The sequence below is a fragment of the Mariprofundus erugo genome (genome assembly GCF_005818865.1).
Taxonomy (GTDB): domain Bacteria; phylum Pseudomonadota; class Zetaproteobacteria; order Mariprofundales; family Mariprofundaceae; genus Mariprofundus; species Mariprofundus erugo.
In genome coordinates, this window is the sequence record NZ_VBRY01000003.1 from 1 (window position 1) to 115,343 (window position 115,343).

Here is a 115,343-nt window from a genome sequence, read left to right on the forward strand (position 1 = left end):
GGGCAACGGTTCAGGTTGGCATAAGTGCAGAAACGGTGCATATCATGCTGACAACATATGGAGAGGTACTCGAAGCGGTCACAACGGCACCGACTCGAAATCGGTTGGGGGCGAAAGTCCCACGCGGGTTCGACAAATGTGCAGGAGCAACATTTGAACGCCGGAAGTATGACGGCGGCCCCGTAAGGGGTGAGGGGCAGGAGCCCCGAATCATCCCGCCCGCAGGGCAACGGTTCAGGTTGGCATAAGTGCAGAAACGGTGCATATCATGCTGACAACATATGGAGAGGTACTCGAAGCGGTCACAACGGCACCGACTCGAAATCGGTTGGGGGCGAAAGTCCCACGCGGGTTCGAATCCCGCCCTCTCCGCCACATATAAAAAGAAGGGGCTCCATTGCGGGGGCCCTTCTTTTTTAACCTGTGCAGGCCCCTGATCGGGCCATTGCCGGGGTTACATGAGTCGGGTCTTCGGTGGGGTCGCGCTTATCGCCGTTGAAAGCGTTGCTTCATTTTCGCGTCCCATGAGCCATCGCGCTCCTTGTACAGGATAAACTCCTGTTGAACCGAACGGGCATCCGGAGCTGCTGTTCCATGAACACGGACGACCCCTGAAAACTCGGCATACATGAGGTAGTGCCAGGCTCGTCTGTGGCGATCAAACTCCATTCGTTGAATGACCCTGACAACCCCCAGCTTCCAGCTGACCAAATCTTCTGATTCGATATGTGGACCAAACCAGTATGGAGGAATTCCATGCTCGTTCACTTCCTTACTTACAAGGCGTATGACCTCGTAATTTTCCGGCGGAATAACATCCTCTGCCCATATCGCCTGATTGAGCGCATCCCTGAAGCCAGGTACCAACTGGTTTGCTGCTCGAAATTCCTGCGCAGCGGTTTGGAAATCTGTCTGGTCGAGAAGGTTAACACCGCGCTGGTAGTGCTCTGCTGCCTCAACCTCATTCGCCAGTCGGGTATAGTGGTCTCGTAACTGGGCTGCATCCCGGAAGCCAAAAACAAACTGCTCGCTTTTGCCAAATGCGCCTGCAGCTTCCCTGTAGTTCTGCGCGTTCGCCAAACGCAAGCCTTGCTCGTAATAGCGTCTGGCATCCTCTTCATCGGCCAGTTTTCTGTAGCGCTCAGCCTGAGCCCGGGCATCGCGAAAATCAGGGACATATCGAACGGCCTCGGCAAACTCCTCAAACGCATGCCGATATTCGCTGTTCTGAGCCGCCGTTTCAGCCCGCCCATAGTGGTATGTTGCATCGGCCTTATCTGCGAGCTGCTTATATCGATAGGCCAGTGCACTTGCATCCCTGAATCCGGGAACATAATGATCTGTTTTTTCAAAGTGTTGCGAGGCAGAGCGAAAGTCCTGGTTGTCGGCCCGCATTCGGCCCTGGTCATAGTGAAAAGAAGCCGCCTGTTTTCGAGCGTTTTCGAGCGCGTTGTGGATATCGGGCGGGGCAATATCAAATATGGCGCGAGCCGGGGCATCAAGACGATCGGGTACTGATTTCTGGCTGGTAAGATAAGCCCTTAACCGGGTTTTGATTTGCAATATCTGCTGCTGCATGTTTTCAATGAGCTGATAGTTCTCTACCGACTGATCCCATTGCTCCGCATGGGCCTGCAATTCCGCCTGTGATTGAGCCGCATTAAAAGCCAGTGTCGAGACCTGAGGAAACAGCATCAGTGTTTTGGTGTTGCTGATGTCATGGGTCAGTGATGCAACAGCATGGTCATATGCGGCTTGCACATCACCATGCTTCAGGCTCTGCTCAAGGAGTTGAAATTGCTTGTCCGATGCCGAGCTGCATGAGGTAAGTGCCATGGTCAGCATGATCAGGACAGCGCCTATAGCGCGAAGATGTTTGTTGAACATGTCTCCTCCATTTTCAAAGGCTTAAAATCGCTGTGGCCCGGAGCAGGCAGCGTTCGCCCGGGCACCGAATCCGTTTCTCATGACGCCTGACTCAAAGGTTCCTGGTCAATGCAGCCAGCCGGAGAATATGGCTTTCCTGCCTGCCTGTGGCCCTTTAAGCGATAGATGCATCAGCATAGTAGATGCAGCATGGTTTCGCAGTAGACGTATCGGGCATTACGCCGTCAAGCGCCCGTCGGCTGCGCAATCTGCGCTTTTGTTTTGAACGATAAAAAGTAGTCGTTTAAGGAGATGCTGATTTATTGCCCTCCTGGCAAAAATCAGTTCGCAAAGACAAAAGCGTGGTTTTGTCTTTGCTTACAAATCAGACACTTACGTGTCTGATTTGATTCGCTGCATCCTGCAGCTCACCCGGCGGCGGCAAAGCCGTCCAATCCGGCTATCCTGCCGGATTGTGGCGTCCATCCATGGCTCGCTCGGAAGCGCCTAATTAATCAGCGCTTCCTTAAGGAAACGCTGAATAAATCAGTATCTCCCTGATGATGTGCGCTGATGGTACATGGTTGTAGATGATTCTCCTCTCTTGACCGGCCATAGCCGTACTGCTGTCATGGAGCAATGACGTTGCAAACTGAAATTTCACGTGTGCTGGTGATCGGCAGTCTATGGCCGGAGCCGGCCTCATCCGGTGCGGGGCTGCGTATGCTGGAGTTGTCACAACTCTTTGTTCGGCAGGGGTGGCAGGTGACGTATGCCTCAACGGCAGCCGTCAACGAGCACTCGGTGGATCTGAGTCTCCTGGGTATTAGCTGTGTGACGATTGCGGTAAATGACAGTGGATTTGACCACTTTGTGGCCGGGCTGCAGCCGGATGTGGTGCTGTTCGACCGCTTTAGCATGGAAGAGCAGTTCGGCTGGCGCGTGGAAAAAGCGTGCCCGGATGCGATGCGCATCATTGAAACGATTGATCTGCACCTGTTGCGTGAGGCGAGGCAGCAGCTGGCGAAGGGCAATCGCTCGGTGATCAGGCAGCCATCAAAGGCGGCGCTGTTCAATGATATTGCGCTGCGCGAAATTGCGGCGCTGCTCCGCTCTGACTTGTCTATTCTGGTTTCCGATTTCGAGATGCAACTGTTGCAGGAGCAGTTTTTACTTGCGCCCGCGCTGCTGCACTACTGTCCGTTTATGTTTGAGCCGGCTGATTTGCACAGGGCTTCACCCGCATTTGAGGCGCGTCGTCATTTCATCACGATTGGTAATTTTCGTCATCCGCCGAACTGGGATGCAGTGCTGTGGCTGAAAGAGGCGATCTGGCCTTTGATCCGGCGCGAGCTGCCGGATGCGGAGCTGCATGTCTATGGTGCCTATGCTCCGCCCAGGGCAACGGCACTGGATGATCTGAAGAGCGGCTTTCGGGTTCCGGGGCGGGCGGCGGATGTACATACCGTGATGCAATCGGCCCGTGTTTGTCTGGCACCGTTGCGCTTTGGTGCCGGCATCAAGACCAAGCTTGCCGATGCGATGATCCATGGCACGCCCAATGTCACGACCTCGATCGGGGCAGAGGGCATGCACGGTGGTCTGCCGTGGGGCGGTGCTCTGGCCGATGATGCGGTGGCTTTTGCCGCAGCCGCAGTGGCGCTATACCGGGATGAGCGTGCATGGCAGCACGCACAGGCGGATGGTCAGGCGATTGTGCAGGCGCTCTTTGATGGTGAGCGCAACGGACGGGCGCTGATTGCCCGCATCCGGGAGATCAGGGCACGTCTGCCTGAGCATCGGCTGGATAATTTTGTCGGAGCCATGTTGCGCCATCACCATCAGCGCAGTACCGAATTTATGTCGCGCTGGATCGAGGCGAAAAACCGCACCTGATCCTGCGGTGGGGGCTGTTTTCAGCTGATATCCTGATTGCTGATGTCATGGCTGCTGTCGATGATGGTTTCAAGACGCGTCAGAGCAAGCAGCAGACGCATGCGGCGTGACTCAGGCGATATCTTCGGCAGCTCCAGCTGTTGCTGGCGGAATGCCTCGATCGCCGGCCAGTAGGGGTGTTGATACCAGAGCAGGCTGGCGGTCTCTTCAAATGGCTGGCCGGGCTTGGCCAGCAGGCTGCGGATGGCACGATTTTGCAGGCGGGTCAGCCGGTGCAGCCACTCACGCCGCAGGTTATGGGCATCGTCTTCTGCCCACTCCGGCGAACGCAGCGGGCGCTCCATCTCGTCAATCGGGAGTAGCGCCAGGCAGGCGCGGCTGGCACTCAGGCAGCGCCCGAGCCCGAGGCCCATGGCGGAGGCCAGATGTACGGCGCTGGCGGCATGTGCCAGCTGTGGCAGTACGGCCAGCTGGTGCATTTCGGTCTCGGCCAGGCCGGATGCGCTGATTTCTGCATTGACGGCAACTTCTGTCTCCTGCTGCTGGCGGAAGCTGCGCAGCCCGTGCAGCTGGCTGTTGATCCAGGGCAGATCCAGCTGCTGAACGGAGGTCAGGCGCAGCAGCTGTTCGGCAAACAGCATCAGCGACTCCTGAATGGTATGTTGCAGGCGTACGGCCAGCGTCATGTCGCTCACGTCACGCCAGATGGCTTCGCGAAGCGGTGCGGCATCAAGCAGTTCCTCGGCAATCAGCAGTGCTTCCACAATGTGGCCGGTTGAGGCATCCACCAGCGTTTCCAGATGATGAACGCTGCACAGACCCAGATGGTTGACGACATGGTTGGTGACTTGCGTATTAATCAGTTCGCTGGCCAGAGGGTGGCGGAGATAGGCGCTGCCATATGTGTGTAGCAAGGCTTCCGGGAAATATTGCTGTAGTTCACGCAGGCGGAAGACGCTGACCTGATCAAAGCCGGTTGCGGAGAGACGGGCATGAATACGATTTTTCTCCTGTCCAAGCAGGATGGAGAGCTGTGGCCGCAGATGCAGCAGGCCATTGTCATCGATGCCGGGGGCAATCGCTTCATTCAGCCAGCCCTGATTGGTGAGGCCGTCGCGAAGTCGTTGCAGGCGGGGCGGATATCGCCCGGCATCGAATTCAGCCATGGTCAGGGCACGCGATTGCCACAGGTTGTCGGCCAGACACTGGGCGGTAACGGCATCGGTGAGCCTGGCAAGTATGCGATTCCGTTTTTTCACGCGCATTCGGATTTCCGGCACATTGAAGAGAATCTTCAGGTTGACCTCATGGTCGGACATGTCGACACCGGCCGAGTTATCCATGGCATCGGTGTTGATCATGCCGCCCATACCGGCATACTGGATGCGGGCCCGCTGGGTCAGCCCCAGATTGCCCCCCTCACAGATAATCTTGCAGCGCAATGCGCCGGCATTGATACGAACGGCATTGTTGGCCGGATCGCGTACATCGGCATGGCTTTCACTATCAGCCTTGATATAGGTGCCGATGCCGCCGTTATAGAGCAGGTCGACAGGGGCTGCGAGGATGGCGCGGATCAGCTCCTCACCGGCCATGGTGCCGGCGCTGATACCAAGCGCTTTTTGCACGCTTTCTGACAGCTCAATCTGTTTGCTGCTGCGCTCAAATACGCCGCCACCGGCACTGATCGTTGACGTACGATAGCTGTCCCAGCCGAGGGCTGCGGCAAACAGGCGCTGACGCTCGGCAAAGGCGCTGGCGCTATCCGGTTCCGGATCGAGAAAAATATGGCGATGGTTGAATGCGGCAATCAGGCGCAGTGACGGGTTCAACAGCATGCCATTACCGAAGACATCGCCGCCCATATCGCCGATACCGACACAGCTGATCGGGTCACGACAGGCATCAACCCCCAGTTTGGCAAAGTGATGGGTGGCGCAGACCCAGGCTCCACGGGCAGTGATGCCTACGACCTTATGGTCATAGCCATGGCGTCCGCCACTGGCAAAGGCATCATCCAGCCAGAAGCCTGCGGCCTGCGATTCATCATTGGCATCATTGGAGAATTGGGCTGTGCCCTTGTCTGCAGCCACGACCAGATAGGGGTCATTGGCATCGTTGTCGGGGATTTGAATACCGGCCGGTGGCTGCACGGCGCCTTCAACCAGGTTGTCGGTCAGGGCCAGCAGCGTTCTGATAAATGCATGATACTGTTGCAGTACAAACGGTGTGCCGCTGCCACCGCGAATGACAAATCCCCCCTTGGATCCGGTGGGAACAATCTGGCCGTTCTTGATGGTCTGGGTACTCATCAGCTCCAGCACTTCCGTACGGAAATCAGCCGGCCGATCCGAGTAACGGATGCCGCCACGGGCAATGGGGCCGGCACGAAGGTGGACACCTTCAACACAGACGCCGTGGACGAAAATTTCACGCCATGGTTTGGGGCGGGCGGCAAAGCTCAGGCGCCCCGTATCAATCTTGATACCGACCGGGGCGCCACGCGGACGAATAAAGGCATTGGTACGCAGTCCGGCTTCCGTCAGCTCGGCCAGTGCCCGGAACCAGCGGTCATCCGCCAGGCTTGCGACATGCTGCATCGCCTGTTGAAAGGCAGCGCGGCTTTCATCGAGGAAGCTTGCCGGCATATCGGTGAGATGGCGGGCGGCAAAGAGCTGTTGCAGGCAGGCACTGACCTGCGAGTGCCGCAGCATCATATCGGTCAGCGGCAGGATGGCCGCATCGGGCAGCAGCTGGACCAGATGGTTGCGCAGGGTGATCAGTATGGCGATCTGATCAATATCCAGTGCTGCGGCAATCATCAGGCCGTTGATGGCATCATGGTCGGCCTCACCGTTAAGAACGAGGGTCAGCCCGCGTTGCAGTCGCTGATGATCTTCCCGCTCAAGGTGGCGGGGGCTGCGGCAACTTAACGAGGAGATATAGATACAGGCGGAGGCTGCCGAACAGCTTTGTGCGTTGCCGAACGGAACCAGTGACTCCTGAATCGGATCCAGACCGAACAGGCGAATCATATCGACCAGCTGGCCCAGTGATGGCTGCTCCAGTGAATAGATATGCAGCTCGACAATATTGTCGTTGCGCAGTTTCTGGGTGATATGAACACAGGTGCGACCATGCTCCAGCAGTCGCTGTCGCATTTTTATATCCCGGGCAAACTGGGCCGGGGGAAACAGATCCTGATAGAGCGAGGGGACTGATTCGAGCTCCCGTAACGCATCCGGTATATTGAATTCGACGGCATGACGAAGGATCTCGGCCTTGGCCAGGTCTTTCCAGAAGACGATGCACTGGCGAATCAGCCCATTGAGCTTCGCACTGTCGATATCGGCGTGCTGGCGGGCGATGCCGATCAGAATCATGCGGTAGGGGCCGAGGCCGAATGATTCATAGCCATGGGTGGGGATGCCGGCCTCTGCCAGCGTATCGATGATGCGTTGCATGACCAGCGGGCCGAAACGTTTGGCCGCAATGGTGACCAGCAGGGTATCCAGATTGCCGCGACGGGATGGCAGGATGCAGGAGACCAGCTGTAACGGGTCGGCCAGATCGATCACCGCTTTCAGTGGCGCGAGCCAGTCGGGCGCCCTGGTCGCCAGCAGGATGCGCTTGGGCATGCGGTCGAACAGGGTGCGTATCTCACGGCGATAAAATGCCGAATGCTGCAGCAGCGGGTCTCCGGCCAGCGGGTGCCAGCGAGCGGCCAGCACCGGCAGATAACTGGCATTGGCAAAACGGGCGCTGCGAGAGAAATGACCGATCAGCAGCGCATGGTCGAGCTGGCCGCCGGGACCGGTCCAGCAGATGCGGACGACCTCAACACTGGCGGCGCTATAGAGGTAGTGCTGGGCGGCGGCAAGGTTGATCCACTCGACTCCCGGCTTGCCGGGGCCGGGGCAGGCCTGAATCTCTTCGAGCAAGCCATGTGCAACCCGTCCAAGTACCTTTTTATTGCGCAACAGGCCGAGTCGTCTTTCTGCATGGCTGACGCCGAAAAACAGATAGTGATCCTCGTTCATCCACTCCAGCAGCGCCGCCGCATCCGGTTTTTCGGCGACCAGACGCGAAATAAACTGGGCGACATCCTTACGCATCTCCATGAAATCCTGCACTGAAAGGTCGACGGCCATCAGAATGGCCTGCATGTCGAGTCTCAGTGGTTCCGCATTCGGGGTCAGGGTGGCAGAGATATGGATGGCGATGAACATGAAATTGTCTTCGTCATGAATATCCGGGTTGCGCAACTCCAGGTCACAGCCATCTGCGCCGCAGGGCATGCGGGCCACCATGGTTTGCTGACCGATCGGCTGGATGCCCTGTCGCAACAGATAGCCCTTGATGGCGTCGAGATAAAAGGCCTGGTCGGGGCAGCGGATCGTGAAAATATGGCGGTGCAGGTCACCGTGACTGAGGGTGCGGGTATGCATCTCCACCCGTTTGCTTTTACCCATCGGCAGCAGCGTGTAAAAGTCATGGACCAGCGCCGCCATAAGGCGGGGCTGAACCGGCGCCATGCGGTGCTGCATGCGTGCCTGATCAAGCAGGTCGATGAGTTGTCGACGAAGATGACGCATTGCTGGAGTGTAGCTGCACAGGTTGCGTGCTGTCGAATGATTATTTGTGTTCCGCCTGTTTGACGGAGCCGATTTTTTGGGCTTTGATCAGGCCATGGACGAGAGTATCAGAGGCCATCGCCACCGTTTGCGTCAGCGTTTCCTCACCCACGGTTTCGAGGGCTTTCACGACTACGAGGTGCTTGAGCTGTTGCTGACCTACGCCATGGCGCGTATTGATGTCAAACCGCTGGCCAAGCGCCTGCTCGCCCGCTTCGGGACGCTGGCGGGGGTGTTCGATGCATCACTGGTTGAGTTGCAGCAGGTGCAGGGGATCGGAGCGGGAGGCGCGCTGTTTTTATCGTTGATTCGGCAGGTGGAGGTGCGCTATCTGGCCTCCGATCTGCCCGGCAGAAACGTATTTGATCGACCTGAGCGGGTCATGGCGTATCTGCGCCTGCTGGTACAGGGGCGCAGCATGGAGTGTTTCGGTGCGATCTTTACCGATCAGCAGCATCGCTTGATTTCCGCCCGGATCCTTTTTGAAGGCACCGTCGATCGTACGGCGGTATATCCGCGTAACCTGTTGAAGCAGGCTCTGGAGCTGGATGCCCGCGGGCTGATTCTGTTTCATAATCATCCGGGAGGTACTGCGTGTGCCAGTGCCGAGGATATGGCTCTTACGCGTCGGCTGGCGGATGCATGCGTGCCGCTGGATATGACCGTCCTTGATCATTTTCTGATTGCCGACAATGAGGTGCTTTCCTTTCGCGAGCATGGCTGGTTTTAGGCTGCCTGCCGTCCTGTGATGCCGGTGCGGGCGCTCTGTCAGGCGTCGCTGCAGTCTGAACGGACCATTTGTAGCCGGCATCGATCATCCTGCAACAGGGGGGACAGGCAGTCGTTCAGTATGGATACAAGCGGCGGTGCCAGTGGTCCGCATGTGCGATAATACATCCACTTGCCATCACGACGGGTCGCTACAAGACCGGCATGGCGAAGCACGCCAAGCTGACGTGATACGGTGCTTTGCGGCAGTGCGAGGGCGTGAGTCAGATGGCATACACAGAGCTCATCATGGGCTGCGATCAGGGCGAACAGCCTCAGCCGTATCGGCTCACCCAGCGCCTTGAATGCTGCGGAGATACGATCGCTCTCATCCATTTGATGCCCTCCCGCAGACAACAGTCTTGATGTTGACGAACTCCATCATGCCGAAGGCACCAAGCTCGCGCCCGTAACCGCTCTCCTTGATGCCGCCGAAGGGGAGGCGGGGGTCGGAGCTGACGCTGTCGTTGATCGCGATGTTTCCAGCCTCAAGGCGGGCTGCGATGGTCATGGCCCGATTGCGATCTGCGCTGAATATGGCGGCACCGAGGCCAAGTGATGAGTGGTTGGCCAGCCGGATCGCCGCGACCTCATCAGCGGCACGGATCAGGCTGGCCACCGGACCGAAGAGTTCATCATCAAAGGCGGGCATGCCGGGCTCTACCCCCTCCAGCAGGGTGGGGGGATAATAGAATCCATCGCCCGGCGGGATGATGCCTCCGAGTATGCGGCTGGCCCCGGCGGTGATGCTCTGTCGTACCTGGCGATGCAACCGTTCTCTCAGATCGGCACGTGCAATCGGGCCGATGGCGGTTTCATCCTGGGCCGGATTACCGCTGACCAGAGCTTTGATCAGGGTGATGACCCGCTGCCTGAACTCATCATAGACGGCATCCACGACAATCCAGCGTTTGGCGGCAATGCAGGTTTGCCCGCTGTTGTTGAAACGGCTGGCAACGCATTTTTCGGCGGCCAGTGTCAGGTCGGCATCGGCCAGTACCAGGTAGGGGTCGCAGCCGCCAAGCTCGAGTACGCATTTCTTCAGATGACGGCCGGCCTGAGCCGCCACACTCCGGCCCGCCTCACGGCTGCCGGTCAGCGAGATGCCGGTGATACGTTTGTCGGCCATGATCTCTGCCGTCTGCGGCTCATCGGTGAAGAGGCAGTCGCAGGCGGTGATGCCGGTCTGATGCATCAGCTGCAGCAGTGCAATGGCGCAACCGCAGGTGCTGGTCGCCGGCTTAATGGCTACGGCATTGCCGCTGAGCAGAACCGGGATGGCAAAACGGATCACCTGCCAGAAGGGGAAGTTCCACGGCATGATGGCCAGGATCACCCCCTGGGGATCGAAGCGAATCAAGGCTTTGCGTCCATCCAGATCGACAGTCTGCGGTTGTAGCGATGTCACTCCGTGCATGGCGGTATGGCGACAAAGTAGCGCACATTTTTCGATTTCGGCACGGGCCTGTCGAATCGGTTTGCCCATTTCAGCGGTCATCAGCTGTGCCAGTGCTTCGCAGTCTCTCTCCAGTGCATCGGCCAGTTGCTGTATGCAGGCGGCCCGCTCATGGACGGTTTTTCCTGCCCACTCTGTCCATGAGGAGCTGAGGCGGACCAGTTTTGCGGCGATGGTGTCGCTGTCATCTTGCCGGTAATCGGCGATCCGTAACCCTGTCGCCGGGTTGATTGAGGTAAATGCGGGCTCGTGCATAGAAGTTTCTCCCTGGCTCATGGATGATGGTTTTCGCTCAGGCCATGGAGGCCCGCCAAAACCATGCACTGTAAGTGTTTGGTTGCTTCAGAAAAGGAAAAATGACTCAGGCACTTGCCTTTGCAGGCTGATATTTGCCCGAATGGCAATAAATCAGCAGCTCCTTAACTGGTTTGTGCGGCTAGCAGGGAGGCGACGGCAGCAGCATCCGGCAACGCGGTGCGGGCCCCCAGTCGTGTGCAGGTCAGGGCGCCGGCTGCAGAGGCGTAGCGCAGCAGTTCAGGCCATGGCATCTCCCGGGCAACGCCTAAGGCAAAGGCGCCATGAAAAGCATCTCCTGCACCGGTGGAGTCGATAGCGGTGATGTTGAACGCCGGCAGTGACCCGAATACGCCATCCCGCGACCATATCAGCCCCTCTTCACCAAGGGTGATGATCGCCGTGTTGCCTGTTCCGGCAAGGCAGTTCAGTGCCTGCATCATATCATCGGTCCGGGCATACTGGCTGGCGAATCTGGCCGATGCGACCAGATAGTCGACGCGGGGGGCAAGCAGTTGGGTGCCGCGATGCAGGGAGCCCGCATCGAGTACTGTTTTGCACTGTTGCAGGCGAGCCTGCTCGCACAGTTGCAAGGACAGATCCGGCTCATGGCCATCGAACAACAGCACTGCCGGCGACCGGTCAGGAACTGCGGTGTCGACCGCCAGTGTCGGCGTATCCCCCTTGAAATTCACCACCGAGCGCAACCCGTCCTGTTTGGCCAGTATTTGTGAGACAGGGGTCGGATGATCGCCACGGACAACGGCCGTTGTATCAACGCCTGCCTGCTGCAGCTCCTGCAGGTGTGCCTGGCCAAACAGGTCGTGGCCGAGATAGCCACAGAATGCGGCGTGCCCGCCCAGCCGGGCAATGCATACGGCAGCATTGGCGGCCGGTCCCCCACCGGAGAGTTGCATGGCATGGGCGGTGATTTTTTCATCGCTGGCCGGGTGATGCGTCACCGCCATGCTGATATCCCATGAGGCATGGCCGGTGCAAAGCACATCATTGATCATGAAGGGGACTCCCGCTAATGATGTCCGGCCTCTCTGTGGCGCCTCTGTTGTGGGCGAGCTGGCGAAAGAGCTCATCAAGCAGCTTGTGCGCCTGTCGGTAGACGGGGCATGCTTTTCTTTCACGCGGGCCGGCAATATTCAGTACATGTATCTTTTCTCTGTGGTACCAGTGCAACAGGTCGGGGTCGAGAGGCGTATGGCCTTCCTGCAGTGAGGTGACGAAGAACGGTTTGTTCAGCAGCTGGCAATAGCGGATGGTTAATGCGGTGCCGCCCGTCGGTTCACCGGCACAGATAATCAGGGTGGCATCGCTGTCGCGCACATTCCAGCGGGTTCGCGTCTGATAGCCATGGCCGCGTGTCTCTGTAAGCGGGTAGTGCGCCGGAATCGGGCCATCGAGCGCTCTGCGTCCGCGCGGGCGCCAGCCTCCAATGGCGATGCCATGCTCCATAGCCGCATCAAGTGCGGCACGATCGACGCCGGTCTGACCGCCGCTGACTATCTTGCGGATCATCCCCGCTGCCGTTCTGTCATCTGTGCAAGCCTGTTTATTCTACGTGCAGATTGCACATGGCAAGGGCACCGGTGTGCGTCGGGGGCAGGCCGAGCCAGGTGGCAATATGCCGCAGGCTGGCAGGTGTGATCGCGGTGGCTGGCAGACTCTCTGCTGTGATGAGGCTGGCCAGTGCCCGCATGCTTCCCGGCAGCAGTGCATCTGCTTCGCCGAGTATACCGGCAAGAATCATGTCGGCGATGCCCTGTTCAGGCTTGAGCCAGGTGCGGCCATAGTCATCGCCGATTGCAGCCAGATTAGCGGCAGCAGCAATGGCATCATCAAAACTGCCCAGATGATCCACCAGACCGATCTGTTTGGCATCGCGGCCGCTCCATACCCGTCCCTCGGCGATCGACTCAACCCGGTTTTCATCCAGCTTTCTGCTCGCCGCGACAATGCGGACAAAGCGCTGGTAGACATCCGAGATAGAGAGTTGCATGACGCTGGCCATCTCTGCCGGCATGGCGCGGTCGGCGCGTATACCACCGGCAATGGCGGTGGTGCCGAAGCCGTCATTGTGGATACCGAGTGATTCCAGCCCCTGCTGCATGTTCAGCATGACGCCGAAGGCGCCGATCGAGCCGGTGATGGTGGTTGGGGCAGCCCATATTTCATCGGCGGCCGTGGCGATCCAGTAGCCCCCGGAGGCAGCAGCACCGCCCATGGAGACGACGATCGGTTTGCCTGCTTTTTGCAGGCGAATCATTTCACTGCGGATCATTTCAGAGGCCTGAGCGCTGCCACCGGGGCTGTCGATGCGCAGTACCACAGCCTTGATGGCCGGATCTCTTGCTGCGCGCCGGAGCATGCTGGTCATCGAATCGCTGCCGATGCTTCCGGCCGGCTGGATGCCATCAAGGATCATGCCGCTGGCGGTAATAATGCCAATGCGGTTTTTGTGCTCTGATTTGTCATTGTCGACAGCTGCACGCAGGTAGTCACGGAAGGCGATAGTCGGATAGTTTCCTGCAACGATATCAAGAGCGCCGGCGATATAATCTTCGATGGCTCCTGCATCAGCCAGTTCGTCGACCAGCCCTTCTGCTTTGGCAAGCTCTGCCAGACTGCCGTGATGTGCCTCGAGGTACGAGGCAGGGGCATCAAGTACCGCCTGCAGTCGCTCCGGATGCAGTTTGCGCATAGCGGCGATATCCTGAAGGTAGCTGCTCCACAGTGTATCCAGCAGTGCCTTGTTGGCCTCCCGGTCATCCGCTGACATATCATTCCTCAGCAGGGGCTCAATGGCTGATTTATATTTGCCGGCCCGGAATACCTCGGCCTGAATATGTAATCGGTCGAGTGCATCGCGAATGTAGTTGCGATAGACGCTGAAGCCTTCGATGCCGACATAGCCCATCGGGTGCAGGAAGATCGTGTCAGCGGCTGCTGCCAGATAATATTGTGACTGGCTGTAGTTCGGGCCGGTGGCAATGACCATCTTGCCTGCCGCCCTGAATGCAGCGATGGCCTGCTGTACCTCCCGCAGAACGGGCAGTGAGCTGTGCTCCATATCGTCGAGCTTGAGGATCATGATGCGGATGCGGGAGTCGCTGGTGGCGCGTTTGATTGCAGCGGTCAGGTCGTGCAGTCGCGTCTGGCTGGTAGCCAATCCACCGGTCAGAGGCAGGCTGGCCGGGGTGGGGAGCTCCAGCTCCTCGACAATCGGGCCATGCGGATCGATGATCAATGCCGCCTGATTGGGGACCTTGGGTTGCAGGGTCAGCATGATGGCGACATAGGCCAGGATGATCAGCAGGAACAGCCCGTTGACCAGAATGCGGCGCAGTCCGTCGAGTCCGCGCAGCAGACTGCTGAAAAATTGTCTCATGATCCATTCACCTCAATATATGACCCGCATCTGCGGCGGTTTGCCGGCAGGGATGTCCCGATCCTTGATAGCGGCAGCGTAGCAGTGTCGTTTCGAAAAAACATCACGTAGGGTATCGGCCCGGCTGTCGAACGGTAGCCCTGGCGTTGCCGGATTGCTGTTTGAAACAGGCAAAAATGCTGATTGTGTGTGCGAGGAACCGTTGATGGATATCTTACAGGCGATGATTCTTGGCCTTATCGAGGGGGCTACAGAGTTTTTGCCGATCTCTTCCACCGGCCACATGATCGTTGCAAGCGACTGGCTTGGTCTGTCGCAAAGTGAGGATAACAAGGCCTTTGAGGTGATTATCCAGCTGGCAGCCATCCTTGCCGTGGTGGCCAACTACGGAGAGAAATTCTCGCTGCGTTATCTGGAGTTGTGGAAAAAGGTGGTGCTGGCTTTTATTCCGATTGGTGCCGTCGGCTTTCTGTTGCACAAACAGATCAAGGCCTTGTTCACGGTCGAAACGGTTGCTGTAATGTTTATCGTTGGCGGTATTGTATTCCTGGTTGTCGAGTATCTGCAGCGTGGTCGCGAGTATGCAGTGAAAAAGGTGGAGGATGTCAGTTACAGGCAGGCGCTCTGGATCGGACTGGCACAAATTTTTGCCCTGATTCCCGGTACCAGCCGGGCCGGCGCCTCAATTATCGGGGCTCTGCTGGTGGGGCTGGATCGCAAGTCCAGTGCCGAGTTCTCCTTCCTGCTGGCGCTGCCGGTGATGCTGGCTGCCAGCGGCTTTGATCTGTTGAAGCATTATCATGATTTTGCCGGTGCCCAGATGGCGCCGCTGCTGGCCGGTTTTGTTGTCGCTTTTGTTTCGGCCTGGCTGGTGATGCGCCTGTTTATCCATTTTCTTGAGCGCTTTACCTTTGTTGCTTTCGGTATCTACCGGATTCTTTTCGGCACGCTGTTGCTCTGGATGGTGCTCTGATGATGTGGCCGCAGATCGATCCGGTGGCGCTGCAGCTTGGGCCGCTGGCGATTCACTGGTACGGGCTGATGTATATCGCCGGATTTTCGGCGACCTGGTACCTGGTTCGGTTGCAGTTGCAGCAGGCAGGCCTTTGGCAGACAGCGGTTTCCAGTGAGGCTTATGAAGGGCTTTTTACCGCCCTGATTCTGGGCGTCGTGCTGGGCGGTCGCATCGGTTATGTGCTGTTTTATAACTTCGGCTACTATGTGCATCATCCGCTTGAAATCCTTTATGTCTGGCAGGGCGGGATGTCATTTCATGGTGGTCTGGTTGGCCCTGTGATTGCCGGCTGGTGGTATTGCCGGCGTCATGGATTGCCATTTTTTCAACTGGCCGATCGCTTTTTTACCGTGGCTCCACTGGGCTTGATGTTTGGCCGTATCGGCAACTTTATCAACGGCGAGCTGTGGGGACGGGTAACGGATGTGCCATGGGGCATGATCTTTCCCGGAGCCGGGCCTGAGCCCCGCCATCCCAGTCAGTTGTATGAGATGACGCTGGAAGGTGTGCTGCTGTTTGTGCTGCTCTGGAGTGTGCGTAAACGCGACTGGCCGGCCGGTGCACGCGTCGGCCTGTTTCTGGTCGGCTATGCTGCTGCCCGTATTTTCTGCGAACAGTTTCGGCAGCCGGATGCGCAGCTGGGATTTCTGTTCGGGCCGGTCACGATGGGGATGTTGCTCTCTTCGGTGATGCTCGCGGCCGGCCTGGTCTGGTTGTTTGTGTTGTTTCGTAGTCGGGAAAAAGTGATATAATTATCCGGCATTTGCGGGTGCTGATTGACCGTGCCTGCAGGTCTCCTAGAGTCAGCTACCCTTTTTAGGGACGTGGCCGGGGGATTGCTCGCGGTGATGTTCCGTACAAAGCGGTGAAGCAAGGGCGTTACCCCGTGCTCACAGAATCAGTGGCTGATGCCATCGGTTCAGTCGGGCTGCCCTCGGCCCGTATGGAAGTGCCGAATGAATCTGCTCTTCCCCAAATGTGATGAACGAAGGAGAACCGGTGATGAGCGGTGGTAAAAATGTCAGGGAGCTTAGCTTTGAGCAGGCATTGGCTGAGTTGACTTCACTGGTGGAGAGGCTTGAGTCGGGAGAGTTGTCTCTGGAGGAGAGTGTGGGGGCATTCGAGCAGGGGGTGAAGCTTTCCCGTCGCTGTGAGTCGCTGCTGGATGAGGCTGAGCAGCGACTGCAGGTATTGAATGCCGGAGAGGAGGAGGCCTGATGCAGGCGCCTGAATTTTTAGCCGCCCACGCCGCTGAAGCCGAGCGTGCGATCGCTCAAGTGCTTGATGATCGTGCCAGTGTGGTGCCCGAGCGTCTGCTTGAGGCGATGCGTTACAGCCTGATGGCAGGTGGCAAGCGGGTGCGCCCGGCTCTGGTGCGGGAGTGTTACCGCGCCTGTGGTGGTGTGGATGATGCACGCGTGTTGCCTGCGATGATGGCGATTGAGGCGATTCATACCTATTCGCTGATTCATGATGATCTTCCCTGTATGGATGATGATGATGTCCGGCGCGGCAGCCCGACCTGCCATCGTCGTTTTGATGAGGCGACGGCTGTACTGGCTGCTGATGCACTGCAGGCGCTCGCCTTTGAGTTGCTGGCGAGCGCCGATATCGAGGCGGAGTTGCGTTGCGAACTGATTCGCAGGCTGGCTCTGGCGGCCGGTTGCCAGGGCATGGTTGGCGGCCAGATGATGGATATGCAGGCTGAAGATGGCAGCGGTATCGATCTGATGCAGGTTGAGCGTATTCATCTGCATAAAACCGGTGCCCTGCTTTGCTGGTGTTGCGAGGCCGGGGCACTATTGGCCGGAGCCGGTAGCGATCAGCTTGATGCCTGCTCCCGCTATGGCAAGGCAGTGGGGCTGTTATTTCAGATCGCTGACGATATTCTGGATGCGACTGCAAGCAGCGAGACCCTTGGCAAGAGTGCGGGTAAGGATGCTGCTCAACATAAGGCGACCTATGTTTCTGTGCTGGGGCTGGTGCCGGCCCGGGAGTTGGCGGCTGAAATGCTGGAGCTGGCCATTGCCGCCGGCAGTACGCTTGGCGAAGGCGGTCAGCCGTTGAATACACTGGCGCAATACATCATGGGGCGTGACCGATGAGTTATGAGTTGCTGAAGTCTCTGTGCGGGCCGGATGATCTCAAACAGCTTGCGCCGGAGCGGCTGCCGGAGCTGGCTATGCAGATGCGCCAGTATCTGATCGAAACACTGGCTCCGATTGGTGGTCACCTCGGGGCAGGCCTTGGGGTGGTGGAGCTGTCCATTGCGCTGCACTATCTGCTGGATTCACCACGCGATAAAATTGTCTGGGATGTTGGCCATCAGGCCTATCCGCACAAAATACTGACCGGTCGTCTGTCCGCAATGCCGACGATCCGCCAGTATGGCGGGCTTTCCGGCTTCACCAATCGCAGTGAGTCCGAGCATGATCCGTTCGGTGCCGGTCATGCATCGACGTCGATTTCGGCCGCCTACGGTATGGCTGTGGGACGTGATCTCAATCATCAGGAACACCAGGTTGTGGCGGTGATCGGTGACGGTGCCCTGACCGGTGGTATGGCTTTTGAAGCCCTCAATCATGCCGGTGCCCGCAACAACAAAATGCTGGTCATTCTCAACGACAACGAGATGTCGATTGCCCCCAATGTGGGGGCGATGTCCTCTTACCTGGCCCGTATTATCTCCGGACGATCCTATACGCAGGCGAAGGATACGGCGCGCCGCATTCTGGAAAAATTGCCCGGAGCCCTCGATGCCGCCAAGCGGGTGGAAGAGCATGTGAAAGGCATGATTACGCCCGGTACCCTCTTTGAAGAGATGGGCTTCCGTTATATCGGACCGGTGGATGGTCATGATTTCGGTCACCTGCTGCCAACACTGCAGAATTGTATGCGTCTGAACGGTCCGACACTGTTGCATGTGATTACGCGCAAGGGGCTCGGTTTTTCTCCTGCCGAGGAGGATCCGGAAACATGGCATGGTCTGGGCCCCTACGACGTCAAGAGCGGTGCGCCGTTCAAAAGCAGTGGTAAGGCACCGGCCTATACCCGCGTGTTTGCCGATATGCTGGCTGATCTGGCCGATCAGGATGTGCGCGTCGTAGCCATCACAGCGGCCATGCCGGGAGGAACCGGCTTGTCCCGTTTTGCGGTCAGGCACCCGGAGCGCTGTTTTGATGTGGGTATTGCCGAGCAGCATGCCGCCACCTTTGCCGGTGGCCTTGCGGCGGCGGGAAAACGCCCGTTTGTCGCTATTTACTCAACCTTTATGCAGCGCGCCTATGACCAGATTATTCATGATATATGCATTCAGAACCTGCCGGTGACCTTCTGCATGGATCGCGCCGGCATTGTCGGTGCCGATGGAGCGACGCATACGGGCATGTTTGATATCGCCTTCATGCGCAATCTGCCGAATATGACGGTGATGGCTCCGAAAGATGAGGCTGAGTTGCGGCGCATGCTGGTGACCAGTCTGACGATCGATGGGCCGGTGGCGATCCGCTACCCGCGTGGCAATGGCTACGGTGTCGATACCACCGATGTTTCTCCGCTTGTTGTCGGTGAGGCCGAGCTGCTGGAAGGCGGTGATGATGGTCTCGTGATTGCGGTGGGGACGCGTGTGCGCGATGCCCTGCAAGCAGTTGAGACGCTGCGTCGTGATGATGGGGTGGCGATGACGCTGCTGAATCTGCGTTTTATCAAGCCGCTGGATGAGGCGGCCATTCGGGCGCACCTGAAGCCGGGTAAGCCACTGGTGGTGGTTGAAGAAGGGGTTGCTGCCGGCGGTGTCGGGCAGGAGATAGCCGTGCTGGCTCTGCAGGCGGGGTGGCACGGTCCGTTTGCGCATGTCGCCATGCCCGATGCATTTCCGGTTCATGGGACACAGGCAGAGTTGCTGCGTGATCTGGAGCTTGATGCGCAAGGGATACTCGGTCGTATCAGGCAGCTGGTAGCCTGATTGCCGCCTGTGGCCAAAGTAAAAAAAATCCGGCTGGATGAGCTGCTGTTTGAGCGCGGGCTGTGTGATGATATCGACAGCGCCCGTCGCCTTATTATGGCCGGACTTGTTTACGTGGATGGACAAAAGGCCGATAAGGCCGGGGTCTCATGGCGAGAGGATGTACGCATTGATGTGCGGGAAGTGCTGCGTTATGTGTCACGCGGCGGTCTGAAGCTGGAGAAGGGACTGGCGGTATTTCCGTTTTCCGCTGAGGGCATTGTGGGGCTGGATGTTGGTGCTTCCACCGGTGGCTTTACCGATGTATTGCTACAGAACGGTGCAAAGAAAGTGTATGCGGTGGATGTCGGTCACAGCCAGCTGCACTACCGCCTGCAGCATGATGAGCGGGTTATTAACCTTGAAAAGACCCATGTTCGCAAGCTCGAGGAGTCACCGCTTCCCGAGCCGGTGGATGCGATAGTCATCGATACGTCATTTATTTCACTGACTAAAGTGCTGCCACATGCCTGGCCATTCCTGAAGGCGGGCGGGTGGTGTGTGGCCCTGATCAAGCCTCAGTTCGAGGTGGAACCGCAGTATCTCGACAAGGGGGTCGTTCGTGATGAGGCCATGCGTCAGTGGGCGGTCGAAAAGGTCACAGATTTTGTGACGTCGGAGCTTGCCGGCGCCGAAGTCGTCGGCCTTGATGAGTCCCCGATCAAAGGGCCGAAAGGTAATGTAGAGTTTCTGCTTGGAATCATTCGACGCTGATTAAACGGCCAAAAATATAAGTGGCTGAGCGACGGAGCCGTCATGTTGACGCCCGGCTGCTCAGTGCCGGTGGTTGGACTCGATAAAGTCGAGGATTTTTTCGGCATTGGCAATCAGCATCTGGTAGGCATCTTCAAAGCCATCCGGGCCACCGTAGTAGGGATCGGGCACATCGAGGATCTGTGCCGTGTGTTCAAACTGGCGCATCAGCAGCAGACGATTGGCATCGACCCCCATATTAAGCAAATCACGATAATTGGCCCGGTCCATGGCAATGAACCAGTGCCATCCCTCTACCTTGCTTGCGGTAATTTGCTGGGCGCGATGCCGGCTCAGGTCGAGGCCGTACTCTTTGGCCTTGGCGGCCGAGCGGGGATCCGCCGAGCCTCCGATGTGCCAGTCGCCGGTGCCTGCTGATTCAATATGGTAATGGTGCAGGTTGCGTTTTTCGGCAACGCTTTTGACGACCACCTCCGCCAGTGGCGAGCGACAGATATTGCCAAGGCAGACAAAAAGAATTCGAACCGGTTCAGCGGGCATGAGCACTCCTTTCCGCCTGAGATAGCTGCAGGTAGGCGGGGGACGGGTAGATGGGCAGGTGCCGGTGATCACTGACGGATCGGCTGGCATGTAAAAGTTCGTCGGCCAGGGCTTCTGCCCTGCTGCGGGCGACCGGTTGATAGTGCCAGTCGTTGAGTGGCAATGGTGGTGTGGCCAGCGAGGTAAATGTGGCCGGAGCAAGCTGCTCAACGATATCCTGCCAGCACATGCAGCAATCAGCGGATACTGCTTCCCCGTGGTCGTAACAGCCAACAAAGGCCTCGCCGGCACGGGCATCCTCAAGAATCCATATCGGCCCCTGTGAGTCAGTCTGGCGGGCGGTGATGGCCAGTGATGACATGTGCAGTACCGGCAGTTTCAGCTCTGCATTCAGGCCTGCCAGTGTGGCTGCGGCAATGCGCAGGCCGGTAAATGAGCCCGGCCCCTGGCTGAAGGCCAGTATATCCAGATTCTGCCAGTCGAGCCCGGCCTGTTGTAACAGCTCTGCCAGCATCGGCATGATACCGGTTGAGCGGATGCGCTGATCAGCACCAAGGCTGGCCATATATGTCCGGCTGCCGCTTAGCAGGCAGCCGCATGTCTCGGCGGTGGCTGTATCGAGCGCCAGAATATTCAGTGGACGGGTTTTCACGTGATTCACAGGTAGTCGAGCAGGGCCTGACGAAAGGCGGCGCCATATTCCTTGTGTTGAAGGCCAAGGATGGCATTGGCTTTCAGGAACCCCTCCGGTGTGCCGGCATCAAAGCGTTGCCCGTTGAGCAGTACGCCGTACACAGGCTCCTGTCTGGATAGTGCTGCGATGGCATCGGTCAGCTGGATTTCGCCGCCACTGCCGGGTTGTACATGTTGCAGCAGGTTCATCAGTGCCGGTGTGAAGATATAGCGGCCGACAATAGCGAGTCGTGAGGGGGCGGCTTCAGCGGCAGGCTTCTCGACCATGTCGGTCAGCCTGAGGAGTCCCCCTTCCTCCTGCACATAGTCGACGATGCCGTAGCGGGATACCTGTTCGGCCGGGACCTCAATCAGCCCCAGCACCGAACATCCGGTCTGCTCATGGACCGCGCGCAGCTGTTGCATGGCAGGGATATCGTGCACAATCAGTTCATCGGCCAGTGAGACGCCAAAGGGCTCATCACCAACCCAGTGGCTGGCACAGAGTACGGCATGGCCCAGGCCGAGCGCCTGTTTCTGGCGCACGTAGGCGACCTCCGCCATGCGGGAGACGCGTGATACCTCTTTATAGAGCTTGCTCTTGCCTGCGCTTTTAAGGTTGGCCTCAAGCTCGGCCGAGATGTCGAAGTGGTCCTCGATCGCCCGCTTGCCGCGACCGGTGACGATAATGATTTGATCCATCCCCGCTGCCAGTGCCTCCTCAACGCCATACTGAATCAGCGGTTTATCGACAATGGTCAGCATCTCTTTCGGGCTGGCCTTGGTGGCCGGCAGAAAGCGCGTGCCCATACCGGCAGCGGGGAAGATGATCTTGTTAAGCGGGCGCATACATTTTACTCCGTGGACAGAAAAATGGACGCGCCCATTGTAGCAGAAATATTCGGTTTAGCTCAGCTGGCCGTATGAGTGCAGGCCGGAGAGGTACATGTTCACACCGAGGAAGCAGAATACGGTTACCAGGAAGCCGGCCACAGCCCACCAGGCGAGCGCCTTGCCATGCCAGCCATGAGATACACGTGCATGCAGATAGGCACCGTAAATCAGCCATACAATCAGTGCCCAGGTCTCTTTCGGATCCCATGACCAGTAGCCGCCCCATGCCTCTGCCGCCCAGGCTGCACCGAGGATGGTTGCCAGGGTAAAGGCCGGGAAGCCGATAGCGACTGCTTTATAGGCAAGCTGGTCGAGTTGATCCAGTGACGGGAAGATCGCCAGCATTTTGGATTTTCCGCCATTGGCCTCAAGGCGATAGCGAACCAGATAGGCCATGCCGGCACCGCATGCGACGGCGAATGAGCCGTAACCGACAAAGTTCATCGGTACATGGATTTTCATCCAGTATGACTGCAGGGCCGGAACCAGCGGTTTGATGTCCGCCTGACCCACTGAATCAAGCCAGATGCCGAAAAATACGCCGGCAGCAACCAGCGTCATGACAAAGGCACCCATGGCCTTGGCCTGATAGCGCTTCTCAAGGGCCAGATAGACGGCTGCAGTGATGCAGAACAGCAGGATAAACACCTCGTAAAGGTTGGATACCGGTGCATGGCCGATCTCCATATTAAAGAGGTAGGACTCGTGCCAGCGCAGCAGCAGTGCTGATCCGCCCAGATAGACACCGGTATATGCCGACCATGTTGCTACGCGACCGATAAAGGACTCCGGGGCGAAGAGATAGGCGATATAGGAGACGGCCGAGAAGATGAAAATCACATTCATGGCCATGATAATGCGGCCGGCAAACAGATTGGACTGATTATCATAAGAGATCTGATCTTTGGCCGGCTCAAAGAGCGCCCAGACAGCCGCGAGTATGACCATCAATACAAAGCCATCCAGCCACGGCGTGATGTTGCGGGCTGATTTTGCATTCAGCAGTTCGGGTTTCATCGTCGCGGCAACAACGGCAAGCCCTGCCGCAGCAAGAGCGCCACTTCCCCCCCAGACAAGTCCTTTCAGACTCAGAATCTGATAGAGAAATGCGTCCTCTTCATAGGCGGTTACGCCAAACATGGCCAGTGCGGCAATGCCGGCCATGGCTCCCAGATAAGCGGCAAAGCGCAGATAGGAGATGCGGCCCTGGTTCAGCATGGCCGGGAAGCCGGATTCAGCTGTGATTGCAGTCATTAGTTATAACCTCCGTGTCAGATCAGGATGAAAACGAGGCGAAATCATTATCCATCTTTGTGAACAGATCATGAAAATCCTTATTGAAAACAAGGTGATTGCGGTTTGCCATGCCTGCCAGACTGACCTGTATACCGGCATCATTCGGCTTGATAATCAGCCAGAGTTTCCGGTGCGGCATGTAGAACATGATGCACAGGCCGATGACCAGCAGGGCACTGCCGATCCACACGACATTCATGCCGGGGTCCTGGGCCAGCTGCAAGCCGGTATAGTAGTGCTGATTGAAGTCATCCAGCATAGGGAGAATCGGCCATGGCAGCTGTGGCAGCATGTTGACGGCCTGCAGGGTGCGCATGGCCATTTGCTGGAATCCTTTCGGACGATTGTCGCCAAATACCTCGGTCATAGCCGCTTTAAAGGCTTCAAGATTGGCTTCCTTTGTCTGTTTGCCGTTCTCTGTCAACGCAGCGAGGTGACGTAAAAAGGCATGGAACAGCTTCCATTCATCCTTGTTGGTCAGATCGAGGCCGAGGGCGACCGGTTTATAGTCAGCCTTGTCGCCACTGAGTGAGATCATCAGGAATGAGCCCTGATTGTTGCCATCCGCATCAATGAACGGGTTCATGAATGCCTTGATCTTGACGGCCTTCAGGCCCGGGCCGCGCATTTCGTACTCAACAGCAGGGCCGAGATCCTGGAACTTTTTCGGTTCTCCCGGGTTGGCCATGTTTTCAACATTGTATGGCTTGAAGTCGGTGATTTTCAGAGAGATGCCGGTATCGGTATCAATCCATGATTTGTATACCTGTGTTTTGGCTGTGGTGATTGCCTCGGATCCGTCCATGTGAAAGAGCTTGAATGTGATATCCGAGCCGCCGTCGCCGAAGCTTGCCTGATAAATACGTACGCCTTTGTAATAAAGGGGTTCGTTGACGATGATGTCGGAGGTCAGTACCTCCTTGCCACCGTCGATAATGGTCAGATTACTGCGGAACTCCTTGGGCGCTCCGGTGGGAAAGAAGTCGATCGAGAAGCTGTTGCAGCGAACCTCAAATGGCATGGTGAGGTGGCCGGTTTCTGTGCCCTGAAGAAAAGAGATCTCCTTTTCCGATTTGCCTTCGGGTACAGCCATGTTGCCACGGAATCCATATTGAGCGCCCATCCAGCCGCCAACAAGAATGACGAGGATGGCAGAGTGGACAAGGATATAGCCCCACTTGTTCCAGCGCCCCTTGTCGGCACGCAGATATTGTGTGTCGCCCTCCTCAACCAGGCGGAATTCCCAGCCTTGCAAACGCTGGCGCAGAGACTCCTGCAGGGCGTTGGTGTCGGTCTCCGATGAAAGCTGCCACTGCTTCAGGTAGTTAAAGCGTTTGAGCGCCTTGGCGCTGACGGTGGCCTTGCGAGAGCGCATTTCCTTCAACATTTTCGGTACGTTGCGCCACAGGCATGAGGTCAGTGAGAGCATCAGGAAGCCGAGAATGGTGAGGAACCACCAGGTGTGGTACATGTCGAAAAGGCCAAGTGAACGGAAGACCCAGTACCATAACGGACCGAATTGTTGCAGGTAATCGGTTTGATCCTGATTTTGCAGCAGTACGGTACCGATTACCGAGGCAACGGAGAGCACCACCAGCAGAATAATGGCCAGTGACATTGAGCCAAGGCGCTGCCACAGGTATTTGATGAATTCGGGAAATGATTGCATGGGCGGCATGTTAGCCATTCATGCCGCGTGCGTCATCGGCGAATAAAGGAGGGATTATTGCGCCGTATGCGGATGATCGTTGAACCGCGTCCTGCAGCAGTGTGTCCGCATACGCGGCCATGAATGTAGCGGTGTAGTCGCATCTGGTATTGGCGGCCGGGCTGCTGATGGGCGCCTCCACGGCGATTGAGGCTGCTGGAGGCCAGCAGAGAACCGCTTGCTGCGGCCAGTTGCCGGGTTTGCCTGGATGCATCGACGCGCACGGCCACGAAGCCATGCTGATAACAGCAGGCGGGCAGGCCGGGGCGTCCGGCAAACACCAGTGTGACCGGGCCGGGCCATGAGTTGCGCATGCGACGGCGCAATTCGGGTGAAAAATAGCGGGCAAGGCCGGCCGCTGTCCTGATGCTGTCAGCCAGCAGCAGGAAGGGGCCGGGCCGCTGTTTGAAGCGGATCAGTTGCCGGACAGCTTTGGGCTGATGCACGCAGGCGGCAATGCCGGGCAGCGTTGCGGTATGGTGAGCAATCAGTGCGCCCTGGCGCAACAGGCCGGCGCCACGCAGTGCCGCCAGCTTCATGCGGATTGCGGTGACGGCAGGATTACTCAGCGAGAATCGCCTCAGCCTGTGCCTTGCGGTCTGCCAGCAGCTTTTCTGTCAGTGTGTCATCATGCTGGGCCAGCATCTGTACGGCCAGAAGGCCGGCATTCTTGGCGCCGTTAATACCTACGGTTGCGACCGGCAGGCCGGGAGGCATCATGACGGTGGAAAGCAGGGCATCTTCGCCGTTCAGCGGGCCGGATGCGATGGGAACACCGATGACAGGGCGAACGGTTTTGGAGCAAACCACACCGGCCAGATGGGCAGCCATGCCTGCAGCACAGATGAATACCTGGCAACCGGCAGCTTCCGCGTCCCTGACCGCCTGTACCGTCGCTTCAGGTGTGCGGTGGGCAGAGCGTACCAGCGTCTTGTAAGCCACGCCGAACTCCTCGAGCACCGCCTCGGCCTTGGCCATGACCGGTTTGTCGGAGGCGCTACCCATCAATATCAGTACCTTGATTGCATCCATGTCTGTTAAACCTCTTTCTGTTTAAAAGGGGGAATGCGCGACGGCGCTGCTCCTTTCCCTTTGCCATGCTGTTGTTTATGTGCCGCAGGTGGCACGACGATGACCCGGGTCACCGCTTGGTTGCCGGAGGCGAGGGCATTTCAGCCGTCGCCTCCGGTTGTGCTCACTCTTCGCGGGCGACGGCGCGGTAGCCGATATCGCGACGATAAAAAGAGCCCGGCCACTCCAGTTTTTCAAGCGCGGCATAGACCTTCTGCTGTGCCTCCCTGACCGTTGGTGCGACCGTGGTAATGCCGAGTGCTCTGCCGCCACTGTTGACGATATGGCCATCTTTTTCTGCCGTGCCGGCGTGGAAGACGGTGGTGCCGGCAGCCTCTACGGCATCCAGTCCGCCGATGATCTGTCCCTTGTCAAAGCTTCCGGGATACCCTTCTGAAGCCACGACGACACAAAGTGCCGCCCCCTCCTGCCATTCAAGGGTGATCTGATCGAGCCGTTTTTCAGCCGCAGCCAGCAGAACTTCGCCGAGGTCCGATTTCAGTCGGCTCATCAGCGGCTGGCACTCCGGATCGCCGAAGCGAACGTTGAACTCGAGGGTTTTCGGCCCATCTTCAGTTAACATGACGCCGGCATAGAGGATGCCGATAAATTCAGCACCTTTCTTTTTGAGCGCGGCAACAATGGGGCGGGCAATCGTTTCCAGTACCTCATCGGCAACTGCCGGCGTGACGCACGGTGCCGGGGAGTAGGCTCCCATACCGCCAGTATTCGGACCAAGGTCGCCATCCAGCAGTGCCTTGTGATCCTGGGACGAAGCAAGCGGCAGAATGGTATCGCCGGAGACAAGAAACAGGCACGAGGCCTCTTCGCCGATCAGGCACTCTTCAATAATCACCTGTGAGCCGGCTTCGCCGAAGGCGTTGCCTGAGAGCATGTCACGCATCGCATCAATTGCTTCTTTTTCCGTTTGTGCCACGACCACGCCCTTGCCGGCGGCAAGGCCGGATGCCTTGATGACGATCGGAGCGCCCCAGCTGCGGATGGTTTCAAGTGCTTCGTCGGGATTGACATGGACCTCGAAGCGGGCCGTTGGAACGCCTGCCTCATGCATCAGCCGCTTGGAGAATGATTTGCTGCCTTCAAGTCTGGCCGCTGCCTTGCCCGGACCGAATACGGCGATGTTTTCGGCGCGCAGTTTGTCGGCAAGACCTGCAACCAGCGGAACTTCAGGGCCGATGACGACCAGGTCCACACTTTCATTGATGGCCAGTTTTACCAGCGCATCAATATCTTCTACTGCAATTGCAATACAACGTGCTTCGCGGGCGATACCGGGATTTCCGGGGGCACAAATCACCTCACCCACTGAAGGCGAGCGCTTCAGTTTCCAGCATAATGCATGTTCCCGGCCGCCACCGCCAACTACCAGAACTTTCATTTACACCTCATTTGCCTGCCCTGTAGCAATCACGGGCAGGTGGTTATTACTGAATCCTGTTCAGTGATTTAGCCGCAAAACCGATGCTCATGGAGACCATCAAGGCATCATGAAGATTCAGCGGGAAGGGGCAGGCTAGGAGTTTGGGCGACTTAGGCAAGCCGGGATGCGCCCGGGGTGTGTAATATCAGGCTGCGCGGCGGGCAATGACCTGCAGTATGCCGCGGATGATATCGGCCGGTTCAGGCGGACAACCGCGGATGCTGGCATGGACCGGAATGATGTCGTTCACGGCCCCGGCAATGGCGTAGTGATCAGGCTCAAATACACCGCAACCGCTGGCACAGTCTCCGACTGCGACAACAAATGCCGGCTGTGGCATGGCTGCAAAGGTCATCTTTACGGCCGTTGCCATATTGCGGGTGACAGGCCCTGTGACCAGCAGCATATCGGCATGCCTGGGGCTGGCGACAAAGTGGCAGCCAAAGCGTTCCAGGTCGTAATAACAGTTGCCGGTTGCGTGTATCTCGAGTTCGCAGCCGTTGCATGAGCCGGCATCGACTGCCCTGATGGCCAGTGAGCCGGCGAAGTGTTTGCGGATATGCGCGTGCAGCTGCTCACCGAGCAGCTCAATGGCATCACTGTCGGGCAGCGGTTCGCTTTTATCCCCGGTCATGATGATCTGTTTGAGTAGTTTCAGCATGGTCGTCTCACAGGTCGTTACCCGAATAGGAGCAGTTAAATGATTTGTTGTTCAGTGGAAAATCAGGCACAGGGACATCCCGAACCGCCAGCTCCAGTCCCAGCCAGTTGATCACAGAGGGATCACGTACAAAGAAACGATCAATCAGGCCATGATCGCCGAAGCGCAGCCAGCAGGCGATTTCACCACGCCATGACTCAACGGCCGAGAAGCCGGAGGTGCCTGCCTCGGGCGCCTGCCAGGCATTGCTGACAGCCCCTTCCGGCAATTGCTCCAGCAGCCGGATGATCATACGGGCCGAATCTGCAATCTCCTCGAATCGTGCCCATACCCGGGTGGCGACATCACCATGCCTGCCCTGCGGCACATGGACCTCGAGCTCGTTGTAGGGGGGGTATGCCTCCTCAATGCGCTCGTCGGCATAGTTGCCGGAGGCGCGACCGACGTAGCCGAGCAGGCCGATGTCACGGGCTTCGTTGACGCTGACGATACCCGAGCCGATAACGCGCTGTTGAATCGACGGATGATCGGCATAAATGGTCCGCAAATGTTCAACCTCGGCAGCCAGCATACGCGTTTGTTCCGACAGTAACCGGCAGCCGCGCTGGTCCAGGTCGATGCTGACACCGCCGGGAATCAGCGTGTCCATCAACAGGCGGTGACCAAACAGCTGTTTGTGCATGCGTGCCATATCTTCGCGCAGCCGCTGCATCTGGGCATGCATGAAGCTGAATGCGGCATCGTTGCAGATGGCACCGATATCGCCGATATGATTGGCCATGCGTTCGCGCTCACACAGGATGCCGCGCAGGTAGCTTGCCCGTCGGGGGGGCCGGATGCCGGCTGCATACTCACAGGCGTGGGCAAAGGCCCAGCTGTGGCCGACGCTGGCATCGCCGGAAATACGCGCGGCCAGACGGATTCCTGCTGCAGCAGTTTTGCCGCACATGGCTTTTTCGATGCCCTTGTGCACATAGCCGAGTCGCTCTTCCATATTCAGAATCATTTCGCCGACAGTGAGAAAGCGGAAATGGCCCGGCTCGATGATGCCGGCATGCACAGGCCCTACCGCGATCTGACAGACGGCTTCGCTGTTACTGCTGACATACGGGTAACTGCCCTCTGCCTGCGCCATACGGGTGGTGGCTGCGAATTCGCTGCGCAGCGGCAATGCGTCTTCCGGCCAGTGCTCATGCTTGATCCAGCGCCTGCCATCGGGGATATCGCTGACAGTGATGCCCAGCATATCCTGCATGTGCCGCTCCATCCTGCATGCGGCAATATAGTGGCGACTGATCGATGCGATTTCCCGCCGTTCCCTGCCGAGCTGGGTGCGGAGCAGTACATGGCGGTGTTCGGGGTGGGCAAGTCCCATGTAGGCGAACATGCTGTCAGGCTGGTCGTGGCAACCACCTTCGGTTGCCCATACCGCAACCAGCCGCATCTCCAGTCGCAGGGCGATCTCTGCGGCCTGTTGCCAGTCGAGCAGGCGGATCTCCAGACATGGCATATGGGCCGGGTGATGGTCCTCCATGTACTGGGTATAGATGCCATGATCACCGAGTTTTTCGGCGAACCATGTATTGGTCGGTCGCATCATCCGCCACCTCCGCCGGCTATGGCTGACATCGTGATCAGTGTGGCCGCCTGCTGATACCAGTCGGCCAGAAATAGCGGTATCGCGATGCCCGGCAGCAGTGCCAGCCCGAAGTGAATATAAACAGGAACCATATTGACGTGCACGCTGGTTGCCGTGGCAGGTGGTTCCCCATAGACCATCGGTTGTACGAAACGGAAGAGGCCTGCCATGGCGATCAGCAGGCCGAGCAATAAAGGCAGCGTGGTCCATGCACAGGATTCCAGTGCGGCGGTGAAGAGCAGGAACTCGCTGGTAAAAATGCCGAATGGGGGAAAGCCGGCAATGGCGGCAACGCCGATCAACAGGCCCCAGCCGATACCGGGCTGATGCTGGATGAGGCCGCGAATTTCGGCCATTTTCTGTGTGCCCATGGCCTGTGCCGCATGGCCTGCGGTAAAAAATATGCCCGATTTGACCAGTGAGTGCACCGTCATATGCAGCAGTGCGGCAAAGGTGGATAGCTGGGTGCCAATGCCGAAGGCGAAGGTCATCAGTCCCATGTGCTCGATCGATGAGAAGGAGAACATGCGCTTGATGTCCCGCTGGCGATGCAGGCTTAATGCGGCCACGAACAGCGATAGCAGACCGAAGCCCATCATGATGGCTCCGGCCATGTCTGTGCCGGTGGAGCCATCGACCAGCATCTTGCAGCGCACCAGTGCGTACAGGGCGAGGTTCAGCAATAGCCCTGAAAGGACGGCGGATACGGGGGTCGGCCCTTCGCCATGCGCATCGGGCAGCCATGCATGCATCGGCGCAAGCCCTACCTTGGTACCGTAACCGACCATCAGAAAGCAGAAGGCGATGCTCATCACGGCCGGGTCAAGTTCGCTGGCATGGGCATAGAGAGCGGTCCAGCTCAGTGCGATATTGCCATGGCCGAGGATGGCGGAGGAGGTGAAGAAAACGAGTACGGTACCGAACAGTGCCAGTGCAATGCCCATGCCGCAGAGAATAAAATATTTCCATGCGGCTGCTATGGAGGCCGGTGTGCGGTAGAGCGAGACCAGCAATACGGTCGCCAGAGTGGCAAGCTCCAGCGATACCCACAGCACGCCGATATTATTGGTGGTGAAGCCCAGCAGCATGCCGAACTGAAACAGCTGGAACATGCTGTGGTAAAGGCGCAGGCGGGGAAGATCCACGCGGCCGGTTTCCAGCTCATGACGCATATAGGGCATGGAAAAGATGGATGTGGTCATGCTGACGAAGGTGGTCAGCACGACAAGGAAGACATTATAGGCATCGAGGTGGAACCAGCCATTCATGGCATCGACGGCCCGGGTATCCAGCACTTCCAGCGCCAGCAGCAGGCTGACGGCGAATGTGACTATACCGGTGGCGATATTGAATACGGCGGCCCGTTGCGGGTCTTTGATGACAGCAAGCAAGACGCCGCCCAGCAGTGGTGCCAGCAGGGTCGCAACAAAGAGATTCATTCGTCATCATCCTTGTGGATCAGGTGGGCATTCATGGCCTCCACTTCCAGTGAGTCAAAGGTGGTTCTGATCTGGAAGAAGAACAGGCCGAAGATCAGGGCCGCAATCAGCACGTCGAATGCGATGCCGATTTCGACCACCAGCGGCATGCCGTTGGTGGAGCCGATGGCGGCAAAAAACAGTGAATTTTCAACAGCAAGAAAGCCGATCACCTGGGTAATGGCCTTGCGACGGGTGATCATCATCAGCATGCCAAGCAACACACAGGCGGTGGCAATGGCCATTGAATCACGGGTGATCAGCTGTGAAATTTTCTCGATGGGTTGAATCATGTGAAAGGAAAACAGGGTGACCCCGAGGGCGATGAGCATGGTCAGGCTGCTGTTCAGCAGTGGCTCCACTTCACGGTGGACCTGCAGTTGCCGGATCACCCGCCATAACAGCCATGGCAGCAGCAGCCCCTTCAGCAGCAGCGTCATGATGGCGGAGATATAGAGCTCGTCGCTGCCGGTGCCATAGGCAACGATGGCGGCGGTCACTGCCAGTAGCAGTCCCTGGCCGGCAAACCAGTGCAGCACAGAAATCATGCGATGCTGGGCCAGCAGGGCAAAGGAGGTCAGGAGCATCAGCGCAGCCAGGCCGTCAACCAGTTGCTGGACAAGGGTGCCATTCATACGCCGGCCTCCAGCATGTAGTAGGAGAGCAGCCCGAGAAAGGCGATGATAAAAGCACCGCTGAGATATTCCGGCACTTCAAACAGACGCAGTTTGGCCAGTGCGGTTTCCGCCAGTGCCAGTGCCAGCAGCAAGCCGGCCAGCTTAAGCAGCCACAGTCCGAGCGCGATGGCGAGGGCGGCCGGTGTGGCCTGCATGGCCATCCCCCACGGCATAAACAGGTCGATGATCAGTGTGGCGAACAACATCAGTTTGATCATGGATGCCCACTCCATCAGTGCCAGGTGGCGGCCGGAGTATTCAAGAATCATGGCCTCATGAATCATCGTCAGCTCCAGATGGGTGGTCGGGTTATCGACCGGGATCCGGCCGTTTTCAGCGACGGCCACCATCAGCATGGCCACCATGGCGAAGGCGAGCGATGGGTGCAGGGCAAATGAGGTGTGGATGGTATGGGTGATCATGGTGGTCAGGTTGGTGCTGTGAGCCGACAGCGACAGAACGAAAATACTCATCAGCATGGCCGGTTCAGCCAGGGCGGCAAAGGTCATCTCCCGGCTGGCTCCCATGCCGCCGAAAGCGGTGCCGATATCCATGCCGGCCAGTGCCAGGAAAAAACGGGCCAGTGCCAACAGGGCCACCAGCGCAATGACATCGGCGGTCAGCGACAGCGGGGTGTCGACCAGCATGGCGGGTACCACGCTTGCCGCGATAGCGGTCGCGGTGAATACCACATAGGGGGCGGTGCGAAACAGCCATGAGGCGTGGCTGGCAATCACGACCTCTTTGACAAAGAGCTTGCGCAGGTTGCGCCATGGCTGCAGCAGGCCGGCTCCGCGCCGGTTTTGCAGCCGTGCCTTGCAGGTGGAAACAAAGCCGGTGGCCAGTGGCGCCAGTAGTAGCAGCAGCAGTGCCTGAATGATCTGGATCAGGATGGAGCTCATCGCCTGACCTCCGTTCCCGTCTGGCCGGATGTCAGACCGGGCAGTGTGGCTGGGGGCTGGCTTTGTGATGTGGCAGCCGGTTGATTGCGCTGCTCCATGGCGGATTGCTGTACTGATAGCAGCGCCAGCAGAAACAGAATGGTGTAAAAGGTGTAGGCCAGATAGGAGCGGATATCCTGTTGATGGCGGCGGTCCAGTCGTTTTGCCTGCAGCAGCACGTAATTGGCAATCGGCTGGTAGAGTTTGTCTACAGCCAGATCATGTACGTGTACGAGATAGCTGACTCTTGTGGTCAACAGGGGGTGGGCTCGCCGTTCTGTATGGAGTTGCTCTTCCGGTTGGTAGATGGCCGAAAAGATGCGTCGCATCGGTTGCGAGAAGCTGCTGGCACTGTACTGCATGCGGTTATTTGTCTCCGGCGTGCCGCAGCTCCATGCTGTGCTGCGACGTACGGCATGCCCTTTGGGGTGAAGAAACAGAAATGCGGCACCGCCGATGATGAGCATGCCGGTCAGTGCAACCGGTGCGGAGTACGAGGCCTGGCTGGCATGTACAGGTGTCAGCCAGAGCCAGCCGTGTGTCTGGACCGATTCTGTCAGGGAAACATGCAGCAGCAGCTGTGGTATCCCGTCCAGTAGCTCGATGATCGAGACTGGCAGCAGCCCGAGCAACAGGCAGAGCAGTGCCGGGATGATCATGCCAGCCTTCATCCAGTGGTCGATTTCATGCGCATGGATAGCCATGTCACTGCGCGGAAGTCCGAGGAAAACCACACCGAATGCCTTGACGAAACAGGCGGCTGCCAGTGCTCCCGCCAGTGCCAGCATGGCGGCGGAAAACGGCACCATGGCGGTGAGCATGGCGCTGCCCAGTTGCGGGGCCAGCAGTGCGGTCTGGAAGGTCAGCCATTCGGAGACAAAGCCGTTAAAGGGGGGCAGGGCGGAGATAGAGACGCATGCCACCAGAAACAGGGCGGCCGTCCACGGCATGCGATGGATGAGTCCGCCCATCGCTTCCATATTGCGCGTGCCGGTGCTGTGCACAACGGCTCCTGCGCCCATAAACAGCAACCCCTTGAACAGGGTATGGTTGATGGTGTGGTAAAGGGCGGCGACAAGGCCGAGGGCTGCCATGGCGGGCTGGTCGTAACGGGCCAGTAACATTGCCAGCCCAAGTCCGATCAGAATGATGCCGATATTCTCGATCGATGAGTAGGCGAGCAGTCGCTTCAGGTCACTCTGCTGCAGGGCAAGCAGCACGCCGGTGATCGCTGACGATGAGCCTGCGGCCAGAATCAGCACGCCCCACCACCATTGAAAATCACCTGCGCCGATCAGGTCCCAGATGATGCGAATAAAGCCGAAAATTGCGATTTTGAGCATGATACCGCTCATCAGTGCCGAGATATTGCCCGGTGCAACCGGATGCGCATCGGGCAGCCAGCCGTGCAATGGTACGACGCCGGCTTTGGTGCCGAAACCGAATGCTGCCAGTAAAAATGCGCCGGTGGCCCAGACGGGGGAAAGCGGGGCATCGCGCATCGCCTGAAACTCAAGTGAGCCGCTTGCCGCATACAACACGGCAAAGCTGCCCAGAATCAATAGTCCGGCCAGATGGGCCATGAGCAGATAGATAAAGCCAGCCTTGCGATTTTCAGCCTGGTGGTGATCGAACGTCACCAGAAAATAGGAAGCAAGACTCATGACCTCCCAGAACAGCATAAAGGTATAGGCATCATCCGAGATGACAACGCCGATCATGCCGAGCACAAACAGTGGTAAAAAAACAACCATCGGGATCAGTTGTTTCACATGACGCAGATACCCCTGTGAATAGATGGCAGCCGGCAACAGCAGGGCGCCGATCAGTAGCAGGAAAAAGGCGGCGAGTGCATCGATGCGGACATGCATCGGCATCCATGGCAGTCCCAGCGGCAGGGTGGTCTGGCCATGGCTGCCAAGCAGGCCGCTGATGCCGGCTGCAACAGCGAGAGCGGCAGTGATAGCCAGGAGCAGGCACATGATGGCACGCAGGTGTTGCTGCCGGCGAACCACCAGTGGGCTGCATGTGGCCAGAATCGCGGTGACAGAGGCTGCCAGGGCGATGTCGATCGCCCCGATGTTGTTCATCGTGAGCGCACCATCAACAGCTCGCAGCTTTCATTAAACGGGTTGAACCAGTTGTGCGGTTTGCGTGCGTCGTAGTAGACCGACTGGGTTTCATGCACTTCGTACTCGCGACCATCATGTTCAAGTATGGCGCGTCCGCGTCTGGCCCAGACAAAAACCTGGGCGCTGCGAATGCCATAGAGTGCCTCATCGAGTTTTCCGGCCGGCTCAAGGTGCACCAGCATTGGTTCAAAACCGGCCGGTCGGTGCTGTGCAGTCAGTGGCACGAAGCGACTGCCCCCCTTCAGCGGTACCGCGATGCGCTCATCCAGTGAAAAAATTTCGACATCGGTGTCATCGACCCGGTCCAGAAAGAAGGCTGCAACCGTTTTGCCAAGACCGTCCGCCAGCTTTTCCAGCGTTGCGACCGACGGCGAGTTCTGCCCTGATTCCAGCTGTGAAAGGGCGGCCGCACTGATACCGGCTGCTTCTGCCAGTGCCCGTTGCGATAACCCCTGTTCTTCACGTAGCAGGCGTATTTTTGCGGCGATGCGATGGTTCATGTGCGCATGCTGATCGCAATAGTGAATGAGTGTAAAGTATTCTGTTTGCTATTGTGCGCCGGTGCGACAGTTATGGTCGTCAAATGCAACAGGGGCGCCGGCTGATGCCGACGCCCCTGAGGTCAGTCCATCTAACGACGGCAGCTGCCGTGATTAATGGCGGAAGTGACGGATGCCGGTGAAGATCATGGCGATATTCTGCTCATCAGCGGCTGCGATCACTTCATCATCACGGATAGAGCCACCCGGCTGAATCACGGCTGTGGCACCGGCCTGGGCCAGCGCGTCGACGCCATCGCGGAACGGGAAGAATGCGTCGGAAGCAACGGCTGATCCCTTGATGGCTTCGCCACCATGGAGAGCGGCGATGCGGGTGGAGTTAACCCGGTTCATCTGGCCTGCGCCGACACCGAGGGTGGTGCCGTTTTTGGCAAAGACGATGGCGTTGGATTTCACATGCTTGGCAACAGACCAGGCAAAGAGCATGTCGTTCCACTCGGCTTCGGTCGGGGCCCGTTTGGTGACGACGGTGCAGGCGTTGCGATCAAGGATATGGGCATCACGCTGTTGTACCAGCAGGCCGCCATTGACGCGTTTGAACTCAAAGCCGCCGGTGACAGGGGCTGCCGACGGGGCAATCATCAGACGCAGGTTTTTGCGCTCGGCAAGTACGGCACGGGCGGCATCGGTGAAGCCGGGTGCAATGATGACTTCCATAAAGGTTTCAGCGATCAGTCTGGCGGTGGCCTCTTCCAGCGGGCGGTTGAATGCAGCAATGCCACCGAAGGCGGAGACGGCATCAGCGGCACGTGCACGCTCATAAATTTCGGCCTGTGTGCCAGCACCCATGGCTACGCCGCATGGATTGGCATGCTTGACGATGACCACGGCTTCATCGGCCAGGTCGCGGACCAGTGCGAAGGCCGCATCGGCATCGGCGATGTTATTGTAGGAGATGGCTTTGCCCTGCAGGACCGGGCAGTCGGCCATGGAGACACCATCATCCTCCGGATCAGCATAGAAGGCACCGGCCTGATGCGGGTTTTCGCCGTAGCGCAGTTCATCCGCTGTTTTAATAAACTGGCGGGTGAAAATATCCGGAAAAGCACGCTTGCTGCCATCGGCATTGAGCGCGGAGAAGTGGTTGGCGATGGCACCATCGTAGGCTGCGGTGTGGGCGAATGCCTTGACGGCCAGGGCGCGACGGCGGGATTCATCAAGGGTATTGGCATCGATAGCGGCGAGGACATCATTGTAGTCGGTCGGATCGACGACGATGGTGACAAACTTATGGTTTTTGGCTGATGCACGCACCATGCACGGGCCACCGATGTCGATGTTTTCAATCGCATCGTCAATCGTGCAGCACTCTTTGGCGACGGCCTGACGGAACGGGTAGAGGTTCACGCAGACCAGATCAATCTGCTCAATGCCGTGCTCTGCCATGGAGGCGAGGTCACCGGCGTTATCGCGACGGGCAAGGATGCCGCCGTGTACTTTCGGGTTCAGGGTTTTCACCCGACCATCCATCATTTCAGGAAAACCGGTGTAGTCGGACACATCACGACATGCAATGCCTGCATCGCGCAACAGTTTTGCCGTACCGCCGGTGGAGAGTATGTCGATACCGCGCTCGACGAGGGCGCGGGCGAACGCCTCAACACCTGTTTTATCGGATACACTGATGAGTGCGCGTTTGATGGAAGACATGATGGATGCTCCGGATATGGTATTTTGGAAGGGCAGGGAGGCTACGCATTGGCAGGCCTGGCGCAACAGCGATGCCGAGATACCCCTGATTTACGCAGGAGATGCTTTTCTTTACCGATGATTTATCCTGCCGGCTATGAACAAGCCCCTGACCAGTCATGATTTTGCCGCATGGTTTGCCCGTGGTTGCAAACCGCGTGAGCAGTGGCGTATCGGTACCGAGCATGAGAAAATCGGTTTCTGTATGGATACGCTCCGTCCCATTCCCTATGAGGGTGAGCGAGGCATCCATGCCGTGTTGCAGCGACTGGCCGGCGGGGAGTGGCAGCCGGTTTGTGAAAACGGGCAGCCGATTGCGCTGCAAAACCGGATGGCGTCGGTGACGCTGGAGCCGGGCGGGCAGCTGGAACTCTCCGGGGCTCCGCTTGATTCGATTCACGCGACCTGTATGGAGACAACCGGCCACCTGAATGCTCTGCAGGAGATTTCGCGCGAACTGCGTATCGGGTTTCTCGGCATGGGCTTTCAGCCCAGGTGGCAGCAGCAGGAAATACCATGGATGCCGAAGGAGCGCTATGCGGTGATGCGCCGCTATATGCCGCGTGTTGGCAATGGCGGGCTGGATATGATGCTGCGTACGGCAACCGTTCAGGCCAATCTGGATTTTGCCAGTGAAGCGGATATGGCCAGAAAGATGCGAATTTCGATGTGTCTCCAGCCACTGGTGACGGCACTGTTTGCCGCCAGTCCGTTTGAAGATGGTCGTCCGTCGGGCTACCTGTCCAGACGTGCAGCCTGCTGGCTGGATACGGATGCCGCCCGTACCGGGATTCCGGCCTGTGTATTTGAGGATGATTTCGGTTTTCATGCCTATACAGAGTGGGCGCTGGATGCGCCGATGTATTTTGTCATTCGCGATGGCCACTATGTTGACTGTGCGGGCAGCAGTTTCCGTGATTTTATGCATGGTGCACTGCCGCAGCTCCCGGGTGAATACCCGACGATGGATGACTGGGAGCTGCATGTTTCCACCTTGTTCCCGGATGTCAGGTTGAAGCAGTACCTGGAGATGCGCGGCGCGGATGCCGGGCCATGGCCATGGATATGTGCGCTGCCGGCCTTGTGGAAGGGATTGCTTTATGAGCCGGTGGCCGAGCAGGCGGCCTGGGAGATGATTGCGGACTGGACGCATGCAGAGGTGACGGCGTTGCGCCAGGCGGTGCCTCGTACCGCCATGCATACCCCGTTCCGTGACGGGACGCTGCAGCAGCAGTGTGCCCGGATGGTTGAAATTGCCGGTGAGGGGCTTGCGCGGCTCGATATTCGTAATCAGGCCGGCGAGAGCGAGGCCCGTTTTCTCGCACCGCTGCGCCATGCCGTGGAATCAGGAGAAACACAGGCAGAGCGCTGGCTTGCCGCCTGGCGGGATGAGTGGCATGAGGATATTTCGCGGTTGTTCGTCGAGGCGATGCACCTTTGATGTGCAGCCTGCGGCTGTGTTGAGTCGTGGCTGTCTATAGTAACCCCTTGTGGCGGTAGCGGGCCAGCATGGTTTCATTACCGATCAGGCCGCCACTGTGCACATAAAGTACCGGGCCTGAGATCTGCTCCATCTGCAGCAGCAGGGTATGCCACATCGGTGCGCCATAGATCAGATCAAACTCGATACCGGCGGAGATCAGTTCATGGTACATCTCCAGCAGGGCGCTATACGGTTGGGCAAAATGATATTTTCGTTCGTGTGACAATATCCGCAGGTTTTCCGGAATGCTCCCCAGCATCTGCATCTGGGCGCGCAGGTAGGTCTCGCTTCCGGCCATCGCTGCGGTGATCACGGTCGCTTCGGGAAGGGCGGTGGCCAGATAGTATGCCGTCGTACCGGTTCCGGAGGGGGTGACGACATTGACTGATTCGAGTTTGTTCTGCTGCAGCCATGCCCTGATTTCGCCGGCCAGCAGGGTGATGCCGCTCCGGGCCAGTGGGTCGGCCCCGCCCTGGGGCAGGAACAGGGTGTCCGGCTCGGTTACGCCGGCCAGCTGGCGAATGGCGTCGTCATACTGCGCATGGGCGACCTCGTGCAGGCGCATGCCGAATGAGAGGGCCATGTGAAGATTTCCATCGGGGGCTGATTTGAGGGTTGCCGGTAATGGCTTCGATGTATAATCAAATACCCAGCCTTTCCGGTGACATAGCGCGGCAATCGAGAGCATGGCGTTGGATTGGCTGCCACCATGAGAGACGATGCGCCGGTAGTGCCCGGCCGGCATCGTGATCAGGCTGTAAAGTTTGCGATATTTGTTGCCGGAGAGCAGCGGATCGATGCGGTCATCCCGTTTGATGTAAAAAACATGGCCACGGAGTTTGATCTGTTCCGTGGGGGATGCGGTGATGGTTTCGGCAGGCATCGGGCTACTGTAATCCGCTTGTCGGCGACAGACGAGTGTTCAGCGTGTGAGCGGTGGTTTGCCGGCGGCTCTTGCAGCCTGAGCAGGGGCTGCCATACTGCCTCAATGCGTTACCTGATGATGTTCCTGATGTTTTTTGTCGCTGCTGTGGCAGCGCAGGCGGAGGAGGCTCAGCCTGCCGGTGCAAGGATGACGCTGTCGGCGACGGCTACAGCTGAATATCCGAATGATGAAGTGGTGGTCTCGTTCCGGGTTGAAAAAGATGGGCGCGATGCCGGACGGGTTCTGGCGGATGTGAACCGCATCAGTGCAGCGATCGAGCAGCGCCTGCGGCATCAGTCGGGACTCAAATACCGCACGACCGGCCGCAATATGCAGCCACTGTGGCAGTACCCCAAGGATGGCAAGCGTATTCGCAGTGGCTGGCAGGTGAGTCAGGGTGGTCAGATTGTGTCGACCCGTCTTGAGGCGGTATCCTCCTGGCTGGAGGCCATTGAGTCTGAAGGTGCGATGCTTTCATCTTTGCAGTTTGATATCAGTGCAGATGCGTCGAAGCATATCCAGCAACAGTTACAGCTTGATGCCATCGCTTCGTTTCGTGCACAGGCGGCAGGGATGGCCCGGGGGATGGGCGCTAAAAGTTTTCGTGTGATTCGTATTAACAGCAGCAGCCAGATGCCGCCGATGCCGGCGCCACGGTCTGCAATGGTATTGATGAGCCGGGCTGCAGCCGATATGGCACCGCCATCACTGAGTGCAGGCGAGAGCAGGGTCACTGTTGCTGTCGAAGGCGAGATAGAGATCCCCTTTCATGAGTTTCCGGTGAATTAATCGCGAGGTTTGGGGGAGGGGTGTCCGTGAATCTCTGACAGCAGTTGCCGGGTGTGCTATGCTGATATCAACCTTGCAGGGGGAGGCTGCCGTGACGCGATCAAAAATCCTTATTGTGGAAGATCAGCAATCGATACGTGAGACGTATGCCGAGTTGCTGGAGCAGGAGGGGTTTGTCGTTTGTCAGGCCGAAGGCTATGACGATGCAGTGCTGCAGGTGGATGGCAGCATTGATCTGGCCCTGCTTGATATTCAGCTGGTTGGTCGTTCCGGCCTTGAGATTCTGGTCTATATTCGCGAGCGATATCCGGATTGCCCGGTGATTATGATGTCCGGTTATGCCGACAAGGAGAATACCCTCAAGGCTTTGCGGCAGGGGGCAGTCGAATACCTTGAAAAGCCGGTCGATCCCGATGAGCTGGTTTACAGTGTGGGTCACTGGCTCGACTTCCGTGCCATGAAGCAGGAGAACCTGCGTCTGCAGGACTTTCAGGCGATTCATCAGCGCCTGCAGGAAAATGAGGCGCAAATTCGTCAGGCCAATGAGCGGCTGAACTTTTTACTGACCTCAACGGCTGCCGTCATTTATGCAGCGACGGTTGATGATGATTATGGTACCACATTTATCAGTGAAAATATCCGGCGTATGTGCGGCTATGAGGCCGACCGCTTTATGGCGGATCCCGGTTTCCGTATGGCGTGTGTGCATCCCGACGATGTTGCGCGGGTGCGGGAGGCCTGCAAAAGGGCACTGGTCCGTAGTGGCGGGCGTTTCGAATATCGCTTCAGGCACCGTGATGGCCATTATCTCTGGGTGGGGGATGAGGTGCGTGTCGAGGCGGATATTCACGGCCAGCCCGAGTTGATGGGTTTCATGGTCGACATTAGCGAGCGCAAGCAGGGTGAGGAAAAGATCAGGCAGATGGCCTATACCGACCTGTTGACCGGCCTGCCCAATCGCAGTCTCTATTATGATCGTCTGCAGCAGGCGATTGCCCAGTGCCGGCGCAGCCGGACCATGATGGCCGTACTGTTCATGGATCTCGATTATTTTAAGCCGGTCAATGATGAGCTGGGCCATGAGTGGGGGGATGAGGCGCTGATTGAGGTCGGGCGTCGCCTGCAGCACTGCATCCGCGAAACGGATACGGTGGCCCGAATCGGTGGCGATGAGTTCAGTATTATCCTTGGCGAGATCGGCAGTGAGCAGGCGGCAGCGCACGTGGCAGACAAGATTATTGCCGCCATTCAGGAGCCGATGATCCTTAAGGAGAGTCGCTATGTGCTGGGAATCAGTATCGGCATATGTATCCAGCAGGGCGATTATAGTGATGTCGAATCCTTTATGCGGCTGGCGGATGATGCGATGTATCGTGCCAAGGAGGGCGGGCGTAATCGCTATTGCATCTGCCATTACCCTGATGCGGTGCAAGCCACTCTGTTGCATGAAGATATTACGCTGGAAAAGGCACTGCGGCAGGCATTGCTGAATGATCAGTTGTTGCTCTACTACCAGCCCAAGGTGGACCTGAAAAGCGGGGTCATGATCGGGACGCATGCCTTGTTGCGCTGGGACAGAGGCGATGGTGAGCTGCTGTTGCCGGCACAGTTCCTGCCGCAGGCAGGTAAGGCCGGTTTGATTGTGCCGATTGGCCAGTGGGTATTGCGTACGGCCTGTCGCCAGAGCCGGGCCTGGCAACAGGCCGGTCTGCCGATTGTGCCTGTTTCGGTCAATGTGACTGCCGAACAGCTCCGGCAGGCCGATTTTTATGCGCAGGTGAAAGCTGTGCTGGCAGAGAGCGGGTTGTCTGCCGATATGCTGGAGCTGGAGATCAGTGAAAAGGATCTGATGCAGCAGGAGGCCGGTGGCTTGCACGCGTTGCAGGAGTTAAGTGTTCTCGGTGTGAAGATTACCATGGATCATTTCGGTTCGGGGCTGTTCTCGCTGCAGTCTCTGAAGGCGTTGCCTCTGCATGAGTTGAAGATCGACCGGCAGCTGGTCAGTCAGATTGGTGAAGGCGGAGAGCAGATTGCCCGCGCCATTATCGCGATGGGCCATATTCTCAATCATCAGGTGGTTGCCGAAGGGGTGGAAACGGATGATCAGCTCTGTTTTTTACGGGACCATGATTCGGACGGTATGCTTGGCTATCTGTCCAGTCCGCCATTGCCCGGGGAAGCGATCGCAGAATATTTGCAGCACAATATGCCGATGCTAAATGCCGGCAAAGAGGGGTGAAGCAGCCAGCGGCTGGCCGCTGGCTGCTTTTTGCCCGGATGGCAGTAAATCAGAATCTTTTTAAGAGCGGCTGGTGACTTCGAGCAGGTGATAGCCGAACTGGGTCTTGACCGGCCCCTGAACCGTGCCTACTTCGGCAGAAAATACGACCTTGTCGAATTCAGGTACCATCATGCCTGGGCCGAACTCGCCCAGATCGCCGCCATTGCGGCCGGACGGGCAGCTTGAATTCTTGCGGGCGATGTCGGCAAAATCTTCACCGGCTTCGATGGCCGCCTTCAGCTCAAGGCATTTCTCCTCACTGTTTACCAGAATGTGGCGGGCTGTTGCGATAGTCATATGGACACCTCATGAATATGAATGATTCGCCCACGCTAGCAGCTCAAAAGCCGCGTTCAAACCGCAGCAGCTTTTTTTTCCACTCCAGGTCTGAGGAGAAGCCGCCAAGGCCATCGGCTGCAATGATGCGGTGGCAGGGAACCAGCAGCGGCAGAGGGTTGGCGCCGAGGGCCTGTCCTATGGCGCGGGGGGAGGTCTGCAGCGTGCGGGCAATCTCCCCGTAGGTGCGCACCTCACCGGCGGGAATCATCCATAACCCATCCCGCATTATTTGCTGGAACGGGGTGGCCGCCTCGGCCAGGGGTGGGAGTATGGCGGGGCTGCGGTTGAAGTAGCTGGCAAGCCAGCGGGAGATCGGGTCATCATGGGTTTCGCTGGCTGTGTCCTGAGCGTGCAGCCATAGTCCCTGGCAGATGACATCATTCCAGTCGTATGAAACGGTGCCCAGAGGGGACTCATAGAGATAGATCATGGCGCGCATTATAGCTGTGATTTTTACGAATTTCCTGCGCCGGACATCATGGCTATTGGCGCAGTGTCGGTGATGAAGTTTGGCCATGGTGAAGGGCGTGCGAAGCTGGGGCTGCAGCCGGTCATGCGTGGCGTATTGTTCGGCACCAATAAACGTGAGGCCGGTATCGTCGACATTTGAGTGATGAACCTCTGATTCATTCCGTGCCATTCGTGCAGGCCATGGATGGCAATAAACCAGCATCGTTCTAGTCTGCGCGAAATGGATTGGGCACTGTTTTTTTCGGCACTGATTTCCTCGACGTTGCTTCCCGGCGGTTCCGAGGCGCTGTTGCTGTATCGGCTGAATGAGGGCGGTGATGCGGTGGCGCTGGTTCTGGTGGCTACGGCCGGTAATGTGGCAGGCAGCCTGATGACCTACGGCATGGGGCGCCTTGGTAATGAGGCGCTGCACAAAAAGTGGCTGCGTATGTCCGGGGAGCAGGTGGCGTGGGCAGAACGCTGGTTTGCCTTATACGGAAAGCCGGCGCTGCTTTTTGCCTGGCTGCCGATTGTCGGTGACCCGCTATGTCTGGTGGCAGGGCTGTTGCGCTGCGCTGTGCCGATCTTTTTGCTGCTGGTAACCATTGGCAAGTTTGCCCGTTACGCATTGCTGGCGCTGCCATTTATTTAGCCAAGCTACAGCAGGCTATGATTTCGCTCTTTGAGTTGTGGTATGACTTAGTAACGCTTGTAACTTCGGACGGGTATAAGCACTATACCATTTCCAATGGGTGGGAGTATTTGTGTTAAATGGTGATATAGGCATCTCTCAGCTTGAGTCACATCTCTGGCAGGCTGCGAATATTCTGCGAGGCCCGGTCGATGCGTCAGACTTCAAGAGCTACATCTTTCCATTGCTGTTCTTCAAACGCATTTCAGATGTGTATGACGAAGAGTATGCCGTAGCACTGGATGAATCCGATGGCGACATCGAATACGCACAGTTCCCTGAGAATCATCGTTTCCAGATTCCGGATGAGTCTCACTGGAACGATGTTCGTGCCCTCAGCAGCAATATCGGCTTCGCCTTGCAGAAGGCCATGCGGAGTATCGAGCAGGCCAACCCGGACACGCTTCACGGCATTTTCGGTGATGCGCAGTGGACGAATAAAGAGCGTCTTTCGGACAGCCTTCTCAAGGATCTGATCGAACACTTTTCCAAACTGAGTTTGGGTAATGCGCAATGCAAAGCCGATATCCTGGGCCAGTCTTACGAATACCTGATCAAGAAGTTCGCCGACCTGACCAACAAAAAGGCCGGCGAGTTCTATACCCCACGCTCTGTGGTATCCTTGTTGGTGCGGATTCTTGCCCCTCAGGCCGGCGAGAGCATTTACGATCCGGCATGCGGCACCGGCGGCATGCTCCTCGAAGCCCTGCACCATGTGAAAGAGCACGGCGGCGACGAGAACCTGATGCTCGGCAAAGTTTACGGTCAGGAGAAGAACCTCACGACCTCATCCATTGCCCGCATGAACCTCTTCCTGCATGGAGCCGAAGATTTCCACATTGAACGTGGCGACACCCTGCGTCAGCCGGCCTTCTACTCGGGCGATAGTCTGGCGACATTCGACTGTGTGATTGCCAATCCTCCATTCTCCCTCGAAAAGTGGGGAGAGGATGTCTGGATCAATGATCCTTACGGACGAAACTTTGCCGGCCTCCCGCCAGGCAAGTCGGGCGACTTCGCCTGGGTACAGCACATGCTGAAATCGATGGCGATAAAATCGGGGCGGATGGGTGTTGTACTGCCTCATGGTGTGCTGTTCCGCATGTCCAAAGAGGGTGAGATTCGCCGCAAACTCCTTGAGATGGATGTGCTTGAAGCGGTTATCGGCCTTGGCCCCAACCTTTTCTACGGCACAGGCCTGGCAGCATGTGTTCTGGTATTCAGAGAGTCAAAGCCACGAGAGCATCGCCACAAGGTGCTCTTCATCGATGCGTCGAAAGAGTTCAAAACCGGTCGCGCCCAGAATGAACTGCTGCCTGAGCATGTGGAGAATATTCATCGTTGGTATGCCGAGTATCAGGATGTCGAAGGCATCTGCCGTGTTGTCACGATCGATGAGATTCGGGAGAACGATTTTAACCTGAATATTCCACGCTATGTGGAGCCGGTCATCGAGGAAGAGAGTCTTTCTGTTGAAGAGGCGGTTGCGAATCTCAAGCAATCCCTCGAAGCAGCTTATGAGGCAGAAGATCGCTTGAAGGCCTTGCTGGAAAGGGAGGGATTGCTCTCTTGAGGATTCGTGTCTTTATCAGCTCGGTTCAGAAAGAACTCACCGATGAGCGGATGTCGTTGCAGATTCTGCTATCAACCGATCCATTTCTTTCCGAACATTGTGTGCCGGTCCTGTTTGAGGAGCAGCCTGCAGGCCTGCAGCCGGACAATCGTGCCTACCTTGAGCTGCTTAGAACATGTCAGGTCTATTTGGGCATCATCTGGAAGGAGTACGGTCATCAAGTCGATGGCTTGTCGGCCACTCATCACGAATATCGCCTGGCCAAAGAGCTAGCTCTGCCAACGTTGGTGACCATCAAAGGGAACAACGATTTAGCGCGCGCCGATGAAACCGAGTCGTTCATTCAGGAGATCAAGGATGATGGTCACACCTATGATCGCTTTAATGACACCGAAGCCTTGCAGGAAAAGGTGCGTGCCCGCCTGATCAGGCATATCAAGGATACCTACGATCTTGAGCCGACCTCCGATCAGGAGCAGTCCGCCCATCAAACCATTCAGGTGGCATCATCGTTTGAGCGGCAGCGCCTTGAGTTCGTTCCATGGGATGAACTCGATATGACTATCGCCAACAGGATCGTTGCCAAGTCTGAAGAGCAATCGGTCGATACTCTTTCTCCCGAATCAGTACGACGGGCACTTTGGCAGCGTGGCTACCTGTGGCGAAACGATGCCGACCAATATTTTGCGACGGCTGCTGGTATCTTGCTCATGTCGCACGATCCATCCGTCTGCTTTGCTCATTGTCGTATTCAGATTGCTGCGCATGCCGGCATTGCGCGCAGCGCTAGCCCGCTGGACCATGCCACTATCAGAAAGCCTTTGCCGGATGCTATTGATGCTGCGGTAACGTTTATCCGAAAGAACACCCGACACCCGCTACGCGTGGTCGGCTTGCAACGCGTTGAGGTCGATGAATATCCCGAGTCCGCGCTGCGCGAGGCTCTGGTGAATGCGCTGGCGCACAGGGATTACGAAGACTCCGGACGCAAGGTGACCGTGGACGTGTTCCAGGATCGCGTTGAAATCGTCAGTCCGGGTGGGCTGGCCGGTAATTTGACGCTGGCCAAGCTGCGCGCCGGTACTGCGCGCTCACGATCGCGCAATCCGAATACAGCGCAAGGTCTGGTGTTTCTCGATCGCATGGAGGAACGAGGTACAGGCATTCAGCGTATGCGTGATGCCATGCTCGACCATGGTCTGGAGAGACCGGTGATTACCATCGTGGATGATGAGGTCGTCGTTATGCTGCCCGGCCCCGGAGATGATCTGGATCGCATTCGTGTCACTGCTCAGGCGACATCCGGCTTGAAACCATCGATTGAGGCGAAGTTGAATGATCGCCAGAAATCCATTCTGGAAGAGATCGTTGCAAATGGCTCTGTCTCGACCGGCTGGTGCAAGAAGCAGTTTGGTGTGGTTCAGGATACTGCAGTGCGGGACCTCAAAGAACTCGTTGAGCTTGAGCTGATCGAACCGCGCGGAGCAGGTCGAGGAAGGCATTATGTGCTCAAGGCCTAATTGTCCGATAATCGTCCGATCTTCAGGCCGGAATCGTCCGATTTGCGTAATGACACATGGACTGGAATCGTCCGGTAATCGTCCGATATTTTTTCCGGAATCGTCAGATGTTCTATCGCATCAATATGGATGGAGAGTAGTCAAACAGTCATGAGTAAAAGAATCTCCCAATCCGCACTCGAATCCTACCTCTGGGGTGCTGCTACTCTGCTGCGCGGCTATATCGATGCCGGCGACTATAAGCAGTTCATCTTCCCGCTGCTGTTCTTCAAGCGCTTGTGTGACGTCTACGATGAAGAGCTGGCCGAGGCACTGGAAGAGTCCGGTGGCGATCAGGAATACGCGGCCATGCCCGAGCAGCATCGCTTCCAGATTCCGGCCAACGCCCATTGGAAAGTCATTCGGACTGAGGTGCAGAATGTCGGCAAGGCGATCCAGGATGCGCTGCGGGAGATCGAGAAGGCTAATCCGGATACGTTATTTGCTGTGTTCGGCGATGCACAGTGGACGAACAAGGATCGTTTGCCTGATCGCATGCTGCGTGAGCTGATTGAACACTTCAGTTCGCAAACACTCTCCATTACCAACTGCCCGGAAGATGAGCTTGGCGTCGGCTATGAGTTCCTGATTAAGAAATTTGCAGACGATTCAGGTCATACTGCAGCCGAGTTCTATACCAACCGCACGGTTGTGCACCTGATGACCGAGATGTTAGAGCCTCAGCCCGGCGAATCGATCTACGATCCAACCTGCGGTTCGGCCGGCATGCTGCTTTCTGCGGTCACTCACCTGAAACGTCAGGGAAAGGAGTGGCGCAACGTTCGCCTGTACGGTCAGGAAAGGAACCTGCTCACCTCAGCTATCGGCAAGATGAACATCTTCCTGCATGGCATTGAGGATTTCAAAATTGTTCGTGGTGATACACTGGCCAATCCAGTGTTTGTCGAAGGTGACAAGTTGAAGCAGTTCGATGTGGTCCTGGCCAATCCACCTTATTCGATCAAACAGTGGGATCGAGATGCCTGGTCCGCTGACCCTTGGGGCCGGAATATCTACGGCACACCGCCACAGGGGCGCGCCGATTACGCCTTCTGGCAGCACATCATCAAGAGCATGAAGCCGGGCTCCGGCCGTTGCGCGATTCTTTTTCCGCATGGGGTTCTCTTCCGCAATGAAGAACAGGCGATGCGTGAAAAGCTCGTCGCTCACGATGTGGTTGAGTGCGTGCTCGGCCTTGGGCCGAATCTCTTCTACAACTCGCCTATGGAAGCATGCGTTATTATCTGTCGGATGAATAAGCCGAAGGAGCGCCGAAACAAGGTGTTGTTCATCAATGCGGTAAACGAAGTGACCCGCGAGCGAGCGCAGAGCTTTCTCACCGACGACCATATCCAGCGCATAGTTGCTGCCTATGAGAGTTACGGTGATGAGGATGGCTTTACCCGAGTTGTCAGCAATGACGAAATTCGGGAGAAAAACAGCAACCTCAGCATTCCCCTCTATGTCCGAGCGAACAACGGGAACAGCAATGGCAACGGAGAGGCCGATGCGATTGATCTCCAGCAGGCCATTGCGAACTGGCAGGATAGTTCGATTGCTTTGCGGGAATCTATGGCTGACCTTTTCGAGAGACTGCAAGAATGTTGAGCTTCACAAGCTACTCAGCTTTTCCTGACGGGGCTTTTTGGGCAACCAACGTGAAGAGAGCAGGTAATTAGTATGATAAGTCTACCGAAATCTCCCGATGGTGAGCAGTACGAGGATGCTGTCGCATCATTTATTAGAGCATTTGGTTATTTTGTTGAATCGCGTTTAATTCTTCATCATGAAGGCAGAGAGATATTAGAGTTGGATGTCGTTAGTACTCCGGCTTCAGAAGATTTTACGGCTAAAACCTTAGTGGATGCAAAATCCGGTGGAACGGGGTTCGCAGACCTTTTTAAAATTTTTGGTTGGAGAACGTTCCTCGATATTCCTAAAGGAGCAATAATCAGACACCAAGAGACTCCTGAGAGGGATCGGACTGCATTTGTCCGCTATGAGCCGGATACACAGGTGTCCGTGTTGCAGTTCTCTTTGACTGATTCGGATAATGTTGAGGCCTATTTTCCACCTCCTTTTGGTGTCAATGACAATTTACGTAAACAACTTTTTATTTCGGGATGGTACGCAGCGACGGCTGAACGTATTTGCAGCAAGGAGTATTCGAAGTTCAAAAGAGACAACCCTGAATCCGAACTTCCAATGAAGATTAGAAAGTATGACCGTGCATGTCGCGTTACATTTTTTGAGAAAGACCCCTTGATTCGGGTGCAGAAACTGTATGCCGCATTTCAGAAATACCCCGGATTGTCAGGGGAATGTATTCATTGGATTGCGGAGAAAGAGGGGATTTCGTACAAAGATGCTCAAAGTAAGCTCTTCGATACCGAGGGATACCCTTGGGCACAGCAAGTTATGCTTACTGAGCATAGGGCAAGGATATTAATCATCAAAAATGCCGTTGAATCATTAGATCGATACGAAACGTCAGATATAATGGATCGATTAAGATTATTGGTAACACCAACAAACTTCCAGCGATCTTTTGAAAAGATAAAGAAAAACCATCACCGGTATAAGATTCCGTATTTGTTACATTTAATGATTGAGGTGTTTGGCGGTTATTATATTGATCATGATGGATTTTCTGCTGATCTGGAGATGATTAGTGAAGCCTCAGGAATTCCAATGGAAGACGTAATAGATTGTCTTTCTGTGCTGGATGACTTCTTCCCTACTCAAAATGGATGGGTTGTTTCTATCAAAGGCGAATTGAACAACATTAAATTTCTACCTGCCGTATGGAGGGGAATAGGCTGTTTTACCAGGCAAGGATATTTGTTCGAGGATAAATATGAGGAAATTGCTCCGTCCATGAGTTGGTTGCTATCTAAATATCACAATGTCGCGTACAAACTGCTCAAGCCATCTTTGGGGGTAGTTGAATGACCAGCTTTTCAAAACATAGATGGAAGATGGTGAAGTTCGGTGATGTGGTAAAAAACGCCAACCTTGTGGAGCGAGATCCCGTTGCTAGCGGCATTGAACGAGTCGTTGGGTTGGAGCACATCGACCCCGAGAATCTGCATATTCAGCGATGGAATTCAGCGGAGGAAAGCACATCTTTCACCCGTAAGTTTGTTCCTGGCCAGACGCTTTTCGGTAAGCGCCGAGCCTATCAACGCAAAGTTGCCTATGCTGAGTTTGAAGGGATCTGCTCAGGAGATATTCTGACGTTTGAACCGAAAGACAAGATGATTCTGTTACCCGAACTCCTGCCCTTCATATGCCAGAGCGATGCTTTTTTCGATCATGCGCTTGGCACCTCGGCTGGGTCTCTGTCGCCGAGAACCAGTTGGACTGCATTGAAGGACTTTGAATTTCCGCTGCCATCGATTGATGAACAGAAACGTATTGCCGAAATTCTGTGGACGGCGGATGAATCAGTTCAAAATCAATGTAAAACACTGGTTGAAGCTCAAAAGGCTGAGCTATCACTTGCACACAACTTAATACCAGTCTCCCAACTGAATATATTTACTGGAAAACTCAAGCAACCTCTACCGCCGGATTTTAAGGTGGTCCAGGGCAACCACTTATTTACTGCACAAAGTGGAAATGGTGAGCCAACGTCAGCGAAAGACTCTCTTGGCGATACTCTCTTCTTTAAAGTTGCAGATTTTAATAGGAACAATGAGGAGACATCACTTTCAGACGCCGAAGTCACCTTTTTTGAGGATGAAAATCATAGCATTCGAATCTTTCCTCCCGGGACAGTCATATTTCCTAAAAGAGGAGCAACTATTTTCCTCAATAAGGTTGGTCAACTGAGAAAGTCAGCGGCTCTTGATCCTAATTTGATGGCATTAGTACCAAAGGAAAGCACGTGCCTTTCTGGTTATCTTTACTGGGTCATCAAATTAATCCGACTTCACCGAGTCTCGGAAACAACAAGTCTGCCACAACTTAACCACAAACATTTAATGCCACTTTGGCTTCCTTCTCCTTCGCTTGAGAAGCAGAGGCGAATTGTAGGTTTGCTTGATGCCATCAGAGAGCAAAGAAACAATGTGCAGGAGCATATGGTGAAGTGCACCGAGGTAAAGAAGCAGCTCATTGAGAAGTACATTGGGGACTTTCATGTATAAAGAATGCCCCGTTGAACAGAAGGTTCGACTGGCTTAACTGTGAATGTCCTGATCGATACCAACATCCTTATCCCTTTGGAGGATACAGCCAGAACGCTCGATCCTTCATTGGCTGAGATGAGGCGGATGTCGGAGCAGAATGGTCATATCTTGTATGTTCATCCAAGTCAGGCGGAGGACATTCGAAGGGATAAGGACGAGCAAAGGCGAGACATCGTTTTATCTCGCCTTCGGCAATATCAAACCATCCCTTCACCACCCGAATTATCAAGCGAGAAACTGCTGGAATATGGGTGGCGGCAAAACAGTGATAATGATCGAATAGATAATCTTCTGCTTCACGCATTGTGTCGTGGTTCTGTTCACTTTTTGGTCACCAACGACAAGGACCTGCATAAAAAAGCCCGCCAGGCGAATGTTCAGGAACACGTCCATCGACTCGACCAGTTTCTTGCGTTCCTCAAATCACAAACTGATGAAGAGCAGCCTCCACCATACGGGATTCAAGAAAAGCTGCTCCACGAATTTGACGTTAACCAACCTTTCTTCGACTCGTTGAGGGATGGATATCCTGGATTCAATAAATGGTATTTGGATAAGGCTGCTGAGCACCGAACTGCATGGTGTGTACATAACAAGGGAGAAGTTCATGCCATCTGCATATACAAGCAAGAGGAATACCCGACTATTGTTGACGGCGGCTCTCCTCTGAATGGGATTGCTCTTAAGCTCTGCACGTTCAAGGTCGGCGAAAGTGTGCGCGGCCGTAAGCTTGGTGAACGGCTGCTGTTTTCTGCCTTCAAGTATGCCGTCGAACACGATATCCCTTACGTCTACCTGCACACCTACGGCAAGGAGCATGAACTGCTGGTTTCTTTGTGTCAGGACTATGGCTTCGAATTCGCTGGAAAGTATCAAGACAGGGATGATGTCTATATCAAAACGATGTTAGCACCGCATACGGTGCCACCTGATATGGAGCCGCTGACGTATGCGATGCAGTTCTACCCTCACTACTTGGATGCAGATGATGTAGGCAAGTTCATCATTCCTATCAGGCCTGAATATCACAATGACCTTTTCGCTGATACAAGCGATACCGCGAGAGGTTTATTCGCGAATGATCCAAGCCAGTATAGTCCGCAAGCGAATACGATTAAGAAAGCCTATATCTGCCATGCAAACACAACGCAGATTCAGCCTGGAGATCTACTGTTGTTTTACCGAACTCATGACCGGATGAGCGTCGAATGCATTGGCGTTGTCGAGCAAGCCTATCGTGGCCGTGAGATTGGCACAGTGCTTCCCATGGTATCCAAGCGCACTGTCTATTCGAGAGCCGAGATTGAAAGATGGTTGCAACGACAGACACTGGTCATCCTCTTTCGCTTCATTCGGAACTTCCCACCGATTAGCCAAGCAGAACTCTCACAAGCTGGTATACGGGGACCTATTCAAAGCATTAGGAAAATAACACATGATCAATATCTACAGTGCTTCGGCAGGGGACTGAATTAATGAGCCGATACGCATTGATTTCCATTCATCCGGAGCATGTATCCAACATACTTGCCGGTAATAAGGTGTTCGAATTTCGCAAGGTGATTCCGAGCAAGGATGTCTCTCACTTGGTTCTGTATTGCACCGCGCCGGTGAAAAAGATCGTTGCCGTTGCAGAAGTCGTCGATTGCTTGGTCGGCGCACCGTCACGCATCTGGACTCAGACTTCTTACGGGTCAGGAATTTCGCGCCAATTCTTTCGTGACTATTTTTCAGGTCAGCGCAGCGCCAGTGCATTTGTACTTGGTAATGTCTATGAGATGACCACTCCGATGGAGCTAAGTGAGTTGACTGGCCAAAAAGTGCCGCCACAGTCATTTTATTATCTGGATGATGCCGATATGGAATTGATCTCTAAGAGACAATCACCGATTCCTGCAGTCTCTTCATCGATGCTCTTTGTTGGAGGCATTCACGGCGTTGGGAAAAGCACCATATGCCAGAAGGCATTTGGCCCCCTTGGCTATCAATGCGAAACTGCAAGCTCCTTGATCGCAGCCCATGGACGGAGAATTGAAAAAGAGAAACGTGTGAATGATGTCTCCGATAATCAAACGGTATTGCTCCAACAACTGCAATCCGCCAAGGAACAGTATTGTCGATTGCTTCTTGATGGCCACTTCACTTTGATCAATAGCCAAGGCCAAATTGAGCCAATCGAAACGGCAGTGTTTGAGGCCATGAACCCTGGCCGACTGATTCTTATCAAAGGCGACACGGAAGAGATATCCAGACGCTTAGCTGCCAGAGACAATAAAAAGTGGGATGCCTCCTTCCTGACAAAGTTCCAAAATGCAGAGGAAGGGCATGCACGATATGTGGCCGAGAAGATTCAAGTGCCTCTGCTGATTTTTGAAAACACCATTGGTTGTGCAAGACTCGCTAGGAAGGTTCATGGGAGACGAGGCTGATGGCTTATTTCAACGAGGAAAAAACTATTGAGAAGATGGTGCTCGATATGCTTGGCGAAAGCTCTTTGGCACCGCTGTGGAAGAGTGATATAAACCCTAAGCTGGAGCTGCAAAGGGCTGGAGGTTTGGATGGGTTCGCCTGACAACTTGGATACAATATTGGAAGCACCGTTTCATGAGGCGCTCGAAGCCTTAGATGCGTTAATGGCACAGAATGGAAAAGTATTCTTACTCGGAGCTGGTTGCAGTAAATGTGCAGGACTTCCATTGATGGAGGAGCTTACAGCTAAGGTATTGGGGCGTGATGGCCTCGATGTTGATACTTCGGATATCCTCAAGGGAATTCAGAAAAGTTTCGCTGGTGCAAGCGGGCCCAATATAGAGGACTACCTGAGTGAAATCGTCGACTTGCTGGCTATTGCAGAAAGAAGAGCCGAACGAGGCGCGACGGATAAGCAAGTTTCCATCAACGGCAAGAAGTATTCGGGACAGCAATTAAGAGAGTCTGCTGAAAAAATCAAGCGCACTATTTCTGATATCATCGAGTGCGACGGCGATAAGATTGATGTGGCTGTTCATCGGGAATTTGTAAAAGCCGTTCATCGCCCAATGCGTCCAGGTAAATTAGACGCCCTTGCTTGCGTGGATTACCTTAGCCTCAACTACGACACGCTTCTTGAAGATGCACTTGCATTGGAAAGGGTTTCATTCTCAGATGGTCTAGAAGGAGGAGTCACTGGATGGTGGAACCCAGTGGTTTTTGATCGTGATGGGCTCTCATCACGGGTTTTTAAATTGCACGGCTCTATAAACTGGTGCGAGTTCAAAAACGACCCGCTTCCTCGCCGAGTCGCCGGCAATGTCAACGTACTAGATGAGGGCGACAAGAGAATTCTCATTTGGCCTGCGTCAACCAAGTACCGCGAAACACAGAGGGATCCCTACGCTCAATTGGCTGAATATGGGAGAAAAGCATTACGAGCTGTTCCGGGTTCACAGAAAATTCTCATTACGTGTGGATATCGCTTTGGCGATTCTCACATCAACCTTGAGATTGATCGTGCCTTACGTGAATCGGCTGGCCGCCTGACCGTTGTGGCGTTTACCTCTGATAATGATCCACAGGGCCAACTGAAAAAATGGCATGGCGACCCCTCTATTACCGAACAGGTACTTATTTTCGCAAATCGCGGGTTCTTTCACGGAAGCAATAAAACGTTATCCAATGACGATCTACTTTGGTGGAAATTTGAAAATCTTACTCGCCTGCTGGGGGGTGAAAGATGAGCATGTCGACTCGCAATCCCAATGAGCCAATTGAGAACCTAGCAATAGGTCGGATAATCGAGGTTGATGGCTCTCGCCTTGTCGCCGAGCTGAATCCAACCCTTTCTGAACTTTCTCGGGTGTATGCAGGAGAGACCTATCCCATCGGGCAATTTGGCTCCATTATAAGAATTCACTTCGGACGACGACTTGTCTACGCATTGGTTGGCCGACTTAGGATGAAGTCCGAATTTCAGGCAGAACGGGGATTGATACCAGCGTCATCCTCTGATGAAAGAATTGTCGAAGCTGACCTATTCGGCGAAGGCGAATGGGTTCATGGGGCATCCGGCGAATGGGAACTTCGCTTTGAACGCGGGGTTTCAACTTATCCACTTCCGCAGCAAACCGTTTACCTGACCCCGAAAGCTGAGTTGCGGTTTATTTATGGCAAAGCAAAAGGTGCCGTCGTTCAGCTTGGGCAGCATGTCGGCTCCGGAGGGACGCCCTGCCTTGCGGATTTGAATGAACTGCTCGGTAAACACACAGCCGTTCTTGGCTCAACAGGTGCAGGTAAGTCGGGTACGGTTGCCGCCATCATCCACAGTATCCTTGAGAGAGGCGACAAAAACTCATACGAGAAATGGAAACCTAGAATAATAATTCTCGATCCTCATGGCGAATACGGAACTGCTTTTGCGGATCACACAAAACTTTCCTCTGATGACGGAACATTAACCCTTCCATATTGGCTCTTGAACTTTCAAGAGACGGTTGCCTTGTTGATTGGAAAGACTGAATTTGTTGCTACCTCTCAAGCCAATATCGTCAAGAGCGCCCTTATGGCTGCCCGTGAAGAGGGAGCGCAACAACTTGGTCTCGATGCCAATAGCATTACTGTTGACTCGCCTGTTCCATATAAACTGTCGACACTCAAAGCAAAAATCGACGCGGACAAACCCCCACAGGCCAGCAAGCAGGACTCTCATAACTCGATTCTTCAAAAGCTCGAAGTTTTGATGACCGATGCCAGACTCCGATTCATGATGGCGGAATGGAATGATGGCGGTAACGATCCATTCCCTGAAGTCATCAAGCAACTCACGGGGGACGGTCCTCAGCCACGCATTGTAGATCTGTCTGGCGTCCCCAACGAAGTCGCAGGTGTATCGAGTGCGGTTATTGCTCGCACCCTGTTCAATTTAAAGATATGGCAGACCCAGTTAGAGAGAGAATCTGATCCGATCCTTTTGGTTTGCGAGGAAGCTCATCGCTACGTTCCGAATCGGGGCGAAGCGCAGTATGAGGCCGCTCAAGAAGCAATTAGGCGCATCGCTAAGGAAGGACGAAAATATGGCGTGGGACTCTTGTTGGTATCGCAGCGCCCGAGCGAAGTTGAGGCAACTGTTCTTTCGCAATGTAATAGCTGGATTGTTCTGAGAATTACCAATGACGCTGACAGGGAGCATGTGCGATCCATACTGCCAGATTCGATGTCCGGTCTGACGAAGATGCTATCTGGCCTACGTAGGCAGGAGGCGATCTTTGTTGGACAAGCGGCAATGCTTCCTTCGCGCATTCTCATCAGGGATTTGAAACCTGAACAGCTACCGAAATCAAATGACATCGATTTCGACAAGGGCTGGCAAAACGATGCAAGTCCCGACACTCAGACCCAAGATGTGGTTAATCGCTGGAGGTATCAGCGTCGCGGTCCGGTTGAATAACTATGTTTAACGAGGAAAACACAGTTGAACAGATGGTTCTCGATACGCTGGGTGGAAGGATGTTCGGCAGCACGGTGGCCGAAGGGTATAAGCCTTATGCCGATGAGACCAAGGGCTGGCGCTTTGTGCCGGCAGAAGAGCTTCCTCGCCAGCATTCCGATGTGCTCGTTGAAACCCAGGTGCGCGATGCCCTGATTCGGTTGAACCCTGAAATACAGGCCCAGCCTGATCGGGCGGATGAAGTGCTGTACCGCCTTCGTACCATTCCTTTGGCCGTGCAGAGCGAAGGCCTGGTGCGTGCCAATGAGTTGTTTGCGGAATGGATGCGTGGCGAGAAGTCCATGCCATTTGGTGAGAATGGCGAGCATACCCAGGTCCGGCTGATCGATTTCGACGATCTCAACAACAACGATTATGTCGTTACCAATCAGTGGGTCTATCCGGTCAAGGAAGGTGGCCGCCGTTTCGATATCGTGTTGCTTGTGAACGGTATTCCGGTGGTAATCGGTGAGGCCAAGACTCCTGTACGGCCGGCGGTCACCTGGGTTGATGGGGCCAGCGACATCCACAATGGCTATGAGCAGAGCGTGCCGCAGATGTTTGTGCCGAATGTCTTCTCATTCGCGACCGAAGGGAAATGTTATCGCTACGGCTCTATTCGTATGCCTATCGATATCTGGGGCCCATGGCATGAGCGGGATAATAAGTCCGAAGGCACGATGCTCGATGTGAAGCGCTCTGTGCAGAGTATGCTCAAGCCCGAGGTGATTCTCGATATCCTGCAGAACTTCACCCTGTTCGCGACGGACAAAAAGCATCGCCGCATTAAGATCATTTGCCGCTATCAGCAGTATGAGGCAGCGAACCTGATGATTGAGCGCGTCCTGCTTGGCCGCACCAAGAAGGGCCTGATTTGGCATTTCCAGGGCTCTGGTAAGTCGCTGTTGATGGTGTTCGCTTCGCAGAAGCTGCGCATGCATCCAAAGCTCAAAAACCCGACTGTGATGATTGTGGTGGATCGTATCGACCTGGATACCCAGGTCACCGCGACCTTCAATGCTGCCGATGTGCCGAACATGATCGGCATCAATAACCGGCAGGAGCTGCAGGGCATGCTCGCGGCCGATTCCCGCAAGATCATCATTACCACCATCCATAAGTTTGCCGAGGCGGATAGCTGCCTGAATGAGCGATCCAATATCATTGTGATGGTGGATGAAGCGCATCGTACTCAGGAAGGCGATCTTGGCCGCAAGATGCGTGAAGCGCTGCCAAATGCGTTTCTGTTTGGTCTGACCGGTACGCCGATCAACAAGCGCGACCGCAATACCTTCTGGGCCTTCGGTGCCGAGGAAGATGAACAGGGCTATATGAGCCGCTACTCCTTCCAGGACTCGATTCGGGACAAGGCAACACTGCCTCTCCATTTTGAGGCGGTGGATGTGAAGCTGCATCTCAACAAGGATGCAATCGATGAGGCCTATGCCCAGATCACCGATCAGCTCAATGAAGAGGATCAGGATGAACTGGCCAAGCGTGCGGCCAAGATGGCGGTGCTGATCAAGGCTCCGGCCAGAGTCGACGCAATATGCCGGCATATTGCTGATCACTATGACCAGAAGGTCGCACCAAACGGATTCAAGGCCCAGATCGTTACCTTCGATCGCCAGTGCTGCGTGCTCTACAAACGTGCTCTTGATGAGATTGTAGGCCCAGAGGCCAGTGCCATCGTCATGCACACTTCTGGTGGCAAAGGCGACGAGTTCGCCGAGTGGAAAATCTCCAAAGAGGATGAAGAGAAGCTGCTGGATCGATTCCGGGCCCCCAACGATCCGCTGAAGTTCATCATCGTGACATCCAAACTGCTCACCGGATTTGATGCGCCGATTCTGCAGGCCATGTATCTCGATAAGCCGATGCGCGACCATAACCTGTTGCAGGCGATCACGAGAACGAACCGAGTCTATCCGGGTAAAACACACGGCTTGATTGTCGATTACCTGGGCATCTTCGATGATGTGGCCAATGCACTCGACTTCGATGAGAAGGCAGTGCAACAGGTCATCACCAACTTGGATGACCTCAAAAAAGAGCTGCCGGTACTGATGACCAAGTGCCTGGCCTTCTTCCCAAATGTGGACCGCACCGTCGGCGGCTATGAAGGATTGATTGCGGCACAGGACTGTCTGCCGGACAACGATACCCGAGATCGTCTGGCAGCAGAGTTCTCAGCCCTTACAAGGCTCTGGGAAGCTCTGTCGCCTGATCCGTGTCTGAAGTCCTACGAAAAGGACTATCGCTGGCTGTCGCAGGTTTATGAATCGGTGAAACCGCCGAGTGGCAACGGCAAGCTCCTGTGGCATGCACTTGGTGCCAAGACCATTGAGCTGGTGCATGAGAATGTGCATGTAGAGCCAGTGAGGGATGATCTGGAAACCCTGGTGCTGGATGCCGAGATTCTGGAAGAGCTGCTGCAATCCAACCCTGACAAGAAATCCAAAGAGGTTGAGATCAAGATCATTGCCCGTTTGCGCAAACATCAGGGCAATCCTCAGTTCGTTGCACTTGGCGAGCGTCTGGAGAAGCTCAAAGAGCGTCATGAGCAAGGGTTGCTGCATAGTATCGATTTTCTCAAAGAGCTTCTGACTTTGGCTAAAGAGGTGGTGGAGGCAGAGCAGCAGACCGATCCTGTCGATGAGCAGGCGAATGCCAAGGCTGCGTTGACCGAACTATTCAGCGAGGTCAAAGGCAAGGAGACACCGGTTGTTGTCGAACGGATCGTCAATGACATTGATGAGATCGTTCGCCTGGTCCGCTTCCCCGGCTGGCAAAGTACCAAGGCCGGCGAGCGCGAAGTGCAGAAGGCTTTGCGCAAGGTCATCTACGTGAAGTACCAGATCAAAGACCAGGACCTCTTTGACCGGGCATACAACTACATCAAGCAGTATTACTAGTCCGCATGACTCATGGGCGCATGAGTCGGAGTTCTGAGTGCGTCAGGCGCTATTGGCATTTTGCGAGTATGTGCATAGCCATTGCCCCGAGCCAGGAGCGTCAGGTGTCTCAATGAGATCAGGAAATCAGTTGCAGCCAGAGTGGCAGCGTGACCAGGGAGAGCAGCGTGGTCAATGTGACGGCTTCTGCATAGAGGGCGACATCGAGCTTGAAGCGGTCGCAGATGACGAGGCCAAGGACCATGGTTGGCATGGCCGCCTCAATAACGACCGGGGCCATGAATTTTTCCGGCATACCGACACCGATGGCGCTGCTCCATGCAATCAGCGGCATGATCAGCAACTGGATGATGACCACGGGCAGCAGGACGGGAATGCGCGGTAGCCAGCCGGATTGCCAGCGCAGTGCCATGCCAACGGATAGCAGCATCAGCGGAACGACGGCGGCCCCCAGTGTGGTCAGTGCTTTATCCAGCCATGCAGGCATGGGGATGGAAAATGCGCTTAGCAGCAGGCCTGCTATAGCGGCCCAGATCGCCGGTACCTGAAACAGACTGAGCAGCGGATGCATACCCTCGCCCTGCTTGCCGTAGTGGCGAGCCAGTACAATACCGACAGTGAACAGAATCGGGGTGCTGGCGAGCAGATCGAAGTGGATGGCAACCACCTGGGCCCATGTGCCGAAGGTCTGGCTCAGTACAGGCAATCCCAGATATGAAAAGTTGCCGAATGCACATGCCAGCAACAGTGCCCCGATGGCTTTCTGTTCATTGCCCGGCATAAAGGTGCGTATCAGCTTGCCGTTGCCATAGAGAAGAAATGCCACCAGCAGGGACAGCAGCACCGAGAGGGCCGCGACAACCGGTGTGCGCAGCGTGTTCAGGTCGATGGGGAACTGCCACAGCACATGGATGACCAGTGCAGGCAGGAATACATGGTAGACGCCCTGGGCCAGCTGTGAGCGCATGACGTCTGCAGACTTCATGCCGAGCGTCAGACGCCAGACGATGCCGGCGAGGATAATGGCGGCCATGCCGAGGAGTACGTTCAACATTGCGGCCATGCTACAGCGGCAGGATCGTCATCTCTATGGTGTGCGACCCTTGCAAAATCAGGGGTGATAGCAGCTTTTAGGAGCGAACCCGATAGTTGCGCTGCAGCTCGCGTTTGACATCGCGTTCTTTGGTGGCAGCACGTTTATCGTGCATCTTCTTACCGCGGGCAAGGCCGATTTCCAGCTTGGCATAGCCGCGCGCATTGAAGTAGAGCTTCAGTGGTACAAGGGTGAGCCCCTTCTCCTTGAGTTTGCCGACAAGGCGTGCAGCCTCTTTTTTGTTAAGCAGCAGCTCTCTTGTGCGGGTCGGATCCGGATTATTCATGCTGGCCGGCTTGTAAGGGCTGACATGGCAGCCAAGCAGAAGAATCCGGTCGTTGCGGATGATGCAGTGGGCTTCTGCAAGGTTGGCCTGACCCAGACGAATCGATTTCACCTCCGGGCCGCACAGGATCATGCCTGCCTCAAGGGTTTCGAGAATATGATATTCGTACCGTGCCCGGCGATTCACAATAGCCATGCGGCGGATGATAGTCCGAATTGGACGCCTGACCAGCGAATTTGATGATCAGGCGCTGTTTGCTGTCAGTAGCCGCCCCACTGTTTGCGGCGTACTCTCATGCGGGGGAGAATCAGGCCGAGTATGATGCCGAGCAGGATGGCTCCGCCGCCGAGCAGGAACCAGCGCTGCTGGGCGCCGTTGCGGATATCCCGGGTTTGCTGCTGCAGGGTTTCCAGCTCCTGTCGGGTTGATTCGGCACTGCTTTTAAGGGCTCTGTTCTCCTCGGCCATCTGTACGGCATTGGCTGCCGTGCTGCGGATATGTTCCAGCTCCTTTTCCAGCTTGCTATTGGTTGCCTTGAGCTCTTCCAGCTCGCTTTCAACCGATTTTTTCTGTGCCTTGAGTTCATTGAGTTTGGCCAGCTCAAGCTCGGCATGAATCAAGCGGTCGCGAGCGGCCGGTGTTTTCATCAGATAGCGGCTGAGCATCCACCCCTCTTTGCCCGATTGGGTACGCACCAGCGTGTAGCCGGTATCGGATTGCTCAAGCGCTTCTACTGCCATGCCGCTAGGCAGCATGGCGATGATTTTGTGTGATGTGCTTTGGCCTGCGCGCATGGGCAGGGTGGCCTGGTCGACCACATAGCGGGTCTCTGCCTGGGCATACGGGATGCAGGCAAGCAGGGTGATGATGGCAAGTATAAATCTCATGATGATCTCCAGGTCCGTCGATGGCCGCTTGGGCGGCGGGCTCGGCTTTGTACGGCAGTGCTGCCGGCAGGTGTGTATTGCCAGGGCAGTACAACATATGACGCGGATGCAATATATTGACGGCGCGCAAGTATTCAGGCAGAGCTGCCATATGGCAAAGCATATTCACCGCGATATGGTCGCCGGATGCTGTGACATTTGTCATAATACTCAGGAAAAACAATGGTTAAGTTTAAAGAAATCGCTTGCTGAACCATCTGTGCTTATCTAAAATTCAGCAATCGGGGAACCTCAGGGAGTTTTTATTCATGTTCAGATTGAGATTTGTGCTGCTGGCAACACTGCTGACGCTGTCATCCTGCAGCACCATAGACGCTATTTTTGGACCGCCTCAGCCAGAGGCTCCTGTGGTTTCTGCCGCTGACTCCCAGCTGGCAAGTGAGAATCAGCAGTTGCAGTCGGAGGTCGCTACATTGCGCGACTCCCTGCAGCAGATGAAGCAGGAGATTGAGGACAAGAAGGCGGAGCAGCTGGCCAGTCAGGCTGCTGCCGAGCAGGCCGCAGCAGCGGAAGCTGTTGTGCCTGAGGATCGTCTTTGGGTGACCGTTTCATTCCGCTCCGGTCATATGGAGTTGACCCCGCAGTCGCGCAAGGCTCTGAAGGAGCTGGCCGGAAAGTTTCTGGCCAAGCCGAGAGCGCAGACTATTGCCGTACGCGGTTATACTGATGATGAGCCGATTGGCGGTTACCCGGGCCATCGGCATAAATCCCGTCACCCTTACAAGACCAATGAAGCTCTGAGTCAGGCCAGGGCGGAGAATGTCGCCAGGGCGCTGGTGGATGCCGGTATTCCGGCTGAGTCGGTGCATGCCGAGGGGCTGGGGGCAACCAACTTTGTTGCCGATAACACGACGGATGAGGGGCGGCAGAAAAATCGCCGGGCCGAGATTCATCTGGTGAAAGGCTGAAATAAAAACTGTTCGAGAATAGCCCGGTTATGCCGGGCTATTTTTTTATGACGCGCAGATTTTGAGGAGATGTTGATGTCAGAAGGAAAGTTTGCCGGATCATCACAGCTGGTTGCCATGGTGCTTGCATCCGCGGCGCTGGTGATTTCCGTTGCTTCCGCGGTGGTGAATTACAGGCAAAATCACCTGGCCAATCTGGAGAGCAGCTTGCGTGATACCAAGGATCAGCTTCAGCTTGCTCATAATGAGATGAGTGATATGAAGCTGAAAACGATTCAGCAACTGGTGGATGCCCAGGTGGCGATCTCCGGGCGGGACAAGCTCACGGAAGAAAACAGCCAGTTAAAGGAAGAGCTGGACAGTGCACATGCGCGCATTGAGATGCTTGAGGCTCAGGTCAGATCACTGGATGACCGGTTGAGTCGTAGTGGCGCGGCTGCCGCGAATAAGCTGCCGGTAGTGGGCAAGAAGGAGGCTGCGCTACCAGCTGCTGCGCCTGCTGTCGACAAGCCTGCGGCTGTTGCCGGTCGTGCAGTCGACATTGATATCTACACCTCCAGGGTTTCATCCGCTGTGCAGAAGAAGGTGGCTGACGGGCTGAAGGCGAAAGGGTATGCGAGCAAGTTCCCGGCGCTGCCAGCCGGCATGGGGCTTACCAGTGCCACCACGGTCTTTTATTATGACCAGGGCTATAAGGATGAAGCCGAGTCGCTGGTTGCCGTGCTGGGGGATATCGTCGGCGGGCGGGTGATTTTAAGAAAAGGAACGAGCTCGTACCCTAAAAACAAGCTCATTGTTCACCTGATCGGAGGGTGAGCGAAGGTGTCGGGGCGATAAAAGTATTGGCGGTCGATAATAAATATTTGCATGTCGACTCCTCTGTCGCTATCGTTCGCCGCCCTATAAACAGGAAAGTGAAATAAGAGGAAGAACGTTCATGTCTTTGGCGCTGGAAGAGAAAAACACAATCATTGAAAAATTTCGCCGCAGTGAGGGCGACACCGGTTCTCCGGAGGTTCAGGTGGCCCTGTTGACTGAGCGTATCAATCAGCTTGGCGAGCACTTCAAGGGTCATCATAAAGACCATCATTCACGTCGCGGTCTGCTGAAGATGGTTGGCCAGCGTCGTAACCTGCTTAAGTATTTGAAGAACAAAGATTTTAATCGTTACCGTACGCTGATCGAAAGTCTGGGACTGCGTCGCTAAACAGTTTTCGGCGGCCCTGAAAAGGGCCGCCTTTTTTCTTTTTTGTCGCTTTGCAACCACGCCAGGGACATGTGCGAAAAAAGGAATCTATTATGTTTGAGATTAAAAAGACGCAGGCTGAAGTTAGCGGCCGTACCATTTCATTTGAAACGGGTCGGGTAGCACGTCAGGCCGGCGGTTCTGTGATGGCCCAGTTTGGCGATGTTGTGGTCCATGTTGCAGCAACGGCTGCAAAGCAGCCACTTCAGGGTGTGGATTTCATGCCGCTGACCGTTCATTATCAGGAAAAAACCTATGCGGCTGGCCGTTTTCTCGGCGGCTTTTTCAAGCGTGAAGGTCGCCCTTCAGAGAAGGAGACACTGACCTCCCGTCTGATCGATCGTCCGATTCGCCCGCTTTTCCCGAAAGGCTATTTCAACGAGACGCAGATTATCGCGACCGTGATCTCGGCTGATGAAGATAACAACCCCGATATCGTTGCCATTAATGGCGTTTCTGCCGCGCTGGCCATTTCCGATGTACCTTTTGCCGAGCCGATTGCGGCATCGCGCGTTGGTTTGATCAATGGCGAATTCGTGCTGAACCCGACCTATGCGCAGATGGAAGCGTCCGAGCTGGATCTGGTGGTTGCCGGTACCCGTGATGCAGTCCTGATGATTGAATCCGAAGCCAAAGAGCTCTCTGAAGAGCAGATGATTGATGCCATTATCTTCGGTCAGGAAGGCTATCAGCCGGTTCTTGATGCAATCGAAGAGCTGGCGAAGATTGCCGGCAAAGAGAAACTTGTGGTTGAGCTGGCCGGTAACGGCGATGATGTGAAGAGTGCGGTGAAGGCCGCGTTCGAAGCAGAGGTTCGTGAAGCCTATGCGATTGTCGACAAGTCTGCCCGTGCAGCAAAAATCGAGGCATTCCGTGCAGCGGCACAGGTTCAGTTTGCCGGTACTGCTGATGCACCGGGTCAGTTCTCTTCCAACGATGTTTCATCGGCACTGAAGAGTCTTGAGAAGAGTGTCGTTCGCCGTTCAATCATTGCCGGTAACCCGCGTATTGACGGACGCAGCACCAGCCAGGTGCGTGCGATTGACTGCCAGGTGGGTGTGTTGCCACGTACCCATGGTTCCGCTCTGTTTACCCGTGGTGAGACCCAGGCTCTGGTGACCATTACGCTCGGTACCGAATCTGACATGCAGATGACCGAGTCACTGGAAGGCGTTGCCAAGCAGCGCTTTATGCTTCACTACAACTTCCCGCCGTACTCAGTAGGTGAGGCGCGTCGTTATGGCCCTCCGGGCCGTCGTGAAATCGGTCACGGTCGTCTTGCCCGTCGTGGTGTGGAGCCGGTGCTGCCGACCATGGATGCGTTCGGTTATGCCATTCGTTCCGTTTCCGAAATCACCGAGTCCAATGGTTCTTCATCCATGGCCTCTGTGTGTGGTACCTCTCTGGCGCTGATGGATGCCGGTGTGCCGGTGAAGTCGGCTGTGGCCGGTGTGGCCATGGGCCTGATTCTGGAATCAGACGGTTATGCTGTGCTGACCGACATTCTGGGTGATGAAGATCATCTGGGCGATATGGACTTCAAGGTGGCTGGTACCCGTGAGGGCGTCACCACGCTGCAGCTTGATATCAAGATCGGTGGCCTGACCCGTGAAATCATGAAGGAAGCACTGGCGCAGGCTCATGCCGGCCGTATGCATATTCTTGATGAAATGGCCAAGTGCATTGACACGGCTCGTCCTGCCATTGCCGATCATGCACCTCGTATGATCACCATGAAGATCAAGACCGACAAGATCCGTGAAGTGATCGGTTCCGGTGGTAAGGTGATTCGTGGTATTGTGGAGGAGACCGGTGCCAAGGTTGATATCGAGGATGACGGTACGATCAAGATCTTCGCAGTGACCGGTGAAGCCGGTGAGGCAGCGAAGAAGATGATCGAAGATATCGTGGCCGAGGTTGAGGTTGGTGCGATCTACACCGGTAAAGTGGTCAAGCTGATGGACTTCGGTGCCTTTGTTCGCATCGTTGGTGGTACCGACGGGCTTGTGCATATCTCCCAGATTGCCAGCCACAGGGTTGAGAAAGTCTCTGATGAGCTGAAAGAAGGGCAGGATGTACGCGTTAAGGTGCTGGAAGTGGATCGCAACGGAAAAATCCGTCTCTCCATGAAGGACCTTGAAGAGGCAAAGAGCTGATCAGTCACCATGACTGAGTTGAGAGAGGCGGGCATTTGCCCGCCTCTTTTGCATTGTGGCGGGTGGCAATCGCAATGATGGTGATCTTTCAGGTTGATGGTGAGCCGGGTTTTATGGCTTATGGCGGGTGCGGGGGAATAGGCCGCAAAGCGGAATTGTTTTTTCTCTGCCTGACTCGGTGTACGCTGCGGTAAATGATGCAAGTTTATGATGAAGATGAAAAAAATGGTGGTTAATCGACATGCCGATGTCTAATGCATTTTATCAGGAAACCCGTTTGCCGGGCGGGCCGCTTGTGCTCAGTCACAGTATGCCTGAGGCACAGAGTGTGGCCCTTGGTATCTTTGTCGATATCGGCAGCCGGGATGAGGTGGAAGGGCAGGCCGGGATGACGCATGCACTTGAGCATATGCTGTTCAAGGGGACGCAGTGCATGGATGTGGATCAGCTGGCAGAAAAGCTGGATGAGCTGGGGGGCAACGCCAACGCATTCACCTCGCGTGAGCGGACCTGCTTTCACCTGCATGTGTTACATGAGCACTGGCAGGAAGCGCTGGCGGTGTTGACCGATATGGTGCGCATCCCGGCATTGCCTGAGGATGAGTGGGAGCGCGAGCGCGAAGTGATCTATGCTGAAATGGCAATGGTCGATGATACCCCGGAAGAGTGGATTATGGATCAGCATGTGGAGGCGCTGTTTCCTGAGCATGCGCTGGGGCGCCCTGTGCTTGGCACGCATGAGTCGCTGGCCGGTATTACGGCGGCCTCACTGCGGGATTATCTGAAAAAGCACTATAGTGACGGTAATCTTCTTATTGCTGCAGCAGGTCGTATTCGTCACGATGAACTGGTGGCGGCGCTTGCCGACTACTCCTGGCCAGTGACGGGCGGGGCAAAAGAGAGATCACAGCCCGGTGCGCCGGTGCAAGGGTTGCAGGCTCTGGAGCGGGATGGTGAGCAGGCACAGATGGTGCTCTCGTTTCCGGGGATTACGGTGACATCGGATGAGCGGCCGCTGGCCTGGCTGGCCAATCAGGTGCTGGGTGGCGGCATGAGTTCCCGTCTGTTTCGTGAGGTGCGGGAAAAGCGGGGGCTGGCATACGGTGTCGGCTCTCATCTGAGTATGCTGACCGATACCGGTGTATGGAGCGTGACATGCGGTTCGGAGCCCGAGCGGGCGGCCGAATGCGCCGTTGTGTTGCAACAGGTGCTGGATGATTTTGCTGACACCCTGAAAGAGGATGAGGTGGAGCGGGCCAAGCGGCAGCTTGAGGTGCAGTTCCGTATGGGGCTGGACTCTGTCGAGGGGCAGATGCTTTATCTGGGCGGGCGACTGGATGAGGAGAGCCTGTATTCACCGCAGCAGTGGCTGGAGCAGATACGTGCGGTGGATGTGGAAATGGTTCGACAGTGGGCCCGTGCACGTCTGGCAGAAGGCGCTCTGTGGAGTATTGCGGCACCCAAAGAGGTGCTGGCATCGGTGTGTGAAAAGATTGGAGGTAACAGGCATTAGTCATGTGGGATGCAATCAGGGAAGATATACGAACAGCTTTTGATCGGGATCCGGCAGCTCGCTCCAACTGGGAGGTATTGACCTGCTATCCGGGCTTGCATGCGATCTGGATGTACCGGGTGGCTCATGTGTGCTGGAAGCGCCAGTGGCTATGGGTGGGGCGCTTTATTTCGCATCTGGCGCGCTGGCTGACCGGTATTGAAATCCATCCCGGTGCGACCATCGGTCGCCGTTTTTTTATTGATCACGGTATGGGGATTGTGATCGGTGAAACGACCGAGATCGGTGATGATGTCACCCTCTACCATGGTGTCACGCTGGGTGGTACGACGTGGGAAAAGGTCAAACGTCATCCGACGCTCGAGAATGGCGTGATTGTCGGTGCAGGAGCCAAGGTGCTCGGTGCGATTACCATTGGTGAACAGTCGCGCATCGGGGCGAACTCGGTCGTGTTTCGTGAGGTGCCTCCGCACTCGACGGTGGTTGGTATTCCGGGGACGGTGGTTGGTTCCACCGAGTCGTTGATTCAGGATGGTAAAATCAACCTTGATCACCATCTGCTTGCCAACCCGGTGGCAGAAGCGCTGGGGCATGTGTTGAAGATGATCGATGATGTCAATGCTCGGGTTGATACCTTTCATCCGCGACCAACCGGTGAAAAGGCAAAAGAGGTCAGGTTGCTTGATGATGATCTGCAGTGTGAGCAGGAGAAGCTTGAGCGCTTCCTGGGTGGCGGCATTTAAGGCTGCGGCGGAGGCATGCGTGTCTGGAGCGGGCATGAACGGTCAGTCTGGCCGATGAACTGTTTCCTTCATGGTTACGGTGAACAGGTGGTAGTCGCGACTCAGGTCTGAATCCCATGCTGATATTTTATACTTGACTGAAACGGTCGGGATTATAATATCCGACCCTCATATGGGGTTATTGTCCCCCGTGGAGGTTTTTCATGCGACTGACAAGCAAAGGCCGTTATGCCGTTTCGGCCATGGTTGATCTGAATAAACAGCAGACCAGTGGGCCGGTGACGCTGGCCGCAATTTCCGAACGGCAGTTTATCTCCCTTTCATATCTGGAACAGCTGTTCCGTCGCTTGCGCGAGAACGGGCTGGTGCGTTCTGTTCGCGGGCCGGGTGGTGGCTATCTGCTGGGTAAGGATGCAGTTGATATTTCGATTGCTGATATTATCCGGGCCGTGAATGAGCCGGTGCGTACCACCATGTGCGAGAATGGTGTGCGCGGCTGCCATCGTGGTAATCGCTGTGATACCCATCAGCTGTGGGAGTCACTGGGGCAGCATATCTATCGCTTCCTCGATGCCGTGAGTCTGGCCCAGGTGTGCAACAAGGATGTGTTCCTGGATCGTATAGACCTTGGTGCCGTGGATGCCTATATGCCGGCAAAAATGCCGGAGTCGGCGATTAAAATTGAAACGATATCTTGATCATAATGCCACCTGTCCGCCGGTTCGGGCTGCTGTAGAGGCGATGGTGCGGGCCTCGGCCGAGGCCTATGGTAATCCGTCCAGCCTGCACTGGGCCGGCCGTGCGGCCCGTCGCGTGGTGGATGATGCCCGTGATGCGCTGGCGCGATATGTGGATTGTGAGTCAGGCAGTGTGGTGTTTACCTCCGGTGGTACCGAAAGTAACAATATTGCCATCCATAGCGTGCTTGCGGCCTGTCGACCGGGACGCATTGTCACCACGGCGATTGAGCATCCGGCTATTTTAAAGCCGCTGCAGCAGTTTGTGGATGCAGCCGGTTCCGGCTGGGAGCTGATTGTCGTGCGGCCGCAGGCCAATGGCAGGGTTTCTGATGCGGCTTTGCTGCAGGTAATGACCGAAGATACCCGTCTGGTATGTATGATGATGGCCAACAATGAGACAGGTGCTGTTCAGCCTGTGGCGACAGTGGCTGCACATTGTCGTCGTATCGGGGTGCCGGTGCTGGTGGACGCTGTGCAGGCACTTGGTAAACAGTCGATCAGTTTTCGTCAGCTTGATGTCGATTTTATGAGTCTGTCCGGCCATAAAATCGGAGGCCCGAAAGGGGTTGGTGCATTGATTGTGCGACGGGGTGTTCGGGTTTCCGAATTGTCGCCTGGTGGCGGACAGGAGCGGGCCCGGCGCTCAGGTACCGAAAATGTTCCCGGTATTGCCGGTTTCGCGGCGGCTCTCGGCGTGGTGGACTTTGCCGCCATTGCCCAGGTTCGTGATGATTTTGAGGCCTATTTGCGTAGTCGTATTGCCGATGCTGAAGTGATCTCTGCAGATGTCGAGCGGACTCCGAACACCAGTCTGGTCATTCTGCCCGGTATGGATGGCGAAACCATGCTGATGCAGCTGGATCTGGCCGGTTTTGCCGTCGCTTCCGGTTCGGCCTGCTCTTCAGGCAAGCGCGAACCATCGCATGTGTTGCTGGCGATGGGCGTTGCCGAGACGAGGGCGCGCAGTTCCATCAGGGTCAGCTTCGGCCCGGCCAATACGGCCGAAGATGGACGTGCGCTGGTGGAAGCGCTGGTCGTGGCGCGTAACAGATTGAAAGGGATGGCCGGTCTGGCTGTCTGATGGAGGAGCATATGGATATCGAGTTAACGGAAGCGGCCCGGAAACGGGTCGGTGAGCTGGTGGCACAGGCTGGCCATAGCGCGCTGCGTCTTGCTGTGCGAACAGCCGGTTGTTCGGGGCTTGAGTATGTGATGGACCTGGTGAATAGCGCTGAAGAGGGTGATCTTGTCCGCCACTATGATGGATTTGATCTGTACGTCGATGCCGATTCCTATGCCAGGGCGCTGACCGGATTGCGTCTCGATTTTCAACAGGACCTGCTGAGCTCGGGGTTTGTTTACAGCAACCCGAATCAGAAGGGGGCCTGTGGCTGCGGCCAGTCTTTTTCAGTCTGAACTGCGCGAGCAGAGGCAAGCGACGCGCTGAGTGCTCAGCGCGTCGCTTTTTTTATGGTTGATTGAAACAGCGCTTTTCTACCATGAAATAACCATGTGTGGATGGCGTCTCCTGATAGGACATGCTGATGCTGTCCGTGGCGCTGAATGACTGGCTGGTGCCGAAGACGGCCGGCTCCTGATGCGTCAGCTCGGCATCGGCCGGGTACTCAACGATGATCTGTTGCTCCGAATTCCAGTGAATGATGGCATCATAGCCGTGCCGGAAGGCAAAGCTGACCATGTCCGTGTCCAGCTCACTGCCTGCTTTGCGGATGTTGACCCGCATCTCCTGATCGCCGGGGGCATCACCGCTGGTGATCCGGTATAGCGTGGCGATTTTAGCCCCGGACGGGGACGGGCACTCAAACATGATATCGGTTTTGCTGCTGCCGCAGCCGGCAAGAAGCAGTACAAGCAGGGGAATTGCGGCTCTTCTCATCGCGTTTGCAACCGGATGAATTCGCTTTCTACCCGCTCCAGGCAGTCTTCAATGGCTACACCGGCAAAGTAGTTGCCGACCAGCGCCAGCGGCTCCGGTGCCAGCATTTCATCAAGGTGAGCAATCAGCTGGTGATGGCCTCTGTCAGGTGCCGGCAGCCGGTTGGTTTTGTGGAAAATGTAGAGCAGTGAAGAGGGCTGAATGTTGAGCAGCGAGCAGATACGCGCAGTTTTCTCTTCATCGTTAAGCAGGCCCGGTTTGAAATGGAAGGTCAGACCGCGCAAGCGGGGGTGATCCACAATATCGCGTGCCACAGCCGAGTAGAAATCACCATCGGCGGCAATGATGCCGGCCAGTGGTTCGCAGGAAAGAAGGCCCTTCTCAATGACTACGGCAACACTTTCAACCTCTACTTCAGCTACCCAGTTCAGTTGTTCGGCAATGGCGGGAGCCGTGTTCTTCAGCAGTCTGGCGGCGGCAAGAACCGGTGTGGCGCAGACAAGCTGCGTGGTGTTCAGCGAAGCTTCTTCCGTATCGATGAGAAAGCCGGAATCAGTGCGCTCAATCGATTGAATCTGCTGCCCTTTTTTTATCGACAGAGACTCTTCGAGGGCGGTAATGATGGCGCCAAGTCCCTGTGGGAAGGTGTAGCTTCGCATGACCGATTTGTTGCGCGGCCGCTTGCGGAACAGCATATCGGCCGGGACATCATCCGCCTGCTGACAGATGACGGCGTTAAAGGCATGGCGGAATGTTTCGCGATAATTTTTCGGGCCGGTGATGGCACCATAATACTCAGCCACAGACTTTCCCTGTTTGTCGATGGAAAACAGGCGCCATGCATGACTGATTAGCTCGAATAGATGCAGGCGGGATGGAATGGTGACCAGATGGTTGCCGTCCAGCATGCGATAGGGAAGTTTGGTGCGGGCAACCAGTTGCTCCATCATTCCCAGTTTATTCAGCAGTTCAATGAGGCGTCCATACGAGTTGAAGCAGGTGTGTGTGCCCATTTCCAGCCAGAATGGCTGTGTGTCAGCAGGTACAACCTCGGTGTGGAAGCAGCCACCGGCTCGCCCCTCTTTTTCCAGGACCAGCACACGCATGCCGGCTTCTTGCGCTTTATATGCCATCGCCAGACCGGAGATGCCGGCCCCGATGACAATCATGTCATATTGATCATTCATGCGGACATACTATGCCAACCAGTGGTCTGAGGACAAACGGTCGCGGTTGCATTATGTTGTCGCAATGAGAGTGATCGATCGTATTGAGCCATTTCGTGTGATGCAGCTGCTGGAGCGCGCCAAAGAACTTGAGGCGCAGGGCAGGCGTATCATTCATATGGAAATCGGTGAGCCCGATTTTTCCACGCCGCCCGCAGTCATTGCTGCCGCCAGGCGCGCTCTGGATAGTGGTGATAACTTTTATACTGCCTCGACAGGTAACCCTGAGCTGCAGCAGGCCTTGAGCCGCTGGTATATGGATGAGTACGGGGTGGCTGTAGCTCCGGAGCGGATTCTGATCACCCCCGGTACATCCGGTGCTTTCAGTCTGATTTACGCGGCCCTGGTCGAGGCGGGCGAGTCGGTGCTGCTGTCCGATCCGGGTTATCCATGTCAGCGTAATTTTATCCGGCTGGCGGGTGGTGAGCCGATCAGTGTGCCGGTCGGGCCGGAGAGTCGCTATCATCTCTCGGCAGCACTGGTTGAGAAGTTCTGGCAAGCGGGGACGCGAGCGGCGGTGGTCATTAATCCCTCCAACCCGACGGGCACGCTGATCGGGGATGATGCGTTGCAACAGGTGGCGCAGACCTGCAGGCGCCTGGGGGGCTACCTGATTTCAGACGAGATTTATCACGGGTTGAGTTATGGCGTCAGGGCTCGGACGGCACTTGAGTTTGATGATGATGCGATTGTTGTGAATGGCTTTTCCAAGCGCTGGGCCATGACCGGCTGGCGAATCGGCTGGGTGGTCGTGCCTGAGCGGCTGATTGACCCTTGCCGGCGGGTGATGCAGAACATTTTTATTGCGGCCCCGACGCTGTCCCAATATGCCGCGATTGCGGCACTGGCGAGTGCGGATGACTGGGAACGCATGCGTCTGGCGTACGATGAGCGCCGCCGTTATCTGCTCGGTGAGTTGCCCGGTCTTGGCTTTGATATTGTGGTGGAGCCGCAGGGGGCATTTTATATTTATGCCAACGTGGCGCGAATCACCGATGATGCCAAAGCCTTCTGCTGGCAAATGCTTGAGCAGGCCGGCGTGGCCATGACACCGGGAGAGGATTTCGGCAGTTACAAGGCGGCACAGCATGTGCGCTTTTCCTATGCAACGGGGCTTGATGATCTTCGCGAAGGGGTGGCGAGGTTGAGGCGGGCCCTGGCCTGACTGGTTGCGGGCGATTCTGTGGCAAAATTTGCAACGCTTTTGCTGTCGTGTCACTTGAGTTTTTCAGGGGGTAGGCGCTGAATTGGCGAATATGGCCATCAGTGGCCGGATCTATAGTCGGGGGACAAATGATGAAGCATCAACTGACAGATATTCCAGGGATTGGCGAGAGTACCGCTGCAATACTTGCCGGACACGGTATCGACTCGGTCAAGGCACTGAGCAAGGCTGGTGTAAGTGGTCTGATGCAGGTTCCCGGATTCGGTGGCAAGCGGGCTGAGACTGTCATGAATGCGCTTGCCGCATTGCAGGGCGAGGATGTCGCCACCCGGATTGCTGCACAGGGGGCTGATGTGACCGAACAGGGCTCTGGCAAGTTGGCGGGCAAGGCTGATAAAGAGCAGAAGAAGGCAGCCAAAGCGGCTGAGAAAGCTGCGCTCAAGGCCGACAAAGAGCAGAAGAAAGCGGTCAGGGCCGCTGAAAAGGCTGCGCAGAAGGCCGATAAGGCTGAGAAGAAGGCGGCCAAAGCAGCTGAAAAAGAGGCGAAAAAGGCTGAAAAGCAGCAGGCAAAAGCAGATAAGGCGGCCGGCAAGGCCGCCCGTAAGGCATTGAAAGAGAAGAAAAAAGAAGCAAAAGAAGCTGAAAAGGCGGCCCGGGTCGCGGCAAAGATGGCCGCTAAGGGGCTGAAAAAGAACGTGCGGGCGGACCTCGCCTGACAACCGCTTGTCAGGGAAAAGCGAGGCTTCCCTTTATTGGCCAAATGCCTGCATGCTCGATTGGGCGGCCATCCCCGGCCGCATGAAGCAGTGAATCAATCAGCGTTTCCATGGCTGCCCTGTTGTTGCAGCGGTAGCGGAAAATAGGAGGGCGGTGTCGAAACAACCTGTTTTGATCCGCTCTCCGGGTGCTTATAAACGTCTTTTTATCGGCTTGGTCGCGGTAGCAGTGCATGCTAGTCTCCCCGGCCTTACTTAGAGGCGGTCCTGTCTGCAATGTTGACGGCAGACAAAACTCACGCGGGAGTACACAGATCATGTTGAAAGTCCTGACCAGGTTATTCGGTAGTCGCAATGAGCGGCTGCTCAAACAGTATTGGCCTATCGTCAAGCAGGTCAATGCGTTTGAGTCTGACATGAAGGCGCTCAGCGATGAGGCACTGGCTGGAAAAACAGCCGAGTTCCGTCAGCGCATTGCCGATGGCGCCACGCTCGATGATCTGTTGCCTGAAGCCTTTGCCGTGGTTCGTGAGGCTTCGGATCGCGTGCTCGGAATGCGTCATTTCGATGTGCAGATGATCGGTGCGGTGATTTTGCATCAGGGCAAGATTGCTGAAATGAAAACCGGTGAAGGCAAAACCCTGACCGCAACACTGGCTGTCTATCTCAATGCGCTGTCCGGCAAAGGTGTCCACGTTGTAACGGTGAATGATTATCTGGCTCGTCGCGACGCGGCACTGATGGGCCGCCTGTACGGCTTTTTGGGGCTGTCCACCGGTGTGATCGTGAACGGCATCAGCCGGGAAGAGCGCCGCGCCGCCTATGCTGCGGATATCTCCTATGGCACCAACAATGAGTTCGGCTTTGACTATCTGCGTGATAATATGGCATTTTCACGGGAAGAGGTTTCCCAGCGCGGCCATAACTTCGCCATCGTCGATGAGGTGGATTCGATCCTGATCGATGAGGCGCGCACACCTCTGATCATCTCGGGTCCTGCTGAACAGGCGACCCAGCTGTACACGCAGGTGGATGCACTGATCAAGCAGCTTGATCCGGCAGATTATGAAAAGGATGAAAAAGACAAGGCTGTCTCTCTGACCGAAGAGGGCATGGAGCATATCGAGGAGCTGCTTCGTCAGGCTGGCCTGATGGAACATGGCAACCTCTATGATCCGGAGAATGTCAATCAGATGCATGCGGTGACCCAGTGTCTGCGTGCCAATACCCTGTTTACCCGTGAAGTGGATTACATCGTACGCAATGATGAGGTCATCATCATTGACGAGTTTACCGGTCGTATGATGCCCGGTCGCCGTTATTCGGATGGCCAGCATCAGGCGCTTGAGGCCAAGGAAGCGGTCACCGTGCAGCCTGAGAATCAGACCCTTGCCTCTGTCACCTTCCAGAATTACTTCCGTATGTATGACAAGCTCGCGGGTATGACGGGTACGGCGGATACAGAAGCCGAAGAGTTCCACAAGATCTACAAGCTGGAAGTGGTGATTGTACCGACCAACCGCGACATGGTGCGTAAGGATCTCTCCGATGTGATTTTCCGCGACACCGAGGATAAATACGCATCCATCATTGATGATATTGCTGTGACGCACAAGAGCGGCGCACCGATTCTCGTCGGTACCACATCGATCGAGAAATCGGAACATTTGTCGATGCTGCTGAAGAAGCGGGGCATCAGTCATGAGGTGCTCAATGCCAAGCATCATGAGCGTGAGGCGGAGATTGTTGCCCAGGCCGGCCGCAAGGGAGCGGTGACGATCGCAACCAATATGGCAGGTCGTGGTACCGATATTATGCTCGGTGGTAATCCGGATATGCTGATTGCCGCACTGCCGGCCAAACTCGGTGCGGAAGAGCGTGAGCGCAAGGCCGAAGAGATTCGCAGCGCATGCAAGGCCGAGCATATCGAGGTGGTGCAGGCCGGCGGTCTGCACATTGTCGGTACCGAGCGTCATGAGTCCCGCCGTATCGACAATCAGCTGCGTGGACGTGCCGGTCGTCAGGGCGATCCGGGTGTGACCCGTTTTTACCTCTCGCTTGAAGATGATCTGATGCGCATCTTCGGTGGCGAAAAGATGCAGGCGATGCTGACCCGTATGGGCTTTGAGAAGGGCGAGGCCATTGAACATCCTTGGGTGACCAAGGCGATTGAGAACTCGCAGAAGAAGGTGGAAGGACGCAACTTCGATATCCGCAAACAGCTGCTCGAATATGACGATGTGATGAATCAGCAGCGTGATGTCATTTATTCACAGCGTCGCGAGCTGCTGCAGGCGGATGATGTCCATGATGTGATTATCGATATGCAGGTGGACTATGCCGGCCGTATCGGTGCTCGTTATCTGGTTGGTCATCCGGAAGAGTGGCAGCTCGATGAGCTTGCGGCTGAGCTGCAGGAGAAGCTGACGCTTGCCATCGACTTCCACAGCCTGCGCGACAGCGATGATGTCGAGACTGCCGATGATATGATCGACAAGCTGGCGGAGCTGATGCAGGCGCACATGGCCTCCAAGGAAGTGCTGACCGGTCAGGAGCAGATGCATGCTTTTGAGAAATATCTGGTGCTGCATGTGCTTGATCACCACTGGAAGGAGCACCTGCTGGCGATGGATCACCTGCGTCAGAGTGTCGGCTTGCGTGGCTATGCCCAGAAGCAGCCGATTCAGGAGTATAAGCGTGAGTCTTTTGAGCTGTTTGAAAGCATGCTGGATCGGGTGCGTGAGGCAACCATGCTGGCTCTGCACCGTGTGCAGGTTGAGCAACCACCGGTGATTGAGGAAGCACCGGCTGTTGATGGTCCGTCTGTGACCTATAGTCACCAGGACCATGCCGCGGATGCGGATGATCAGCCCAAGGTTGGCCGCAATGATCCGTGCCCGTGTGGTTCCGGTAAAAAGTACAAACAGTGTCACGGCCGGCGCTGAATACGCTGATTCACTGACATTTTCTGTTCATTCAAGCCGGGGTATGATGCCCCGGCTTTTTTGACTCTTGCGGACCATCCGGGTCAGCAGCAGTCTTGAACCGTATCCATTACCTCAATGACAAGGATCTCCCATATGGCTATCAATCCTCCTGTTTTGAATGCACCGCTTGCCGTGCCCGGCTTCAGGGTGGGCACCGCTTCATGCGGTGTGAAATCACCGGCTCTGAAAGGAAAACGCCAGGACCTGGCTCTGATCGTCGGCGATGTGCCGTGTCATGCTGCCGGCGTATTTACCAAAAACAGATTCCGTGCCGCCTGTGTGCGTCACGGTGAAGCAACCCTGTCGACACAGGCCGAGAATGTACGTGCCATTGTTGCCAACAGTGGCAATGCCAATGCCGGACTGGGTGAGATGGAGACGGTGTGGGCGCGTAACCTGATCGAGGCCGGTGCTGAAGCGGCAGGGGTTGCGGCTGATCAGGTCCTGTCTGCCTCAACCGGTGTGATTGGCACCCCGTTTCCAATCGACCGTATCCGTGCCTCCGTGCATGAGGCGACCGATTCGCTGTCGGCTGATCACTGGGAACAGGCCGCGCACGCCATCCGTACAACCGATACCTTTGCCAAATGGTCATCGGCAGTGGTTTCTATCGACGGGCAGAGCTATACCCTGACCGGCATTGCCAAAGGCAGTGGCATGATTCATCCCAATATGGCGACGATGCTGGCGTTTGTGGCGACCGATGCACCGATTTCGGCCGATGTACTGGCTCCGATGCTTCGGCGAGTTGCCGACCGCTCGTTTAACTGTATCAGCGTGGATGGTGATACTTCGACCAATGATACGATGTATCTTCTCTCCTCCGGCATTGGGTTGGGCCATGCGCCGCTTTCCGAAACGGCTGTGTTTGAACAGGCGCTGACCGAACTGTGCATTGAGCTGGCGCAGTTGATTGTGCGCGATGGCGAGGGTGTGACCAAGTTTGTGACGATCGAGGTAAGCGGTGCGGCAACGGAGGCCGAAGCGCGTACGGTCGGGCGTGCCGTGGCTGTGTCGCCACTGGTCAAAACGGCGTTTGCCGGCAGTGATGCCAACTGGGGTCGTATTCTTTCGGCCGTGGGTAATTCGGGCGTAGCCATCGATACCAACCGTATCACATTGCGGGCTGATGATGTGCTGATGTTTGAAAACGGCAATATTCATCCTGAATACAGCGATGAGCAGGGCATGGCGGTGTTCCGTCAGCCGGAGTTCTCGATTTCACTGGACCTGGGCATGGGTAGTGAGTCGGCTGTGGTCTGGACCGGTGATCTGACCCACGATTACATCACGATCAACGCCGAGTATCGTACCTGAAACAGCAGTCGATCGCCCTGGTCGCGGCATTCAACGGTTGCGGTCAATTGCTGCTGTTGAAGCGCGATCAGGGCCGGCATTGCGGTGGCCTGTGGTCTTTTCCCGGGGGGAAAATCGAGGCGGGGGAGAGTGCCGGGGCTGCTGCTGTGCGTGAGTTGTATGAAGAGACGGCGCTTGTGGCAACTGACTGGCGCCTGCTCGGCTCCCATACCTTCACCTATCCGGATCGTCATCTTGTGTTTACGCTGTTCAGCTGCCGGTGCACTGATCCGGATGCGGCCATCTGTGAGTCGGAGCATCGCTGGGTAGAGTCTGCGGCGCTCGCTGATTTTCCGATGCCTGAAGCAAACAGCGTGCTGGTAGCGATGCTTGCGGTCGCCGGGTGATAGTCGCGAAGTAGATGCTTACATCAGCACCGAGATAAAATCATTGTGATCAATGGTGCCATCGGCAGCCAGTTGCAGGGCATACTCCGACTTTGGCCGCATGCCTGCAGCAACGGCGATCTTCTTTAACTGGTGGCTTCCTTTGCCGTCGTGGATGGCATGGCGCATCGCATCATTGACGACAAGAAATTCGTAAAGCATGACACGGCCGATAAAGCCGGTCTGGCTGCAGTGTTCACAGCCAATGGCCTTATAGAGCATATTCGGGCGGGGCAACCCCTGATCCTGAATGATGGCGAATACCTCATCATCATCCGGTACCGGTTGGCGGCATTGCGGGCAGAGCGTTTTCAGCAGGTTCTGACTGATGACGCCGCGCAGAGCAGGGGCGATCAGGTAATTGGGTATGCCGAGGTCGTTGAGTCGGATAATGGCATCGACTGCAGAGTTTGTATGTAGTGTCGAGTAGATCAGGTGACCGGTCAGTGCGGCCTCGATACCGATCTTGGCGGTTTCCTCATCGCGCATTTCGCCGATCATGATGATATCCGGATCATGACGCAGGGCATTGCGCAGAATGCGGGAGAAGCTCATGCCGATTTTATGATTCACCTGGATCTGGTTGGCTCCGGCAATTTCGGATTCGATCGGATCTTCAATGGTCAGAATATGAGCCGGCAGGTGGGAGATCGATTTGAGAATGGAAAAAAGTGTGGTGGATTTGCCGGAGCCGGTCGGGCCGGTGACCAGAATCAGCCCGAAGAGCTTGTGGGCCATGGCGGTCAGGTGATGCAGGTCATCCTCCCGCAACCCGAGCGATTCAAGATTGACCGCCACCTCTTTGTTGAGCACCCGCAATACAATGGATTCACCAAAGGCATTCGGAATCGATGAGACGCGGAACTCATAGGTGTGATTCTCCTCGCGTAACATCATGCGGCCATCCTGAGGCAGGCGTTGCTCGGCAATATCCATGCCGCTGAGTATTTTGATGCGTGCCGTGACCTGTTTGTGAATGCCCTTTTCCAGTGCGACCTGGCTGAGTAACTGGCCGTTAAGCCGGTAGGAGACGCTGACTTTTTTGGCCAGAGGAAGGATGTGAATGTCTGATGCATGCCGTTTCAGGCCATTGCGTATCAGTCTGCTGACCAGTCGGACAACCGGTGTATTTTCAACCGAGAGCATATTTTCAATCTTTGTGACCGGCTCCTCATCTGTCAGTTCCCGGTGGACAAAGTCATAAGCGACCGCTTCCGAGGCTTCACAATCACTGAGAAACATCTCGATATGGGTTAATAGCTGGGAGTCCTTGACCAATATTTCACGGACCTTTTTGCCGGTTCTGAAACAGATGGCATTGTATTCATCCAGTCCGAGAGGGCTGGAGATGGCAAGTTTGAGCGTGTTGCGGTCGATCTCAATCGGCAGCACCTTGTGCTGTTGTATATATTCGCGTCCGAGCAACATGCAGGCCTCATGGCTGGTGTCGCAATGATCGAGGTCGATCTGTGGCAGGCGGAATTTTTTTGCCAGTATCGATAGCAACTCATCCTCGGTAATGATCTCTTCATCCAGCAGTATCTCGCCGAGCCGCCGGGCTCTCCGTTTCTGTTCATCCAGCGCGTGGTGCAGCTCCTCTGCAGTAATTAGCCCTGCTTCAATCAGGGCATGGCCCAGTGGCAGGTCTCGCGAGCGAGGTGGCAGATCCACAGATGTCCCTTTGTAGATGCTGGATGATTGGATGCTTTCCTGGTCAAGCAGCAGTTCGCCCATACTCGGGTGATGAGTGGCCATGATGGTGGACAGCTCTTCATCGGTCAGGGCCCCCTGTTCGAGCAGCAGTTCTGCCAACGCCGGAATGCTGGCTGTTTGAACCGCCAGTGCCCGGCTAAGATCCTCACTCTCCAGCATCTCCTGATCGAGCAGCAACTCACCCAGACGTTGCGGTTTCTCCTGCAGGCGGATGCCGTGATGGTAGAAGAAAATCCGTTCGTAAGGATGCTCGTCGCTTTTCAGGTAGCAGTAGAAGCCGGGGGTGTTGGACATGGTCGGGGCGGCATAGACCTCGAAGAGTTCAATGTTGACGGTCACAATATTCAGCTCATCCATCTCTTCGGTTTTGACTGTGCGGCAGCGCCGGTTCTCTTCCGTCCGGTGGAGGGCAATGTAGGCAATCTCGAGTGTATCAAGCTTGTGTGACAGATCGATACAGCTGTCGTCAATAAAGTGCAGTGTACGCATGATCGGAGAGAAGCCCAGCAGAGTGCCCTCGAGCATCTCCCCATCGATCATATTAATAGTGGCTTTCTGGTAGCGGTGGTTAAAATGATCCGTTGAGTGCATATGAATATCCCTCCTTCCGGCACCATTACTGATATCTGAGTGCGTCGATCGGTTTCAGTCGGGCCGCTTTTCTGGCCGGATAAAAGCCGAAAAAAATGCCGACGGCCGAGGCCACCATAAATGCCATGATGACCGAGCTGCCGGTGATGACGACGGCGGTATCGGCCATCTGATTGATGATGATGGCGCCGGCGATACCGAGTACGACGCCGACCGTACAGCCGGCAATCGAGATGATGATCGCCTCAAGCAGAAATTGCAGCAGGATATCCTTCTGGCGGGCACCAATGGCGATGCGGATGCCGATTTCGCGTGTTCGCTCGGTGACCGACACCAGCATAATATTCATGATGCCGATACCGCCGACGAGCAGTGAAATCGAGGCGATGGCACCCAGCATGGCCGACATGGCGCGGGTGGCATCGGCAGCCGTGTTGGCCAGTGCGGTCAGGTTGCGGATGCTGAAATCATCATCGCCTCCCGGCGGTATATGATGGCGCTGACGCAGTAGCTCATTCATGGAGCGTTCAGCAGCATCCATGACATCGGCTGATCGGGCCTGTGCCATGATAAAGCGTACGGCTCCCTGAAACTGATTGCCGAACAGTTTGCGTTGAGCCGTGGTGATCGGCACCAGAATGGTGTCATCCTGATCCCGTCCATCCAGGCTTTGTCCTTTGGCTGCCAGTACGCCGACGACAAGATAGGGACTCTGTTTGATACGAATGGTTTTATTGACCGGGTTTTCATCGCCGAAAAGGTTGTCGACGACGGTCTGTCCGAGCAGGGCGACGCGGGTGGCAGCACGGACATCCGAGTCGGTGAATGGCGTGCCGGCAGAGAGGTGCCAGTCGCGTACTTCAAGGTAGGCGGAGGTGGTGCCGTAGATGCGTGTGCTCCAGTTGCTGGCGCCATATACAACCTGGGCACTATCTGGGGAGGCGGGAGCCACCGCAGCGATATCGGGGAGCTCGGCAAGTGCATCGGCATCAGCCACGGTAAGAGAGGGCGAGGCACCGGAGCCCATGCGCATGCCGCCGCTGGTGGTCGAGCCCGAGAGAATAATGAACAGATTGCTGCCCATGGAAGCGATCGATTGATCCACTACATACTGGGCGCCCTGGCCGATGGCCAGCATCAATACGACGGCTCCGACGCCGATCATCATGCCGAGCATGGTCAGGAAGGTGCGCAGTTTGTTGGCGCCCATTGCCAGCCAGGCTTCCACCAGCATCTGGATATTCATGTGTGTGCAGCCATGACGGCGCCGTCATAGGTGATCAGTCCATCGACAAACTTCACCAGCCGGTGGGCATAGAGGGCAATATCCGGCTCATGGGTGACGAGAACAATGGTGATCCCGTCCTCCTGGTTCAGCTGTTTGAACAGCGACATGATCTCGTCGCCTGTTTTTGTATCCAGATTGCCGGTTGGTTCATCAGCCAGAATCAGTTTCGGATGATTGATCAGGGCGCGGGCAATGGCGACCCGTTGCTGCTGGCCGCCGGATATCTCATTCGGGTGGGCGCTGGCGTGCTGCCCCAGCCCGACCCGGTCGAGCATGGCATGGGCCCGCATCAGTCGGGCATGTTTTTTCTCGTTGCAGTAGAGCAGTGGCAGGGCGACGTTGCTGGCAAGGTCGGCTCGCGGCAAAAGATTGAAGCCCTGAAAGACAAAGCCGATGACCTGATTGCGCAGCCGGGCCAGTGCATCACCATTCAGGCTGCGGACATCACTGCCATTGAGCAGGTAGCGGCCAGTTGTCGGCTCATCAAGACAGCCGAGTATATTCATAAAGGTCGATTTGCCCGAGCCGGACGGGCCCATGATGGCAACAAACTCACCGGCATTGATACTCAGGTCGATCCCTTTGAGTACCGGTACACTGCCGGCGGCGGTTTCATAGTTTTTATGCAGTCGCTCGATATGGATGACAGGGGCGGTCACAGCATTCTCATTCTGAATGTGCCGGCGGATGAGTTGCCTCCCCGGTCTGACTTCTCTCCGGTCACGACCTCGTCACCGGCTTTCAGATCCCCCTCCAGCAGTTCGGTAAACTTGTTGTCGGTAATGCCTGTTTTAACTGCAATAGCTGTCAGCTGGTGGTGGCGGATCAGGTAGACTTCACTTGCTGCAGCCCTGTGGCTGCCACCTTTACGCTCTTCTGTCTGATGCGGCTTAAAGCGCAGGGCGGCATTGGGAAGCAGCAGCACGCCTTTGCGCTCACGGGTGATCACATTGACGTAGGCGGTCATGCCAGGTTTGAGCAGCTGGCTACTGTTGTCGACTGCCACGACGACATCATAAGTGACTACATTTTGCAGCGTGGTGGCGTTTAAGCGGAGCTGTTTCACCGTGCCGACAAATTGCATGTCAGGGAATGCATCGACCGAGAAGTGCACTGCCTGCCCGACTTTGATGGCGCCAATATCGGCCTCGGCAAAGCTTGAGTTGATCTGCATGCGGCTCAAATCTTCGGCTATCTTGAATAGCGTCGGGGTCTGAAAGCTGGCCGCCACGGTTTGCCCGACATCGACCTGCCGGTCGACCACCACGCCGGATACCGGTGAGCGGATGACCGAATAGCTCAGGTTGACCAGGTCCTTGTCGAGCTGGGCCTGAGCCAGATCCACCTGCGCCCGGGCCGATTTTTTTGCCTGAATGGTCAGGTCCAGATCCTGGCGGGCGATGAAGTGTTGTTGAAACAGCTGGCGCGAGCGTCTCTCATTGGCTGTGGCCAGCTCAAGTGATGCCATGGCGTTGGCGAGTGTGGCCCTGCTTTGTCGGACCTGGGCCTGAAACAAGGGGGGATCAAGTTCGGCAAGAATCTGCCCGGCTTTTACATGGTCGTTGTAATCGACGTAGAGTTTTTTCACCGTGCCGGAAACCTGGGTGCCGACACTGACCAGTACGACCGGATTCAGGGTGCCATTGGCCGATACGATCTGGGTGAGGTCACCGGTTTCAATCTTTTGGGTTCGATAGGCCGCTTCAGGGGCTGTGACCTGATTGTTTTGCCACAGAAAATAGCCGCCGACAGCGAGGGAGGCGAGCAGGGTCAGGATCAGGAGGATGCGGGTCATAGCGGCGGCCTTATGGTTTTTTCCGGATGATTTCCGGCTGCTGGCCGATCGCCTGAGCCAGTGTGGCGCGGGCGATCTGCCAGTTGTAGAGAGCCTGCACCCGTTGCTGGCGGGCGGAGGCCAGCGCCGACTGGGCGGTAAGCAGGTCGACCATGTTACCGACACCGGCTTTGTAGCGGCCATTGGCGAGCCGCTCCGATTCCTCGGCGCTGGCCAGCAGTTCAGCGCTGGCGCGTACGGTGGCGGTATTGGTCTTCAGGTTTTGGCAGGCGCGCCATACATCCAGTGAAATCTGCCGGTGAATACGATCCCGCTGTGCTGTGCGCGCTTCCAGCTGTGCTTCTGCAGCCAGGATGCGGTAGGTGGTGTTGTAGCCGGTAAACAGCGGCAGCGAGACAGAGAGGCCGACAGCACCACTGTGATAGGGGTTGGTATTGCTGGTACGACTGATGTTCTGATTGGCAAACAGCGAAATGGTGGGCATGTCGGCAGCTTCGCTGCCATGCAGGGAGGCCCGGGCCGCCTTGAGCTGGGACTCTGCCGCGATCAGGTCGGGTCTCTGTTTGCGGGCAATATCGATTAATTTGTCGATATCGGCTTCAAAGTGTTCGTCCGGTGTACTGACCGGGGCCGAGATGTGGAGTGGCTGATTGGCCTCCAGTCCCATGGCATTGGCCAGTACGCCACGGGCGATTTGTTCATTGCCTTCAGCGGTAAGCAGGTTCAGCGCTGCCTGCGCAAAGGCGGTTTGTGCCTGCAGTTTGTCTGCGGAGGTCGCCGCACCGATTCGGTAGCGGGTGGTCGCGGCATTCAGGCTCTCCTGGCTCGATGTACGGGCTTTATCTGCAGCCTCTGTTGCCGCCCGGGCGGCAAACAGCTGATAGTAGGCTTGCAATGCGGCCAGAAAAACGCTCTGCAGGGTCGCATTTTGCGTCGCATTCAGCGCCTTCAGGGTCTCCTCGGCGCTTTCCAGTGCGGCATCTCTGCTGCCGAAATCGTAAAGCAGGTAATTCAGGGTGACTCCGGCACTGCTTTGGCTGTTGATGGTTTGCTGACCTGCACTGGCTGCGCGGTTACGGCTGGCAGAGGCGCTGCCGCTCAGTGTTGGCAGATACGCACTTTCGGCGATGCCGATCTGGGCCGCCTGAGCTTTCGCATTGGCCCACGTTTCGCGGGTTTGCGGATTGTTGCAGAGGGCGTATTCAACGACCTCGGTGAGGGTGAGGGCATGATCGCTGATGTCGCTCTGATTGCATGGAGAGATGTCGCCGGCCCGGCTCCCCGAGACCTTTTGTTCAGTGGCGAAGGGGTCGCCTGTGGCTGTCAGGGGAGAGGCGAAGGCGAGCAGGCCGCAGATGGCCATGCTGATGCCCGGCCGGAAGACCGCAGGGGTCGGTCGAGATCTGCTCATGCGCCTCATCCTCCTTGATCAAGTGGTTTCGGGTGAAACCTGCAGGATGTGTGTTGCATATGTGATGGTGCGACAAGCGTGACGGGAAATCAACCGTAATTGCAGGGGGCGTCGCGATTGATATGGGAGCCTCTTGCGAGGCATGGCGGGCCGTCACCATCAGCAGGATGGTGACGGCTCAGGTTCAGGCCATCAGGAATTCCAGCAATCCTTTTTGGGCATGCAGGCGGTTTTCTGCCTCAACCCAGACCACTGACTGGGGGCCATCGATGACATCGGCGGTAACCTCTTCGCCACGATGGGCCGGCAGACAGTGCATGAACAGTGCATCCGGATGGGCATAGGACATGATTCTGGCATCGACGCGGTAATCGGCGAATGCCCTGGCGCGTTCCGCCTGCTCATGTTCCTGGCCCATGGAGGCCCATACATCGGTGGTGACCAGGTCGGCGCCGGCAACGGCCTCCAGCGGGTCGTGGGTCAGGCTGACATCGGCACCGAGTGCACGGGCTGCTGCAACCGCTTTTTCATCCGGTGCGTAACCGGCAGGGCAGGCGATGCGGAGCCGGTAGCCGAAGGTGACGGCGCCGTTGATCCAGGAGTGAGCCATATTGTTACCATCGCCGATCCAGACCACGGTTCTTCCCTTGATGCAGCCTCGCTGCTCCTCATAGGTGAAGACATCGGTCAATACCTGGCAGGGGTGGGTCAGGTCGGTCAGGGCATTGATAACCGGAACGGTCGAGTATTCGGCAAAGCGCTGCACGGTTTCATGGGCATAGGTGCGGATGATGACGCCATCGACCATGCCGGAGAGAACGCGGGCAGAATCCTCAATCGGTTCACCACGGCCAAGCTGGGTGGTGCCTGAATGCAAAAAGAGCGCATGGCCACCAAGCTGGTACATGCCAACCTCAAACGAGACACGGGTGCGGGTGCTCGCTTTATCAAAAATCATGCCCAGCGTCTTGCCTTCCAGCGGGCGGGTTGGTTTGCCCTCTTTCAGCTTGCGCTTTATTTTTTCTGCCCGTTGCAGGATATGCCGGGCTTCATCCGGGGAGATGTCGAGCAGGGTCAGGAAATGTCTCATGCCAGCGACTCCATGGCCGAGGCCAGCAGGGCGAGTGCCTCATTGACCTCATCCTCGCGAATATTCAGCGGTGGCAGAAAACGGAGAACATTGGGGCCGGCGAGAAGAATCATCAGTCCCTCATTGCGGGCGGCTGCCACATAGGGGGCTGCCTCGGTGGCGAGTTCCATGCCGACGAGCAGTCCCTGGCCGCGAACGGCGCGAATGACCGGGAAACGCCGCCGCAATTCATTGAGTCCCTGTTGCAGCTGTGCACCACGGGCATTGACGTTCTCGAGCAGTGACTCGCTCTCGATGGTGGCCAGCACGGTCAGTGCCGCAGTACAGGAGAGCGGGTTGCCGCCGAATGTCGAGCCATGACTGCCCGGGCCGAATGATGCCGCGACCTTTTCGCCGGCCAGCAGAGCGCCAATCGGCACGCCGCCTCCGAGCCCTTTGGCCAGCGTGAGAATATCCGGCGTAATACCTGCCTGTTCAAATGCGAACATGGTGCCGCAGCGACCGATACCGGTCTGGACCTCATCCAGCATCAGCAGAATGCCATGCTCATCGCAAAGCCGGCGAACAGCCTGCAGGTAGGCTGCTTCGGCAATGTTGACGCCGCCTTCGCCCTGTAACGGCTCGAGCAGGACCGCTGCGGTATGATCGGTGATGGCCGCTTTCAGTGCCTCAATATCATTGAGCGGCACATGGATGAAGCCCGGTGGCAGCGGGTCAAAGCCGATCTTTACCTTATCCTGGCCAGTGGCGGTCAGGGTTGAAAGCAGGCGGCCATGAAATGACTGGGTTGCCGAGATCACCGTGCGCCGTGATGAGCCCTGATCATGAAAATACTTGCGGGCCAGCTTGATCGCCCCTTCATTGGCTTCCGCGCCTGAGTTGCAGAAAAACGCGGCAGCAAGCCCGGAAAGGCGGACCAGCGCTTCAGCAAGCTGCTGCTGTTTGGGAATATGGAACAGGTTCGAGCAGTGCAGCATGGTGCCGGCCTGTTCGGCAATGGCGGCGGTCATCGCCGGATGGGCATGCCCAAGCGTGTTTACGGCAATGCCGGAAATAAAATCGAGATAGGAGTTGCCGGCATCATCCCAGACAATGGCCCCCTGACCTTTTGTCAGGGTGATCGGGAAGCGGGCATAGGTATTCATAAGTGCGTGCATGAGGGCATACTAGGAATTTGTAACGGTTAGGCAAATCCGTACTCTGCCGGCGTTTGTCATCATCCCCGCAGCCTTCTAGTGTAGCGGAATGGGCGTACATCAATCAGCTTGCCGAACCCGTATCAAGATATGCGGAATTACCCGTTTGAACGATGCTCTGGATGCAGTGCGGCTGGGCGCCGATGCCCTCGGCTTTGTCTTTTACAAACGCTCTCCGCGTTATATCGATCCGCTTGCGGCAGCTGCCATCATCAGGCAGTTGCCTCCGTTTGTTGCCACCGTCGGGCTGTTTGTGAATGCATCGCAGCAGGAGATTGAGTCGGTGCTTGGCTGTTGTCCGCTCAGCGATATTCAGCTGCATGGCGATGAGTCGCCTGAATTTTGTGCGGCATTTCCACGTCGGGTCATGAAGGCCGTTGCCATTGCCTCCCCTGAGGATCTTGCCCGTGTTGCCACCTACCCCTGCCCGGTATTGCTCGATGCCAGGGCGCCGGCCGGTGTGTATGGCGGTACCGGCAAGCGTTTTGACTGGTCGCTGCTCGATGGGTTCAGCCATGATTATCCGCTCGTTCTGGCCGGGGGGCTGAGTGTTGAAAATGTTCGCGATGCAATGGCTGTTCGCCAATGGTTTGCGCTGGATGTATCCTCCGGCGTTGAAGTTTCGCCCGGCATCAAGGATTTTGACAGGATGCGCAGATTTATCGCAGCCGTGAACGGCTGCCAGGTCGGCCAGTCAGTGGCTGATCATCATTCCATAGGCAAGGAGCCGTTGTGAGTCGTTTACCGCAGGCCAGTCCGGACCACCCTGTTTACAGCTTTGATATTACGCATGCACCGGATGCCGGTGGTCACTTCGGTCGCTTCGGCGGGCGTTTTGCCGCCGAGACGCTGATGCAGCCATTGAAAGAGATCGAGCAGGCATTTTACGCCGCCTGGGCCGATCCCGAATTTCATCGCGAGCGCCTGGACCTGCTGAAAAATTACGTCGGCCGTGCAACACCGTTGTATCATGCCGAGCGCCTGACCAGACTGGTCGGGGGGGCGCAGATCTATCTTAAGCGGGAAGATCTGAATCATACCGGTGCGCATAAAATCAATAATACGATCGGTCAGGGGCTGCTGGCCCGGCGTATGGGCAAGAAGCGGGTGATTGCCGAGACCGGTGCCGGCCAGCACGGTGTGGCGACGGCGACGGTTGCGGCGCTGTTTGGCATGCAGTGCGATATCTATATGGGGCGTGAGGATATGGCGCGCCAGATGCCGAACGTGTTGCGTATGCGTCTGCTGGGTGCGAATGTGATCCCTGTCGATTCAGGTACGGCAACGCTGAAGGATGCGGTCAATGAGGCACTGCGCAACTGGGTGGCTACCTGTGAGGATACCTTCTATATCTTCGGTACCGCCGCCGGTCCGCATCCATATCCGCTGATCGTTCGCCAGTTTCATACAGTGATCGGCCAGGAGGCGCGAGCACAGATTCTGGAGCAGGCAGGACGCTTGCCTGATGTGGCCGTTGCCTGTGTCGGCGGTGGTTCCAATGCGATGGGTTTGTTGCATCCGTTTCGCGGTGATGCGGATGTGCGGCTGGTGGCTGTCGAAGCGGCCGGTTACGGCCTGCAGAGCGGTAAACACGCGGCATCCCTGGCTGCAGGCAAGGCGGGTATTCTGCATGGCAACCTGACCTATCTGCTTGAGGATGATGAGGGGCAGGTGCAGGGCACGCACAGTATCTCTGCCGGTCTGGATTACCCCGGAGTGGGACCTGAACTGGCCCTGATGCTGGAAGAGGGACGCTTGCAGCTGGACTCGGCTACCGATGATGAGGCGCTGCTGGCGCTGCAGCAGCTGACCCGTTGTGAAGGTATTATTCCGGCGCTGGAGTCGAGCCATGCGCTCTCTGCCGGCTGTCGTATTGCCGCTGGTATGCGTCCGGATCAGTTGGTGATCATTAATCTGTCGGGGCGTGGTGACAAGGATATGAATAATGTGTTCCGGCATCTGGGCTGGCTGGAGGGTGAACAATGAGCGCGCGTCTCGGAGAGGTATTTGAGCGCTGTCGGGCTGAAGGCAGGGCGGCACTGGTCGGCTATCTGACTGCCGGTGACCCGAATCCGGAGCAGAGTCGTGCCCTGCTGCTGGCGCTGGCATCCCGTTGCGATGTTCTTGAGATCGGTATGCCTTTTTCTGATCCGATGGCGGATGGTCCGGTCATTGAGGCTGCCAGCGTACGTGCTCTTGCTGCCGGCACCCATATCGCGGATGTATTCGAACACTGCCGTGCCGTGCGTCAGGCCAATCCCGATCTCGGTATCGTGTTGATGGGCTATGCCAACATCCCCTATGCCATGGGCTTTGATCTGTTCGCCAGCCGTGCTGCCGAAGCCGGAGTGGATGGCGTGCTGATCGTGGATATTCCGCCGGAAGAGGGGGGGATTTGTGATGCCTCGTTCAGGCAGCATGGTCTGGACCGTATTCTGCTGTTGTCGCCGACATCGACGGATGAGCGCATTCGTCTGGCCTGCGATGCCGGCAGCGGTTTTATCTACTATGTCTCCCTGACCGGTATTACCGGTGCCGACATGGGCGATATCACCGGCATTCGCAACAAGGTGGCTCATATTCAGTCGATGGCTGGCGGTATGCCTGTTTGCGTCGGTTTCGGCATCAAGACGCCGGAGCAGGCTTCTCAGGTGGCCTCCTTTGCCGACGGTGTGGTTGTGGGAAGCCATTTTGTCAGTCAGGTGGCAGCCAACAGTGATGCCGCAGCAGCACTGGCCGCGCTGTCAGCCTCGGCCGATGCCATGCGGGCTGCGACGGCCCGGGAGACCGCCGTTTGAAAGTTCGCGTGCTCGGCTGTTATGGCGGGCAGCTGCTGGGCTTCCGCCTGAGCTCGTTTCTGGTCAATGATACGATTTTGCTGGATGCCGGCTCCCCGACGGAGGCACTCTCGCTTGAAGAGCAGCATGGTATTCGTCATATCTGTTTGTCGCATACCCACCTTGACCATATCAAGGACATTGCCTTTCTGGCCGACAATCGCTCGATCAAGCGGATGGGCGGAGTCGTCGAGAATCGCACGATTCAGATTCACTCGCTGCCGGAAAACAACCGTGTGCTGAAACAATACTTTTTCAATGAGCGCATCTGGCCTGATTTCACCCAGATTCCGACAACAGAGGATCCGATTCTGACGTTGATGGATATTCAGGCGGAGCAGCCGTTTGTCGTTGATGGTGTGACGGTCACGGCGATCATGGTGAATCACCCGGTTCCCTGTACGGCATTTCTGCTCGATGACGGCGACAGCCAGGTGATTTATTCGGCGGATACCGGCAATACCGACCGGCTCTGGCAGATTGCCAGTGCCCAGCCGAACCTGAAGGGCGTGATTCTGGATTGCTCATTTCCCAACAGTTATCAGCGTCTGGCCGATATCAGCGGCCACCTGACCCCGCAGGGGATGATGCGGGACCTGCAAAAATTTACGCAACTTGGTAGTGTGCCGATCTATCTCTACCATATGAAGCCTGAAACATTGAAGATCATGACTGCCGAGATTGAGGCGCTGGAAGTCCCCTTGCTGCGCATGTTGACGCAAGTCGATGAACTGTTGTTGTAATAAATCGCCGGAGGCCCTGCCATGAGCTGGTTTACGCGCCTGATTGAAGCGCCGAAAAATATATTGAAGCCAAGTGATTCCGGTTCGCCGGAAGGGCTGTGGGTGAAGTGCCCCAGCTGTTCCGAGGCGCTGTATAACAAAGAGCTGACCCGTAACAGCATGGTATGCAGCAAGTGTGATTATCACCTGCGCATGAGTGCCACCCAGCGTGCGGCGCTGCTGTTTGATGAGGAGAGCTTTGAGGAGCAGGACCGTGCCCTGCGCTCCGAGGATCCGCTCTCCTTCAAGGATAAGAAGCGCTACAAGGATCGTACCCGTGATGCTGCCAAAAAGTCCGGCCCTGAAGATGCGGTTCGTAATTACATCGGCGACATCAAAGGCCGTACGATCTCTGCCTCGATCTTCGAGTTCTCCTATATGGGCGGCAGTATGGGATCGGTGGCCGGCGAGAAGATTGTGCGCGGTATGGAGCATGCGCTCGAGCGCAATTGCCCGTATCTGCTGGTGACTGCTTCCGGTGGCGCGCGTATGCAGGAGGGGGTGCTATCGCTGATGCAGATGGCCAAGACCTCTTCGACTGTGAACCGGCTCAACGCGGCCAAGCTGCCGTTTGCCTGCCTGCTGACCGACCCGACGATGGGTGGCGTATCGGCGTCCGTTGCCTGGCTGGGTGATGTGATTATTGCCGAGCCGGATGCACTGATCGGTTTTGCCGGTCCGCGAGTGATTCAGGAAACCGTAGGGCAGAAGTTGCCTGAGGGATTCCAGCGTTCCGAGTTTCTGCTCAAACATGGTCTGATTGATGATGTGGTGGATCGACGTGAGCTGCGTGACTATCTGTCCACGCTGTTTGTTCACCTGAGTGACAGACCGTATCGTCAGCCACAGGGCTGATTGCTGCCATAGCCAAGCCGCTGGACATTGATGCGTGGCTGAATCAGCTGGGGCAACCCTCGGCTGACCGTGACTATTTGCCCGGCCATGAACGCATGCATGCCCTGTTGGCTGCTACCAGCCGGCATCGCCCGCGTCTGCGCATACGGGTAGCCGGTACCAATGGCAAAGGCTCCACCTCAAATATGCTGGCCGCTGCACTGCAGGCGGCCGGCCTTACGGTTGGCTTGTATACCTCACCGCATCTGCTTCGCTTTAATGAACGCATTCGCATCAATGGTGTGCCGCTGACCGATGCGGCACTGCTTGGCGGGCTTGAGCGGATCATGCCGGTGGCCCTTGCGGCCGGCGGCTCCTATTTTGAAGTTGCAACGGCGCTGGCGCTGGATGCCTTTGCCCGTGCCGCTGTCGATGTGGAGATTCTTGAGGCCGGTGTCGGGGCAAGGCTTGATGCCACCACTGCAGTGCCGGCGGATATGGCGTTGCTGACGCCGATCGGCCTCGATCATCAGGCCTGGCTTGGTGATACCCTGCGTGCGATTGCCAGTGAAAAAGCGTATGCAATGGATGGCTGCCGCTGGAGTATCTCGGCGCCGCAGGCCGATGCGGTTGCAGCTGTTTTTCAGGCCTTTCATCCGTCATTTCAGTCATGTGATGTGCTCCACTGGCCCGAGCTGGCCATGTCCGGGGCTCATCAGCAGGTCAATGCATCGCTGGCCTATGCTGCAGTGCAGCAGCTGCAGCCTCTCTTTCCTGAGCTCGATCTGGCGTGTGCCCGCCAGTCGATAGCCGGTTGTCGGGTCGCAGGGCGCTTGCAGTCGTTGCAGGTCGGTGCCGCTCAGGTCTGGCTGGATGCGGCGCACAATCGTCATGCCATCGAGGCGCTGTTGCCATCACTGCCGGCACTGGCAGATCCATTCGATGCGATTCTTGTCTTTACGCGCGAAGATCGCTCGCTTGAGGATGAACTCGCTTTGCTTTCACCGCTGGCCAAAAAGGTTGTCTACCGCCGTGGTGATGCCGGTGGCGATACGCATGCGGCGGTGACGGCACTGCAACAGGAGCTGGCCGCGCATCCGGGCGGTTCATTTCTGGTGCTCGGTTCATTCATTACCGTGGCCGCCGTGCTCAGGGCTTATGCCGTGCAGGTATTTGCGCTAGGGGGGGCACGTGAAGAGAGTTACTTATGAATCGCGCCTGCGAAATAGGCGTATAGTAGCTAAACGTGCTCGCAAAAAAGCCAAAGTAAATCACCGTAGTGGTTATGTTGCACGCGTAAAAAGGTATATTCTTGAAGCTCCAAAAATATTTTGTGCCTATAATGATAAGGCTCGATGTGAGTTGCTGGATTTTCTTGCTAAGCTTAGAAATCAAGTGAGGGCTGGTGGTAGAACACTAATTGACTTTAGTAACACAACCAAAATGAATGCAGGTGGAGTAATTCTTTTTAAAGCTGAAGTAGATAGGCTTATTCGGCACTTTGGCATCAAATCATCGATTCGATGCAAAGCTCCAAAGTCTGCTAAGGTGAAGCAGGTCCTGCAGAAAGTTGGCGTTTTTGATGCGCTTAAATTTCCATCCAATATTGTTCCTAAGCATAGTGATGTTGTGCATTGGAACTGTGCACATGGAACTATGGCAGATGGTGAAAAGTATGAGGATGTTTTGGGTGGCTATGATGGTACGATTGCCCAAGCGGTGCATAGTGAGCTATACAAGGGTATTACCGAGGCGATGGCTAATAGTGTTCATCATGCATATATAGGCATGCGAAAAGACGGGTTGCAGCTAAAGGAAGAGGCTAACGATTGGTGGATGTTTTCCCAAGAGCGGGAAGGAAAATTGAATGTGGTGTTTTATGATGTTGGTATTGGCATCCCTGAAAGTCTTCCGCGTACAAGGCCTAGTCTGTGGGAGGTGATGCAACGCTTTCGATTTACTAAGAAGGACAGTGAAATAATTAAATTTGCAGCTGGCGCTGGCAAGTCTAGAACTGAAAAAAAATATCGTGGTAAAGGGCTTCCTCAGATTGTGTCAACGATTCATAAAATCAAAGGAAGCAACCTTATCGTAATGAGTAACCGTGGTGCATTGGTGCTCAATAATGGAGAGAAAAAAAGTATCGACTATAAGAAGTCAATTTACGGAACTTTGATTATGTGGGAGGTTCCATTAAGTCCCAATGAGGTTAAATAGCATGACGGTTAAGATAAGTATCGCTAGCGATTTCTCTCGGCATCCTGCAGGGCGTGTAATTGCAGATGGGCCATTTAGCGGTGAATCATTTCGCAAAAAGTTTTTAGAGCCACCCATTAAGAATGATAAGCATATTACAATCGATTTGGATGGAACGCGTGGGTATGGCTCATCATTTCTGGAGGAGGCCTTTGGGGGGTTGATTCGAGAGGGTTTTTTACCCGAAAGGGTAAAAGAGTTGATTACTTTTAAGGCTAGTGATCAAAGTTTAATACAAGAAATATTGGAATATATAGACGATGCCGGAAAGTAATTGCACCTCGTTGAATTGGGGGCAAATAGTAACTTGGGTGCTGGTTATTATTGGATGGGGGATTATCAATCGTCAGCATAATATCCGCGAGGATAGGAAGGAAACACGAGCATCTATTGATAGAGTTAAGAGTTATAGCTATGAATTAGAGACAGCATCGATAAAAGCTCATATGTCCAATGAGATTACTTCAGATGATGCAACTTGTATCAATTGGAAGATAAAAAAACTTATAGATGAAATAGAATATGCGGCTCTTCTTTCAAATGAAGAGCGAAATGCCCATGCTAAAATGCTACGTAGATCGATTACCTTAAGCAATCTTGATCCATCAAGTCACTGTGCAGTTTCAGAGCAGGATAAAATTATACGTGATACGCGAACAGCAATAGATGATCTTGTATCAGCGATAGAAAAGACTTTTAGAGGGCGATACCCTTTGGCTAAATAGAATCAAGTTCCCTTAATAAGGGTGTGGCGATATCTAGCTACATCTGGCAGTGAGCGCGAGGTAAGAACAAGTGGATTCATGTCCCTGGCGTTCGTCGAACGATGTGAAGGTAGATGATGGTGCTTAAAATGGCGGCGAAAAAGCACCAGACAGAAATATAGGCTGCCGTATAAAACAGGTAGGCGATGGCGAACAGAAGCAGCGCCATGGCTCCGAACAGGCGGATCAGTGGCTGGCTCGACAGCAGCGGGGCCAGGCAGGTGGCGGCCATATAAAGGATCATCATCGGCCAGGCGTAACTGTGGCCGGATACATAAACGACATGCGCCTCTGCCTCAGCGGTTAATGGTTGCGTGGTGATCTGGATCAGCAGGTGAATGCCGACCGACAGGCCGATCAGTTGCAGCAGCCACAAGGTTCTCTTACGCCACGCGATGATTTCAAGCATGCCAATCGCGAACGGGATATAGACGGGCCAGAGCACGTGCGAAAACATGGTGAACAGGTGGGCCATGATCGATTTGAGCTGCTCATCGTGGTGCAGGGCTGCCAGCCAAAGTCCCCCTTCGATCATTTGTTGGACCCCGAACAGCAGTGGTACGGCGGCCAGCGCGAGGGTGCGCCTGTCGGTTGTTTTGTGCACGGTGATTGCTCCCAGCGTGAGCAGGGTGCTACCGGCGAGGAAACTGGCTGTCGCTGAAAAACACATATCACCTGCTACCGCCCTGATAACGAAGAATCAATGGCTTTTATCGGTAGTCCGGCAACAATAATCAAATTGAATTTGCGACTGTTGGCCCATAGGCTGACTGCCGGAGAAACGGAGGTAGCCACATGTCCAGTATACTTTTATCCATTTCAGGTCACGACCGGCCGGGTATTGTCCGGGATGTGTCCGAAGCACTGCTGCACCTTGAGGCGAATATCGAGGACTCATCGATGACCGCGCTCAGGGGGCGTTTTACCATGATGATGATTGTCAGTCTGCCGGATGATCGCAGCCTGGGTGAGCTGAAGGCGACGCTGGCGGAGCTGGAGCAGCGCACCCATCTGACGGTGCAGTCACAGGTGATCAGTGATGAGGAGGCGGCCACGCAGGCGCTGCAGCCTGATCATGTGATTACGGTTCACGGCGCTGATCGGGTCGGTATTGTGCATGCTGTCACGGCCGCGCTTGCCGATGTCGGTGCGTCGATTGTCGATGTATCGACCGAACAGCGGGAGAGCGAGAGCGGGGATGTCTATATGATGGTGCTTGAGATTGCGGCAAACGGTGCAGATGCGATGGATGATGCGCTGCAGGCGGTGGCAGGGCGCATCGGCGTCAGCGTCGAAGTGCATGTGCTGGATGATGCCATTCTCTGATCTGCTCAGGCGCCTCTTTTTGTCATGAGTGATGTCACGATACTTGTCCATCCCCACCCGTTGTTGCGGGCGGTTTGCCCGGATGTGAGCGAATTTACGCCGCAGCTTGAGCAGCGTTTTGCGCAGCTGGATGCAATGATGCGGGCCGGGCCGGGGGGCGTGGGTATTGCCGCGCCACAGATCGGCTGGCAGCAGCGCATGATGGTGGTTGATTGCCGTCTGAGTCAGCGCCCGTGTCGTAACCACGGGCTGTTATGGATGTGCAACCCTGTGATTGAATCTGCAACAGGCAGCTCGCTGGGGCGAGAGGGTTGTCTGTCGGTACCCGACTGGGTGGGGATGGTTGAACGGGCCAAATCGATTCGGGTGACTTATGATGATATGCACGGCCAGCGACAGCAGCTGGAGAGCAGCGGCTTTGAAGCGCGGGTGATCCAGCATGAGCTTGATCACCTCAATGGTATTCTCTTTGTCGATCGGGTGGTCTCCGCCAGGGACCTGGTCAGAAGGCTGGCGCACCAGCCCTGACCGGTTTTACTCCCAGTTGTAGCTCTGCTCCTCATCGCCATGATCGCAAGGGGGGAGTCCCATCATGAATTCGATATCGGCGACGGGGATATGCCCCTGTTGTTTACTGATCCACTGTAAAATCTCAACATGATCTGTGACGGCTTCTTCAAGAAATGACATGGCTTGCCTCCGTTGTGTTGTGGTGCAAGGCTGTTTTTCAAATGCGACATGGGTGTGGCATAAGGGTGACAGGATGGTGACATGGCACCTTTGTTGAGTTCATAGCGGCGGTGAAAGAGATCGTTTGAGTCACAGGAGACGTTGATTATGCCTGAATTGCCGGAGGTTGAGGTGGTCTGTCGCGGGCTGGCGCCGGTGGTGGGGCGCAGCATTGTCGGGGTGAGCTGTCACCGGGCAGGGTTGCGCTATCCATTGCCTGATCTGGCGGGGCTGGCCGGCTGTCGGGTGACGGCAATCAGGCGAAGGGCAAAATATTTGTTATTCGAGCTGGATGACGGGCGGGTATTGATCTGGCATCTCGGCATGACCGGTCAGTTTCACCTGCTGGCGACACAGGCCCCTGCCGCATTGCACGAACATGTGCAGCTGAATCTGGATGATGGTCGCAGCCTTCGTTATCGCGATGCCCGGCGCTTTGGCTATGCCGGCCTGATGGCGGCGGCCGATGTGATGGATCATCCATGGTTTGCACGGCTGGGGCCTGAACCGCTTGGTGATGATTTTGATGCGGCGTATCTGTTGGCCTTTTGCCGTGGCCGCAAGGCACCGGTCAAGTCGGTGATCATGGATGCCGGTTGCGTGGTGGGGGTTGGTAATATCTATGCCGCCGAATCGTTGTTCAGGGCGGGTATTCATCCGGCCCGTGCTGCAGGGCGCATATCACAGCAGCGGCTGGCGGCACTGGTACTTGCCATTCGTCAGGTGCTGGCCGAGGCGATCAACGCCGGTGGCAGTACGATCAGCGATTTTGTTAAAGCCGATGGCAAGCCGGGCTACTTCGCCCACAGTTTTCAGGTCTATGGGCGGGAGGGTGAGCCCTGTCTGCGCTGCGGTACTGTGATCCGGCGCATGGTACAGTCGGGGCGAAGCAGCTTTTATTGCCCGGACTGCCAGCATTAAGTGGATGTGATTGATTGCGGCCTCGGGCAAAATTACTTTGTGAGGGTAGCGGCATGGTGATGCTCACCCGGCGTCGGTAAAGCCGTCCGCTCCCGTGGTCCGGCCGGATTGCGGTATCCATTTATGGGCTGCCCGGAAGTGCAGGACTCATCACGGCTTGCCGTGCCGGCTGCATCTGCCGCAGGCGGGCGGTCACATCTAATCCCGTGAAAAAGATCCACTGCAAGGGTAATATGCGCCGACTTTTTACGGGCAGATAGCGATTGCCTCGGAGGTATGATGAAACAGGCACTGGAACTGGCATTGCAGGGCGCACTACAAGAGTTGTTGAAGGACCACCCGGATGCTGTTGCTCCCGAGGTGCAGCTGACGCGTCCGAAAATCAAGGAGCATGGTGATTATGCCGCCAATGTGGCGATGCCACTGGCCCGTGTGCTGAAGAAAAGTCCGCAACAGGTTGCCGCAGCCCTGCTTGAGGTCGTGAAGTGGCCGGATTCGGTCGTCGGTGCTGACATTGCCGGCCCCGGTTTCATCAATATCCGCCTGCGCCAGGCCAGTGAAGCTGAGGTGCTGAAAACGATTATCTCCGCAGCTGAGAATTACGGGCGTGCTGCCGGTGTGGACGATACGGGCCGGATTAATCTGGAGTTTGTCTCTGCCAATCCGACCGGACCGATGCATGTCGGGCATGGACGGGGAGCAGTCGTCGGCGACTCGCTGGCCAATCTGCTCAAGGCTGTCGGTAAAAATGTGCAGCGTGAATATTATATCAATGATGCCGGTGCCCAGGTCGGTGTGCTGGCAAACAGCGTCTGGTTGCGCATGCAGGAGTTGCAGGGGGAAGAGATTGATTTCCCTGATGGTGCCTATCCGGGTGAATATATTGTCCAGATTGCTGCGGACCTTTTGCAGCAACACGATTATCAGGCCTTGTCTGCCATGGATGCCGCTGATCGCGCCGCACTGATCGGGCGAGCCGCCATTGATGCGAATATGGCGATGATTCGCGATGATCTGCAGGCGATCGGTATCAGCTTCGACCTCTATTTTTCCGAGCAGAGTCTGCACGCAAGCGGCAGAGTCAACGAGCTGATCGATAAATTGCGCAGCGATGGTGTTGTTTACACCGGCACGCTGCCACCGCCAAAGGGCAAGGAGATCGAGGATTATACGCCGGTTGAGCAGCAGCTGTTCCGGACAACGGATTTCGGCGATGATGTTGATCGCCCTCTGGCCAAGCAGGATGGCACGGCAACCTATTTTGCCGCCGATATCGCCTACCATTACGACAAGCATCTGCGTGGTTTTGACCGGATGATCGATGTCTGGGGTGCTGACCACGGTGGTTATGTGTCGCGCGTACAGGCGGCGATGAAGGCTTTAACCGGCCGTGATGCGCAGCCGGATGTGCTTCTGGTGCAGATGGTGAATCTGACCCGTGATGGCAAGCCGGTGAAGATGTCCAAGCGGGCCGGCACGTTTGTCACCCTGCGCGAAGTGGTGGATGAAGTGGGGCGTGATGCTGTTCGTTTCAACTTCATGACCCGCCGCGTTGAAAGTCAGCTGGATTTTGATCTTGAGGGTGCCAAACAGAAGAACGACGAAAATCCGGTCTATTATGTGCAGTATGCCCATGCCCGTATTGCCGCGATTCTGCGCAAGGCGGAGGAGGAGGGGCACACCCTCGGTGATCCGGATGATGTGGATGTCTCGGTGCTGACCTCACATGAGGAGCAGCGTCTGGTGGCGCATCTGCTCTCCTATCCGGAAGCCTTGCAGAAGGCGGCTGAGCGGCTTGAGGCCTATCGTGTGGCGACGTTTGCCATGCGTCTGGCTGCCGATTTCCACAGTTTTTATCATAAAAACAGGGTTGTGACCGATGATGTGGTCCTTACCCGTGCCCGTATGCTGTTGATTCGGGCGGTTGGTCAGGTGATTAGCAATGCGCTGACCATTCTCGGTGTGTCGGCGCCGGAACGGATGTAATGGCCAAGCAGGATTTTGCCCGGCTGGAGGCTCCCAGTCGCAAGGACAAGAAGCAGGATGGCATCTCGGTTGTATCGGTCGTTGCCATTGTGCTGATTGCCGGCCTCTGCTTTGTGGCCGGCTACTGGATTGGCGGGCAACAGGGGGGCGGTGCAGGTGAGCATGGTGTGCCACAGGCCAAGCTTGATGCACTGCAGGCAAAACTGGATGAGAAAGCAGCTGAAAATCATGTGTTGCAGGCCAATATCGAGGGGTTGCAGGAGCAGGTCGAGCTGTGGAAGGCGAAGGCTCAGCAGAGTGCCCATGCCCGTGTGGGGAATCTGCAGTTTTACAGTGAGTTGCCGAAACAGTCGGTGAAGCCGTCACCTGTGCTGGAGCCTGCACCGGAGCCGGAAGCAGATGCGCATGTGGATACCCGGCCTGTGGCTGCGGCCAGGGTTGAGGTAAAACCGGTGGCCGTGGATGCCCATCCTGCGGCGGCAACCAGAAGTGAGGTGAAGCAGGCGTTGCCTGCCGAGACGGCAGCCGTTGTGGCGCCTGCCGTTGATGATGCGCTCTATCGTATTCAGATCGCCTCGTTTCGCAGCCGGGAAGATGCCAACAGTATGCAGCAGAAGCTGACTCAGGCCGGTTTCAGGGCGCTGGTGGAGACGGTTGAACTGGGCGACAAGGGGACGTGGTACCGTATTTTTGCCGGTCCTTATGGCGGCAGGATTGAGGCGGACAAGCAACTGGCCGATATCGAACAGAAGGTGCACGTGAAGGGGTTGTTGATTCGTGGTGGATGAGAACAGAAGTGACCTGCGCCATGCATGGCTGCATCGGGTGCTGACAGAGGCGTTTGATGTGCGGCCATTGGCCGGAGATGCATCATTCCGCCGTTATTTCAGGGTCAGACAGGGTGAGTGCAGCTATGTGTTGATGGACGCACCTCCACCGCACGAGGATGTGCGGCCGTTTTTGCATGTGCGTGAATGGCTGGAACAGGCTGGTTTGCGGGTATCACAGTTGTATGCAGCCGATATTGAGCAGGGCCTTCTCCTGCTTGAGGATTTCGGTGACCTGACATGGGCTGTGCACCTGGGCTCAGGCGGTGATGCAGCCCCCATGCTTGCCGATGCCCTGCGGCAGCTGCATCGGTTGCAGGCATCTGCTCCAACCGTAACGCTGGCGCCGTTTGATCTGGCGCGTATGCGTCGTGAGTGTGACCTTTATCTGGACTGGTACCTTCCCTGTGTGGCCGGTTTCACTCCGGATGAAGGCCAGAGAGAGGCATTTCATGCCGGCTTGCATCAGGCGCTGTTGCAGATTGAAGCGCTGCCGCGCGTACCTGTACACCTGGATTATCATAGCCGTAACCTGATGTTGCCGGCGGGAGGTCTGCCGCTTGGTCAGATTGACTATCAGGATGCTGTTGCGGGCCCCGTCACCTATGACCTGGCATCGCTGCTGTATGACTGTTATCAGGATTACCCCGAAGAGATGCGCCGGCAGTGGAGCCGCGAATTTTTCACTGCATTGCCCGATGATCTGGCTGCAGCCTTTAGCGATTTCAAGCAGTGGCACCGTCTGCTGCGTCTGACCGCTCTGCAGCGTCATATCAAGGCGATCGGTATTTTTGCCAGGCTGGCTCATCGTGATGGCAAGCGGCAGTTTCTTGATGAAATCCCGCTGACACGCCGCCATCTGTTCGACGAGCTGGCATTCCTCGGCTGGGCTGAGGCCGATTGCCCGTTGCTTTTTTGTCGACCGGCGGCTGTGTCCGTATAAAAACTGCGCTTGTCGGGATGGTCTTATCGCGTAGCGTGACGATTTTTTAAGGAGGTCGCCATGCAAATTGCCGACAACAAGGTTGTATCCATTCATTACACCCTGACCAACGATGACGGAGAGGTTATCGATTCATCCCGTGATGCGGAGCCGCTGGTCTATCTGCATGGTGCGGAAAATATTATCCCCGGTCTTGAGCAGGCTCTTGCCGGCAAGGTTGCCGGCGATGATCTGAAGGTGAGTATTGCGCCATCAGATGCCTATGGCGATTTTGATGAAAATATGGTCCAGGTGGTACCGCGCGAGATGTTTCAGGGCGTCGATACGCTGGAGCCCGGCATGGAATTTCAGGCGCAGACCTCGCAGGGCGTGCAGGTGATCCGAATCGCTGCTGTTGATGGTGATGATATTACCATCGACGGAAATCATCCGCTGGCAGGTGAAACGCTGCACTTTGATGTCAGTGTGGCTGCTGTGCGTGAGGCCAGCGAGGAAGAGCTGGCGCATGGTCATGTGCATGGCCATGGTGGTTGCCACTGATAACAACGGTTGAAGGAGAGAGGGGTTGCGCTGGCAGCCCCTTTTTTTTGTGCCCATCGGCGGTTGTTGTGGTTGATGAATGTCGGGGTGGCAATCTATCAGCAGTGACAGGGAGTCGGATCATTAAATCCGTCGATGAAAATGCGCGAAACAAGTCCTGACCCCTATTGTGTGACCCCTATTGTGGTGACAGGGCGTCGGATCATTAAATCCGTCGATGAAAATGCGCGAAACGAGTCCTGACCCCTATTGTGCTGCATCTAAATCGCCTTCGTAAAACAGATAGTTCCTAGAACTTCCGGAGCGCATCAGTTATCTCCCATCAAGCCAGCCCAAAATACCGCTCAAAGAACTCGGTCAGTTTGCCAAGTACAGTCTGCTTCTTCTCGGAGTGATTGTTGTTCCGAGAGAAGCGAGAGACTGGTGGCATGATGTTAGTGATAGCAATGCCTCCAGATGAAATACCCCCATCGCGGAAAGCATCCTCTACAAACTTCTTTGTCTCATCCGGCTTCAGATTTTCTTCAGTGATAATCTGATCGAGTTCCTCACGCTTTCTCTTCTCGATGAAGGCCAACCACTCTTCATCCACCTTGGCTGAGGCTGAGAGCGATTTCACAAACTGAGTGATGAGGTCTTTCTTGTTGCGCAGCGATGGGCTGGAGTTAATCGCCCGGTCAATCGTTGCCTGTATCTCTTTATCTTCGCCTGCGCCCTTCGATTTCAGATACTTCTCAACCAGCATCAGGATGTAATCCACATTGATTTCGATCTGCTTGATGAGTTCAATCTCAAACACGATGTCGTCATTGATGGCTTCTTTCTCACCGTCATCTTTGGTGCGGAAATCAGCGTAGATATTCAGGTAGAGGCTCTGATAGTCCTGAAAATCACGGTCGCTAAGGATTTCATTGCCGGTGAAATCATCGAATGAGGTCAGGATGTTCTTCAGACGCAGGATGGCACCGAAGAGTTTGATAAATGCCTTCTGAGCCTCTTCTCCGATGATAGGGAGGCTAAGGGGATAATCAGTGGTGAGTTGCTCAACCCGCTTCTCATATTCTTTGTAATACTCGGCATACGGCTTTAACAGCACGATGCCCTTGGCATCCTTGTTGCCGAACAGCGACAGCGCATCGTTGGTTTCTTTCTCCAGGTCGCGGAAGGCTACGATGTTTCCGTAGGTCTTCACCGAGTTAAGGATACGGTTGGTTCGTGAATACGCCTGAATAAGGCCGTGCGCCTTCAGGTTCTTATCCACCCAGAGCGTATTGAGCGTGGTCGCATCAAAGCCAGTCAGGAACATATTCACCACGATGACCATATCCAACTCGCGGTTCTTTAACCGCAATGTCAGGTCTTTGTAGTAGTTCTGGAACTTGTCGGCAGATGTATCGAAACTGGTGCCGAACATCGTGTTGTAGTCTCTGATTGTGGCATCCAAAAAATCACGCGAACTCTGGTCCAGCCCAGCGGTTTCAAACTCTTCTTCTCCAAGTATGCCGCTTTCGTCATCCTCATTGGCTGCGAAACTGTATATCAGGCCAATCTTGAGGCACTTATCCGAAGGCAAATCCTTCTGCTGCTTGGCAAACTCAAGGTAGTAGCGTTTAGCCGCATCAATCGAAGCCGTCGCAAACAGTGAATTGAAGCCCACCATCCGCTTATCACCCAGCGTATAACTGGAACTACGTTTGGTTTTCTGGTCAAAGTGTTCACGGATATAGGCAACGACCTGCTCGGTACGTTCCGGCGACAGCAAGGCCCGTTCAGTGTCGATGGCCGATACTTTCTTATCCTTGATGTGCTCTGAGAGTTTCAGGGTGTTGATATAGTCGATACGGAACGGCAGCACATTCTTATCGTTAATCGCATCGACAATCGTATAGGAGTGGAGTTTGTCTCCGAATGCCTGTGCTGTGGTTCGTGCCGAGCCTTTGAGACTGCTGGAGGCATTGGCCGCAAAGATGGGCGTGCCGGTAAAACCGAACAGGTGATAGCGCTTAAATGAGCGGGTGATTTCCTGATGCATATCACCGAATTGGCTGCGGTGGCACTCATCAAAGATGACGACAACCGGCTTTTCATAGATGGGGTGCGCTTTGTGTTTGGCTACAAAACGGCTCAACTTCTGAATGGTGGTAATGATGATGGTCGCAGCCGGGTCTTCCAGTTGCTTCTTGAGCACCGTGGTTGAGGTATTGGAGTTGGCCGCACCTTTCTCAAAGCGTTCGTATTCACGCATCGTCTGGTAATCAAGGTCTTTGCGGTCCACAACGAACAGCACTTTATCAATGTTCGGCAGGTTCCTTGCCAGTTGCGCTGCCTTAAAACTGGTCAGTGTCTTACCTGAGCCTGTGGTGTGCCAGATGTAGCCGCCTGCTTCTATGTGGCCCTGCTTCTTCTGATTGGATGAAGTGAGGATGCGCAGCAGGATGTTTTCAGCCGCCACAATCTGATATGGACGCATCACCAGTAGTTTGCGGTCCACATCAAACACACAGTATTTGGTGAGAACATTCAGCAATGAATGCTTGGCGAAGAAGGTCTTGGTAAAGCCGGTCAGTTCAGTGATTGGCCGGTTCTTCGCATCCGCCCACCAACTTGTGAATGCGAAACTGTTGGATGTCTTGCTCTTGTTGCGCTTGCTGGTCTGCTCTTTCAGATGGCCATCGCGCACGGTGTTGCTGTAATACTTGGTCAGCGTGCCATTGCTGATGACGAAGAGTTGGACGTATTCAAACAACCCTGAGCCAGCCCAGAAACTATCGCGCTGATAGCGATTGATCTGATTGAACGCTTCGCGGATATCCACGCCGCGCCGCTTGAGTTCGATATGAACCATCGGCAAGCCGTTCACCAGAATGCTTACGTCATAGCGGTTGGCTCGTTTCCCCTCCACCTCATATTGGTTAATCACCTGTAGCCGGTTGTTGTGGATGTTGGCCTTATCAATCAGGTAGATGTTTTTAACACTGCCATCATCGCGCTTGAGCACCTGGATGTGGTCTTCCTGAATACGGGTGGTTTTCTCGATGATGCCGTCATTGGCTCCGGAGACCTTTTCACGAAAAAAACCATCCCACTCGCTATCGGAGAACTCGGTTTTGTTCAGCGCCTCTAACTGACGGCGAAGGTTGGCGACCAGTTCCGCCTCAGAGGTGATTGGCAGGTATTCATAAGCCTGAGACTGGAGTTGTTTGATAAGGGCCTTTTCCAGAGCGTCTTCACTCTGATATGACGCTTCCCGCACCTCATCGGCAACGAACTCTGAAACCACCGTGCTCTCATCCGAAACGGCAATCGGCGCATAGCGGTATGTGGTTTGTTCTTCAGTCATCCGGTAAACCCGCTGACCTGAGCATCGAAATCAGCCAAACGCCCCCGAACCGCGCTGGCGCCATAATGAAAAGCGAGTACGGCGGCGGGCCACTGCCTTACCTCGGCGCCATCAACATCCTTCTTTCCGAACCGGCTGCGCGTGGATGCCCACGCCAACGGCAGTCGGTTTTTGCTTATGAATCGCATCAAACCTTTGAGAGACTCCGGCTTGTCGACATACCGGTCGCTCCATTTAATTTCCAGCGCACCCGTCGGTTTGAGGAACTGAGAAGACTCCACCAGATCAACTTCAGAATCCTGGCTTCCCCAGCGGGCATAATTCAGGCGTGCCCCTTCGTGGAAACGCTGAGCAAACAAAGCGGTCTCCACCAGATGCCCGAACTCCGCCTCATCCGGTTTCCTCGCACCAAACAACCCCGTATACATAGCAGAATTGGTAAGATAAACCTTGAAGTTCCGTTCTCGCTGATAACGACGACCATCCTGATCCACTCGAAACACCCTCTGAATAAGGAAAGCAGCCTCCAGATATTCGATGTACTTCTGGATTGTCTGCTTGCCCACGCCACTTCGCTGCGACAACTGCTCAAATGAAACTTCCTCAGCCGTGTTGAAGGCCAACAGCGTAAACAGCGAGTTGAGTTCCTGAATGTCCTTGATGCCATACAACTGAGGCAAATCACGCAACAGAACCTTGTCCACGATATCTGATTTAACGAATCGTTCCGGGTTGCTCCGAACCACAGCCGACAAGGCCAACTCCGGATAACCGCCATAGTTCACATAATCAACAAACTGCTCATTCAGTAGGGTGATATCATCGAGCACATACCGATTGTGGTACTCCTCCCGAATGGCGGCAGGCTCTTCGCGTAAGTCCAGGTACTCAGAGAACGTCAGCGGAGGGAGAAGAAAATCCGTAAAACGACCTGCCCCCGACTCTGTGCTTTGGCGTTTGAGCGCGGCAGCGGCAGAGCCGGACACCAGAATGCGTAAATCAGGGCGATGATCGACCAACGGCTTAAGGTGCTTTTCCCAATCTTTGTGAGACTGTATTTCATCGAAAAACAGGTAGCGCGCTCCCTCGCCATCCGGGGCTACGGTTTCAATCTGCTGAATTAGAGAATCAAGCGATTGCCCGTGTAGCAGCGGGTGATCCATTTCCACATAAACGATTCGCTGTGCGTTGACCCCGCTTTTCAACAAATCGGCAATCAGGTGGCGTATCAGAATCGTTTTACCAACCCGGCGCGGCCCAAGCAACACCACAGCACGACGCAAACTTGGTTCCAGCAGCAACTGACGCACGGGGTCCAAATAGGCACGAGGACGCAATTTAAGCGTCTCATTATCCATACAGGCGCTCTCCCACCACGGATTCAGCCGCTTAAGATGGCTTATAACTTGTTGATCAGAAACGTCTTTCACAAAAAAACCCCGTTAAGCATACCTTTCTGTGCTTAACAATAACAAGTCCAGACACACCATCAAGAACGACTTTCATACGGACAGGTTTACTTCTAAACGAACCTGTCGGAAATCCCGACAAGTTGCCTCCTGGCTCAATTCACCTTCGGCATAGATGTTGGCGATATGCTCCACCACATTGGTGCGCGAAGTCTGAAACAGGTCAGCCAGTTGTTGCTGACTTAGCCAGACCGTGTCGCCATCCAGGCGCACATCAATCGCTGGCGCATCACCCCGCTGAAACAGAATGATCTCGCCGCCGGGTTGTTCACTCATACCCGTGCCTCCTCCTGCCTGCCGCCTGCCTGTCGGCAGACAGGGCAGGCAGGTCAAAGGTCAGCAAACGGTCGCGATAGTGCTCATATTGCTGGCGGCGGGCTTTGATTTCAGCGGGAAGGCCGGATGAGAGGTCATTCACAAGAGCATCAAGTTTATCAAGTACATCCACAATGCGAGACTGCTCATCAAGAGAAGGGATTGGGATTTGAAAACTTGTTAGTTCTTCCTTTGTGATGGTTTTAATTGTACTGCCCCGAGCAGTCTCTTTCTCAATGCCAAACTTTTTTTGGACTTGATAGGCAAAATATTTTTTGTTCAGTTCAATTTTGTACTTGTCAAAGATCGCGAGAGTTCTATCTACATAACTGTCATATTGAGTAATCGCAACTCGGCCAATGCTGCCTTGTAGAGTAACGATAACTGTTCCAGATGGTACAAATACACTTTTTAACTGCGCCAACTTTGATATTTTTCGCTTTGTATCTTCAACAAGACGCATATCTTCGCCTACATCTACGACCTGAACGAATGGCATCGCCTGCTCACCATCATACCACTCAACATTTCCATATGGTTGCGGAAAGGAACCTCTCCGAAAACCGGCTACCTCCCCCAAAGTCATCCACCGGACATCTTCCCTGCCTGACCGGCAGGCAGGCCTGTCTTCACCCTGCCTGCCTGCAGGCAGGTCGAATGAGAGCAATTCATCGCGGTAGTATTGATACTGCTTTTGGCGAGCCTCCAGTTCAGCCTCCAGTTCAGCCTCCAGTTCAGTGAACGTGTCCAGCACCTTCACAATCTCCCGCTGAACTTCGAGGGGGGGGATGGGGACAACGACTTTTGACATCGCATTGCTCATTAATTTCGGGTTTCCCATACCTGAACTAACGTATCTCTTAGCAACTGTTCCCAATATGTAATAAACAAACTTGGCTGAGGTCAATTGATTGTCCTTAACCTTAAGCAAACCACATACGTTAGTGATGCTGTATTTCTCATTGATATGGTAAAAAACAGACCCCGCATTAGCACCGTCGGTAGTCCAAGTTATCGACTCAAAATCATAGTCAAAAGAATTGATCAGACCAAACACACCACCGTTAGCAGTTTGCGAAGAATAGACTGGGTAATTGCCAGCATTATCACGCAAATATTCCTTCGACATAACTCGACCACGATTTATATGGCAAATATCACCGACAGTTCTTAATTCCACTCCCTGAGGACATAACTGCCTAAGGAGCTGATCAATTCCGGACATGACTCGTCTCCTTTATTTTTCGCTTTAACCACTCACGACCAGAGCCGGATTTGAGATACTTTTCCCGTTGAACTGCGTCCTGCTCATTCTCACAGGTTTCGTAGTACAAGACACAAAGGGGTTGATGCTTTCTGGTATGTGCAGCACCGTCTCCGGAAAGATGCCTTAAATACCGTGCTTTCAGATTGGTGGTAAAACCTTTGTACAAGGTTCCGTCATTACAGAGCAGAACATAGGCATACCAGCTATCGTTTTCACACGGCAGTTCAGCGGGGTCACTCCACCCCACCTGCCTGCCGGCAGGCAGGTCCGGGCACAACTCAGCAATCAAATCATCAATGCGGCTCATACGTTGCGTGCCTCCTGCCTGCCGGCAGGCAGGTCAAGGTCGGCAACGATGGCATCAATCTGTGTCCGCAGTTCCGCCTGCCGCGCCACAATGCCAGCAATGTCAGCATTGAGCTCCACGATGTTAATCACTTCGCGGGTATCTTCCTGCTCCACATACGATGAAACGGCGATGTTGTAGGCGTTGTCAGCAATGTCGCTGTTATCAACCAGTTTGGCGAAGTGCTCGGCATCCTCACGGGCAATGATGGCATCAAGGATTTTCTTCTGATGCTCTGTAGTCAGTTTGTTCTTGTTGCCGCTGCGCGTGAACTCAGCCGAGGCATCAATGAACAGGGTCTTGTTATCCTGTTTGGACTTCTTGAGCACGATGATACAGGTGCCAATGGTGGTGCCGAAAAAGAGGTCCGATGGCAGTTGGATAACGGCATCAACGTAGTTGTTATCAATGAGGTACTTGCGGATTTTACCTTCTGCGCCCCCACGATAGAGCACACCGGGGAACTCAACGATTGCCGCAGTACCATCCACCGCCAGCCAATGAAGCATATGAAGGGTAAAGGCCAGGTCCGCCTTGCTCTTGGGAGCAAGCACACCGGCTGGCGCAAAGCGCGGGTCGTTAATCAGTAGCGGGTTGGCATCACCATCCCATTTAATCGAGTACGGCGGATTGGAAACGATGGCTTCAAACGGCTCATCATCCCAGTGCGCCGGGTCGGTCAGCGTATCGCCGTGCGCAATATCAAACTTCTCGTAGTTGATATCGTGAAGGAACATATTGATACGGCAGAGGTTGAAGGTGGTGAGGTTAATCTCCTGCCCGAAGAAGCCCTGACGCACGCGGTCCGGGCCGAGCACCTTGGCGAACTTGAGCAGCAGCGAGCCGGAGCCGCAGGCCGGGTCATACACCTTGTTGACCTCGGTTTTACCAATCACCGTGATACGGGCAAGCAATTCAGAGACTTCCTGCGGCGTATAGAACTCGCCACCGGACTTGCCAGCGCTGGAGGCATACATTGCCATCAGGTACTCGTAGGCATCACCAAAGGCATCAATGGTGTTGTCCGCAAAAGAGCCAAAGTTCAGTTCACCGATACTGTTCAGCAGTTTGACCAGTTGCTCATTTCGCTTGGCGACACTTTGCCCCAGTTTGTTGCTGTTCACATCCAGGTCGTCAAACAAGCCCTTGATATCATCTTCACTATCGGAGCCAACGGCTGAGCCTTCGATATCCTTGAATACCCGGCTCAGGGTTTCATTGAGGTTGGCATCGTGCCGTGCTTTTTGGCGCACATTGGCAAACAGATCGGATGGCAGGATGTAAAAGCCTTTTTCGCGCACCGTTTCCTTGCGTCCGAACTCAGCATCTTCATCGCTCAACTTGGCGTAATCAAAGTCAGGGTCGCCCGCTTTGCGCTCCTGCTCATTCAGATAGGTCGTGAGGTTTTCCGAGATGAAGCGGTAGAACAGCATCCCGAGCACATAACTTTTAAAATCCCAACCATCCACGCTGCCGCGCAAATCATTGGCGATACGCCAAATCGTTTTATGTAGTTCGGCGCGTTCGGCTTCTTTCTTGTTGCTCATTAACCCCTCCAGACAGACAACTTAAGCATAGATACAATGCTGTGGTTGTCCAATTCTGTCGCTGATTGAGACACCTCCTGTCGCACAAAAGAAGAAAGGCGACCCATTGGCTTCCTCGGATTAGCAGATTTATTTTCGAAACAAACAATGGGGTCAGTTCTGAAACAATGGGGTCAGTTCTGTAGTTGCTAGTTATGGATTGAGCCAACTATGCGTACGTGTTGCACCCTCTACGAATTGAATATTCCTTGGCAACTACAAAAAGCGGTCCAAACAATGGCAGGCATTTAACTGGCTGGGGGCTTACTTAAATGGCTGCTTTCCGGCTAATCCGCGATGAACTTTTTTGTGCCCGCCGGCGGTTGTTGTGGCTGATGAATGTCGGGATAGCAATCAACCAGTGTTTCCCTAGAGTTGTGGACCGATTCAGGAGGATAATGATGCACGATACCGGTTCCGAACTTGATCTTGTGATACTCGATGGACTTTTGGGCATGATTCGCATGCCGGAAAAGCGCTGGAATCTGCTGACTTCATTTGAGACCGGAGCACAGGAACATTTGCAGCGGCTGGAGCTTATGGCCGGAGAGGGTGACCAGACTGCATTTCTGAGTCGGGTGCATACCATCAAAGGTGGTTCCGGTGCACTGGGGATGAAGCAGATCGTTGCCTTGTGTCTGGAAATAGAGGCTGCAGGCGCATCCCTCGATGCTGCGGCTATGTCTGCTTATGTTGTCAGGCTAAGGTCTGCATTTAATGCCGGAGCTGCAGCATTGAGTGCACATCTGGAACAGTTGCACCCGCGAACCTGATTGTGATGGCGCTTGAAAGTGTGACTGTTTTACATACTATCTCAAGCTTACTCTCTGATTGAGGAGCCCTGCTTTGAAAAAGACCCCACAAGTACTTGTTGTTGATGATGATATGATGATCCAGATTATTCTGGGCCAATTGATTCGTGGTTTTGGTATGGAAGCACTTGAAGCAAAGAGTGCCGAGGACGTTGAAAGCCTGCTTTCCTTGCACAGTCCTGAGCTCATTCTTCTGGATATTAATATTCCGGGCTCGGATACCAGAGAGTTGCTCCGCTCCTTCAGGGCTGACCCCAAACTTGAAAATACAAAGATTATCATGATTTCAGGTAGTGATAATCTTGCCGAAATTGCGGCCTATGTGAACGCAGGTGCGGATGACTATATCCTCAAGCCATTTCACGCGACCTTGCTCAAGACCCGTATCATTCATGCGCTTGACGGTCTGGAGCGCGATCAGCGCCAGAAAGGCTCTTATGTTCACGTCAAAGAGGCCAAGCAGCTGTTGCAGAAGGTGATCGAGGATCATGCCGGCATGGATGCGCCCCTTGCGGATGGTTTGAACGCGGTGCTGGATGAGATGAAAGAGTCCTGCCGACTGCTGAAGAAGGCGGGTAAGAGCAATGTCCGCCTTGGTTAACTTCTAACCATTTAAAAGATTTGAAAAAAAGCCCCGCCGTCAGGCGGGGCTTTTTTGTGCTCTCAGGGCTGTTGTCTCTCCGCCATCCTTCAGTTTCGCTGGTAGACAGCGCCGCGTAAATGGCCGGCCAGATCCCGTACCTCCTCATCCAGGGTTAGAACGGGTGGCAGGGAGGGCAGTCCACACGGGCCGGTTTCAACCATGATATAGCCTGTTTCAGTCAGCCATGCCGGCGCTTCATTGACAATGGTGGTCAGAAAAGTGAGTCCGTCATGCTCATCGGTCAGGGCGTGACGTGGTTCTGCATCCAGCTCCGGTTCAAGCCCGTCCATTTCGGCCGCTGTAACATAGGGCGGGTTGGAGAGGATGGCATCAAACGGACCATCCTCGCCCCGATGCAGGGCCATCAACATATCCGCGCAACGAAAACTCATGCGGGCAGCTGTTCCCAGTCTTTCAGCATTGTCGCGGGCGACGTTCAGCGCGCTGGCTGAAATGTCCGTGGCAACCACGCTGGCATGCGGGTATTCAGCCGCCAGTGTAATGGCAATGCAGCCGGAACCGGTGCCGATATCGCAAAAGCGGTAGTGGCCATGGCGATCGGGAAAGCGGCTGAGTACGGCTTCAATCATATGTTCTGTTTCAGGGCGGGGAATCAGAACATCGGGGGTAACCCGGAACGGGCGCGACCAGAACTCTCTCTCTCCAGTGATATAGGCAAGGGGTTCGCGCCTGGCGCGGCGACTGATTAATTGCTCAAATGTATCCTGAATATCACTGGCCAGGGGCTCATAGGCGCGCGTGAATAACTCGGTGCGGCTGGCATGCCAGACATGCATCAGCAGTAGTTCGGCATCCAGGCGGGGCGTATCACAGCCGGCATTTGCCAGGCGTGTCGCAGCCAGGTGCAGTATGTCGCGTACAGTCACGCTGGCCGGGATTAGTCTCGCCGGCTGGCGAGAAGTTCGGCCTGATGGTGGGTCAGCAGTGAGTCGACGAGCTCTCCCATATCGCCACCAAGAATTTGCTCAAGACGGTAGAGGGTCAGGTTGATGCGGTGATCGGTGATGCGTCCCTGCGGGAAATTGTAGGTGCGGATGCGTTCGGAGCGGTCTCCCGATCCGACCATGCCCTTGCGTGCTTCGGCACGCTCGGCATTGGCTTCCGACTGCTCTTTGTCGAACAGTCGTGCCTGCAGCACTTTCATGGCCTGAGCCTTGTTCTTATGCTGGCTGGACTGGTCCTGACAGGTGACCACCATGCCGGTCGGAATATGGGTGATGCGAACGGCTGACTCGGTTTTGTTGACATGCTGGCCGCCGGCGCCGGAGGCGCGGTATACGTCGATGCGCAGGTCTTCACTGCGAATGTTGACCTCAACCTCCTCGGCAACCGGCAGAATCGCGACGGTACAGGCCGAGGTGTGGATGCGACCGCCGGATTCGGTTTCCGGTACGCGTTGCACACGGTGGGTGCCGGACTCGAACTTGAAGCGCGAAAAGACGCCATTGCCGGTAATCTGGGCGATGATTTCCTTATAGCCGCCGATGCCGGTGTCGTTGGCGGAAAGAATCTCTACCTTGTAGCCCAGTGTTTCACTGTAACGGCAGTACATGCGGAACAGATCGGCCGCAAACAGGGCCGCCTCATCACCGCCGGTGCCTGCGCGGATTTCGAGAATAATGTCGCGGGTATCATTCGGATCTTTCGGCAGCAGCAGCAGGGCAATGCGCTCATCACTGTCCGTGATGGCCTGTTTGAGCTCATTGACCTCGGCCTCCGCCATGGCCCGGAGTTCGGCATCGCATTCGGGGTCGGCAATCAGCTCCCTGTTGTCGGCCAGTTGCTGTTGCAGGTCGAGATAGTGACGGGCCTCTGTGGCAACAGGCTCAATTTCAGCAAACTCACGTGAGAGAGCTGTGTAGCGTTTGTTGTCGGAGGTGATGTCAGGATCAGCGAGCATGACGGCAATCTCTTCCCGTCGATGCAGGATATTATCCAGGCGAGCGTTCATTTTTTCCTTTTGCTGCCGGAACGGCATGCAGGTGCCGGGTGGCGGGGCTGTCGAGTCCGAACAGGCGGGTGGCCGCCCCCATCAAAAGGTCGCCCTCAATATCATCCGGCAATGTCTTTAACGTTTGCAGGGTCGGGTGCAGATAGCGTTTCATCAGCGCCTTGCTGAATCGCTCTACGGCCTCCAGCTGCGCCGGCTCGAAGTCCTTCATGTAGCGCAGTGCTTTCTCCAGTTCTTCGACGCGCCGCTGCTCCTGTTGTTGCTGAATGGAGCGGATCAATGGGATGGTTTCCAG

At 55.6% G+C, this 115,343-nt stretch carries 104 protein-coding genes, 1 tRNA gene and 1 pseudogene (1 of these 106 running past the window's edge); 57 read left to right on the forward strand and 49 right to left on the reverse strand.

Going from position 1 to position 115,343, the window contains the following annotated elements:
• Positions 1–283 precede the first annotated feature (283 nt).
• Positions 284–375, forward strand: a tRNA-Ser gene (locus FEF65_RS03565).
• Positions 376–486: 111 nt separating this feature from the next.
• Here FEF65_RS03565 and FEF65_RS03570 read toward each other — a convergent pair.
• The gene (locus FEF65_RS03570; protein ID WP_138238425.1) at positions 487–1,887 is read right to left on the reverse strand and encodes a tetratricopeptide repeat protein; all 1,401 of its coding nucleotides are present in this window, start codon (positions 1,885–1,887) and stop codon (positions 487–489) included.
• A gap of 618 nt (positions 1,888–2,505) precedes the next feature.
• Here FEF65_RS03570 and FEF65_RS03575 point away from each other — a divergent pair.
• The gene (locus FEF65_RS03575) at positions 2,506–3,762 is read left to right on the forward strand and encodes a glycosyltransferase (RefSeq protein ID WP_138238426.1); all 1,257 of its coding nucleotides are present in this window, start codon (positions 2,506–2,508) and stop codon (positions 3,760–3,762) included.
• Between the two features lie 20 nt (positions 3,763–3,782).
• Here FEF65_RS03575 and FEF65_RS03580 read toward each other — a convergent pair whose 3' ends face one another.
• A complete protein-coding gene (locus tag FEF65_RS03580; RefSeq protein ID WP_138238427.1) occupies positions 3,783–8,357 on the reverse strand; it encodes an NAD-glutamate dehydrogenase domain-containing protein in 4,575 nt (1,524 codons plus the stop codon).
• Between the two features lie 94 nt (positions 8,358–8,451).
• Between FEF65_RS03580 and radC the strand changes: the two genes are divergently transcribed.
• Positions 8,452–9,126, forward strand: coding sequence for a RadC family protein (gene radC / locus FEF65_RS03585; RefSeq protein WP_138238428.1), 675 nt, complete (start codon positions 8,452–8,454; stop codon positions 9,124–9,126).
• A gap of 38 nt (positions 9,127–9,164) precedes the next feature.
• Here radC and FEF65_RS03590 read toward each other — a convergent pair whose 3' ends face one another.
• The 5 genes from FEF65_RS03590 to sppA form a co-directional block, all read right to left on the reverse strand.
• Entirely contained in the window at positions 9,165–9,500 is a 336-nt protein-coding gene (locus FEF65_RS03590) for an ArsR/SmtB family transcription factor (protein WP_138238429.1), read from the reverse strand.
• Entirely contained in the window at positions 9,493–10,875 is a 1,383-nt protein-coding gene (locus FEF65_RS03595; RefSeq protein ID WP_138238430.1) for an NAD-dependent succinate-semialdehyde dehydrogenase, read from the reverse strand. The genes FEF65_RS03590 and FEF65_RS03595 overlap by 8 nt, the downstream gene beginning before the upstream one ends.
• A gap of 164 nt (positions 10,876–11,039) precedes the next feature.
• Positions 11,040–11,930 carry a carbohydrate kinase family protein gene (locus FEF65_RS03600; RefSeq protein WP_170304413.1) on the reverse strand — a complete coding sequence of 297 codons (891 nt, stop codon included), beginning with the start codon at positions 11,928–11,930 and terminating at the stop codon, positions 11,040–11,042.
• Positions 11,920–12,444, reverse strand: a complete 525-nt coding sequence (locus FEF65_RS03605) for a putative molybdenum carrier protein (RefSeq protein WP_170304414.1) — start codon at positions 12,442–12,444, stop codon at positions 11,920–11,922. Before FEF65_RS03605 ends, FEF65_RS03600 begins: the two co-directional genes overlap by 11 nt.
• A gap of 34 nt (positions 12,445–12,478) precedes the next feature.
• The gene (gene sppA / locus FEF65_RS03610) at positions 12,479–14,314 is read right to left on the reverse strand and encodes a signal peptide peptidase SppA (RefSeq protein WP_138238431.1); all 1,836 of its coding nucleotides are present in this window, start codon (positions 14,312–14,314) and stop codon (positions 12,479–12,481) included.
• A 205-nt stretch (positions 14,315–14,519) separates the two neighbouring features.
• Here sppA and FEF65_RS03615 point away from each other — a divergent pair, with 205 nt between their 5' ends.
• The 6 genes from FEF65_RS03615 (at position 14,520) to FEF65_RS03640 (ending at position 20,046) form a co-directional block, all read left to right on the forward strand.
• Entirely contained in the window at positions 14,520–15,287 is a 768-nt protein-coding gene (locus tag FEF65_RS03615; RefSeq protein ID WP_138238432.1) for an undecaprenyl-diphosphate phosphatase, read from the forward strand.
• Positions 15,284–16,081 (forward strand): prolipoprotein diacylglyceryl transferase, encoded by a 798-nt coding sequence (gene lgt, locus FEF65_RS03620; protein ID WP_170304419.1) that lies wholly within the window; start codon positions 15,284–15,286, stop codon positions 16,079–16,081. Before FEF65_RS03615 ends, lgt begins: the two co-directional genes overlap by 4 nt.
• 250 nt (positions 16,082–16,331) lie before the next feature.
• Positions 16,332–16,547, forward strand: a complete 216-nt coding sequence (locus tag FEF65_RS03625) for an exodeoxyribonuclease VII small subunit (protein ID WP_138238434.1) — start codon at positions 16,332–16,334, stop codon at positions 16,545–16,547.
• Positions 16,547–17,434 carry a polyprenyl synthetase family protein gene (locus FEF65_RS03630; protein WP_138238435.1) on the forward strand — a complete coding sequence of 296 codons (888 nt, stop codon included), beginning with the start codon at positions 16,547–16,549 and terminating at the stop codon, positions 17,432–17,434. The genes FEF65_RS03625 and FEF65_RS03630 overlap by 1 nt, the downstream gene beginning before the upstream one ends.
• Positions 17,431–19,293 carry a 1-deoxy-D-xylulose-5-phosphate synthase gene (dxs, locus tag FEF65_RS03635; RefSeq protein ID WP_138238436.1) on the forward strand — a complete coding sequence of 621 codons (1,863 nt, stop codon included), beginning with the start codon at positions 17,431–17,433 and terminating at the stop codon, positions 19,291–19,293. The genes FEF65_RS03630 and dxs overlap by 4 nt, the downstream gene beginning before the upstream one ends.
• Positions 19,294–19,302: 9 nt before the next feature.
• A complete protein-coding gene (locus FEF65_RS03640; protein ID WP_138238437.1) occupies positions 19,303–20,046 on the forward strand; it encodes a TlyA family RNA methyltransferase in 744 nt (247 codons plus the stop codon).
• Between the two features lie 60 nt (positions 20,047–20,106).
• Here the strand turns inward: FEF65_RS03640 and FEF65_RS03645 are convergent, their stop codons facing one another.
• From FEF65_RS03645 to purH, 16 genes are all read right to left on the reverse strand, one after another.
• Positions 20,107–20,586, reverse strand: a complete 480-nt coding sequence (locus tag FEF65_RS03645) for a low molecular weight protein-tyrosine-phosphatase (protein ID WP_138238438.1) — start codon at positions 20,584–20,586, stop codon at positions 20,107–20,109.
• Entirely contained in the window at positions 20,576–21,238 is a 663-nt protein-coding gene (tsaB, locus tag FEF65_RS03650) for a tRNA (adenosine(37)-N6)-threonylcarbamoyltransferase complex dimerization subunit type 1 TsaB (RefSeq protein ID WP_202978221.1), read from the reverse strand. Before tsaB ends, FEF65_RS03645 begins: the two co-directional genes overlap by 11 nt.
• Before the next feature lie 5 nt (positions 21,239–21,243).
• Entirely contained in the window at positions 21,244–22,107 is an 864-nt protein-coding gene (galU, locus tag FEF65_RS03655) for a UTP--glucose-1-phosphate uridylyltransferase GalU (protein WP_138238439.1), read from the reverse strand.
• A 57-nt stretch (positions 22,108–22,164) separates the two neighbouring features.
• Positions 22,165–23,406 (reverse strand): c-type cytochrome biogenesis protein CcsB, encoded by a 1,242-nt coding sequence (ccsB, locus tag FEF65_RS03660; protein ID WP_138238440.1) that lies wholly within the window; start codon positions 23,404–23,406, stop codon positions 22,165–22,167.
• 22 nt (positions 23,407–23,428) lie between these two features.
• Positions 23,429–25,117 carry a cytochrome c biogenesis protein ResB gene (locus tag FEF65_RS03665; RefSeq protein WP_238701157.1) on the reverse strand — a complete coding sequence of 563 codons (1,689 nt, stop codon included), beginning with the start codon at positions 25,115–25,117 and terminating at the stop codon, positions 23,429–23,431.
• A 32-nt stretch (positions 25,118–25,149) separates the two neighbouring features.
• Positions 25,150–25,695, reverse strand: a complete 546-nt coding sequence (locus FEF65_RS03670) for an L-threonylcarbamoyladenylate synthase (protein ID WP_238701158.1) — start codon at positions 25,693–25,695, stop codon at positions 25,150–25,152.
• A 22-nt stretch (positions 25,696–25,717) separates the two neighbouring features.
• Entirely contained in the window at positions 25,718–26,188 is a 471-nt protein-coding gene (gene purE, locus FEF65_RS03675; RefSeq protein WP_138238442.1) for a 5-(carboxyamino)imidazole ribonucleotide mutase, read from the reverse strand.
• 163 nt (positions 26,189–26,351) lie between these two features.
• Positions 26,352–27,626, reverse strand: a complete 1,275-nt coding sequence (gene purD, locus FEF65_RS03680) for a phosphoribosylamine--glycine ligase (RefSeq protein WP_138238443.1) — start codon at positions 27,624–27,626, stop codon at positions 26,352–26,354.
• Positions 27,627–27,813: 187 nt separating this feature from the next.
• Positions 27,814–28,329 carry an NADH-quinone oxidoreductase subunit B family protein gene (locus tag FEF65_RS03685; protein ID WP_138238444.1) on the reverse strand — a complete coding sequence of 172 codons (516 nt, stop codon included), beginning with the start codon at positions 28,327–28,329 and terminating at the stop codon, positions 27,814–27,816.
• 7 nt (positions 28,330–28,336) lie between these two features.
• Positions 28,337–29,929: a hydrogenase large subunit gene (locus FEF65_RS03690; RefSeq protein WP_170304415.1), complete on the reverse strand. Its 1,593-nt coding sequence runs from the start codon at positions 29,927–29,929 to the stop codon at positions 28,337–28,339.
• A complete protein-coding gene (locus tag FEF65_RS03695) occupies positions 29,926–31,407 on the reverse strand; it encodes a hydrogenase 4 subunit F (protein WP_138238445.1) in 1,482 nt (493 codons plus the stop codon). The genes FEF65_RS03690 and FEF65_RS03695 overlap by 4 nt, the downstream gene beginning before the upstream one ends.
• Positions 31,404–32,081 (reverse strand): formate hydrogenlyase, encoded by a 678-nt coding sequence (locus FEF65_RS03700; protein ID WP_138238446.1) that lies wholly within the window; start codon positions 32,079–32,081, stop codon positions 31,404–31,406. Before FEF65_RS03700 ends, FEF65_RS03695 begins: the two co-directional genes overlap by 4 nt.
• Positions 32,078–33,025 carry a respiratory chain complex I subunit 1 family protein gene (locus FEF65_RS03705; protein ID WP_138238447.1) on the reverse strand — a complete coding sequence of 316 codons (948 nt, stop codon included), beginning with the start codon at positions 33,023–33,025 and terminating at the stop codon, positions 32,078–32,080. Before FEF65_RS03705 ends, FEF65_RS03700 begins: the two co-directional genes overlap by 4 nt.
• A complete protein-coding gene (hyfB, locus tag FEF65_RS03710) occupies positions 33,022–35,154 on the reverse strand; it encodes a hydrogenase 4 subunit B (protein WP_138238448.1) in 2,133 nt (710 codons plus the stop codon). The genes FEF65_RS03705 and hyfB overlap by 4 nt, the downstream gene beginning before the upstream one ends.
• Entirely contained in the window at positions 35,151–35,696 is a 546-nt protein-coding gene (locus tag FEF65_RS03715) for a helix-turn-helix domain-containing protein (protein WP_138238449.1), read from the reverse strand. Before FEF65_RS03715 ends, hyfB begins: the two co-directional genes overlap by 4 nt.
• Positions 35,697–35,849: 153 nt before the next feature.
• A complete protein-coding gene (gene purH, locus FEF65_RS03720) occupies positions 35,850–37,406 on the reverse strand; it encodes a bifunctional phosphoribosylaminoimidazolecarboxamide formyltransferase/IMP cyclohydrolase (RefSeq protein ID WP_138238450.1) in 1,557 nt (518 codons plus the stop codon).
• Positions 37,407–37,542: 136 nt separating this feature from the next.
• Here purH and FEF65_RS03725 point away from each other — a divergent pair, with 136 nt between their 5' ends.
• The gene (locus tag FEF65_RS03725) at positions 37,543–38,886 is read left to right on the forward strand and encodes a glutamate--cysteine ligase (RefSeq protein ID WP_138238451.1); all 1,344 of its coding nucleotides are present in this window, start codon (positions 37,543–37,545) and stop codon (positions 38,884–38,886) included.
• A 34-nt stretch (positions 38,887–38,920) separates the two neighbouring features.
• On the opposite strand, the gene FEF65_RS03730 is transcribed toward FEF65_RS03725, so the two are convergent.
• Complete coding sequence (locus FEF65_RS03730; RefSeq protein WP_138238452.1) at positions 38,921–39,811, reverse strand: pyridoxal-phosphate dependent enzyme; 891 nt, start codon at positions 39,809–39,811, stop codon at positions 38,921–38,923.
• 105 nt (positions 39,812–39,916) lie between these two features.
• On the opposite strand from FEF65_RS03730, the gene FEF65_RS03735 reads away from it, so the two are divergent.
• Both FEF65_RS03735 and FEF65_RS03740 read left to right on the forward strand, forming a co-directional pair.
• Entirely contained in the window at positions 39,917–40,642 is a 726-nt protein-coding gene (locus tag FEF65_RS03735) for an SIMPL domain-containing protein (RefSeq protein ID WP_138238453.1), read from the forward strand.
• Positions 40,643–40,733: 91 nt separating this feature from the next.
• Positions 40,734–42,881, forward strand: coding sequence for an EAL domain-containing response regulator (locus FEF65_RS03740; protein ID WP_238701159.1), 2,148 nt, complete (start codon positions 40,734–40,736; stop codon positions 42,879–42,881).
• A gap of 60 nt (positions 42,882–42,941) precedes the next feature.
• Here FEF65_RS03740 and FEF65_RS03745 read toward each other — a convergent pair whose 3' ends face one another.
• Positions 42,942–43,220 (reverse strand): peptidylprolyl isomerase, encoded by a 279-nt coding sequence (locus FEF65_RS03745; RefSeq protein ID WP_138238455.1) that lies wholly within the window; start codon positions 43,218–43,220, stop codon positions 42,942–42,944.
• A 43-nt stretch (positions 43,221–43,263) separates the two neighbouring features.
• Positions 43,264–43,692 (reverse strand): methylated-DNA--[protein]-cysteine S-methyltransferase, encoded by a 429-nt coding sequence (locus FEF65_RS03750; protein WP_238701160.1) that lies wholly within the window; start codon positions 43,690–43,692, stop codon positions 43,264–43,266.
• Positions 43,693–43,740: 48 nt separating this feature from the next.
• Between FEF65_RS03750 and FEF65_RS13715 the strand changes: the two genes are divergently transcribed.
• The 13 genes from FEF65_RS13715 to FEF65_RS03805 all read left to right on the forward strand — a co-directional run bounded on the left by FEF65_RS13715 (position 43,741) and on the right by FEF65_RS03805 (position 60,104).
• On the forward strand, positions 43,741–43,872 hold the full coding sequence (locus tag FEF65_RS13715; protein ID WP_274595447.1) for a hypothetical protein: 132 nt from the start codon (positions 43,741–43,743) through the stop codon (positions 43,870–43,872).
• A gap of 81 nt (positions 43,873–43,953) precedes the next feature.
• A complete protein-coding gene (locus FEF65_RS03755; protein ID WP_138238677.1) occupies positions 43,954–44,364 on the forward strand; it encodes a YqaA family protein in 411 nt (136 codons plus the stop codon).
• A gap of 112 nt (positions 44,365–44,476) precedes the next feature.
• On the forward strand, positions 44,477–45,976 hold the full coding sequence (locus FEF65_RS03760; protein WP_170304416.1) for a class I SAM-dependent DNA methyltransferase: 1,500 nt from the start codon (positions 44,477–44,479) through the stop codon (positions 45,974–45,976).
• Positions 45,973–47,496 (forward strand): ATP-binding protein, encoded by a 1,524-nt coding sequence (locus tag FEF65_RS03765; protein WP_138238458.1) that lies wholly within the window; start codon positions 45,973–45,975, stop codon positions 47,494–47,496. The genes FEF65_RS03760 and FEF65_RS03765 overlap by 4 nt, the downstream gene beginning before the upstream one ends.
• 150 nt (positions 47,497–47,646) lie before the next feature.
• Positions 47,647–49,143: a type I restriction-modification system subunit M gene (locus tag FEF65_RS03770; RefSeq protein WP_138238459.1), complete on the forward strand. Its 1,497-nt coding sequence runs from the start codon at positions 47,647–47,649 to the stop codon at positions 49,141–49,143.
• Between the two features lie 72 nt (positions 49,144–49,215).
• Positions 49,216–50,487, forward strand: coding sequence for a hypothetical protein (locus FEF65_RS03775; RefSeq protein WP_138238460.1), 1,272 nt, complete (start codon positions 49,216–49,218; stop codon positions 50,485–50,487).
• Entirely contained in the window at positions 50,484–51,686 is a 1,203-nt protein-coding gene (locus FEF65_RS03780; RefSeq protein ID WP_138238461.1) for a restriction endonuclease subunit S, read from the forward strand. The genes FEF65_RS03775 and FEF65_RS03780 overlap by 4 nt, the downstream gene beginning before the upstream one ends.
• Before the next feature lie 39 nt (positions 51,687–51,725).
• Positions 51,726–53,204, forward strand: a complete 1,479-nt coding sequence (locus FEF65_RS03785; protein WP_138238462.1) for a PIN domain-containing protein — start codon at positions 51,726–51,728, stop codon at positions 53,202–53,204.
• Complete coding sequence (locus tag FEF65_RS03790) at positions 53,204–54,157, forward strand: AAA family ATPase (protein ID WP_138238463.1); 954 nt, start codon at positions 53,204–53,206, stop codon at positions 54,155–54,157. The genes FEF65_RS03785 and FEF65_RS03790 overlap by 1 nt, the downstream gene beginning before the upstream one ends.
• Positions 54,157–54,300, forward strand: coding sequence for a hypothetical protein (locus tag FEF65_RS13355; protein ID WP_161595170.1), 144 nt, complete (start codon positions 54,157–54,159; stop codon positions 54,298–54,300). The genes FEF65_RS03790 and FEF65_RS13355 overlap by 1 nt, the downstream gene beginning before the upstream one ends.
• Entirely contained in the window at positions 54,287–55,444 is a 1,158-nt protein-coding gene (locus tag FEF65_RS03795) for an SIR2 family protein (protein ID WP_138238464.1), read from the forward strand. The genes FEF65_RS13355 and FEF65_RS03795 overlap by 14 nt, the downstream gene beginning before the upstream one ends.
• Positions 55,441–57,150, forward strand: a complete 1,710-nt coding sequence (locus FEF65_RS03800; RefSeq protein ID WP_202978222.1) for an ATP-binding protein — start codon at positions 55,441–55,443, stop codon at positions 57,148–57,150. The genes FEF65_RS03795 and FEF65_RS03800 overlap by 4 nt, the downstream gene beginning before the upstream one ends.
• 2 nt (positions 57,151–57,152) lie before the next feature.
• Positions 57,153–60,104 (forward strand): type I restriction endonuclease subunit R, encoded by a 2,952-nt coding sequence (locus FEF65_RS03805; RefSeq protein WP_138238465.1) that lies wholly within the window; start codon positions 57,153–57,155, stop codon positions 60,102–60,104.
• Positions 60,105–60,222: 118 nt separating this feature from the next.
• Here FEF65_RS03805 and FEF65_RS03810 read toward each other — a convergent pair whose 3' ends face one another.
• From FEF65_RS03810 to FEF65_RS03820, 3 genes are all read right to left on the reverse strand, one after another.
• A complete protein-coding gene (locus tag FEF65_RS03810) occupies positions 60,223–61,158 on the reverse strand; it encodes an AEC family transporter (protein WP_138238466.1) in 936 nt (311 codons plus the stop codon).
• Positions 61,159–61,234: 76 nt separating this feature from the next.
• Positions 61,235–61,678 (reverse strand): SsrA-binding protein SmpB, encoded by a 444-nt coding sequence (smpB, locus tag FEF65_RS03815; protein WP_138238467.1) that lies wholly within the window; start codon positions 61,676–61,678, stop codon positions 61,235–61,237.
• A gap of 65 nt (positions 61,679–61,743) precedes the next feature.
• The gene (locus FEF65_RS03820) at positions 61,744–62,370 is read right to left on the reverse strand and encodes a TIGR04211 family SH3 domain-containing protein (RefSeq protein WP_138238468.1); all 627 of its coding nucleotides are present in this window, start codon (positions 62,368–62,370) and stop codon (positions 61,744–61,746) included.
• Between the two features lie 308 nt (positions 62,371–62,678).
• Here FEF65_RS03820 and FEF65_RS03825 point away from each other — a divergent pair, with 308 nt between their 5' ends.
• The 9 genes from FEF65_RS03825 (at position 62,679) to FEF65_RS03865 (ending at position 71,152) form a co-directional block, all read left to right on the forward strand.
• The gene (locus FEF65_RS03825) at positions 62,679–63,338 is read left to right on the forward strand and encodes an OmpA family protein (RefSeq protein WP_138238469.1); all 660 of its coding nucleotides are present in this window, start codon (positions 62,679–62,681) and stop codon (positions 63,336–63,338) included.
• Between the two features lie 75 nt (positions 63,339–63,413).
• The gene (locus tag FEF65_RS03830; protein WP_138238470.1) at positions 63,414–64,154 is read left to right on the forward strand and encodes a hypothetical protein; all 741 of its coding nucleotides are present in this window, start codon (positions 63,414–63,416) and stop codon (positions 64,152–64,154) included.
• Between the two features lie 121 nt (positions 64,155–64,275).
• Positions 64,276–64,545, forward strand: coding sequence for a 30S ribosomal protein S15 (gene rpsO, locus FEF65_RS03835; RefSeq protein ID WP_138238471.1), 270 nt, complete (start codon positions 64,276–64,278; stop codon positions 64,543–64,545).
• Between the two features lie 92 nt (positions 64,546–64,637).
• The gene (gene pnp, locus FEF65_RS03840) at positions 64,638–66,740 is read left to right on the forward strand and encodes a polyribonucleotide nucleotidyltransferase (RefSeq protein WP_138238472.1); all 2,103 of its coding nucleotides are present in this window, start codon (positions 64,638–64,640) and stop codon (positions 66,738–66,740) included.
• A 247-nt stretch (positions 66,741–66,987) separates the two neighbouring features.
• Positions 66,988–68,253, forward strand: a complete 1,266-nt coding sequence (locus FEF65_RS03845) for a M16 family metallopeptidase (protein ID WP_138238473.1) — start codon at positions 66,988–66,990, stop codon at positions 68,251–68,253.
• Positions 68,254–68,255: 2 nt separating this feature from the next.
• Entirely contained in the window at positions 68,256–68,996 is a 741-nt protein-coding gene (gene cysE, locus FEF65_RS03850; protein WP_138238474.1) for a serine O-acetyltransferase, read from the forward strand.
• A gap of 203 nt (positions 68,997–69,199) precedes the next feature.
• Entirely contained in the window at positions 69,200–69,694 is a 495-nt protein-coding gene (locus FEF65_RS03855; protein WP_138238475.1) for an Rrf2 family transcriptional regulator, read from the forward strand.
• Positions 69,678–70,817 (forward strand): cysteine desulfurase family protein, encoded by a 1,140-nt coding sequence (locus FEF65_RS03860; protein ID WP_138238476.1) that lies wholly within the window; start codon positions 69,678–69,680, stop codon positions 70,815–70,817. Before FEF65_RS03855 ends, FEF65_RS03860 begins: the two co-directional genes overlap by 17 nt.
• 11 nt (positions 70,818–70,828) lie before the next feature.
• The gene (locus FEF65_RS03865; protein WP_238701162.1) at positions 70,829–71,152 is read left to right on the forward strand and encodes a HesB/IscA family protein; all 324 of its coding nucleotides are present in this window, start codon (positions 70,829–70,831) and stop codon (positions 71,150–71,152) included.
• 52 nt (positions 71,153–71,204) lie between these two features.
• Here the strand turns inward: FEF65_RS03865 and FEF65_RS03870 are convergent, their stop codons facing one another.
• On the reverse strand, positions 71,205–71,633 hold the full coding sequence (locus tag FEF65_RS03870) for a hypothetical protein (RefSeq protein ID WP_138238478.1): 429 nt from the start codon (positions 71,631–71,633) through the stop codon (positions 71,205–71,207).
• Positions 71,630–72,820 (reverse strand): protoporphyrinogen/coproporphyrinogen oxidase, encoded by a 1,191-nt coding sequence (locus tag FEF65_RS03875; protein ID WP_138238479.1) that lies wholly within the window; start codon positions 72,818–72,820, stop codon positions 71,630–71,632. The genes FEF65_RS03870 and FEF65_RS03875 overlap by 4 nt, the downstream gene beginning before the upstream one ends.
• A 64-nt stretch (positions 72,821–72,884) precedes the next feature.
• Here FEF65_RS03875 and FEF65_RS03880 point away from each other — a divergent pair, with 64 nt between their 5' ends.
• The 5 genes from FEF65_RS03880 (at position 72,885) to FEF65_RS03900 (ending at position 79,430) form a co-directional block, all read left to right on the forward strand.
• Positions 72,885–74,024: an aminotransferase class I/II-fold pyridoxal phosphate-dependent enzyme gene (locus FEF65_RS03880; RefSeq protein ID WP_238701163.1), complete on the forward strand. Its 1,140-nt coding sequence runs from the start codon at positions 72,885–72,887 to the stop codon at positions 74,022–74,024.
• A gap of 131 nt (positions 74,025–74,155) precedes the next feature.
• Positions 74,156–74,740 (forward strand): helix-hairpin-helix domain-containing protein, encoded by a 585-nt coding sequence (locus FEF65_RS03885; protein ID WP_138238480.1) that lies wholly within the window; start codon positions 74,156–74,158, stop codon positions 74,738–74,740.
• Between the two features lie 317 nt (positions 74,741–75,057).
• Positions 75,058–77,685 carry a preprotein translocase subunit SecA gene (gene secA, locus FEF65_RS03890; RefSeq protein ID WP_138238481.1) on the forward strand — a complete coding sequence of 876 codons (2,628 nt, stop codon included), beginning with the start codon at positions 75,058–75,060 and terminating at the stop codon, positions 77,683–77,685.
• A 135-nt stretch (positions 77,686–77,820) separates the two neighbouring features.
• A complete protein-coding gene (gene argJ, locus FEF65_RS03895; RefSeq protein WP_138238482.1) occupies positions 77,821–79,044 on the forward strand; it encodes a bifunctional glutamate N-acetyltransferase/amino-acid acetyltransferase ArgJ in 1,224 nt (407 codons plus the stop codon).
• A 17-nt stretch (positions 79,045–79,061) separates the two neighbouring features.
• On the forward strand, positions 79,062–79,430 hold the full coding sequence (locus FEF65_RS03900; RefSeq protein WP_138238483.1) for an NUDIX domain-containing protein: 369 nt from the start codon (positions 79,062–79,064) through the stop codon (positions 79,428–79,430).
• An 18-nt stretch (positions 79,431–79,448) separates the two neighbouring features.
• Here the strand turns inward: FEF65_RS03900 and FEF65_RS03905 are convergent, their stop codons facing one another.
• The 7 genes from FEF65_RS03905 to FEF65_RS03935 form a co-directional block, all read right to left on the reverse strand.
• Positions 79,449–81,773, reverse strand: a complete 2,325-nt coding sequence (locus FEF65_RS03905) for a GspE/PulE family protein (RefSeq protein WP_138238484.1) — start codon at positions 81,771–81,773, stop codon at positions 79,449–79,451.
• Between the two features lie 25 nt (positions 81,774–81,798).
• Complete coding sequence (locus FEF65_RS03910) at positions 81,799–83,019, reverse strand: ABC transporter permease (RefSeq protein WP_138238485.1); 1,221 nt, start codon at positions 83,017–83,019, stop codon at positions 81,799–81,801.
• Positions 83,016–83,720 (reverse strand): ABC transporter ATP-binding protein, encoded by a 705-nt coding sequence (locus FEF65_RS03915; protein ID WP_138238486.1) that lies wholly within the window; start codon positions 83,718–83,720, stop codon positions 83,016–83,018. Before FEF65_RS03915 ends, FEF65_RS03910 begins: the two co-directional genes overlap by 4 nt.
• The gene (locus FEF65_RS03920; protein WP_138238487.1) at positions 83,717–84,856 is read right to left on the reverse strand and encodes an efflux RND transporter periplasmic adaptor subunit; all 1,140 of its coding nucleotides are present in this window, start codon (positions 84,854–84,856) and stop codon (positions 83,717–83,719) included. Before FEF65_RS03920 ends, FEF65_RS03915 begins: the two co-directional genes overlap by 4 nt.
• Before the next feature lie 10 nt (positions 84,857–84,866).
• Positions 84,867–86,267 carry a TolC family protein gene (locus FEF65_RS03925; protein WP_202978223.1) on the reverse strand — a complete coding sequence of 467 codons (1,401 nt, stop codon included), beginning with the start codon at positions 86,265–86,267 and terminating at the stop codon, positions 84,867–84,869.
• 184 nt (positions 86,268–86,451) lie between these two features.
• Positions 86,452–87,357, reverse strand: a complete 906-nt coding sequence (gene argF, locus FEF65_RS03930) for an ornithine carbamoyltransferase (RefSeq protein ID WP_138238489.1) — start codon at positions 87,355–87,357, stop codon at positions 86,452–86,454.
• Positions 87,354–88,514, reverse strand: coding sequence for an acetylornithine transaminase (locus FEF65_RS03935; RefSeq protein WP_202978224.1), 1,161 nt, complete (start codon positions 88,512–88,514; stop codon positions 87,354–87,356). The genes argF and FEF65_RS03935 overlap by 4 nt, the downstream gene beginning before the upstream one ends.
• An 88-nt stretch (positions 88,515–88,602) precedes the next feature.
• On the opposite strand from FEF65_RS03935, the gene FEF65_RS03940 reads away from it, so the two are divergent.
• The 9 genes from FEF65_RS03940 to FEF65_RS03980 all read left to right on the forward strand — a co-directional run bounded on the left by FEF65_RS03940 (position 88,603) and on the right by FEF65_RS03980 (position 95,987).
• Positions 88,603–89,289 carry a phosphoribosylanthranilate isomerase gene (locus FEF65_RS03940; RefSeq protein ID WP_138238490.1) on the forward strand — a complete coding sequence of 229 codons (687 nt, stop codon included), beginning with the start codon at positions 88,603–88,605 and terminating at the stop codon, positions 89,287–89,289.
• Between the two features lie 47 nt (positions 89,290–89,336).
• Complete coding sequence (trpB, locus tag FEF65_RS03945) at positions 89,337–90,539, forward strand: tryptophan synthase subunit beta (protein ID WP_202978229.1); 1,203 nt, start codon at positions 89,337–89,339, stop codon at positions 90,537–90,539.
• Positions 90,536–91,351, forward strand: coding sequence for a tryptophan synthase subunit alpha (gene trpA, locus FEF65_RS03950; RefSeq protein ID WP_138238492.1), 816 nt, complete (start codon positions 90,536–90,538; stop codon positions 91,349–91,351). The genes trpB and trpA overlap by 4 nt, the downstream gene beginning before the upstream one ends.
• On the forward strand, positions 91,348–92,133 hold the full coding sequence (locus tag FEF65_RS03955) for a 3',5'-cyclic-nucleotide phosphodiesterase (protein WP_138238493.1): 786 nt from the start codon (positions 91,348–91,350) through the stop codon (positions 92,131–92,133). Before trpA ends, FEF65_RS03955 begins: the two co-directional genes overlap by 4 nt.
• Before the next feature lie 21 nt (positions 92,134–92,154).
• Positions 92,155–93,027: an acetyl-CoA carboxylase, carboxyltransferase subunit beta gene (gene accD / locus FEF65_RS03960; protein WP_138238494.1), complete on the forward strand. Its 873-nt coding sequence runs from the start codon at positions 92,155–92,157 to the stop codon at positions 93,025–93,027.
• Positions 93,028–93,122: 95 nt separating this feature from the next.
• A complete protein-coding gene (locus tag FEF65_RS03965; protein ID WP_238701166.1) occupies positions 93,123–94,217 on the forward strand; it encodes a bifunctional folylpolyglutamate synthase/dihydrofolate synthase in 1,095 nt (364 codons plus the stop codon).
• The gene (locus FEF65_RS03970) at positions 94,198–95,223 is read left to right on the forward strand and encodes a hypothetical protein (protein ID WP_138238496.1); all 1,026 of its coding nucleotides are present in this window, start codon (positions 94,198–94,200) and stop codon (positions 95,221–95,223) included. The genes FEF65_RS03965 and FEF65_RS03970 overlap by 20 nt, the downstream gene beginning before the upstream one ends.
• A 1-nt stretch (position 95,224) precedes the next feature.
• On the forward strand, positions 95,225–95,536 hold the full coding sequence (locus FEF65_RS03975) for an STAS-like domain-containing protein (protein WP_202978225.1): 312 nt from the start codon (positions 95,225–95,227) through the stop codon (positions 95,534–95,536).
• A 37-nt stretch (positions 95,537–95,573) separates the two neighbouring features.
• Positions 95,574–95,987 carry a hypothetical protein gene (locus FEF65_RS03980; RefSeq protein ID WP_161595171.1) on the forward strand — a complete coding sequence of 138 codons (414 nt, stop codon included), beginning with the start codon at positions 95,574–95,576 and terminating at the stop codon, positions 95,985–95,987.
• A 76-nt stretch (positions 95,988–96,063) separates the two neighbouring features.
• Here the strand turns inward: FEF65_RS03980 and FEF65_RS03985 are convergent, their stop codons facing one another.
• Positions 96,064–96,696, reverse strand: a complete 633-nt coding sequence (locus FEF65_RS03985) for a DUF6629 family protein (protein WP_138238499.1) — start codon at positions 96,694–96,696, stop codon at positions 96,064–96,066.
• A gap of 125 nt (positions 96,697–96,821) precedes the next feature.
• On the opposite strand from FEF65_RS03985, the gene FEF65_RS03990 reads away from it, so the two are divergent.
• Entirely contained in the window at positions 96,822–97,352 is a 531-nt protein-coding gene (locus FEF65_RS03990) for a glycine cleavage system transcriptional repressor (protein WP_138238500.1), read from the forward strand.
• A 24-nt stretch (positions 97,353–97,376) separates the two neighbouring features.
• On the forward strand, positions 97,377–97,880 hold the full coding sequence (gene def, locus FEF65_RS03995) for a peptide deformylase (protein WP_138238501.1): 504 nt from the start codon (positions 97,377–97,379) through the stop codon (positions 97,878–97,880).
• A 6-nt stretch (positions 97,881–97,886) separates the two neighbouring features.
• Here the strand turns inward: def and FEF65_RS13480 are convergent, their stop codons facing one another.
• Positions 97,887–98,042 (reverse strand): hypothetical protein, encoded by a 156-nt coding sequence (locus FEF65_RS13480; RefSeq protein WP_162847945.1) that lies wholly within the window; start codon positions 98,040–98,042, stop codon positions 97,887–97,889.
• A gap of 147 nt (positions 98,043–98,189) precedes the next feature.
• Here FEF65_RS13480 and mutM point away from each other — a divergent pair, with 147 nt between their 5' ends.
• From mutM to FEF65_RS04020, 5 genes are all read left to right on the forward strand, one after another.
• On the forward strand, positions 98,190–99,002 hold the full coding sequence (gene mutM / locus FEF65_RS04000; protein ID WP_138238502.1) for a bifunctional DNA-formamidopyrimidine glycosylase/DNA-(apurinic or apyrimidinic site) lyase: 813 nt from the start codon (positions 98,190–98,192) through the stop codon (positions 99,000–99,002).
• 279 nt (positions 99,003–99,281) lie between these two features.
• Positions 99,282–100,988, forward strand: coding sequence for an arginine--tRNA ligase (argS, locus tag FEF65_RS04005; RefSeq protein WP_138238503.1), 1,707 nt, complete (start codon positions 99,282–99,284; stop codon positions 100,986–100,988).
• A complete protein-coding gene (locus FEF65_RS04010; protein ID WP_138238504.1) occupies positions 100,988–101,776 on the forward strand; it encodes an SPOR domain-containing protein in 789 nt (262 codons plus the stop codon). The genes argS and FEF65_RS04010 overlap by 1 nt, the downstream gene beginning before the upstream one ends.
• Entirely contained in the window at positions 101,769–102,758 is a 990-nt protein-coding gene (locus FEF65_RS04015; protein WP_238701167.1) for an aminoglycoside phosphotransferase family protein, read from the forward strand. Before FEF65_RS04010 ends, FEF65_RS04015 begins: the two co-directional genes overlap by 8 nt.
• 60 nt (positions 102,759–102,818) lie before the next feature.
• The gene (locus FEF65_RS04020) at positions 102,819–103,298 is read left to right on the forward strand and encodes an FKBP-type peptidyl-prolyl cis-trans isomerase (RefSeq protein ID WP_138238506.1); all 480 of its coding nucleotides are present in this window, start codon (positions 102,819–102,821) and stop codon (positions 103,296–103,298) included.
• A gap of 322 nt (positions 103,299–103,620) precedes the next feature.
• Here the strand turns inward: FEF65_RS04020 and FEF65_RS04025 are convergent, their stop codons facing one another.
• The 6 genes and pseudogenes from FEF65_RS04025 to FEF65_RS04050 form a co-directional block, all read right to left on the reverse strand.
• Positions 103,621–106,638 carry a type I restriction endonuclease subunit R gene (locus tag FEF65_RS04025; protein ID WP_138238507.1) on the reverse strand — a complete coding sequence of 1,006 codons (3,018 nt, stop codon included), beginning with the start codon at positions 106,636–106,638 and terminating at the stop codon, positions 103,621–103,623.
• Complete coding sequence (locus tag FEF65_RS04030; RefSeq protein WP_138238508.1) at positions 106,635–107,996, reverse strand: ATP-binding protein; 1,362 nt, start codon at positions 107,994–107,996, stop codon at positions 106,635–106,637. The genes FEF65_RS04025 and FEF65_RS04030 overlap by 4 nt, the downstream gene beginning before the upstream one ends.
• A 162-nt stretch (positions 107,997–108,158) precedes the next feature.
• A pseudogene (locus FEF65_RS04035) lies at positions 108,159–108,383 on the reverse strand (virulence RhuM family protein); the annotation flags it as partial.
• Complete coding sequence (locus FEF65_RS04040) at positions 108,376–109,647, reverse strand: restriction endonuclease subunit S (protein ID WP_138238510.1); 1,272 nt, start codon at positions 109,645–109,647, stop codon at positions 108,376–108,378. The pseudogene FEF65_RS04035 and the gene FEF65_RS04040, both read right to left, overlap by 8 nt.
• Positions 109,634–109,996: a GIY-YIG nuclease family protein gene (locus FEF65_RS04045; protein ID WP_138238511.1), complete on the reverse strand. Its 363-nt coding sequence runs from the start codon at positions 109,994–109,996 to the stop codon at positions 109,634–109,636. The genes FEF65_RS04040 and FEF65_RS04045 overlap by 14 nt, the downstream gene beginning before the upstream one ends.
• A complete protein-coding gene (locus FEF65_RS04050; protein WP_138238512.1) occupies positions 109,993–111,582 on the reverse strand; it encodes a type I restriction-modification system subunit M in 1,590 nt (529 codons plus the stop codon). Before FEF65_RS04050 ends, FEF65_RS04045 begins: the two co-directional genes overlap by 4 nt.
• 440 nt (positions 111,583–112,022) lie before the next feature.
• Here FEF65_RS04050 and FEF65_RS04055 point away from each other — a divergent pair, with 440 nt between their 5' ends.
• A complete protein-coding gene (locus FEF65_RS04055) occupies positions 112,023–112,394 on the forward strand; it encodes an Hpt domain-containing protein (RefSeq protein ID WP_161595172.1) in 372 nt (123 codons plus the stop codon).
• Positions 112,395–112,467: 73 nt separating this feature from the next.
• Complete coding sequence (locus tag FEF65_RS04060) at positions 112,468–113,034, forward strand: response regulator (RefSeq protein WP_138238514.1); 567 nt, start codon at positions 112,468–112,470, stop codon at positions 113,032–113,034.
• A gap of 89 nt (positions 113,035–113,123) precedes the next feature.
• On the opposite strand, the gene prmC is transcribed toward FEF65_RS04060, so the two are convergent.
• The 3 genes in view from prmC to hemA are tightly spaced (at most 11 nt apart) and all read right to left on the reverse strand, a layout consistent with a single transcriptional unit that may run on beyond the window.
• A complete protein-coding gene (gene prmC, locus FEF65_RS04065; protein ID WP_138238515.1) occupies positions 113,124–113,963 on the reverse strand; it encodes a peptide chain release factor N(5)-glutamine methyltransferase in 840 nt (279 codons plus the stop codon).
• Positions 113,964–113,974: 11 nt separating this feature from the next.
• Complete coding sequence (gene prfA, locus FEF65_RS04070) at positions 113,975–115,048, reverse strand: peptide chain release factor 1 (protein ID WP_138238516.1); 1,074 nt, start codon at positions 115,046–115,048, stop codon at positions 113,975–113,977.
• A protein-coding gene (hemA, locus tag FEF65_RS04075) for a glutamyl-tRNA reductase (protein ID WP_138238517.1) crosses the window boundary here: on the reverse strand, positions 115,029–115,343 show its end. It continues 1,014 nt past the right edge of the window; 315 of the gene's 1,329 nt are visible here — the last part of the coding sequence; its start codon lies off the right edge, out of view; its stop codon occupies positions 115,029–115,031. The genes prfA and hemA overlap by 20 nt, the downstream gene beginning before the upstream one ends.

Bases quoted from the DNA above. Each gene is read 5' to 3' on its own strand.
- FEF65_RS03965 (WP_238701166.1), top strand. From the start codon at position 93,123: ATGCATGCCCTGTTGGCTGCTACCAGCCGGCATCGCCCGCGTCTGCGC.
- prfA (WP_138238516.1), bottom strand. From the start codon at position 115,048: ATGAACGCTCGCCTGGATAATATCCTGCATCGACGGGAAGAGATTGCC.
- def (WP_138238501.1), top strand. From the start codon at position 97,377: ATGAGTGATGTCACGATACTTGTCCATCCCCACCCGTTGTTGCGGGCG.
- FEF65_RS03865 (WP_238701162.1), top strand. From the start codon at position 70,829: ATGGATATCGAGTTAACGGAAGCGGCCCGGAAACGGGTCGGTGAGCTG.
- FEF65_RS04025 (WP_138238507.1), bottom strand. From the start codon at position 106,638: ATGACTGAAGAACAAACCACATACCGCTATGCGCCGATTGCCGTTTCG.
- FEF65_RS03775 (WP_138238460.1), top strand. From the start codon at position 49,216: ATGATAAGTCTACCGAAATCTCCCGATGGTGAGCAGTACGAGGATGCT.
- FEF65_RS03875 (WP_138238479.1), bottom strand. From the start codon at position 72,820: ATGAATGATCAATATGACATGATTGTCATCGGGGCCGGCATCTCCGGT.
- FEF65_RS03805 (WP_138238465.1), top strand. From the start codon at position 57,153: ATGTTTAACGAGGAAAACACAGTTGAACAGATGGTTCTCGATACGCTG.
- FEF65_RS03580 (WP_138238427.1), bottom strand. From the start codon at position 8,357: ATGCGTCATCTTCGTCGACAACTCATCGACCTGCTTGATCAGGCACGC.
- FEF65_RS03605 (WP_170304414.1), bottom strand. From the start codon at position 12,444: ATGATCCGCAAGATAGTCAGCGGCGGTCAGACCGGCGTCGATCGTGCC.
- FEF65_RS03975 (WP_202978225.1), top strand. From the start codon at position 95,225: ATGACGGTTAAGATAAGTATCGCTAGCGATTTCTCTCGGCATCCTGCA.
- FEF65_RS03935 (WP_202978224.1), bottom strand. From the start codon at position 88,514: ATGCACGCACTTATGAATACCTATGCCCGCTTCCCGATCACCCTGACA.
- FEF65_RS13355 (WP_161595170.1), top strand. From the start codon at position 54,157: ATGGCTTATTTCAACGAGGAAAAAACTATTGAGAAGATGGTGCTCGAT.
- purH (WP_138238450.1), bottom strand. From the start codon at position 37,406: ATGTCTTCCATCAAACGCGCACTCATCAGTGTATCCGATAAAACAGGT.
- radC (WP_138238428.1), top strand. From the start codon at position 8,452: ATGGACGAGAGTATCAGAGGCCATCGCCACCGTTTGCGTCAGCGTTTC.
- argF (WP_138238489.1), bottom strand. From the start codon at position 87,357: ATGAGACATTTCCTGACCCTGCTCGACATCTCCCCGGATGAAGCCCGG.
- ccsB (WP_138238440.1), bottom strand. From the start codon at position 23,406: ATGACTGCAATCACAGCTGAATCCGGCTTCCCGGCCATGCTGAACCAG.
- argJ (WP_138238482.1), top strand. From the start codon at position 77,821: ATGGCTATCAATCCTCCTGTTTTGAATGCACCGCTTGCCGTGCCCGGC.
- purD (WP_138238443.1), bottom strand. From the start codon at position 27,626: ATGAAAGTTCTGGTAGTTGGCGGTGGCGGCCGGGAACATGCATTATGC.
- FEF65_RS03985 (WP_138238499.1), bottom strand. From the start codon at position 96,696: ATGTGTTTTTCAGCGACAGCCAGTTTCCTCGCCGGTAGCACCCTGCTC.
- FEF65_RS03670 (WP_238701158.1), bottom strand. From the start codon at position 25,695: ATGAAGCTGGCGGCACTGCGTGGCGCCGGCCTGTTGCGCCAGGGCGCA.
- FEF65_RS03825 (WP_138238469.1), top strand. From the start codon at position 62,679: ATGTTCAGATTGAGATTTGTGCTGCTGGCAACACTGCTGACGCTGTCA.
- rpsO (WP_138238471.1), top strand. From the start codon at position 64,276: ATGTCTTTGGCGCTGGAAGAGAAAAACACAATCATTGAAAAATTTCGC.
- dxs (WP_138238436.1), top strand. From the start codon at position 17,431: ATGAGTTATGAGTTGCTGAAGTCTCTGTGCGGGCCGGATGATCTCAAA.
- FEF65_RS03700 (WP_138238446.1), bottom strand. From the start codon at position 32,081: ATGAATGGCACCCTTGTCCAGCAACTGGTTGACGGCCTGGCTGCGCTG.
- purE (WP_138238442.1), bottom strand. From the start codon at position 26,188: ATGGATGCAATCAAGGTACTGATATTGATGGGTAGCGCCTCCGACAAA.
- FEF65_RS03735 (WP_138238453.1), top strand. From the start codon at position 39,917: ATGCGTTACCTGATGATGTTCCTGATGTTTTTTGTCGCTGCTGTGGCA.
- FEF65_RS13715 (WP_274595447.1), top strand. From the start codon at position 43,741: ATGGCTATTGGCGCAGTGTCGGTGATGAAGTTTGGCCATGGTGAAGGG.
- FEF65_RS03600 (WP_170304413.1), bottom strand. From the start codon at position 11,930: ATGATCAATGATGTGCTTTGCACCGGCCATGCCTCATGGGATATCAGC.
- FEF65_RS04020 (WP_138238506.1), top strand. From the start codon at position 102,819: ATGCAAATTGCCGACAACAAGGTTGTATCCATTCATTACACCCTGACC.
- FEF65_RS03790 (WP_138238463.1), top strand. From the start codon at position 53,204: ATGAGCCGATACGCATTGATTTCCATTCATCCGGAGCATGTATCCAAC.
- FEF65_RS04050 (WP_138238512.1), bottom strand. From the start codon at position 111,582: ATGAGCAACAAGAAAGAAGCCGAACGCGCCGAACTACATAAAACGATT.
- secA (WP_138238481.1), top strand. From the start codon at position 75,058: ATGTTGAAAGTCCTGACCAGGTTATTCGGTAGTCGCAATGAGCGGCTG.
- FEF65_RS13480 (WP_162847945.1), bottom strand. From the start codon at position 98,042: ATGTCATTTCTTGAAGAAGCCGTCACAGATCATGTTGAGATTTTACAG.
- pnp (WP_138238472.1), top strand. From the start codon at position 64,638: ATGTTTGAGATTAAAAAGACGCAGGCTGAAGTTAGCGGCCGTACCATT.
- smpB (WP_138238467.1), bottom strand. From the start codon at position 61,678: ATGGCTATTGTGAATCGCCGGGCACGGTACGAATATCATATTCTCGAA.
- FEF65_RS03755 (WP_138238677.1), top strand. From the start codon at position 43,954: ATGGATTGGGCACTGTTTTTTTCGGCACTGATTTCCTCGACGTTGCTT.
- FEF65_RS03730 (WP_138238452.1), bottom strand. From the start codon at position 39,811: ATGCCTGCCGAAACCATCACCGCATCCCCCACGGAACAGATCAAACTC.
- FEF65_RS03665 (WP_238701157.1), bottom strand. From the start codon at position 25,117: ATGCAATCATTTCCCGAATTCATCAAATACCTGTGGCAGCGCCTTGGC.
- FEF65_RS04045 (WP_138238511.1), bottom strand. From the start codon at position 109,996: ATGAGCCGCATTGATGATTTGATTGCTGAGTTGTGCCCGGACCTGCCT.
- hyfB (WP_138238448.1), bottom strand. From the start codon at position 35,154: ATGAACAACATCGGGGCGATCGACATCGCCCTGGCAGCCTCTGTCACC.
- cysE (WP_138238474.1), top strand. From the start codon at position 68,256: ATGTGGGATGCAATCAGGGAAGATATACGAACAGCTTTTGATCGGGAT.
- FEF65_RS03705 (WP_138238447.1), bottom strand. From the start codon at position 33,025: ATGAGCTCCATCCTGATCCAGATCATTCAGGCACTGCTGCTGCTACTA.
- FEF65_RS04040 (WP_138238510.1), bottom strand. From the start codon at position 109,647: ATGTCCGGAATTGATCAGCTCCTTAGGCAGTTATGTCCTCAGGGAGTG.
- FEF65_RS03855 (WP_138238475.1), top strand. From the start codon at position 69,200: ATGCGACTGACAAGCAAAGGCCGTTATGCCGTTTCGGCCATGGTTGAT.
- FEF65_RS03570 (WP_138238425.1), bottom strand. From the start codon at position 1,887: ATGTTCAACAAACATCTTCGCGCTATAGGCGCTGTCCTGATCATGCTG.
- mutM (WP_138238502.1), top strand. From the start codon at position 98,190: ATGCCTGAATTGCCGGAGGTTGAGGTGGTCTGTCGCGGGCTGGCGCCG.
- argS (WP_138238503.1), top strand. From the start codon at position 99,282: ATGAAACAGGCACTGGAACTGGCATTGCAGGGCGCACTACAAGAGTTG.
- trpA (WP_138238492.1), top strand. From the start codon at position 90,536: ATGAGCGCGCGTCTCGGAGAGGTATTTGAGCGCTGTCGGGCTGAAGGC.
- FEF65_RS03795 (WP_138238464.1), top strand. From the start codon at position 54,287: ATGGGTTCGCCTGACAACTTGGATACAATATTGGAAGCACCGTTTCAT.
- FEF65_RS03715 (WP_138238449.1), bottom strand. From the start codon at position 35,696: ATGAACCATCGCATCGCCGCAAAAATACGCCTGCTACGTGAAGAACAG.
- sppA (WP_138238431.1), bottom strand. From the start codon at position 14,314: ATGAGACAATTTTTCAGCAGTCTGCTGCGCGGACTCGACGGACTGCGC.
- FEF65_RS03920 (WP_138238487.1), bottom strand. From the start codon at position 84,856: ATGACCCGCATCCTCCTGATCCTGACCCTGCTCGCCTCCCTCGCTGTC.
- FEF65_RS03685 (WP_138238444.1), bottom strand. From the start codon at position 28,329: ATGCTGAAACTACTCAAACAGATCATCATGACCGGGGATAAAAGCGAA.
- FEF65_RS03830 (WP_138238470.1), top strand. From the start codon at position 63,414: ATGTCAGAAGGAAAGTTTGCCGGATCATCACAGCTGGTTGCCATGGTG.
- FEF65_RS03780 (WP_138238461.1), top strand. From the start codon at position 50,484: ATGACCAGCTTTTCAAAACATAGATGGAAGATGGTGAAGTTCGGTGAT.
- FEF65_RS03870 (WP_138238478.1), bottom strand. From the start codon at position 71,633: ATGAGAAGAGCCGCAATTCCCCTGCTTGTACTGCTTCTTGCCGGCTGC.
- accD (WP_138238494.1), top strand. From the start codon at position 92,155: ATGAGCTGGTTTACGCGCCTGATTGAAGCGCCGAAAAATATATTGAAG.
- FEF65_RS03885 (WP_138238480.1), top strand. From the start codon at position 74,156: ATGAAGCATCAACTGACAGATATTCCAGGGATTGGCGAGAGTACCGCT.
- FEF65_RS03750 (WP_238701160.1), bottom strand. From the start codon at position 43,692: ATGATCTATCTCTATGAGTCCCCTCTGGGCACCGTTTCATACGACTGG.
- FEF65_RS03770 (WP_138238459.1), top strand. From the start codon at position 47,647: ATGAGTAAAAGAATCTCCCAATCCGCACTCGAATCCTACCTCTGGGGT.
- FEF65_RS03910 (WP_138238485.1), bottom strand. From the start codon at position 83,019: ATGAATATCCAGATGCTGGTGGAAGCCTGGCTGGCAATGGGCGCCAAC.
- FEF65_RS03595 (WP_138238430.1), bottom strand. From the start codon at position 10,875: ATGCACGAGCCCGCATTTACCTCAATCAACCCGGCGACAGGGTTACGG.
- FEF65_RS03905 (WP_138238484.1), bottom strand. From the start codon at position 81,773: ATGCACTCAACGGATCATTTTAACCACCGCTACCAGAAAGCCACTATT.
- FEF65_RS03645 (WP_138238438.1), bottom strand. From the start codon at position 20,586: ATGCCCGCTGAACCGGTTCGAATTCTTTTTGTCTGCCTTGGCAATATC.
- FEF65_RS03810 (WP_138238466.1), bottom strand. From the start codon at position 61,158: ATGTTGAACGTACTCCTCGGCATGGCCGCCATTATCCTCGCCGGCATC.
- FEF65_RS03725 (WP_138238451.1), top strand. From the start codon at position 37,543: ATGAACAAGCCCCTGACCAGTCATGATTTTGCCGCATGGTTTGCCCGT.
- FEF65_RS03820 (WP_138238468.1), bottom strand. From the start codon at position 62,370: ATGAGATTTATACTTGCCATCATCACCCTGCTTGCCTGCATCCCGTAT.
- FEF65_RS04030 (WP_138238508.1), bottom strand. From the start codon at position 107,996: ATGGATAATGAGACGCTTAAATTGCGTCCTCGTGCCTATTTGGACCCC.
- FEF65_RS03625 (WP_138238434.1), top strand. From the start codon at position 16,332: ATGAGCGGTGGTAAAAATGTCAGGGAGCTTAGCTTTGAGCAGGCATTG.
- FEF65_RS03800 (WP_202978222.1), top strand. From the start codon at position 55,441: ATGAGCATGTCGACTCGCAATCCCAATGAGCCAATTGAGAACCTAGCA.
- FEF65_RS04055 (WP_161595172.1), top strand. From the start codon at position 112,023: ATGCACGATACCGGTTCCGAACTTGATCTTGTGATACTCGATGGACTT.
- FEF65_RS03940 (WP_138238490.1), top strand. From the start codon at position 88,603: ATGGGCGTACATCAATCAGCTTGCCGAACCCGTATCAAGATATGCGGA.
- FEF65_RS03630 (WP_138238435.1), top strand. From the start codon at position 16,547: ATGCAGGCGCCTGAATTTTTAGCCGCCCACGCCGCTGAAGCCGAGCGT.
- FEF65_RS03925 (WP_202978223.1), bottom strand. From the start codon at position 86,267: ATGAGCAGATCTCGACCGACCCCTGCGGTCTTCCGGCCGGGCATCAGC.
- galU (WP_138238439.1), bottom strand. From the start codon at position 22,107: ATGCGCCCGCTTAACAAGATCATCTTCCCCGCTGCCGGTATGGGCACG.
- FEF65_RS03745 (WP_138238455.1), bottom strand. From the start codon at position 43,220: ATGACTATCGCAACAGCCCGCCACATTCTGGTAAACAGTGAGGAGAAA.
- FEF65_RS03695 (WP_138238445.1), bottom strand. From the start codon at position 31,407: ATGAATCTCTTTGTTGCGACCCTGCTGGCACCACTGCTGGGCGGCGTC.
- FEF65_RS03590 (WP_138238429.1), bottom strand. From the start codon at position 9,500: ATGGATGAGAGCGATCGTATCTCCGCAGCATTCAAGGCGCTGGGTGAG.
- FEF65_RS03990 (WP_138238500.1), top strand. From the start codon at position 96,822: ATGTCCAGTATACTTTTATCCATTTCAGGTCACGACCGGCCGGGTATT.
- FEF65_RS03690 (WP_170304415.1), bottom strand. From the start codon at position 29,929: ATGATGCGACCGACCAATACATGGTTCGCCGAAAAACTCGGTGATCAT.
- FEF65_RS03845 (WP_138238473.1), top strand. From the start codon at position 66,988: ATGTCTAATGCATTTTATCAGGAAACCCGTTTGCCGGGCGGGCCGCTT.
- FEF65_RS03575 (WP_138238426.1), top strand. From the start codon at position 2,506: ATGACGTTGCAAACTGAAATTTCACGTGTGCTGGTGATCGGCAGTCTA.
- FEF65_RS03880 (WP_238701163.1), top strand. From the start codon at position 72,885: ATGAGAGTGATCGATCGTATTGAGCCATTTCGTGTGATGCAGCTGCTG.
- FEF65_RS04010 (WP_138238504.1), top strand. From the start codon at position 100,988: ATGGCCAAGCAGGATTTTGCCCGGCTGGAGGCTCCCAGTCGCAAGGAC.
- FEF65_RS03615 (WP_138238432.1), top strand. From the start codon at position 14,520: ATGGATATCTTACAGGCGATGATTCTTGGCCTTATCGAGGGGGCTACA.